The organism is Spiroplasma endosymbiont of Crioceris asparagi, from assembly GCF_964020035.1.
In the GTDB taxonomy this organism is placed as follows: Bacteria; Bacillota_I; Bacilli_A; order Mycoplasmatales; family Mycoplasmataceae; genus TIUS-1.
The window spans coordinates 576,715-692,057 of the sequence record NZ_OZ026475.1; the positions used below are offsets into that span (position 1 = coordinate 576,715).

General features: G+C 27.1%; 115 protein-coding genes, 1 tRNA gene, 1 pseudogene and 2 riboswitches (2 of these 119 only partly in view). Of the genes and pseudogenes, 8 read left to right on the forward strand and 109 right to left on the reverse strand.

The features are described from left to right. The 15 genes from AACL01_RS02710 to AACL01_RS02780 all read right to left on the reverse strand — a co-directional run. Positions 1–463, reverse strand: the 5' portion of a protein-coding gene (locus AACL01_RS02710) for a glycerophosphodiester phosphodiesterase (RefSeq protein ID WP_339022566.1). It extends 242 nt beyond the left edge of the window; 463 of the gene's 705 nt are visible here — the first part of the coding sequence; its start codon is at positions 461–463; its stop codon lies off the left edge, out of view. A gap of 104 nt (positions 464–567) precedes the next feature. Next, positions 568–1,728 (reverse strand): DUF2130 domain-containing protein, encoded by a 1,161-nt coding sequence (locus AACL01_RS02715; RefSeq protein WP_339022568.1) that lies wholly within the window; start codon positions 1,726–1,728, stop codon positions 568–570. 157 nt (positions 1,729–1,885) lie between these two features. Next, on the reverse strand, positions 1,886–2,647 hold the full coding sequence (locus AACL01_RS02720) for a hypothetical protein (RefSeq protein ID WP_339022570.1): 762 nt from the start codon (positions 2,645–2,647) through the stop codon (positions 1,886–1,888). Then, positions 2,640–3,371, reverse strand: a complete 732-nt coding sequence (locus AACL01_RS02725) for an ABC transporter ATP-binding protein (RefSeq protein WP_339022571.1) — start codon at positions 3,369–3,371, stop codon at positions 2,640–2,642. Before AACL01_RS02725 ends, AACL01_RS02720 begins: the two co-directional genes overlap by 8 nt. 73 nt (positions 3,372–3,444) lie before the next feature. Continuing rightward, positions 3,445–3,966, reverse strand: a complete 522-nt coding sequence (locus AACL01_RS02730; RefSeq protein ID WP_339022572.1) for a DUF402 domain-containing protein — start codon at positions 3,964–3,966, stop codon at positions 3,445–3,447. Between the two features lie 89 nt (positions 3,967–4,055). After that, positions 4,056–6,287, reverse strand: coding sequence for a glycosyl hydrolase 53 family protein (locus tag AACL01_RS02735; RefSeq protein WP_339022574.1), 2,232 nt, complete (start codon positions 6,285–6,287; stop codon positions 4,056–4,058). A 135-nt stretch (positions 6,288–6,422) separates the two neighbouring features. After that, on the reverse strand, positions 6,423–7,649 hold the full coding sequence (locus AACL01_RS02740; RefSeq protein ID WP_339022575.1) for a lipoprotein: 1,227 nt from the start codon (positions 7,647–7,649) through the stop codon (positions 6,423–6,425). Positions 7,650–7,874: 225 nt separating this feature from the next. Then, positions 7,875–9,971, reverse strand: coding sequence for a hypothetical protein (locus AACL01_RS02745; RefSeq protein WP_339022576.1), 2,097 nt, complete (start codon positions 9,969–9,971; stop codon positions 7,875–7,877). Between the two features lie 182 nt (positions 9,972–10,153). Beyond that, entirely contained in the window at positions 10,154–11,020 is an 867-nt protein-coding gene (locus AACL01_RS02750; protein ID WP_339022578.1) for an ROK family protein, read from the reverse strand. 29 nt (positions 11,021–11,049) lie between these two features. After that, positions 11,050–11,895, reverse strand: coding sequence for a MurR/RpiR family transcriptional regulator (locus tag AACL01_RS02755; protein ID WP_339022580.1), 846 nt, complete (start codon positions 11,893–11,895; stop codon positions 11,050–11,052). A gap of 30 nt (positions 11,896–11,925) precedes the next feature. Further along, complete coding sequence (locus AACL01_RS02760) at positions 11,926–14,064, reverse strand: PTS fructose transporter subunit IIABC (RefSeq protein ID WP_339022582.1); 2,139 nt, start codon at positions 14,062–14,064, stop codon at positions 11,926–11,928. Between the two features lie 8 nt (positions 14,065–14,072). Beyond that, positions 14,073–16,745, reverse strand: coding sequence for a glycoside hydrolase family 38 C-terminal domain-containing protein (locus tag AACL01_RS02765; RefSeq protein WP_339022583.1), 2,673 nt, complete (start codon positions 16,743–16,745; stop codon positions 14,073–14,075). A gap of 162 nt (positions 16,746–16,907) precedes the next feature. Beyond that, on the reverse strand, positions 16,908–18,959 hold the full coding sequence (locus AACL01_RS02770) for a fructose-specific PTS transporter subunit EIIC (protein ID WP_339022585.1): 2,052 nt from the start codon (positions 18,957–18,959) through the stop codon (positions 16,908–16,910). A 3-nt stretch (positions 18,960–18,962) separates the two neighbouring features. Beyond that, positions 18,963–19,907: a 1-phosphofructokinase gene (gene pfkB, locus AACL01_RS02775; protein ID WP_339022587.1), complete on the reverse strand. Its 945-nt coding sequence runs from the start codon at positions 19,905–19,907 to the stop codon at positions 18,963–18,965. Then, positions 19,907–20,611: a DeoR/GlpR family DNA-binding transcription regulator gene (locus AACL01_RS02780; RefSeq protein WP_339022589.1), complete on the reverse strand. Its 705-nt coding sequence runs from the start codon at positions 20,609–20,611 to the stop codon at positions 19,907–19,909. Before AACL01_RS02780 ends, pfkB begins: the two co-directional genes overlap by 1 nt. Positions 20,612–20,717: 106 nt before the next feature. On the opposite strand from AACL01_RS02780, the gene AACL01_RS02785 reads away from it, so the two are divergent. Next, entirely contained in the window at positions 20,718–20,945 is a 228-nt protein-coding gene (locus AACL01_RS02785) for a hypothetical protein (protein WP_339022590.1), read from the forward strand. Positions 20,946–20,981: 36 nt separating this feature from the next. On the opposite strand, the gene proS is transcribed toward AACL01_RS02785, so the two are convergent. From proS to AACL01_RS02825, 8 genes are all read right to left on the reverse strand, one after another. Next, positions 20,982–22,415 carry a proline--tRNA ligase gene (gene proS / locus AACL01_RS02790; RefSeq protein WP_339022592.1) on the reverse strand — a complete coding sequence of 478 codons (1,434 nt, stop codon included), beginning with the start codon at positions 22,413–22,415 and terminating at the stop codon, positions 20,982–20,984. Between the two features lie 8 nt (positions 22,416–22,423). After that, entirely contained in the window at positions 22,424–22,975 is a 552-nt protein-coding gene (locus tag AACL01_RS02795) for an acetyltransferase (protein WP_339022593.1), read from the reverse strand. A gap of 28 nt (positions 22,976–23,003) precedes the next feature. Continuing rightward, positions 23,004–23,093: transfer RNA gene (locus AACL01_RS02800), tRNA-Ser, on the reverse strand. A gap of 81 nt (positions 23,094–23,174) precedes the next feature. Next, positions 23,175–23,624 (reverse strand): hypothetical protein, encoded by a 450-nt coding sequence (locus tag AACL01_RS02805; RefSeq protein WP_339022595.1) that lies wholly within the window; start codon positions 23,622–23,624, stop codon positions 23,175–23,177. Then, positions 23,625–25,895 (reverse strand): hypothetical protein, encoded by a 2,271-nt coding sequence (locus AACL01_RS02810; protein ID WP_339022597.1) that lies wholly within the window; start codon positions 25,893–25,895, stop codon positions 23,625–23,627. It lies immediately after the preceding gene. Positions 25,896–25,971: 76 nt separating this feature from the next. Further along, entirely contained in the window at positions 25,972–26,547 is a 576-nt protein-coding gene (tsaB, locus tag AACL01_RS02815; RefSeq protein WP_339022599.1) for a tRNA (adenosine(37)-N6)-threonylcarbamoyltransferase complex dimerization subunit type 1 TsaB, read from the reverse strand. After that, entirely contained in the window at positions 26,540–26,938 is a 399-nt protein-coding gene (gene tsaE / locus AACL01_RS02820) for a tRNA (adenosine(37)-N6)-threonylcarbamoyltransferase complex ATPase subunit type 1 TsaE (protein WP_339022601.1), read from the reverse strand. The genes tsaB and tsaE overlap by 8 nt, the downstream gene beginning before the upstream one ends. 54 nt (positions 26,939–26,992) lie before the next feature. Next, positions 26,993–28,138: a hypothetical protein gene (locus AACL01_RS02825; protein ID WP_339022603.1), complete on the reverse strand. Its 1,146-nt coding sequence runs from the start codon at positions 28,136–28,138 to the stop codon at positions 26,993–26,995. Between the two features lie 80 nt (positions 28,139–28,218). On the opposite strand from AACL01_RS02825, the gene AACL01_RS02830 reads away from it, so the two are divergent. The 3 genes from AACL01_RS02830 to AACL01_RS02840 are packed head-to-tail and all read left to right on the forward strand — an operon-like array spanning position 28,219 to position 30,789. After that, positions 28,219–28,926: an ABC transporter ATP-binding protein gene (locus AACL01_RS02830; RefSeq protein WP_339022605.1), complete on the forward strand. Its 708-nt coding sequence runs from the start codon at positions 28,219–28,221 to the stop codon at positions 28,924–28,926. Further along, the gene (locus AACL01_RS02835) at positions 28,926–29,843 is read left to right on the forward strand and encodes a hypothetical protein (RefSeq protein WP_339022607.1); all 918 of its coding nucleotides are present in this window, start codon (positions 28,926–28,928) and stop codon (positions 29,841–29,843) included. Before AACL01_RS02830 ends, AACL01_RS02835 begins: the two co-directional genes overlap by 1 nt. Before the next feature lie 7 nt (positions 29,844–29,850). Continuing rightward, a complete protein-coding gene (locus AACL01_RS02840) occupies positions 29,851–30,789 on the forward strand; it encodes a hypothetical protein (protein WP_339022609.1) in 939 nt (312 codons plus the stop codon). Between the two features lie 39 nt (positions 30,790–30,828). Here the strand turns inward: AACL01_RS02840 and gpmI are convergent, their stop codons facing one another. Genes gpmI through AACL01_RS02870 form a run of 6 tightly spaced genes read right to left on the reverse strand, consistent with a single transcriptional unit; the run spans position 30,829 to position 36,623 of the window. Beyond that, positions 30,829–32,409: a 2,3-bisphosphoglycerate-independent phosphoglycerate mutase gene (gpmI, locus tag AACL01_RS02845; RefSeq protein WP_339022611.1), complete on the reverse strand. Its 1,581-nt coding sequence runs from the start codon at positions 32,407–32,409 to the stop codon at positions 30,829–30,831. 3 nt (positions 32,410–32,412) lie between these two features. Next, positions 32,413–33,231 carry an HAD family hydrolase gene (locus AACL01_RS02850; protein ID WP_339022613.1) on the reverse strand — a complete coding sequence of 273 codons (819 nt, stop codon included), beginning with the start codon at positions 33,229–33,231 and terminating at the stop codon, positions 32,413–32,415. A 1-nt stretch (position 33,232) separates the two neighbouring features. Then, positions 33,233–33,976, reverse strand: coding sequence for a triose-phosphate isomerase (gene tpiA / locus AACL01_RS02855; protein WP_339022615.1), 744 nt, complete (start codon positions 33,974–33,976; stop codon positions 33,233–33,235). A gap of 47 nt (positions 33,977–34,023) precedes the next feature. Beyond that, positions 34,024–35,157 (reverse strand): hypothetical protein, encoded by a 1,134-nt coding sequence (locus tag AACL01_RS02860; RefSeq protein ID WP_339022616.1) that lies wholly within the window; start codon positions 35,155–35,157, stop codon positions 34,024–34,026. Positions 35,158–35,172: 15 nt separating this feature from the next. Beyond that, the gene (nagB, locus tag AACL01_RS02865) at positions 35,173–35,898 is read right to left on the reverse strand and encodes a glucosamine-6-phosphate deaminase (protein ID WP_339022617.1); all 726 of its coding nucleotides are present in this window, start codon (positions 35,896–35,898) and stop codon (positions 35,173–35,175) included. An 8-nt stretch (positions 35,899–35,906) separates the two neighbouring features. Continuing rightward, a complete protein-coding gene (locus AACL01_RS02870) occupies positions 35,907–36,623 on the reverse strand; it encodes a hypothetical protein (RefSeq protein WP_339022619.1) in 717 nt (238 codons plus the stop codon). Between the two features lie 44 nt (positions 36,624–36,667). On the opposite strand from AACL01_RS02870, the gene AACL01_RS02875 reads away from it, so the two are divergent. After that, a complete protein-coding gene (locus AACL01_RS02875; RefSeq protein WP_339022620.1) occupies positions 36,668–37,507 on the forward strand; it encodes a bifunctional 5,10-methylenetetrahydrofolate dehydrogenase/5,10-methenyltetrahydrofolate cyclohydrolase in 840 nt (279 codons plus the stop codon). Between the two features lie 60 nt (positions 37,508–37,567). Here AACL01_RS02875 and rpsI read toward each other — a convergent pair whose 3' ends face one another. From rpsI to alaS, 38 genes and pseudogenes are all read right to left on the reverse strand, one after another. Further along, positions 37,568–37,963 (reverse strand): 30S ribosomal protein S9, encoded by a 396-nt coding sequence (rpsI, locus tag AACL01_RS02880; protein WP_339022622.1) that lies wholly within the window; start codon positions 37,961–37,963, stop codon positions 37,568–37,570. Continuing rightward, positions 37,963–38,409, reverse strand: coding sequence for a 50S ribosomal protein L13 (gene rplM / locus AACL01_RS02885; RefSeq protein ID WP_339022624.1), 447 nt, complete (start codon positions 38,407–38,409; stop codon positions 37,963–37,965). Before rplM ends, rpsI begins: the two co-directional genes overlap by 1 nt. Before the next feature lie 98 nt (positions 38,410–38,507). Further along, on the reverse strand, positions 38,508–42,716 hold the full coding sequence (locus AACL01_RS02890; RefSeq protein ID WP_339022626.1) for an ABC transporter permease: 4,209 nt from the start codon (positions 42,714–42,716) through the stop codon (positions 38,508–38,510). Positions 42,717–42,734: 18 nt separating this feature from the next. Next, the gene (truA, locus tag AACL01_RS02895; protein ID WP_339022628.1) at positions 42,735–43,472 is read right to left on the reverse strand and encodes a tRNA pseudouridine(38-40) synthase TruA; all 738 of its coding nucleotides are present in this window, start codon (positions 43,470–43,472) and stop codon (positions 42,735–42,737) included. Positions 43,473–43,474: 2 nt separating this feature from the next. After that, positions 43,475–44,356, reverse strand: a complete 882-nt coding sequence (locus AACL01_RS02900; RefSeq protein ID WP_339022630.1) for an energy-coupling factor transporter transmembrane component T — start codon at positions 44,354–44,356, stop codon at positions 43,475–43,477. Positions 44,357–44,367: 11 nt separating this feature from the next. After that, a complete protein-coding gene (locus AACL01_RS02905; RefSeq protein WP_339022632.1) occupies positions 44,368–45,438 on the reverse strand; it encodes an energy-coupling factor transporter ATPase in 1,071 nt (356 codons plus the stop codon). Further along, the gene (locus tag AACL01_RS02910; protein ID WP_339022633.1) at positions 45,423–46,631 is read right to left on the reverse strand and encodes an energy-coupling factor transporter ATPase; all 1,209 of its coding nucleotides are present in this window, start codon (positions 46,629–46,631) and stop codon (positions 45,423–45,425) included. Before AACL01_RS02910 ends, AACL01_RS02905 begins: the two co-directional genes overlap by 16 nt. 81 nt (positions 46,632–46,712) lie before the next feature. After that, positions 46,713–47,666: a hypothetical protein gene (locus AACL01_RS02915; protein ID WP_339022635.1), complete on the reverse strand. Its 954-nt coding sequence runs from the start codon at positions 47,664–47,666 to the stop codon at positions 46,713–46,715. A 65-nt stretch (positions 47,667–47,731) separates the two neighbouring features. Beyond that, positions 47,732–48,091: a 50S ribosomal protein L17 gene (gene rplQ, locus AACL01_RS02920; RefSeq protein WP_339022637.1), complete on the reverse strand. Its 360-nt coding sequence runs from the start codon at positions 48,089–48,091 to the stop codon at positions 47,732–47,734. A 13-nt stretch (positions 48,092–48,104) separates the two neighbouring features. After that, a complete protein-coding gene (locus tag AACL01_RS02925) occupies positions 48,105–49,058 on the reverse strand; it encodes a DNA-directed RNA polymerase subunit alpha (protein ID WP_339022639.1) in 954 nt (317 codons plus the stop codon). Between the two features lies 1 nt (position 49,059). Beyond that, a complete protein-coding gene (gene rpsK / locus AACL01_RS02930; RefSeq protein ID WP_339022641.1) occupies positions 49,060–49,449 on the reverse strand; it encodes a 30S ribosomal protein S11 in 390 nt (129 codons plus the stop codon). Positions 49,450–49,461: 12 nt separating this feature from the next. Further along, positions 49,462–49,827 (reverse strand): 30S ribosomal protein S13, encoded by a 366-nt coding sequence (gene rpsM, locus AACL01_RS02935; RefSeq protein WP_339022643.1) that lies wholly within the window; start codon positions 49,825–49,827, stop codon positions 49,462–49,464. Positions 49,828–49,839: 12 nt separating this feature from the next. Then, on the reverse strand, positions 49,840–49,953 hold the full coding sequence (gene rpmJ, locus AACL01_RS02940) for a 50S ribosomal protein L36 (protein ID WP_339022645.1): 114 nt from the start codon (positions 49,951–49,953) through the stop codon (positions 49,840–49,842). Between the two features lie 26 nt (positions 49,954–49,979). Beyond that, the gene (gene infA / locus AACL01_RS02945; protein WP_339022647.1) at positions 49,980–50,198 is read right to left on the reverse strand and encodes a translation initiation factor IF-1; all 219 of its coding nucleotides are present in this window, start codon (positions 50,196–50,198) and stop codon (positions 49,980–49,982) included. Then, complete coding sequence (gene map, locus AACL01_RS02950) at positions 50,198–50,965, reverse strand: type I methionyl aminopeptidase (protein ID WP_339022649.1); 768 nt, start codon at positions 50,963–50,965, stop codon at positions 50,198–50,200. Before map ends, infA begins: the two co-directional genes overlap by 1 nt. Continuing rightward, positions 50,965–51,600 carry a nucleoside monophosphate kinase gene (locus tag AACL01_RS02955; protein WP_339022651.1) on the reverse strand — a complete coding sequence of 212 codons (636 nt, stop codon included), beginning with the start codon at positions 51,598–51,600 and terminating at the stop codon, positions 50,965–50,967. The genes map and AACL01_RS02955 overlap by 1 nt, the downstream gene beginning before the upstream one ends. A gap of 10 nt (positions 51,601–51,610) precedes the next feature. Further along, positions 51,611–53,023, reverse strand: coding sequence for a preprotein translocase subunit SecY (gene secY, locus AACL01_RS02960; protein ID WP_339022652.1), 1,413 nt, complete (start codon positions 53,021–53,023; stop codon positions 51,611–51,613). After that, on the reverse strand, positions 53,024–53,461 hold the full coding sequence (gene rplO, locus AACL01_RS02965) for a 50S ribosomal protein L15 (protein WP_339022653.1): 438 nt from the start codon (positions 53,459–53,461) through the stop codon (positions 53,024–53,026). A gap of 13 nt (positions 53,462–53,474) precedes the next feature. Then, positions 53,475–54,281: a 30S ribosomal protein S5 gene (gene rpsE / locus AACL01_RS02970; RefSeq protein WP_422397966.1), complete on the reverse strand. Its 807-nt coding sequence runs from the start codon at positions 54,279–54,281 to the stop codon at positions 53,475–53,477. A 17-nt stretch (positions 54,282–54,298) separates the two neighbouring features. Beyond that, positions 54,299–54,649 carry a 50S ribosomal protein L18 gene (rplR, locus tag AACL01_RS02975; RefSeq protein WP_339022654.1) on the reverse strand — a complete coding sequence of 117 codons (351 nt, stop codon included), beginning with the start codon at positions 54,647–54,649 and terminating at the stop codon, positions 54,299–54,301. Positions 54,650–54,671: 22 nt separating this feature from the next. Further along, positions 54,672–55,214, reverse strand: coding sequence for a 50S ribosomal protein L6 (gene rplF, locus AACL01_RS02980; RefSeq protein ID WP_339022655.1), 543 nt, complete (start codon positions 55,212–55,214; stop codon positions 54,672–54,674). Between the two features lie 15 nt (positions 55,215–55,229). Beyond that, positions 55,230–55,619, reverse strand: coding sequence for a 30S ribosomal protein S8 (gene rpsH, locus AACL01_RS02985; RefSeq protein ID WP_339022656.1), 390 nt, complete (start codon positions 55,617–55,619; stop codon positions 55,230–55,232). Positions 55,620–55,633: 14 nt separating this feature from the next. Continuing rightward, positions 55,634–55,819, reverse strand: a complete 186-nt coding sequence (locus AACL01_RS02990; RefSeq protein ID WP_339022657.1) for a type Z 30S ribosomal protein S14 — start codon at positions 55,817–55,819, stop codon at positions 55,634–55,636. Positions 55,820–55,827: 8 nt separating this feature from the next. Continuing rightward, entirely contained in the window at positions 55,828–56,367 is a 540-nt protein-coding gene (rplE, locus tag AACL01_RS02995) for a 50S ribosomal protein L5 (RefSeq protein ID WP_339023218.1), read from the reverse strand. Positions 56,368–56,390: 23 nt separating this feature from the next. Then, positions 56,391–56,708 carry a 50S ribosomal protein L24 gene (gene rplX, locus AACL01_RS03000; protein WP_339022658.1) on the reverse strand — a complete coding sequence of 106 codons (318 nt, stop codon included), beginning with the start codon at positions 56,706–56,708 and terminating at the stop codon, positions 56,391–56,393. Between the two features lie 11 nt (positions 56,709–56,719). Next, on the reverse strand, positions 56,720–57,088 hold the full coding sequence (gene rplN / locus AACL01_RS03005; protein ID WP_339022659.1) for a 50S ribosomal protein L14: 369 nt from the start codon (positions 57,086–57,088) through the stop codon (positions 56,720–56,722). Between the two features lie 11 nt (positions 57,089–57,099). Continuing rightward, positions 57,100–57,363: a 30S ribosomal protein S17 gene (gene rpsQ / locus AACL01_RS03010; RefSeq protein WP_422397975.1), complete on the reverse strand. Its 264-nt coding sequence runs from the start codon at positions 57,361–57,363 to the stop codon at positions 57,100–57,102. 636 nt (positions 57,364–57,999) lie between these two features. Beyond that, a pseudogene (gene rpmC / locus AACL01_RS03345) lies at positions 58,000–58,425 on the reverse strand (50S ribosomal protein L29); the annotation flags it as partial. After that, a complete protein-coding gene (rplP, locus tag AACL01_RS03020; protein ID WP_339022665.1) occupies positions 58,418–58,837 on the reverse strand; it encodes a 50S ribosomal protein L16 in 420 nt (139 codons plus the stop codon). The gene rplP and the pseudogene rpmC, both read right to left, overlap by 8 nt. A 1-nt stretch (position 58,838) precedes the next feature. Further along, the gene (gene rpsC / locus AACL01_RS03025) at positions 58,839–59,600 is read right to left on the reverse strand and encodes a 30S ribosomal protein S3 (protein WP_339022667.1); all 762 of its coding nucleotides are present in this window, start codon (positions 59,598–59,600) and stop codon (positions 58,839–58,841) included. 2 nt (positions 59,601–59,602) lie between these two features. After that, on the reverse strand, positions 59,603–59,956 hold the full coding sequence (rplV, locus tag AACL01_RS03030) for a 50S ribosomal protein L22 (protein WP_339022669.1): 354 nt from the start codon (positions 59,954–59,956) through the stop codon (positions 59,603–59,605). Between the two features lie 22 nt (positions 59,957–59,978). Beyond that, the gene (rpsS, locus tag AACL01_RS03035; protein WP_339022670.1) at positions 59,979–60,248 is read right to left on the reverse strand and encodes a 30S ribosomal protein S19; all 270 of its coding nucleotides are present in this window, start codon (positions 60,246–60,248) and stop codon (positions 59,979–59,981) included. Between the two features lie 8 nt (positions 60,249–60,256). Further along, positions 60,257–61,099 carry a 50S ribosomal protein L2 gene (rplB, locus tag AACL01_RS03040; protein WP_339022671.1) on the reverse strand — a complete coding sequence of 281 codons (843 nt, stop codon included), beginning with the start codon at positions 61,097–61,099 and terminating at the stop codon, positions 60,257–60,259. A gap of 38 nt (positions 61,100–61,137) precedes the next feature. After that, complete coding sequence (rplW, locus tag AACL01_RS03045; RefSeq protein WP_339022672.1) at positions 61,138–61,422, reverse strand: 50S ribosomal protein L23; 285 nt, start codon at positions 61,420–61,422, stop codon at positions 61,138–61,140. After that, positions 61,422–62,048, reverse strand: coding sequence for a 50S ribosomal protein L4 (gene rplD / locus AACL01_RS03050; RefSeq protein ID WP_339022674.1), 627 nt, complete (start codon positions 62,046–62,048; stop codon positions 61,422–61,424). Before rplD ends, rplW begins: the two co-directional genes overlap by 1 nt. A gap of 13 nt (positions 62,049–62,061) precedes the next feature. Further along, entirely contained in the window at positions 62,062–62,781 is a 720-nt protein-coding gene (gene rplC / locus AACL01_RS03055) for a 50S ribosomal protein L3 (RefSeq protein ID WP_339022675.1), read from the reverse strand. A 55-nt stretch (positions 62,782–62,836) separates the two neighbouring features. Then, positions 62,837–63,145 (reverse strand): 30S ribosomal protein S10, encoded by a 309-nt coding sequence (gene rpsJ, locus AACL01_RS03060; protein ID WP_339022677.1) that lies wholly within the window; start codon positions 63,143–63,145, stop codon positions 62,837–62,839. 176 nt (positions 63,146–63,321) lie between these two features. Further along, the gene (gene alaS / locus AACL01_RS03065; RefSeq protein ID WP_339022678.1) at positions 63,322–66,000 is read right to left on the reverse strand and encodes an alanine--tRNA ligase; all 2,679 of its coding nucleotides are present in this window, start codon (positions 65,998–66,000) and stop codon (positions 63,322–63,324) included. 98 nt (positions 66,001–66,098) lie between these two features. On the opposite strand from alaS, the gene AACL01_RS03070 reads away from it, so the two are divergent. Continuing rightward, positions 66,099–66,974 carry an HAD-IIB family hydrolase gene (locus AACL01_RS03070; RefSeq protein ID WP_339022680.1) on the forward strand — a complete coding sequence of 292 codons (876 nt, stop codon included), beginning with the start codon at positions 66,099–66,101 and terminating at the stop codon, positions 66,972–66,974. Between the two features lie 33 nt (positions 66,975–67,007). Here the strand turns inward: AACL01_RS03070 and AACL01_RS03075 are convergent, their stop codons facing one another. Then, on the reverse strand, positions 67,008–68,351 hold the full coding sequence (locus AACL01_RS03075) for a M17 family metallopeptidase (protein WP_339022681.1): 1,344 nt from the start codon (positions 68,349–68,351) through the stop codon (positions 67,008–67,010). 129 nt (positions 68,352–68,480) lie between these two features. Here AACL01_RS03075 and AACL01_RS03080 point away from each other — a divergent pair, with 129 nt between their 5' ends. Then, a complete protein-coding gene (locus AACL01_RS03080; RefSeq protein WP_339022682.1) occupies positions 68,481–69,152 on the forward strand; it encodes a type III pantothenate kinase in 672 nt (223 codons plus the stop codon). On the opposite strand, the gene AACL01_RS03085 is transcribed toward AACL01_RS03080, so the two are convergent. The 41 genes from AACL01_RS03085 to AACL01_RS03285 all read right to left on the reverse strand — a co-directional run bounded on the left by AACL01_RS03085 (position 69,149) and on the right by AACL01_RS03285 (position 114,178). After that, positions 69,149–69,811 (reverse strand): folate family ECF transporter S component, encoded by a 663-nt coding sequence (locus tag AACL01_RS03085; protein ID WP_339022683.1) that lies wholly within the window; start codon positions 69,809–69,811, stop codon positions 69,149–69,151. The genes AACL01_RS03080 and AACL01_RS03085 overlap by 4 nt on opposite strands. A 74-nt stretch (positions 69,812–69,885) precedes the next feature. Continuing rightward, positions 69,886–71,394, reverse strand: coding sequence for an NCS2 family permease (locus AACL01_RS03090; protein ID WP_339022685.1), 1,509 nt, complete (start codon positions 71,392–71,394; stop codon positions 69,886–69,888). A 75-nt stretch (positions 71,395–71,469) separates the two neighbouring features. Then, a riboswitch (purine riboswitch) is annotated at positions 71,470–71,564 on the reverse strand. A gap of 55 nt (positions 71,565–71,619) precedes the next feature. Beyond that, positions 71,620–72,807, reverse strand: a complete 1,188-nt coding sequence (tuf, locus tag AACL01_RS03095; protein WP_339022686.1) for an elongation factor Tu — start codon at positions 72,805–72,807, stop codon at positions 71,620–71,622. A 91-nt stretch (positions 72,808–72,898) separates the two neighbouring features. After that, on the reverse strand, positions 72,899–74,974 hold the full coding sequence (gene fusA, locus AACL01_RS03100) for an elongation factor G (RefSeq protein ID WP_339022688.1): 2,076 nt from the start codon (positions 74,972–74,974) through the stop codon (positions 72,899–72,901). Positions 74,975–74,987: 13 nt separating this feature from the next. After that, complete coding sequence (gene rpsG, locus AACL01_RS03105) at positions 74,988–75,455, reverse strand: 30S ribosomal protein S7 (protein WP_422397967.1); 468 nt, start codon at positions 75,453–75,455, stop codon at positions 74,988–74,990. 28 nt (positions 75,456–75,483) lie between these two features. Beyond that, a complete protein-coding gene (rpsL, locus tag AACL01_RS03110; protein WP_339022690.1) occupies positions 75,484–75,894 on the reverse strand; it encodes a 30S ribosomal protein S12 in 411 nt (136 codons plus the stop codon). A 110-nt stretch (positions 75,895–76,004) separates the two neighbouring features. After that, positions 76,005–76,193 carry a hypothetical protein gene (locus tag AACL01_RS03115; protein WP_339022691.1) on the reverse strand — a complete coding sequence of 63 codons (189 nt, stop codon included), beginning with the start codon at positions 76,191–76,193 and terminating at the stop codon, positions 76,005–76,007. 12 nt (positions 76,194–76,205) lie between these two features. Beyond that, positions 76,206–77,207, reverse strand: coding sequence for a hypothetical protein (locus AACL01_RS03120; RefSeq protein ID WP_339022692.1), 1,002 nt, complete (start codon positions 77,205–77,207; stop codon positions 76,206–76,208). A 39-nt stretch (positions 77,208–77,246) separates the two neighbouring features. Beyond that, positions 77,247–77,750 carry an L-threonylcarbamoyladenylate synthase gene (locus AACL01_RS03125; protein WP_339022694.1) on the reverse strand — a complete coding sequence of 168 codons (504 nt, stop codon included), beginning with the start codon at positions 77,748–77,750 and terminating at the stop codon, positions 77,247–77,249. Beyond that, positions 77,751–79,172, reverse strand: a complete 1,422-nt coding sequence (locus AACL01_RS03130; RefSeq protein WP_339022695.1) for a hypothetical protein — start codon at positions 79,170–79,172, stop codon at positions 77,751–77,753. Between the two features lie 48 nt (positions 79,173–79,220). Beyond that, positions 79,221–80,006 (reverse strand): HemK family protein methyltransferase, encoded by a 786-nt coding sequence (locus AACL01_RS03135; protein WP_339022696.1) that lies wholly within the window; start codon positions 80,004–80,006, stop codon positions 79,221–79,223. Then, the gene (gene prfA, locus AACL01_RS03140; protein ID WP_339022697.1) at positions 80,007–81,089 is read right to left on the reverse strand and encodes a peptide chain release factor 1; all 1,083 of its coding nucleotides are present in this window, start codon (positions 81,087–81,089) and stop codon (positions 80,007–80,009) included. Between the two features lie 15 nt (positions 81,090–81,104). After that, positions 81,105–81,704 (reverse strand): thymidine kinase, encoded by a 600-nt coding sequence (locus AACL01_RS03145; protein WP_422397976.1) that lies wholly within the window; start codon positions 81,702–81,704, stop codon positions 81,105–81,107. Between the two features lie 7 nt (positions 81,705–81,711). Next, positions 81,712–82,656, reverse strand: coding sequence for a bifunctional oligoribonuclease/PAP phosphatase NrnA (locus AACL01_RS03150; protein ID WP_339022700.1), 945 nt, complete (start codon positions 82,654–82,656; stop codon positions 81,712–81,714). 9 nt (positions 82,657–82,665) lie between these two features. Continuing rightward, complete coding sequence (locus AACL01_RS03155; RefSeq protein WP_339022701.1) at positions 82,666–84,507, reverse strand: hypothetical protein; 1,842 nt, start codon at positions 84,505–84,507, stop codon at positions 82,666–82,668. A gap of 81 nt (positions 84,508–84,588) precedes the next feature. Next, positions 84,589–85,014: a 50S ribosomal protein L31 gene (gene rpmE, locus AACL01_RS03160; RefSeq protein WP_339022703.1), complete on the reverse strand. Its 426-nt coding sequence runs from the start codon at positions 85,012–85,014 to the stop codon at positions 84,589–84,591. A 79-nt stretch (positions 85,015–85,093) separates the two neighbouring features. Continuing rightward, positions 85,094–86,020: a carbamate kinase gene (gene arcC / locus AACL01_RS03165; RefSeq protein ID WP_339022706.1), complete on the reverse strand. Its 927-nt coding sequence runs from the start codon at positions 86,018–86,020 to the stop codon at positions 85,094–85,096. Positions 86,021–86,038: 18 nt separating this feature from the next. Next, the gene (locus AACL01_RS03170) at positions 86,039–87,544 is read right to left on the reverse strand and encodes a YfcC family protein (protein ID WP_339022708.1); all 1,506 of its coding nucleotides are present in this window, start codon (positions 87,542–87,544) and stop codon (positions 86,039–86,041) included. A gap of 29 nt (positions 87,545–87,573) precedes the next feature. Beyond that, positions 87,574–88,569 carry an ornithine carbamoyltransferase gene (gene argF, locus AACL01_RS03175; protein ID WP_339022710.1) on the reverse strand — a complete coding sequence of 332 codons (996 nt, stop codon included), beginning with the start codon at positions 88,567–88,569 and terminating at the stop codon, positions 87,574–87,576. Between the two features lie 18 nt (positions 88,570–88,587). Then, positions 88,588–89,766 carry an arginine deiminase gene (locus AACL01_RS03180; protein ID WP_339022712.1) on the reverse strand — a complete coding sequence of 393 codons (1,179 nt, stop codon included), beginning with the start codon at positions 89,764–89,766 and terminating at the stop codon, positions 88,588–88,590. Between the two features lie 205 nt (positions 89,767–89,971). Beyond that, a complete protein-coding gene (locus tag AACL01_RS03185) occupies positions 89,972–90,145 on the reverse strand; it encodes a helix-turn-helix domain-containing protein (RefSeq protein ID WP_339022714.1) in 174 nt (57 codons plus the stop codon). A 14-nt stretch (positions 90,146–90,159) separates the two neighbouring features. Then, complete coding sequence (gene fba, locus AACL01_RS03190; protein ID WP_339022716.1) at positions 90,160–91,053, reverse strand: class II fructose-1,6-bisphosphate aldolase; 894 nt, start codon at positions 91,051–91,053, stop codon at positions 90,160–90,162. Between the two features lie 52 nt (positions 91,054–91,105). Further along, positions 91,106–92,710, reverse strand: coding sequence for a CTP synthase (locus AACL01_RS03195; RefSeq protein ID WP_339022718.1), 1,605 nt, complete (start codon positions 92,708–92,710; stop codon positions 91,106–91,108). 37 nt (positions 92,711–92,747) lie between these two features. Then, positions 92,748–93,125 carry a DNA-directed RNA polymerase subunit delta gene (gene rpoE / locus AACL01_RS03200; protein ID WP_339022719.1) on the reverse strand — a complete coding sequence of 126 codons (378 nt, stop codon included), beginning with the start codon at positions 93,123–93,125 and terminating at the stop codon, positions 92,748–92,750. A gap of 22 nt (positions 93,126–93,147) precedes the next feature. Beyond that, a complete protein-coding gene (locus AACL01_RS03205) occupies positions 93,148–94,335 on the reverse strand; it encodes an HD domain-containing protein (protein ID WP_339022720.1) in 1,188 nt (395 codons plus the stop codon). Next, positions 94,336–95,787 (reverse strand): glutamate--tRNA ligase, encoded by a 1,452-nt coding sequence (gene gltX / locus AACL01_RS03210; RefSeq protein WP_339022722.1) that lies wholly within the window; start codon positions 95,785–95,787, stop codon positions 94,336–94,338. 71 nt (positions 95,788–95,858) lie between these two features. Next, the gene (locus AACL01_RS03215) at positions 95,859–96,773 is read right to left on the reverse strand and encodes a hypothetical protein (RefSeq protein WP_339022724.1); all 915 of its coding nucleotides are present in this window, start codon (positions 96,771–96,773) and stop codon (positions 95,859–95,861) included. Positions 96,774–96,781: 8 nt separating this feature from the next. After that, positions 96,782–97,879, reverse strand: coding sequence for a redox-regulated ATPase YchF (gene ychF, locus AACL01_RS03220; RefSeq protein ID WP_339022725.1), 1,098 nt, complete (start codon positions 97,877–97,879; stop codon positions 96,782–96,784). Positions 97,880–97,885: 6 nt separating this feature from the next. Next, the gene (locus tag AACL01_RS03225) at positions 97,886–98,764 is read right to left on the reverse strand and encodes a ParB/RepB/Spo0J family partition protein (protein ID WP_339022727.1); all 879 of its coding nucleotides are present in this window, start codon (positions 98,762–98,764) and stop codon (positions 97,886–97,888) included. Further along, positions 98,751–99,518, reverse strand: coding sequence for a ParA family protein (locus AACL01_RS03230; protein WP_339022729.1), 768 nt, complete (start codon positions 99,516–99,518; stop codon positions 98,751–98,753). Before AACL01_RS03230 ends, AACL01_RS03225 begins: the two co-directional genes overlap by 14 nt. 52 nt (positions 99,519–99,570) lie before the next feature. Beyond that, entirely contained in the window at positions 99,571–100,275 is a 705-nt protein-coding gene (gene rsmG, locus AACL01_RS03235) for a 16S rRNA (guanine(527)-N(7))-methyltransferase RsmG (RefSeq protein WP_339022731.1), read from the reverse strand. Between the two features lie 52 nt (positions 100,276–100,327). Further along, entirely contained in the window at positions 100,328–101,281 is a 954-nt protein-coding gene (locus AACL01_RS03240; RefSeq protein ID WP_339022733.1) for an ABC transporter permease, read from the reverse strand. 1 nt (position 101,282) lies between these two features. After that, on the reverse strand, positions 101,283–103,397 hold the full coding sequence (locus AACL01_RS03245) for an ABC transporter permease (protein WP_339022735.1): 2,115 nt from the start codon (positions 103,395–103,397) through the stop codon (positions 101,283–101,285). Beyond that, a complete protein-coding gene (locus AACL01_RS03250) occupies positions 103,390–104,913 on the reverse strand; it encodes an ABC transporter ATP-binding protein (RefSeq protein ID WP_422397968.1) in 1,524 nt (507 codons plus the stop codon). Before AACL01_RS03250 ends, AACL01_RS03245 begins: the two co-directional genes overlap by 8 nt. Position 104,914: 1 nt before the next feature. Then, positions 104,915–106,264, reverse strand: coding sequence for a BMP family ABC transporter substrate-binding protein (locus AACL01_RS03255; protein ID WP_339022738.1), 1,350 nt, complete (start codon positions 106,262–106,264; stop codon positions 104,915–104,917). Between the two features lie 131 nt (positions 106,265–106,395). After that, positions 106,396–106,458: riboswitch (nucleoside riboswitch) on the reverse strand. Between the two features lie 76 nt (positions 106,459–106,534). Next, positions 106,535–108,403, reverse strand: a complete 1,869-nt coding sequence (gene mnmG, locus AACL01_RS03260; protein WP_339022740.1) for a tRNA uridine-5-carboxymethylaminomethyl(34) synthesis enzyme MnmG — start codon at positions 108,401–108,403, stop codon at positions 106,535–106,537. A gap of 10 nt (positions 108,404–108,413) precedes the next feature. Further along, complete coding sequence (gene metG / locus AACL01_RS03265) at positions 108,414–109,934, reverse strand: methionine--tRNA ligase (protein ID WP_339022742.1); 1,521 nt, start codon at positions 109,932–109,934, stop codon at positions 108,414–108,416. 14 nt (positions 109,935–109,948) lie between these two features. Further along, the gene (purB, locus tag AACL01_RS03270; RefSeq protein WP_339022744.1) at positions 109,949–111,238 is read right to left on the reverse strand and encodes an adenylosuccinate lyase; all 1,290 of its coding nucleotides are present in this window, start codon (positions 111,236–111,238) and stop codon (positions 109,949–109,951) included. Positions 111,239–111,245: 7 nt separating this feature from the next. Next, positions 111,246–112,526: an adenylosuccinate synthase gene (locus AACL01_RS03275; RefSeq protein WP_339022746.1), complete on the reverse strand. Its 1,281-nt coding sequence runs from the start codon at positions 112,524–112,526 to the stop codon at positions 111,246–111,248. Between the two features lie 42 nt (positions 112,527–112,568). Next, positions 112,569–113,129 (reverse strand): aminoacyl-tRNA hydrolase, encoded by a 561-nt coding sequence (gene pth / locus AACL01_RS03280; RefSeq protein WP_339022747.1) that lies wholly within the window; start codon positions 113,127–113,129, stop codon positions 112,569–112,571. Beyond that, a complete protein-coding gene (locus AACL01_RS03285; protein ID WP_339022748.1) occupies positions 113,129–114,178 on the reverse strand; it encodes a ribose-phosphate pyrophosphokinase in 1,050 nt (349 codons plus the stop codon). The genes pth and AACL01_RS03285 overlap by 1 nt, the downstream gene beginning before the upstream one ends. Positions 114,179–114,248: 70 nt before the next feature. Between AACL01_RS03285 and AACL01_RS03290 the strand changes: the two genes are divergently transcribed. Further along, positions 114,249–115,343 carry the 5' portion of an ABC-F family ATP-binding cassette domain-containing protein gene (locus AACL01_RS03290; RefSeq protein WP_339022749.1) on the forward strand. Its footprint extends 435 nt past the window's final position, so 1,095 of the gene's 1,530 nt are visible here — the first part of the coding sequence; it begins with the start codon at positions 114,249–114,251; the stop codon falls past the right edge of the window.

Consider the following 115,343-nt stretch of genomic DNA (forward strand, 5'->3'; position numbering starts at 1 on the left):
GTTTAAATTTATTACGATCAAGTGTTGCAATAAATTTTAAATCATTAAGTCCAAAACTTGAAACTATAATTTCTGCTTTAGTACTTTCTCTTAATTTATTCAAAGCATCTAATAAGATTTGACGCTCGCTTTTTGTGTAGCGATCTGGTTTAATTTCAACATTAATCATTTCATATTCTTTTGCAATTTTTTCAACAAAATCTTCGATGAATAATGGTGGTAATCAATCGGGATTTGTTTTAAAAAATGGGATTTGTTTAATTTCATCATAAGTAAAATGACGCACAGTTTTATCAACATTTGCAATACGTTTAAAATTGTGATCATGAAATATTATAATGCGTTTATCTTTTGTTAATCTAATATCAAATTCAACTGCCTTGCATGTTTTTAAAGCATTTTTAAAATCACGCATGCAATTTTCACCTTTAGGTGATCTAAACCCTCTGTGGGCTACTAGCATAAACGACCTCCGTCTTTTACCTAATACCTCTTGTGTTTACATTTTTATTATAAAACTCTTTTTTAGCAACAATCAAGTATTTACTAATTAATAAAAGTGATTTATTATCTTATTTCTTCTTCTAAATCTAAATTTCCTAAAATTTTCGATAACCCAAAAACAATTTTTTTCTCTAATTGTTTTTCAATTCGCTCTTTTGCTTTATCAAGTTTTTCTGATGAACTTATTAAAGTTCGTGAAACACCTTCAATATTTTTCAATTCTTTGCGAGAAATTAATATTGCTTTGGGAGCTTCAATTTGTCAGAAATTTTCAATTTGTTGTTGTTTTTTTTCATACTCTTTGATTAATGTTTTAACTTCTTGATCATCACCAATTGATTCTTTTAATTTTTTAATTTGTAATTCATAATTATTTTCAAACAACATCATATTACGTAAGATTTGAGTAACAAACACAAATTCATCTGGTCCACTAATTCAAATATTTGGGTATCGTTCACTTTTAACAAATGGTACACCTTTATATTTTTCATTAATACTAGTTGCAATTAAGATGGCATATTTCCCTCTTTCATTTAGCATATCTGTATTTAATTTATCTTCTCAATTATCTTTTCATTCAGCATTTTTCACTTCATAAATAATTGAACCAATTATTTTGGCATCTGATGTTTTAATAGATAATTTAAAATCGGCTTTTTTATTATCTTTTGAAACATTAATTTTTTCAATTACATCATACATTCCAAAACACTTGCGCAATTCTGATTCCACTTCATTTTCAAAGTTTTCGCCTTTTGTTTTGTTTTGCATTAATTTGTTTTTGGCATTAGCAATTTTTAGTTCTTCAATTTCATTAATATATTGAGATCTAATTTTTTCTTTAATTTCTAAGATTTCATTTTCTTTTAATAATTTTTGTTTTTCATTTAAAGCTTTTAATTCTTCAATTTGTTGCAGAAATTTATTTTGAGCTTCAAGCACTGCCATTTTTTTAATGTTTTCAATTTCTAAAACTTTGTTTTGTAAATCATTATTTAAATTTTGTAGTTTTTGATCAAACTCCAAATTGTTTTGTTTTAGTTTTAAACTATATTCATTTTTCAAAGAAGATTTAATTAATTCTAATTCTTCTTCTCGAAGTTGTTTTTTATATTTACTCTCATTGTCTTTAAAATACTTAAAAACCTCTGCTTCAGCATGAGATTCTAAAATATTAATTGGTTTTTGACAATGAGGACAAGTAATAAATACTTTTTCCATTATTCCTCATTTCTTATTTATTTAATACATTGTTCGAAGTAATACTTTTTTTGTTTAAAAAATATTTAGCATTGATTTAATGTATATTGAGTTGTATCTCATGATTATTATACTAGTTATAAATAAAAAAATTAGCCAAAGCTAATTTTTGTTTTTATTATAAGTATAAGTTACGTTTGTTAAATCCAACAACAGAACCATATATTAGTGGTGGCACAACGAATATTCAAACTGCATATGGTATTAACGAACTTCAATTATTTTTATTAATTAAATCATCATTACTAAATACATAAGTTGAAATATATGTAAAAAATTCTAAATCTTTGCTCCCGCTGATTGAATATACAATTCTCATTAAAGTTGAAACTGTTGAAATAAAAGCAATTGAAAATATTACTATATTTTTATTATTAAACAATGCGGCAAATAAGAAATTTAATGTCATTAAAAATATTGTTCCTAAAAAATAAGTAAATACTAAATTAATTTCTTTAGTATCACTTTCTCAACTACGATATTTTTCGGGAATCACATTAAAACCAATTACAAGAACAATTATTTGTAAAATTGCATAAGCAAATAACATGGCAAATATTGAAAAATATTTGTTAAGTAAAACGTTAGTTCTTGATTTATCTGATACTAAATAAATAGATAAACTACAGTTATCAATTTCTTTGGTTAAATTTATAAGTATCAACAGTGCAGCTAAGGCGCTTGTAAAAATCAAGCCAAATGTTCCAAAATATATTTTATTATATGTTTCTAAATAGCTTTGTGCTGTGGGGTTTTCTCCAGCTAATTTTCCTGTTGAAAAAAATGAAACTGCCATTAAGAAAAGTGAAACTGCTAAAATTGATAAATAGATTGATTTTGAAGTTTTAAATACTCTCTTTATTAAATTAAAGTTAATCATTTTTGTACTCCTCTTCATAAGTTTTTATTTCATATGCTTCTCAGAAAACTTTTTCAATATCTTTGTTTTCTTTTCTAATTGATTTAATATCATTGGCATAAATAATTTCACCTCTTTTTAAGATGGCAAATTCATCACACAATTCATCAACTTCTGACATAATGTGTGAAGATAAAATTATTGTTTTACCTTGTTCTTTTAATTCCTTAACAATATTTACAAATTTCTTTTGCATAACAGGATCTAAACCACTGGTTGGTTCATCAAATAAATAAATTTCTGAATCAACCATTAAACAAGCGATGATAGCAACTTTTTGTTTCATTCCTTTTGACATTTTTTTGATTGGTGAATCTGCATCTAAATCAAAGTAATTTATTAGTTTATCCATTTTGTCCAAATCAGAATTTGGTCTTAATTTTGCATAAAATTTTAAATATTCTTTTCCAGTACCTTCAAGCGGAATAATTGGTTCTCCGGGAATAAATGAAATTAAATCGTTGGTTTTGTGTGAGTTTCCTCAAACATCTATATTATTAATTTTTAATACACCTTCATTAATTTTGACAAATCCCAATAATGTTCTCATTAAAGTTGACTTACCAGAACCAGAAGGTCCTAAAATACCAAAACAAACACCTGTTTCAATATTTAAGTTAATGTTTTTAATACCTTTTTTGGCATTGTACATCATAGTCATATTATCTATATTTATAATTTTCATAGCTAACTCCTTGTAGTGATTTTAGCAAAAAAAATAAAAAAAATTATTATTAAAATAATTTTGTAAATATAAACTACGAATTAATTTTGTGTTTTAATTCTTTAATGAAATTTAAATCAAAAAAACCCGATTTTTCTTTAATCATTCTTTTGATTTCAACAACTGCATCTCAAATGATTTCTACAATTTTGGGACCATATTCTCATTTAATTCTATTTCTATTAAATTCAACTAAATCCAATATACGATATGAAAAGTCTTTATAAACTTTTACATCCAAATCATAGTCAATAAATTTTATTGTGTTTTCCTCATAAATATATGGAGAAGCTAAATTACAATAAAATTCATAACACCCATTTTTAAACATGCATAATATGTTAAATCATTTATCATGGGGGAAAAATCAAAGTGCTGGTTCTTTTGCCACTCACTTTGTGCCTTTTTTTTCATTTATTACTACTTTGTCATTATATAAAATTACATGCTCTTCATTTTTTTCAATTAACAAGGGCCTCTCTCAACTTCTGTAAACTACACCATTATGTTTATATGCGTGAACAAGTAATTTATCTCCAGGTTTAATGCCTTTCATAAATCCCACTTTCTTTTATTTATAATTTGTTTCTTTAAATATAATTATAACATTTATAAAATAGTTTGAAATTAAATTGGGTTTGTAATTTAGTTTTGAAGTTTAAAAATTAAAGCCTTAGGATAAAGTCATAACTCTTTTCCGCTTTTTATAAAAGTATCATCTTCTATTTTTTTACGAATACATACATATTTCATATTTTGAAAGTCAGCATTTGAATTTGGTCAATTCAAAATAGTACTATTTAATTTATTAAAATTTACTGTTCCATCTTTTCTTAATAAATTATCACATGAAATAAAATCCATTTGAGCTTCACGATTAACTTTTTTTAAATCATCATATAGTCAAATTTTATCATTTCCTTCATATTCAGATATTCCACCATTGACTCCTAGAGCATTATAAAATAAAGATTTAAGTTCATCATCACTTTTTGATAATGATGATTTAATTTGTTTTAACAATGAACTATAATCATTTACTGCTTTTATATTAAAATTTTTACTTAAGTCAAAATAATTAGTTTTTAAATTATTACTAATTTTATTACGATTAATAATAATTTTTATTGGGTCAACATCTTTTTTATAATAAAAAGAATTATCTTTTGCATTTATATAAATTGTAACTTGTTCCTTATTTATATCTATTTTTAAAAAATCTACTTGTGTTCACATTATGTGTTTGTAATTTTCTTTAACTATATTAATAAAATCTTTTGAACTAGTTCTTTTACTATACTCATCATTATAAATATCAATTTCATTAGACTTTCCATATCATGGTTTTTGTGAATATTCATCATTTATTTTATTTAAGTAACTTGAAAGATATTTTTTATTATATGATTTTTTTCAATAAAACTCGTTGTTTTTAAATAAATCATCTTTGTATAAATCTGTTTTATCTGCTTGATTATCAATAATGTCTTTTTTGGAGATAAAATTGAATTTATTGTTACTATTATCGTTTTCTGTTTTAACAACTCTTTTGTATGTTTTAATTTCATCTAATATTGGTAATGCACAACCATTAATATCAAATAGACCTTTATTCCATCATGTACTTCCCAATTTATAGCCATTGTGATTATTATTTCTTAAATAATCAACTCCTTCATAAGTTGCTCAGCTTGTTTTTCCTTTTAATAATCATCCTGGTTCTCATCAATAATAACCAACCTTACTATTTGGCAATGCTTTAGAAATTGTATTTAGGAAAACATTAAATAAATACACTGATCCTTCAGAACTAACTGGGGCTCTTTTAATTGAATCTGCATATGACATTTGATCATTAGAAGTATCACCAATGTAAGAATCATTAGTGGCAGCATAAACTGAAGAATACTCCATTATTAAAGTGTCTTTATTATAGTTACTTTTAATATATCTCATTGAGTCAAATAAATCATCCATATCATGTCAATTTCACTGGGGATAAAATGAAAGTCCAATATAATCAACATTTTTAAATACATATTTATTTTCCATAAATTTATTTAATGGATATTTAAAGCTTTTAATATTTGAACAATCTAGATGTATTATTGTTTTAATTGCCAGCTTATTCTTTATATCAAAATTTTTGACAGCTTTTATTCCATTTTCTAAATAACTTTGGGTTTCTCCAAAATTATATTTGCTATTTGTTCACAAAAAGCCTCTGCTTATTTCATTACCAATTTGCACTGCTGATATATATTGAGAAAGTCCAACTTTAGTGAAATTTTCTAATACTTGATTAGTATACTCATAAACAAGTTTTGCAATTTCGGTAGCTGACTTGTGTTCTCATTTTTTTGGTGGTTTTTGAACTTGGGGATCTGCTCAAAAATCAGAATATTGAAAATCAATAAAAAAATCGTGTATACCCTCTTTTTTTGCTTGCTTCATAATTCAAATGTCAGTGTCAATATCGTTATGACCACCACCATATGAATTACCTTTGTCGTCATATGGATCATTTCATAACCTTAGTCTTATGGAATTAACACCCTTTCATTTTAGAATTTTAAAAAAATTATCATATTTTAAAGTTCCATTTTCGTCAATATATGAGTATAAATTTTGATTAATATAGTTTTCTTGTTCTTCATCAATATCTTTATATCTATATTTTGAATAGCCTTTTTCAAATAAAAAATTTTCCACTACTTCAGCATAACTCGATGTATCACAGCCATTTATTATGTCGTTATTTTTAGCAATTACTTTACTTCTATGATTATCTTCTTTATGAGAAGAACAATTTATTAATGCAATAAATGGACATAAAGTTAAAATTATTAATAGTGTTATTTTTAATATTTTGTTCATCATGCACCATAGTTTTTTTATTATTCTAATAAAAAAAAAAAAAAAACAAGTAGATACACTTGTTTAGCAAATTTTTGTTAATTGTTATAAAAAAATAACTACATTAAAGAGAAAAACATAAAATTTAAAACTGGCTTAACCTTTAATGAATAATATTTTGTAAATGCCATTTAAATTTTCAGATTCAAATTTTAGTTCTTCAATTGTGCTTCCTTTTGAAATTTTTTCAAAATCGTTTTTGTCAAATTTGGTTGTATTATTATTTCCATCACATCAAGAAAGATTTACAAAGTTACCAATCGGTTTTGTATTATCTGTTGTATTAATATCACTTCAATTAAGCTTTCAAGTTGTTTTATCGGAATTGACTTGTTTTACTTCACTTTCTAATGCTGGGAAGTGAATTATTCTTAAATCATATTTTTTTAAATCATCATAGTCTTTTAAAGTTATTTTAAATGTTTTAGATTTTTGATCTTCTTGAATTAAATTTTTATTTGGATCATCTTTGCTGATTCAAGTCATATTTAAATCACGTTTAACAATAACTCTTAATGAATTTTTTAATTTTGTTTTTCCTTTTTCTGTTGGATTAAAGTCAAAATATGCAGTGTCTTTTTCAAGAATTATGTCTGTTGTTCAATTGTGACCCACTGCGTTCATATGTCGACTTCCAGCACCAACGGCAAAATCATTTTTTGCTGTATTGGTTGGATCTTCCAAATCAAATTCAATATCTTTAATTAGTTGTGATCTAACATCTTCAAATAATTGTCCATATGTTGTTGTTTTACCAATTTTGACAACAACTTTAGATAAATCATCAGTTTTAATTTTAAAGGTTACTTCAACTGTACCAATAAATTTATTTGTATTTTTTACAGCAATAGTTGCTTTATTGTTTTTTTCATCAACCGTTGCTTTAATGTCTTCTTTTGTTAATCCTGAATCTGGATTTTTAGTAATAACAGCAGCAATTATAGTTGCTTCTTTTGCATCATCTAAATAACCTAATTCTTTATTTTTAATAATATCTGCCAAATTGTTAGATTTGATAGTAAAAGTTACTTCAACTGAACCAGTAAATTTATTTGTATCTACTGGTGTAATTGTTGCTTTGTTTTTGGCTTTATCAATTTTTGCTTCAATATCTTCTTTTTTTAATCCTGAATCTAGATTTTTAGTAATAACAGCAGCAATTATAGTTGCTTCTTTTGCATCATCTAAGGCACCTAATTTTGTATTTTTAATAAGTTTTGTTAAGTCTTTGACTAATTGCTTATCTTTACCACAAGAAATAATTGTTACTGCTGATGTTGCAATCATGCCAAAAGAACCTAATAATCCTATTAGTTTTTTCATCTACTTTTTTTCCTTTCGTTTATTTATTTGATAATTTTATTTAATTATTTTTTTAAAATTTAATACTCTAATATAACAGTGTTTCTATACTTAGTATCTACAAAAAAAAAAAAAAAAGCAAGGATAAATCTGCTTAATTTTTGTATTATGTATAAAAAACATACTTAAACGTTATTTATATTCTCGCTTTTTGTTAGTAATTACATAAATTTAAATTTTGCTACATTAACCTTTAATGAATAATATTTTGTAAATGTCATTTAAATTTTCAGATTCAAATTTTAGTTCTTCAATTGTGCTTCCGCTTGCAACTTTATCAAAATCATCTTTTTTAAAATTTTGATGTCCATCACTTCCATCACATCAAGAAAGATTTACAAAGTTACCAATCGGTTTTGTATTATCTGTTGTATTAATATCACTTCAATTAAGCTTTCAAGTAGTTTTATCGGAATTGGCTTGTTTTATTTCGCTTTCTAATGCCGGGAAGTGAATTATTCTTAAATCATATTTGTTTAAATCATCATATTCTTTTAAAATTATTTTAAATGTTTTAGATTTTTGATCTTCTTGAATTAAATTTTTATTTGGATCGTCTTTGCTAATTCAAGTCAAATTTAAATTGCGTTTAACAATAACTCTTAATGAATTTTTTAATTTTGTTTTTCCTTTTTCTGTTGGATTAAAGTCAAAATATGCAGTGTCTTTTTCAAGAATTTTGTCTTTTCAAGAATGTCCAGATCCACCCAAATGTTGACTCATAGGAGTAACAAAGAAATCATTGTTTGTTATATTAGTTGGTTCATTACTGTTAAATACAACATCTTTAATTAATTGTGATTTAACATTCTCAAATAATTGAACGTATGTTGTGTTTTCATCAATATTAACAACAACTTTCGCCAAATCATTAGTTTTAATTTTAAAGGTCACTTCCGCTGAACCAATAAATTTATCTGTATTTTTTACAGCAATAGTTGCTTTATTGTTTTTTTCATCAACTTCTGCTTTAATATCTTCTTTTGTTAATCCTGAATCTGGATTTTTAGCAACAACGGCAGCAATTACAGTTTCTGGTTTTGCATCATCTAAGGCACCTAAATATTTAATTTTAATAATATCTACTAAGTTTGGTTTGACTATGAAAGTTACTTCAACTTCTTCAATAAATTTAGTTGAATCAACTGCTGTAATAATTGCTTTATTGTTTTTTTCATCAACTTCCGCATCAATATCTTCTTTTGTTAATCCTGAATCTGGATTTTTAGCAATAACGGCAGCAATTACAGTTTCTGGTTTTGCATCATCTAAGGCACCTAATTTTGTATTTTTAATAAGTTTTGTTAGATTTGACTTAATATTGAAAATTACATCTACTGAACCAATAAAATTACTTGATTTTTTGGCAGTTATAGTTGCTGCGTTATTAAGTTCATCAATTTCTACCGTAATATCTTTACTTATTAATCCTGAATTGGGATTTTTAGCAAGGACAGCAGCAATTATTATATCTTGCTTTGCATAATCTAAAATCCCTAAATCTCTATTTTTGATAACTTTTAATAATTCTTGTTTGAGAGTAAAAGTTACACTTACTGATCCAATAAATTTACTTGATGTATTTGCAATAATTGTTGCCATATTATAATATTCATTAACTTCCGCCGTGATATCTTTATTGGTTAATCCTAAATTGGGATTATTTGCAATAACGGCGGCAATGATAATTTTGGGAGTTGCAAAATCTAACATCCCTAAATCTGTTTTTTTAATAACTTCTGATAATTTCGGTTTAATAGCGAAGATTACATCTACTGAACCGGTAAGTTTATTTTTATCAGCTGAAATAATTGTTGCTTTTTTATTGCCTTCATCAACTATTGCCTTGATATCATCACTTGTTAATCCTGATTCTCAATTCTTATTTAGAACGGCTTTAATAATTGTTTCTGATTTTGCATCATCTAACGTTCCTAAATCTTTGTGTTTAATAAGATTTAATAAGTTTGGTTTAATGGTGAAAACCACATTAACTGATCCAACAAATTTACTAGAATCAAATGCGGTAATATTTGCTATATTGTTGGTTGCATCAACAGTTGCTACAATATCATCTTTTGTTAATCCTGAATTTAAATTTTTAATAAGCACAGCTGAAATAATTGTTTCTGATTTTGCATCTTCTAACATTCCTAATTCTTTGTTTATAATGAGTTTTGTTAGATCTTTAATCAATGCTTTGTCATTACCACAAGAAATAGTTGTTGCTATTGATGTTATCGCCATACCAAAAGAACCTAATAATCCTATTAGTTTTTTCATTTATTATTTTCCTTTCGTTTTTTTAAATTATTATTTTTCTAATATTTGTTTATTAATCTAATATGAATGTGTTTATATAATTAGTATTCACAAAAAAAAAAAAAAAAGCAAATAATTAAATGAAATCTTTACAACTATAAAATTAAAAAACGAATTAACTTCGTTTTTTAATAATTTTGAAATTATAATTTTGAACAACCAAGCAAAGTCGCTTCATCAATATTTTCAGCAAAAGATAATTTTATATCAAAACCACCGCTATTTAATATTGATTTAACTTCTTCAAAAACATTTATATAAAAATCCTTGTTGTGTAATGCCACCGATCCACCCAATACGACTTGTGATGGATTGAAAAAATATATTGCTGTTGTGAAAAATTGAACTAATCTATTTTTCATTTCTAAAAAGTAATTATTTACTACTTTATTGTTATTATTTTTATACATTTCAAAGGCTTCTTTTGCACTTGAAATATTAACTCCTAATTTTTGTAAATTTAATTCAATGTTTTTTCCTGATGCAATAAATTCAATCCCAGAGTTAGTAACCTTATCAGAACTCAAATCAGGAATTGCGTTGTAAACTTCTAATGCCAAGCCTTTTGATCCAGAAAATATTTTTCCTTGATTAACAAAACCAGCTCCTAATCCCGTTGAAATTGTAAAGTATAAAATTGAATGAATCGGTTTTTTTTCATTTTTAATAATGTATTGGCCAAGAGCAGCTACATTGGCATCATTGTTTATATTAATTTGCACCTTGTATTTGGCATAAAATATTTCTTTAATGTTTTTATTATTTCAAGTTTCTAAATTTGGTGTATTTAATATAATTCCATTTTCAATATCTAATGGTCCAGGAGATGCAATTCCAATTGATTCAATTTTTTGATCATCTTTTAATTGGTCAATTATTGAGAAAATTTTGTCAATCATCTTTTGAAAGTGTTTTACATCATTTTTAAATATTTCAATTTTGTTAATTTTGTTATTAATTATTGAGCCAACTCTTATAGAAGTTCCCCCAATATCTATTCCTATTTTCATTTAATATTTTCCTTTAAAGTAAATTTTAATTAATTTTTATATTTAACATATTTTGTTATTAATTTAGAAGTTTTTTCTCTAAAATTTCTATATTTTTCTTCATTTATTGAAAATAATTTTTTTGACAATATATCACATAAATATATAGCTGGAAGAATAGAAGAAATATAAAAATCAGAACTGGTTATATTATTAGAAACAAATGGAATACAAAAGTTAGTAACTTTAGCCAATGTAGAATTTGGATTCGAACAAATCGAAACAACACTTAGGCCTTTATCCTTCGCTATTTTTGCTGCTTCAACAATTATTTTACTTTCTCCAGAAATTGAAACACAAATAAGAAGATCTTCAGAGTCAAGCGAAAGTGTTTTTGAAACAATATATCCGTCTTCCGTTTTTAAAACCGATGATTGTATACCAAATCTAATTAAACGGTATGACATTTCCATACAAACTAATTCACTTTCTCCTAAACCCAAAAAATAAATATACTTCTTTTTAAGTATTAATTGAACAAAATCTGTTATTAATTTATCATCTATATTTTTTGAATTTTCATTTAAGATTTTAAAATATAAATATGTTATTTCATTATTATTATCATTGCCTACGTTATCTTGAAAATCTTTGCTTGATTTAAGTTCTTCTTCTTTAAGAAAAAATGTTAATTCTTTCATACTGGAAAAATTCATTTTTTTTAAAAAAGAATACAAAGTAGAAAATCCTGTGTTAGTTTTTTTAAATATGTTTTTTATACTAATTTCTTCTACGTTTGTATTAAAGTCAATTAAATATTTGTATATTTTATCTTCATTTTTTGATAAAGGTTTTTTTAATGAATTGTATCTTTCAATTAAATTATTTTTCATCATTAAATCCCTTTTCTCGAAAAATATTATTACTTAAATTAAAGTTATTCCTTTTGTAATTTTATCAAATTTTGTTTCTACATAATTTATTTTTTTAGAATTAAAAATATTTCTAATAAATATAAAACTGTTTAATAATTGTGCTTTTCCTAAGAAAATTTGATATTTTATATTATTTCTTTTATGTCAAGAAACTTTTTCTCATTGTGAATTTAAAATAGCAATTCAACCCACACCTATTAAAAAGGCTAATACATACATCACCGGTTTATTTGCAAATGTTCATCCATAAATAACTCCAGCACCAACTTTTAAGTAACCACCAACTGCAACATAAAAACATGCTCCTAAAATTGCACCGGAAATATTAACTATTCAATATCTCAAAGGTTTTCTTATAAAAAATGGAATAGCGCCTTCTGATATACCAAGTATACCCATGACCAAACATGAACTACCTTGAACTTTTTCTTGTTGTGAAAAGTATTTATTTCCAATAAATACTGATAAACCAACTCCTAGAACTGGAATACCAATTGCTATATTACCTGCTGCATTTGGTGTATATCTTACTGCGTCAGGTAAAGTTGTATCCGATCAAATAACTGTATATGCAGCTCATGCAGCTTTGTTAACTGGACCACCTAAATCAAATGCCATCATTGCGGCAATTAAAGCTGATAAAGAAATTTTAGATCCATTTTGTGATTGAACATTTAAAACAAATTGTTTTAATCCTTCATTTAATTTCATCAAAGGATAACCACACATTCATCATGCAACTATTATTGCCACTAGTGAACCAAATAAAGGCACAAATAATACAGAACCCAATACTTTTGCTTTTCCTTTTGGAGTCATATATTTAATTATTAGTTTAAGCATGTAACCAGCTATTAAAGCGCTTATAACAACTCCAACAAATCCTGTATTTCTTAACACCGATAGTGCTCCACAAATAAATCCAATTGATAATCCGGCTTTACCGTTTATTGAATAACCTATAAAACCACCTAAAAACATTGGAAATAACATTTGCAACCCTATATTCATTCCCATTATTTGCATTGTATATAAAAATCCATTAATGCCTTTTACATTACTTACAAATGCACTTGGATTATCTCAAGAAAATTGGTACAGACCACCCAACGCTTGACCACCACCACTTAGTGTAAATTGCGCAATTAATTGTGCAACACCAATCATAAGTCCGCAACCAATTAACAATGGAACGCAATATCCAATTCCCGTCATCATATGCTTCAACAAATCTCTACTATTTTGTATTACAAATTTTAAATATTTATTATTTGTTTTTATCTCATCATAATGGGGTTTTAAATCAAAATAATCTATGTTTTCATTATTTTTTTTATTTTTAAAATTTTCAAATTGTTTTAATGCTTTTTTAAAAACCTCTTCTCCATTTTTTATCATTTCATTTGTTGTACATCTATAAATAAACTTGTTGTTATAATTATTATCTAAATCAACTTCTACGTCAGCTGCAACAACCAAAAACATTACTTTTTTTAGTTCTTCTTTTGTTAATTTATTTTCAATTCCTAGTGAACCATGTGCTTCAACTTTAAATCCATATCCTAGAGATTTGCAAGCTCTTTCTAGTGCCTCTTTAGCCATATAAGTATGTGCTAATCCTGCTGCACATGATGTAATACCCGCAATAATTTTATCTTTTTGCATATCACTTTTTAATGTTTCAAATTCTTTATTAGCAACTATTGATTCTATTAATTCATAAATTTCTTTTTCATCATTTGATTTTGTTAAACTTTCTCTAAATTTTTCATCTTGAATAGCTTGAGCAACCTTTGCAAGATCTTGTAAATAGTCTCCATTTTTTTCAGGAATTAAAAATGAAATTATGTACTGAACCGGCTTATTATCAAAGGTTTCTCAATCACTAATTGGATTTTTTAATTTTAAATAAAATAAAGCCGGGCTTTTAATTTTTTCACCTTTTGCATGAGGAATTGCAAATCCATCTTCAAGTCCTGTTGAAATTTGATTTTCTCTTTCTTGATATAAATCTAATATTGATTGATCATTTGTATAATTTTTAGATATTTCTGATAAAAACTCAAATACTTCTTGCTTATTTTTACAGGAAACATCAAGTTTAATATTATTAATTCTAAACTTTTCCATTTTTCTCCTTAAAATTCATAAACTTTGAACTCATTAGGTTCTATAAATTCTGAATTTTCTAATTTTTTATCTTCTAAAACATTTATTTCTTTTAAATTAATGTCTTTAATATTAATTTTGTTATTAGTTGGGTTATAAATTCTTATAATGTTTTTTTGTAAATCATATGATTTCTTTAAACATGAAACCACAAGAGAACTATCTATATTTGTTTTTAATAAATCATTATCATATTTTTTTATTTTCATAGTTGGTAAAACAAACATGTCTCCATTTTTTTCAAATAAGTTTATTTTTTGAACTTGATAATATGTATTATCGATACATCAATCTTTAGATTCAACAACAACGTTATTGTCATTATCTGAAATTCCAAATCTAAACTTAATATTTAAATTTTTACCTTTTAAATTACCATCTGGCGTTTCAAGTGGAAACACTGAATTTCCAGAAGCCCTTTCTGGTCTGTATAGTAAATTGTTTCTTCCAATATAAGAAACCGCTCTAAATAATGTTATAGCTAATTTTTTATTATCTAAATTTGATAATTGATATTCATTGTTACATTTAGAAAATACTGAGTATGTATAATCATTAGATTTTTTTCAACAACATGACTCTAAAGCTTCGATATCCACTGGGTAGTCATTTCATTTGTCATTTTTTCAAATTTTTAATTCATTTTCATAACAATTTTTATTACGCTTAATTTTACCAAAGGATGTGTCGCTATAACTTTCATTAGAATCAATGTTGGTATTAAATAAGATTCTTCATCTGATATCTTCTGCAGTGTTTTTAGTATCAATATCAAGATCAATTTTGTTTTCAAATAAATAAAATTTTATATTAAAAATTTGTTCTGTTTTATTATTGTTTTGCTCTATTTGATAATGAAAATTTGCTTCTAAACTAGGTATTAAATTATCGTCACATGACAATAATTGAATTTTTTTTAACTTAGAAGTTATTACTTCGTCATAAGTTTCAGGTGAGTAATCATATAAATCACCAACATCTTTGTTAGATTCTAAAATTATTGCATTTTTAAATGTAATATTTCTTTTTTTATCTTTTAAAATAATTTCATTATTTTCTACTTTTAACATGTAAAAATTATTTTCAATAAAATTATTTTTGTTAATTATTGATTTAATTTCAAAATCATCTTCGATAATTTTGAAGGTTTTTATAGAAACTGGTTCAACATTTTTAAATTCTAAAATTATTTTATGTCAATAAAAACTTTCTTTATTTTTGTTTTCGGTAATTGATGTATTTTGAATATTTTTGTTAATCTTAAATTCATTTGCATCAACATAATCTTTGGAAACAACTTTATATTTAATTTCATTATTTTTTTCATCTAAAATTTTAAAACTTTTTTTTCTTGTAAAAATAGTCATTGTATATTTTAAATTTCTGACAAGCGGTTCAAGATTAAATATTAACAAATCATTGTCATTACATTTATTTGCAAAAGAAATTTGTCTTTGTATAAAAGTAATTAATGAATTAATATTATCTGTTGCTACATTTAATCTTTCAATTATACTTCTATTTGTTTTATCACTATTGCATCCACCAACACTATCATGTGCTTGACATTCAAAAAGTATTCTTTGCGAAAGTTGTAATAAATCATTTGGATATTTTCCACCACTTTTTTCATATATTAAACTAAGAGGCTCTGCAATTTTATATATTAAATATTCTAAGTTTTTAGTTAAATATTTAATATCATATCTAGAAGAATTTATAGTTTTATGAACTCTAGAATATTCTCCATATCTTAACTCTCCACTTAGTTGTTTTGTTTTAATATTTTCTATATCTTTTAATATTTCATCAGTAAATTCTTCATAACTAGTTAGTATTCATTCATTTTCATCATCTAGTTTATTTATTTCTGAAATTAATTCACCCAAATTTTCAAAACAAACCATTTGATCTGAACCTCAAGGAAATAAAACTTTGTTGTTTGTATTTTTGCTTGCATTTTTTAGTTCTTGCAATAAATTCATCGCTTTATCATTTTTTATTGATTCAAATATTTTTTTTGCATTTTCTTTTATATTTTCTTTTTCATAACCATCTCTAAAAAGATCATATGTGAATCTTCCTCCACAAGTGTATCCATATTTAAATAAGTTATATTCAACAATTTCGGTACCATCAATACCAACTCATTTATTTAAGACACCTTCTTCTAAGTGTTCTTTTTTAACACCACGTCAGTGTATAAAAGATTTCATTCCAAACTTATTAAATATTTGAGGTAAATTTGAATTAAAACCAAATGAATCTGGCATATATGCCACCCTCATATAGTTACCATACTTTTGGCTTTCTTTTATTCCTGTAAGCATGTTTCTTAATATTGATTCTCCAGTAACATTAAATGTGTCAGTTTGCGTGTATCAAGGACTAATCACCAATTTATTGTTTTTAACCATGTCTTTTATTTTAGATTCATCTTTAGGAGCAATCTTTAAATATTCATCAACAACTGAATATTGAGAATCATAAACAAATTTTGGAAAATTTGCCTGCTTTTGTTTATATTCTTCAAATATTTTTTTAAAATTAAAATACAAAAATGTATTTGCTGTTGCTTTTGTAAAATATCATTCCCTATCTCAATGAGTGTGGGGAACAACATAAATTTTTCATTTTTTCATTTTTTATCCCTTTCCAAAAATATTATAATATATTTTATTCAAGAATATTTTATTTTGTATAAAATATATTATTTAATTGCGTTTTATAATTGATTAAAAAATTTAATATACGTTTTAAAAATAAAAAAATAGGTTTTATCAACCTACTTTTTTTATGCTTACTTAAGCAATATTTAATTTTCCTGATTTAATATCTTTTAATCTTCATAATCCTAGAACTAAACCACAAACCATAGATATTGCAATTAGTGCAACAATAACTACACTTATTCCAATTCCCATTCCTAATGATTTACTCATGTTTCCTACATTTGCTTGTAATAAGGCAAATGTAAAGATTCCTCCATGTGGTGCTCCTAATGTGATTTGTAGCCCTCCTACAATTCCACCAATAATTGCTCCACCAACCATTGAAACGGCGATAATTCTTTTTGGATCTTTAATCATAAAAGGAATTGCTCCCTCAGAGATAAAACATGCACCCATTAATCAGTTACCTTTAGCGGCTTGTCGATCTTTATCTGTTCAAGCTTTTCTAACCAACACTGTTGAAAAGGCAATAATTAATGGTGGTAACATTCCAGCCAACATTGAAGCAGCCATAATAACTGTTTGTGCATCATAACCATCAGCATCAACATCAGTTATCAATTTATGACCAACTGATAACACTCCTAATGAATATGCAATTTTGTTAATTGGTCCTCCCATATCAACACACATCATTGTTCCAATCAATATTGCTACTAGAGCAATTAAATTGTGTTGTGTTAAATAAGATAATCCTTGTGAAATTCCATACATTACATATCCCAAAGGAATATTCATTACAAACATTGTTACAGCAATTGCAAATAATGAAAGTACTGGTATGAAAACAATATCTCTTACACCTTGTAAGTTTTTATGAAATTTACCCATTAATTTTGATAATCCATAAACTTCTAAGGCAGCTAGGTATCCCCCAACTAATGCTCCAATAAATCCTGATTCATTTCCTTTTAAATTATGAGGCAATAATTTACCAAACATATTTGATCAATTACCATCATCTCCATAAGCAAAAGGCATTATTGAAGATGATAATAATCCTGCCACCATTCCTGGCATTAATCCTTGTGGACCAATAATTGTATAGGCAATAAAGGCTCCTAAGATTGGAATCATCATTTGCATTGAAGTTTTTCCAATGGCAGCAAAGAATCCGGCTCCTTTATTTACAGTTCCAAAATTTCCTCCGGCATCTGAATTACCAGCGGCAAAATCAATTAGAAATGCAATTCCTAATAAAATTCCCCCAGCAACTACGAATGGTAACATTCTTGAAATTCCACCAAGTAAATTTCCTTTAACATCTTTAAATTTTTTTAAAGTTAGTGCTTCACCAACTCCTTCAGCATCTCCTGCTGCACCTTTTATAATAGTTGTTTTTTGATCATTTAAATAATTTTCAAATAATTTAGGCCCATTATAAATTGCATCTTTTGTAGAAGTATCAATAACTTTTTTGTTATTAAATCTGCTCATACCAGTTAATCCTTTATCATGAGCTAAAATAATAATTTTGGCATTGTCTACATCAGTTTGAGTTAAAATGTTTTCATTTCCTCTTCGTCCTTGAGTTTCAACTTTAATTGAATATCCCGCTTCTTTAGCATATTCTTTTAGTTTTTCTTCTGCTAAATAAGTGTGGGCAATTCCTGTTGGACAGGCTGTAATTGCGACAATATCAAACCCGTTGTTTGGTGTTGCCACAACTTCAGGTTTTTCTTCTTCAAAAAATTTAGACAATTCTTTAAAGTTTGTTGCATTAGCTAAAATTTTGTGACTTTCACTTCTAGCTAATTTTCCAGCCAAGTTTCCTAAAGCTGTTAAATGTTCATTTCCATCTGCTCCATTAGTAAAAATGAAGAAGATATATTTAACTGGTTGTTTATCATCAGCTTTTCAATCTATAGGATTTTTTACCCTAACAAAAGCTACTCCACTTTTATTAACTACAGGATTTAATACATGGGGAATCGCAATTGCATCTCCCATGGCTGTAGACATTTCTGATTCACGTTTTAAAATTCCTTTTACAAATTCTTCTTTATTTGTAATAAGATTTTCTTTTAAAAGGTTTTCTGCAACAAATTCAATTAATTTTGTTTGATCTGTAATATCTACATCAAAAAACGAAGTTTGTTTTGAAAACATATCTTTTAATTCCATTTGTTATACCTCCACTTTATTTACTTCAATTTGTTTACTTAATTTTAGAATTTCATCACCTTGTGCTAATCATTCTGTAAACGCGGTTGCCCCACCAGCAGCGGCAGCAACTTTTAAAGTTTCTTCAATTGATAATTTGTTTGATATTCCATAAACAAATCCTGCAACCATGCTATCACCAGCACCAACAGAATTAACTAAATCACCTTTGGCAATTGATACTTGATAAATATCATTGTTTATTCCAAAGAAGACACTTCCTTTTGAACCCATACTTACTAAAACATTTTGCGCACCCATTTTTTGTAGTTCTTGAACTAAAGCTTTTAATTCTTTTAAATCTAAATTTTCTTTATATTCAATTCCTAATGTTGAACAAATTTCTTCTGTATTTGGTTTTATCAAATAAGGTTTTGATCTAAGAGCATTTTTTAATAATTCTTTGTTAGCGTCAACAATAAAGGTTGCTCCTTTTTGATTGGCAATATCTCCCAACTCTTTATATAAAGATTGAGAAATTGATTTGGGAGCACTACCAGTAATGACAACAATATCATTTTTTCTAATAGTTTTTTCAAATGTTTTTAAAAACTTTTTAATATCATTTTCTAAAACATTAAACCCTAAACCATTTAACTCAGTTTCTTCTTTGCTTACTAAATTTTTTATTTTAAAGTTTGTACGGTTTTTTCCTTTAATTACCATAAAGTTATTTTTAATTTTTTGGTCTTTAAATGCTTTTGTAAACACTTCTTGATTTTCACTTCCCAATAAACCCAATAACTCTACTTCTTGTTTTAAATTATTTAAAACTAAACCGACATTAATACCTTTTCCTCCAGCTTGAAAATATTCTCTTGAATAATAGTTTGTAACCCCTACGTTTAACTTATTATCAATTTCTAGAATATAATCAATTGCTGGATTTAAAGTAATTGTATATATCATTAATTAACCTCACTAATAATTGTAACTGTGTTTTTTTTACTAAATTTTATAAATGATTTTGAATTAAATTTTGTTGTATCAATTAATCCAAAACAGAGATATGAATTTTTTATAACTGTTTCTTTAATTTTTGCTTCTTCAATATTTGTTGTATATAAAAAGCCTTCAGCGTCCATTGCATTAATTCCAATAAAAGCTAAATCAAAGTTATACGTATTTATTTGGGAAACAGTTTCAGCACCAACAATGGCGCCAGTAACATCTTTTATTTTTCCCCCTAATATATAAACTTCTTTAAAACCATTTGAGAATAATTCTTGTGCACTTATTATAGAGTTTGTATAGACTTTAATATTCATATCATTTGGCAATATTTTTGCTAAAAAATATGTTGTAGATCCTGAATCTAAATAAATAGTTTCATTTGGTTTAATACAATCTAAAGCTTTTTTTGCAATATTTTTTTTTGCTTCAATGTTTTGATGCAACTTTTTATTCAAAGCTTCTTCATAAAGTTGAGTTTCTTTGATTTCTTGAACACCACCATGAACTTTTTTAATTTTCTTTTGTTTGTCCAAATCTGTTATATCTCTTCTTAGAGTAGTTGATGGTATATGAAAATTTTCAGCAATTTCTTCATGTGTCACAAATTCTTTGCCTCTAACAAAATCTAAAATTAATTTTTGTCGTTTTTCTTTTATCATAACTACTCACACTTTGATATTAACACACTACTTACCAAAAAAAACCAAAAAAAACCACTTTTTAAAATCAAGATATTTTTGGTAAAATAATATTTAGGAGTTATATATGGAATTATTAAAACCAGCAGACGCAAACTTTATTTGAGCTTCAAAAAACACAATGAAAACAGCTGTTAAATGTCAATCAAAAGATTGTAAATTTCCAGCAAAATTATGTGAACAAAAAAAATATGGTGATAAATCAGATACTCATTGAGTTATTGAACATATTAAAGGAACTTCAAATAATCCACAAAATATTAATATCATCCATTTTGGTTGTATAAAAAAATAAAACTACTTTTAACAGTAGTTTTATTTTTTTTATTTATTAATAAGCTCTTGCAAAATAGACTCTATATTTACTTTCTTTATTGCAATTAAAACATTTACCTGCAGTTTGTTCAATTCCGTCAGGAATACATCTTGAGTTTGTTGAAGTTTTTTGTTTAACATCTGCTTCACACTCAATTGCTCCACAAAATGGCACTAAAACAAATCCTTGATTTTGTTTTAGAATATCTTGATATTCTTTAATGGTATTAGCTTTGAAAATACGATTATTTAAATTGCTTTCCGCATTTTTATAAATATTCATATCATATGCTTTGATTTCATCAGCTACATATTTTTCAACATCAACTAATTTAACTTTGTGTTTAGTTCTAGTGTCTCTTCTTGAAATGGTGACACAACCTTCTTCAAGATCTCTTAAACCAATTTCTACTCTTAGAGGAATTCCCTTAATTTCAGCTTCAGATATTTTAAATCCAAATGATTTATCTGAACTATCTATTTCAACTTTAAAATGCTTACTTAATTTAGTTTCGATATCATCAGCGACTTTATTAATTTTTTCATCATCTTTTATTTTAATTATCTCAACTTGTATTGGGGCAATTGCGCTTGGTAATACTAGACCAAAGTCATCTGCATGACACATAATTATTGCTCCCATAATTCTAGTTGATAAACCTCAACTTGTAGAATAAGCAAATTCTTCTTTTTGCAGTTTATTTTGGAATTTCACATTAAATGCTTTTGTAAAGTTTTGATCAAAATAATGAGAAGTTGCTGATTGTAATGATTGACCATCATGCATTAAAGCTTCAATAGTGTACGTATTTTTAGCACCGGCAAATTTTTCATGTTCTGTTTTTTGACCTGTAATTACTGGAATCATTAATTTATCTTGTGATATTCTTTTGTAGACTCCTAAAATATCCAATGTCATTTTTAATGCTTCATCAGCATTAGCATGAACGGTGTGTCCCTCTTGTCATAAAAACTCATTGCCCCTTAAAAAAGGTCTAGTAGTTTTTTCGGCACGCATCACATTTACTCATTGATTATATTTCATTGGTAAATCACGATGTGATTTAATGTTTTTTGCTCAAAAGTCTGCAATTGCAACTTCACTTGTTGGTCTAATATATAGTGGTTCAGCAAGTTTATTATCACCAGTTTGTGTTACAGTTCAAAGTTCAGGAGCAAACCCTTCCACATGAGCTTTTTCTTTTAAAAATAATGATTTTGGAATTAAAAGTGGAAAATAAACATTATCCACTTTTAATTTTTTAAATTCTACGTCAACCAATTTTTGAATATTTTCTCAAATTGCAAACCCATACGGTTTGTAAATCATTGTTCCTTTTACGGCTCCATATTCTACAAGATTTGAATTTTTAATCACATCTGTGTATCATTTTGCAAAATCAACATCACGTGGAGTGATTTTTTCAATTTTAAAATTATCTTTACCCATGGTACACCTTAAATAATATTTCCACTTTCGCCATAAAATACTCTGATTTCTAAATCATTTGCTTCTATAAACGTTTTAATTCTTTCGTAATTAACTTTATCTTTAATTAAGATTCATTCGATCGCTTCTAATGAAATAGCTTCATTAATATATGTTATTTTAGAGTTTGCATCATATGTTCAATCATATGTTGTATATTTTGATAGTTTTATTGGATCAATTCCAATAACTGCGATTTGATCAACATTAACTTCTGCTTGTTTTGCTCATTCTCAAAAATTAACACGTGTCGAATTATCAAATTCTAAACCGATAGAATTTTCTTTTTCAAGATAAGTTCAAACAGAATACTCTTTTTTTATTAATTGTTTTTTTTGTTCAACAGGAACTATTCCATACTCAAGAGTAAATAAAATATTATCGACATCTGTATAGAATAAAAAAGAACTGATTTGTTTTGTTTTAATAATTTTTAAAACTTGCTTTTCGCCAGATCTTCTAAAGAAAGATTTTTTATATCTTTTTTTAGAAATATCGGTTATAGATTTTTCGTGCATCATTCTTCGTTCCCTTATTTAGTTTCTTTAATGGCGGATTGAGAGAGATTCGAACTCTCGCGCCAGTTGCCCGACCTAACACCTTAGCAGGGTGCCCTCTTCACCACTTGAGTATCAATCCACAAAAAAATTATAACAAAAAAGCAACCATTAATTTCAGATTGCTTGCTTTAAATATTGGTAAATCTAATCAAAATGTATTTTAATTTAGATAATTGTTATTATTAATAACAAATTTTCCTACTTTGCTTTTTTTGAAAATATAATTTTTTTTAAAAAATCCAGCTTTAAATGCATTATTTTTAATTTTATAAGCAAAAAATAAACTATTGAAAAAGTATAGATATGTAAAAAACACAAAGGCACTAATAACGCAAGTTGTAGAAAAAATTATTGTCATTGTCACGGTTTTAACATTTTCTATTTGCTGATGATAAATATTTTCAAAGTCGTAGTTGCAAATATATGTTTGAATAAATAAAAGTGTTATTAAAATAACTAATAATAAATTTAGTATTAATCAAAATAAAGAAATAACTTTATTTTCTTTTCCAACAACATATATATAATAAAAAACCAAATAAGTTGTAGAAACTATAAACAATATTGCTGACATTAAAAACATTAAATCTGTAATTATAAAATAAAACATTTATCACTCCTTATTGATAATGTTATAAGCAAACTTAATTTTATACCCACTATCATAATCATTGTTAGAATTAAATTTATTAAAAAACCAACTCATAAATTTTGAATCATTATTCACTGCTTTAAATTTTCTGTCAAAATTTTTATATTTAAAATTAAACTTATCTACATTTGGTTTTAAATAATTTTGATAAATTTTATTTATATTTTCTTGACAAGAAGCAAATTTGGTTTGTGATTTTTCTTTTAGTTTTTCCATTTTAAGTACAAGTCTGTAACTATCACAAATTGCCTGATATCTTCTAGAATCACCCATAACTCATTTATTATCATCATTTAAATAAGGATAAGCAAATGTTAATTCTCCGGGCGCATCTGTAGAATTTACTACTAAATTCCAATCACTATTTCCTGTTCAGTCGGCAAAACAATAGTGCATATATCCAAAATTATTAACTTGTTGACATCTTAAAGCAAACAAATAATTACCAGATTGTTCAGTTCCTGGACCATAATAACCAGACCCACCTAAAGAATACTGTGATGTTCTAAGATTTTTGTTTATTCGATTATTAACAAATTTTTTAAAAATTGGTGAATTTATTTCTGCTTCCAAATTTGAATTATGAATATAAATTAAATCAATGTCATCTAATAATTTATCATTTATATTAATTTCACGGAAAAGATTTGCATAGGCAATTTTAACATTTTTAAATGAGGTATCACTTTTTAAAATATTTGGTTGTGCTGGATATTTTAAACTATCAAATAATTTAACAAATTCATCCATGTTTTTTTGAATTGATTCATCATGATAAAAATAATATGTAACATCTTTGTTATCTTTATCAGTGTCCAAATATTTCGCCTTATTTTCTAAGAATCAGTTTATGGCTCATTTATTATAGTATGCATTGGTGTGGTGAAATCTATCTTTTTTACCATCATTTATTAAACCAAGGTTTTTTGATATTCAACGTTTTTGTTTGTCTAAATAAATTCAAGTTTTCATGCCCTCAGGAATGATTCATTTACCGTTTTTTTTATGTGATCACCACTTAATTTGATCTAAGCCTCTTAAAAATATTTTGTTAAATCCTGCTTTAATTGCATATTTTATATTATTAAAGAAAGCAACTTCTTGATTCTTTGGAATATATAATTCATTTTTTTCATTCATATGTCAAGAAACTAATGGTGGATCGTTTTGATCATAATTTCAGGTTAAGTACTTAGTTTCATCTGAAGATGGATCTTTAGGGTTTGGTATTGCACAATTATTCATATAATATGCTGAAAAATATCTTTGATTATTAATTTTTGTTCTATCTTTGAAATAATTATTAAGACAATGGTTTCAACTATAATCAACATATTTAACTTCATCATTTAAATCGTTTTTGTTAGGATTATTAATTGGTGAATCAGGATCTTTTCTTGCCAACCAATTAACGTTTTGAAAACGATTATTTAAAAAATTTATTCCATTGTTTTTATCAGCAATGTCGGAAAAATCATTTTCCTTTAAATTAACTTTAATTTTATTAATTTGTTGGTAACTTTGTTTATTTCCAATATCTATTTTAGTAATTAAATTTAAAGTGAATTTTGTACCATTTTCTTTTATAAAAGCTTTGGTTTTTTGGGCATCTGTTGTTGATAATGAAATATCAGCAATGTAAACAAAATCTTTTTTTAAATGATTATTAATGATTTTGTTTTCAGTTATTATGTCGGGAATTCAAATACCGTTTGGTGGAAAATAAGTATCATCATATGAATAAGAATATTGAGCTCATCCATAATGAACTTGAAAGCCATATTTAGATAAGTTAGAAAATGTATTTGCCATTTCAAGCGATAAACTAATTTTCTTAAAATCAGAAGACTTTAATTTAATAACAAATTGACATGAATCAGTATCTTGTTCTCATAGGTTTAAACTAAAACTATCATTAATAACATTTTTAAAATTTTCAATATCACCCATAAATTTGGCATTATATAAATCTAGTTTTTGAGTTTCTTTTGGTTTTTTTGTGTTTAAATAATTGGCATATTGATCAAATTTATCACCAAAAAATGAATCTATATAATCATTTTTGTTTTTAGAAACACCCATTGGTTTGTTGGGAAAGGCAATTTGATAATCACCACTATGAAATTTAACTGCATATTCTAAATAAATAGATCATGATATCAAAAACATAGTTAAAAAATAAAAAAGTGTTATCGTGCTAAAAATAAAACCTCTATATAATTTTCACATACCAAACCTTTATCTATAAAAATTATAAATTAAATTAAAAATCTTGCAAGCAACCACATTTATAACTAAAAATCTTTTATATAAAAGATTTTATGTAAATAGGATTAAATGTTTTAATATCTTTTTCTTCTATAAAACTATTATTATTTTTTAAATCAAAATAGTTTTTTTCAAAATCTATATTTTGATAATCTTTAACGATTTCAAAATTAGCAAATTTCTGAGCAATCATTTCAAATTGTGAGAATTCTAAAATTTGATCTGGAATTAAATTTTTACCATTTTCATAAATTCCAAAATATACTTTTTCACCTTTAGCATCAAGTGTGGAAATAACTTTATTCACGCCTGCTTGAAATACTAATGATGAAATTGAAAATACTTTAATCTTTTTATTTAATATCATCAATGTTTTAGAAAAAGCTACACCAACCCTAACACCAGTATAACTTCCTGGACCTTTTGCCAAATAAATATTATTTAAGTCTTTTAATGTTAAATTATGTTTTTTTAGTAATTGATTTATTGTGTTAGAAATATGATCACTAATACGTTTTTCATTCTCTAAAAATAATTTATCTAATACTTCATTATCTTTTTCTAAAATAAGTATTACTTTGAAATTTGTTGTATCAATAAAAAGGTTATTCATTTATTTCCACCCTTCTAGTTTCATCATCAATAATAAAAATTTTAATTTCAATGCTTTTTATTTTTGAAAAATCAAAGTTAAAATTTTCATGTCATTCAATTATGTTTAAAGAATTATCAAATTGTTCTACAAACATTTCTACATCACTTTCTTTTGTTAATCGATAAGCATCAATATGATTGATTTTAAGACCATTAGCGTCATATTGATGCATAATGTTAAACGTTGGTGACTTAACAACTTTTTTAACCCCTAATTCTTTTAAAAGAATTTTAGTAAACGTTGTTTTTCCAGCGCCCAATTCTCCCGATAATAAAATAAAGTAATTAGGAGTTACTTTGTGTGAAATTGTTTTTGCTAACTTTTCGATATCTTTAATTGAATAATTCATATTTATATTTTAAACCATAAATAAAAAAACACCTTGTGGTGTTTTTATTTTTATTTAAACTATCTCAATGTTATCTAAAATAGCGTTAACTGAAGCTTTAGCATAATATGCATTGTATCAGTGAGCAAAAGCAAATGCTTTTGCAGTTATTTTTATTTCTATTGTATTATTTTTTCACTCTCAATCTAGAATAACTCATGTTTCCATTTCATTAGTTTTTTTGTAAACTCTATTTGCCAATACAACAGAATCTTTTTCTAAACTTAAGTCAATACTTTTCAGATTATAATTAGTTTTGTCTTTATCTGTAATTCCACAATCTGATTCATAATTAAATTCATTTTTATCATTTTCATTATCTCAATTATTTCCAGTTAATTTATATGTAATTTTACTATAATTTTTTTGAGCAATATCTTTTCCTAAATTAAATTCAATAGATGTTTGTTCACTATTTTCATCACGTTTAATAGCAGAATAAGAACTCGCTTCTGCAGTCGCTGAAATACTTGTTTTATAGTTAAATATAGTGTTATAAGTAAATTTAACAATCCCCTTAAATGAACTATTTGTGTTGGCTCTAATAATTGAATAATTATAATTGATTTCAATAATTTCAACATCTGATAAATTAACATTAGAATCAGGATTTAATTCTATAATTTTTTGTCAAATATATTCATTTTTATTTTTAAATCCGGAATCATCTAAATTTTTTAAATTTTTATTTTTAAACGCATCATTTATATCCGTTTTGCTTGTTTTGTCAACATTGGAAAGTGTTATATCAAATGATAATATTCCTGAAAAATTTCCAGTTCCAGAATATAACACAGAAATTGGATAATCATTTGAGGTTCCTTCCATTGGATAAGTTGTAGGAAATTCTATAAATGATCAATCTTTTTGATTTTTTATAAAATCCTTTAATATTAGTATTAGTTTTTCTCTATTGTTTTGATTGATTTTTTGTTCTTCACTTAAAATAATTTTAAATAAATTTTCTTGATTAATAGTATTATCTTTTTTAAAATATTGAAAAATATTTAAATTTATTTTGTTTAATTGAATTGTTCCCAAATCAACTATTTCATTTTGATTATAATTTTGTAAATTTATTTCGCTGTATTTTTTTAAAATAGGAACTGACGATGACGAAAATGCCGAAATTCCCATTATTGTTACTAATGTTTTTATCATATTTTTTTCCTTGCTTTTCTTTTTTTATAACATACTGTTATATTTTTATTATATAATGAAAATGAAAAAAAGGATTTATTATGATAGAAATTAAAAATATATCAAAAACATATGGTAAAAATGTTGGGAATTTTAATATTAATTTAAATGTAGAAGATGGAAAGGTATTAGGAATTTTAGGACCAAATGGTGCTGGAAAATCTACTTTAATTAGACAAATAATGGGTTTTATTAGTTCTGATTCTGGTGAAATTAAATTTGATAATTTAGATATTAAAAAATGTCGTGAAAAAATTTTAGAACAAATTGGATATATTTCAGGTGAATTAAATTTATTTGATAATCTAAAAGGAAAACAATATATAAATTTGTCTAATACATTTAAAAAAAATGTTGATAAAGATTTTGTTGAAAAATTAGTTGATTATTTTCAGCTAGACACTGAAAGAAAAATTAAAAAAATGTCTAAAGGAATGAAACAAAAAGTTGCTATCATTGCAGCCTTTATGAATAAACCAAAATATTTAATTTTAGATGAGCCTTCTTCAGGTCTTGATCCTGTAATGCAAAAAAGATTTATCAAGTTAGTTAAAAAAATGAAAGAAGAATATAATTCAACAATCATTATTTGCTCGCACATCTTTGAAGAAATTATTGATTCTGCTGATGAAATAGTTTTTTTAAAAGAAGGTAAAATAGTTGATCAATTCCAAGCATCAGAGATAAAGAAAATTGAAGAATTAAAAATTAAGTTTGCTGACATTTATAAAGATGAGGTCGAAATTTAATGAAAAATAAAATTATAAAAAATTTCTTCTTTTTAAAAAATTTAAGTTTGCTTAAGCTAATAAACTTAAATTTTATATTAAATAAAAAAACCATAATTTTTTGAACGATATTATTTTTTATATTTTCTGCTATCATGATTTTTTTGTGTCTTGTTGGTTGTGGAAACAGAACAATTGCATTTCAAACTATATTTGACGAGCATAGTCAATATCCTTGAGATCACTTATCATTTAGTGATGCAATAAATATTGGAGTGTTTGGATATATTGAAACTATTTTTATTACAATAATGGTTGCCTCTTTAAGTAAGAAAAATATTTCAAAACAAATTGATACAGGAAATATCTTTTTTTGATTATTAAAACCAGTTAAAAAATCAAAAATAATTATTTCAAAGGCTCTTTTTATATACACTATTACGTTTTTTATTTGATTTATAAACTTTATTATTTTTGCGGCATTTATGACCGAGGCTAAAAATGATATGGAAAATTATAAGTTTGCTGTTTTGCAAATGATAAACTATTTGGTTTTAATGATTTTATTAGAAACCATTATAATTTTTTTAAATTTAATTTTAAGTAATCATGATGAATGATTTAATATTATTATTTGATTTTTTGTTATCTATTTAGGACTGTGCTTTTATAATTATTTTCAATGAAATACTAAAATAGTTAACTTACTAGATTTTCATAATCTAATAGGAAACACGCTTTACTTTAATAGAGAGGTTGTTTGAAAAACTATAGTATTAGATTCTGATGCGGCAGGCATGACGTCACAAAATATTTTTGAACATGTAAAAATAAACCTTTGGCACTTTTTTATTGGTTATATTTTAAGCATATGAGCAATTGTATTAATTAATTATTTATTATTTATTAAGTTTATTAAATTAGAATTTAACATTTAGGAGAATTATGGTATTTAAAATTAAAGAAAAAAAAATATTAAACATTATTAAATATCATATGCTTGATAATTTAAAATTTGTTTTATGTTTTGGCTTAGTGTTGTTTTGCGCTGTTGCGGCAATTTTTATTGTAGTTACGAACAAGCAAGATAATCTTTTAAAACATTCAATTGCTTTTACTTGGCCAAGTGATGAAGGTATGGGGGAAAATAGAGGTCAAGCAGTACCAGTTTCAAGATTTTGTAATTTTTTTGTATTTAGTTCTCCATTTATGATCATCCCAATTAGCATATCAATTTTTTTCATTACGAGAATATTTTTTAATGAGTTTTCAAATGGTAATATTTCTTTTTGATTAGTTAACTGTTCTAGAAATAAAGTTATTTTATCAAAATGATTAGCAATTCAAATTATGGCTATAATAATTTTTATGCCAGAAGTTTTATTTGTTAGTTTTATAAGTTTTCAAGCATATGACACATGAAATGTAAAATGAGTATTTGCACAAGGTTTTTCTTTTCTTTACACAATAATTTTTATAAATACATTGTTTATTTTTTTAGGATTAATTTTTAGTAGAAACATATATTGATTTTCAATTTTTACTTTAATTATAATTTTTTGATTAATGTTAACTGGAATAACTAGTGAAGTTTATTATGATGATAAACATAGGGAATACTCACAAAAAGAATTTGAAATATTTAAATACAATAAGTGATTTAGTTTAGAAATATTAATGCCCCTGTTTTTAAACCCCACTAATCAAATCGACATTGAAATTCCAATTAATAATGGACTTTTAAAACAAAATATAAGCAAACTATTAATTAATGATTCTGCAGAAGTTATTTTAAAATTATTTTGTTTGCAGCCAATCTTAAATATCTTTTTTATCATTTTATCATTTTGATATTTTAAGAAAAAACAATTTGCCAATTTATAAACAAAAAAACACCTTGTGGTGTTTTTATTTTTATTTAAACTATTTTTTTATTAATGATGGTTGTGTCATTTCACTTGGAACTTCTAAACCAATCATTTCTAAAATTGTTGGAGCAACATCAGCAATTGCTGCGTCTTTTTCATTTAACTTAATATTTTTATCAGTTACAATAATTGGCACTAATTGTGAAGTGTGTTTTTTGTTTGGTCCACCTTCTTTATCAATCATAATTTCTGCATTTCCATGATCTGCTGTTATTATCATTGTTGCATCGTGTTGTTCACAAACTTCAAATACTCTTTTTAATTGTGCATCAATTGTTTTAACAGCTTTAATTGCTGCTTCTAAATCACCTGTGTGACCTACCATGTCACAGTTTGCATAATTTAAAACAATTACATCATATTTTTCACTAGCTATTCTTTTAACTAATTCATCAGTAATTTCTACAGCTGACATTTCTGGTTTTAAATCATATGTTTTTACTTTTGGTGAAGCAATTAAAGCTAAATCAGCGTTTTTTAATTTGATTTCATCTGGTTTTGCAAGACCATTTTTAAAATAATCTTTTCCCCCATCAAAGAAGAATGTTACGTGAGCAATTTTTTCTGTTTCTGCAATTCTTAATTGTGTTTTATTATGATTTGCTAACCATTCACCCAAACCATTAACAACTTCAATTGGTTGAAATGCTACATGATCTGAACTAACAGAATCAGAATATTTCATCATTGAAACAAAATAAATTTTATCCCCTAAAAACTCTTCATTTTTGAAAGCATCATCTTGTCAACCAATAAAATTTTTATTAGTGAAGATTGAAGCCATTTGAATTGCTCTATCAGGTCTAAAGTTAGTAAAGATTACTGCATCATTTGGTTTAACATAACCATTAGCTTCTGAGCTGTTATATGCAGGAATAATTCCTTCATCATCTTTGCCATTAGCATATTGTTCATTAATATATGCTGTTGCATCACTAAATTTTTGATCAATAGATCTTTTAGTTAGAATGTTATAAGCTTCTGCTGTTCTTTCAAATCTTTTATCACGATCCATTGCAAAAAATCTACCAGAAATTGATCCAACTTTTCCAACACCTGTTGCTTTAAAAACTTTGTATAATTCATTTAAGTAATCAATTGCAACTTTAGGTTTTGTATCTCTTCCATCTGTAAATAAGTGACAATAAACTTCTTTTAATCCATTTTCACTAGCCACTTTAACTGCTTCAAACATATGTTTAATATGTGAGTGAACACCACCATCAGAAAATAATCCCATTAAATGTAAAGCTGAATTATGTTTTTTAGCATGTTCAATTGCAGCTAAAATTTCTTTGTTTTTATTAAATGATTTATCAACTATCGCTTTATTAATTAATGATAGTGATTCATATTTAATTCTTCCAGCACCTAGATGAATATGACCAACTTCTGAGTTACCCATTTGCCCATCTGGTAATCCTACTCATTCACCACTAGCATGAGCAGAAACTCATGGATAATCTTTTTTTAATGATTCAACAAATTCCATGTTAGCTTGTGTAACTGCATTACCTTTTGAATCTTTTTCTAAACCCCAACCATCTAAAATGGTTAATACTATGTGTTTTGACATATTTTATTCTCCTTTGTTAAATATGTATTTGTTAATAATCTTGCCAACAAAACCTTCTTGATAACTATATTTGGAAATTTCAAAAGCATTTGCTTTTGCGCTATCGCAAGCATTTGAAGGAACCACTCCATGTGTCACAACTTTCAACATTGATACATCGTTTGGTCCATCTCCCATTGCAATAATTTCATCTTTATTGATATTAAATTTTTTCATAAAATAGTTAACCGCGAATCCCTTATGAATTCCTGCGCGGTTAATCTCAGCTGTTCTTCCTGGTTCTCAATGAATTTCAATATCATATTTGGAAATTTCTTGATGAAAGTTTTCATTTGAGTTTCTTAATAAAAACTTAAAACAACTTTTAAAATTCTCGAAATCCATAATATTAATTAACTTTGAATTACGATCAATAAATTTTTTTTCAAACTCCATTAATGTTAACGGACCTTTATTGTAAATATAATTTTCCATTGGATCTTCTGAGTATGCAAAAAAGTCAATATCTGGTTGTTTTGTTTTAATTACATTAATTACTGAATTAACATTTTGTGCAGATATTAAATTTTTTTCAAGTGTTGTTTGATCTTTTAAATCAATAATTCAAGATCCATTTAAAGCAGCTAAATAATAACCATCTTGATAAAAACCATGTTTTTCTAATTCATTAATTTCCGCAAATGGTGCTCTTCCTGTTGCAAAAACAACAATCACTCCAGCATCATGTGCTTGTTTAATTGGTTCAATATTAGATTTAATTATTCCCCCACCAGGAGTGTGACAAGTTCCATCCATGTCAATTAATAACAATTTGAATTTCATATTATAAATTAATTAATTTTAAGAATGAATTTGGTTCTAATGAAGCTCCACCAACTAATGCACCATCGATATCATCTTGTTTTAAAATATCTTTGATGTTTTCTGGTTTTACACTTCCACCATATTGGATTAATATTTCGTTTGAAACTTCTTCACTATATAAATCTTTGATAATGTTTCTAATTTCTTTACATACATTTTGGGCAATTTCTGGTGTTGCAACTTTTCCTGTACCAATTGCTCAAATTGGTTCATAAGCTATAACAACACGTTTTGCTTCTTCTGCCGAAATACCTTTAAAGGCAGCAACAATTTGTTCTTTTACAAAATCAACTGTTTTTCCTTTTTCATATGTTTTTAATGATTCTCCACAACATAAAATCGGTGTTAAACCATGTGCTAATAAAGCAACTAATTTTTTGTTAATTACTTCATCAGTGTCATTAAAATATTCTCTTCTTTCTGAGTGACCAATAATTACATATTCAACCCCTAAGTCCAAAATCATTGGAATAGAAGTTTCACCTGTAAAGGCTCCCTCTTCTTCAAAGTGACAGTTTTGTGCAGCAATTACTAATTTTTTTGCTTTTGATTTAGCTGATGCTAGTAATGTTGGTGCACATGCAATTCCTGCAATTATGTTTGGCACATTTTTGTATTGTTTTTCTACTAATTTAACAAACTTCTTTGCCTCTTCATTAGTTTTATACATTTTTCAATTACCAATTATTATTTTTTTTCTCATATAACTCCTTATTTATAATATTTTACCACATTATCGCTAATGGAAAATTATGAAAAATAGTGAACAAACTCTTGATAATGGCGATTTTTTTCTGGATCTTGTGATGGTAAAAGTTGAACACCCTCAATAAATTGGTCTACTAAATCTTGCACTTTTTTTATTTTGTCTTCAGCAATGGAAAATTTTGATAATTTTGCCATTATTTCTAGCGTTACAATTAATTGTGTTATTTTGTTTTTTTCATCTTCAGTAATGGTTACATTTGGTGCTGTTTTTTTAATGAAATTTTCCAGAACTTGAACTGTAATTTTTTCAACTTTATTTTCTTTTAAATACGCAACAATGTCATCTCATTTAAATTTATGTTTACCGTCTGTATTTGGTGGTTTAATGTTATCAAAATCCTCATTATTAGGAATTATATCTTGTGCTTTATTGCTAATTTTTTGATAAATAAAATTAGCAATATCTTTTTTATCATTGTTTGTTTGAATATATTTAAACGCTCTATCCATATCATCAATAATTGTTGAATAAACAATTGGATCTGTTCATGATTTATTATTATCTTTATTGTTTTGAAAGTCTTTATAAAATTTAAACATTGCATCAGCTCGCAAACGAAAATTAAGTTTAGGAATAAATTTATTTCCCCCGATAATAATGGCATCGTTTGACGTATAACTAATTTTATTATTATCTGTTAAAAACACTCCTGAAGTTACAAAATTTTCAACAGGAATAACTAAAAAAACCATTGATGCTGCCCCACAAGTTCCAGATAAAAATCTACCTGATAGTTTAGGTTTTAATGGTTTTAATAATTTTTTAAAAATAAATATATATAAAATTAAAGCAATTATATTTGTTAATAAAAATCACACTAAAAATAATAAAGCCTCAATTACTATTGAACCAATAATGCTAACTGCTGCCCTTATGGGTAAATCAACATCTGGTAATAATTTTCTTGCTTCTTTAGCTAAAAAATTATTTAATTTTTCATTAATCAAAATTGTTATTGAATCAGAAAATAATAATATGATTGCAAATGAGATTAAATTAAAGAAAAGGAAGTAAATTGATCCCTTCACACTTATAAAGAAACTTATTGCAAATCCAATTAAAATAAATGAAATTAATACAATGTCTCAAATTATTGGCGAACCTATATTTATCATTAACCACCTTTTGGTTTATTTTTTGTAAGAGTTGGCCTCTTCATCAACTATTACTGTTACATCTTTATGATTTAATAAAACTGTACATGGTCATTCTTCACTAATTGGACCATTAATTAAATAGTGAACAGCTTCAGCTTTATTTTTGCCAGTTGCAACTAATAAGATTTTTTTAGCATTCATAATTGATTGCAATCCCATAGAAATTGCTTGTGTAGGAACATCAGATTTTTTTTCAAAAAATCTTGCGTTAGCTTCAATTGTTGATTCTGTTAAATTAACGATTGAAGTTAGTGAATTAAACGGTGTTCCTGGTTCATTAAACCCAACATGACCATTAATTCCTAGTCCTAAAAGCTGTAAATCAATTCCCCCATGATTTTTAATTTTTTCATCATATTTAACTGCTTCATGATTTGAATTAATTAATCCTGATGGTAAGTGAGTATTTTCTTTTTCAATATTGATGTGATTAAATAATTGTTTTCTCATAAAGTAAACATATGATTGATCATCTTTTTCTGTTAATCCCTTATATTCATCTAAATTAAATGTTGTAACATTTGATCAATCGATTTTTTCAGAATTAGTTCTTGAAATAATTTCCTTATATAAAGGTATTGGTGTTGAACCTGTTGCCAAACCCAAAACTGTTTTTGAATTTTCTTTAACTAAATTCAAAATTATTTCTGCTCCTACTTTTCCAGCTTCTTGAGCATTTTTAACTACTATTACTTTCATATTTCTCCTTAATAAATTTTGTCTTTTAAATTATTTCATAAACTAAAATAGTCTAATAAATTTGAAATATTATTAATATCTAAATTTAGTGTTGGAACCATTCTTGAAATAATAATATAAACTAAAAGTTTATTTTGTCCTCTTATTAAATATTTTACATTACCACAGTCCAAAATAGTACCATATGTTTTACAAATCACATTAAATATTGAACTGTATTTAATTTTGTGTTTAATTATTTGATTTTTAGTTGTGATATAAATTTGTGTTTGGGAATAATAAAAGTCAAAGCGGCCAATTTGTTCGACATCTTTTTCATTTATATAAAAATGAAAATAGTTATTTAATTGTAATAACTTAATTTTATCTTTCCCATCAAGTTTAAATTTAACTGGAAAATCTTTTAGTGGTCTTCAAGTTGTAAACACCAACTCTTCTAATTGTCTTATAAATTTATTGTCTAATTCACGGGGAATAATTTTAAGTTTTTTAACTAATTTTTTTAACTTTGCAACAAAACTTTCAGTAATAGCAAAGTTTTGTTTTACTCATTTAAATAAAACTCAACATTTATAATCATAAAAATCTTTAGAATCAAGATATTTTTTATCTAATGTTCTGATTGTTAAAATAGAAATTTTTTCAATTGTGTATTGACTTAAAATATGAAAGTTATCTGCTCTTATTTTTTCAAATTCTTGACTTAAATTGTGTCTAATAAACATAAAATATCCTTTTATTATATAATTATAAATGAATCGAGGTTACAATGGCTAAAATAATAAATGGTAAAGAAATTTCTGAAAAATTGTTATTAGAAATTAAAGAAAATATAATAAAAAATAATTTAAATATTAAACTTGTTGTAATCCAAGTTGGTGATATTGAAGCAAGCAATAAATACATCAAATATAAAACTAATGCTTGCAAAAATGTTGGGATCAATTTAGAACTAATTAAATATGATGCCAACGTAAAACAAGAAGATATAATAAATGAAATTCATAAATTAAATCAAGACAATAGTGTTAATGGAATTATGACTCAATTACCATTACCAAAACACATTGATGTTAATGCCGTGATTGAATCAATATCACCTGTAAAAGATGCCGATGGGTTTACTAAATCAACATTGGGAGCTATTATGTTGGGAGAATGTTTAAATCCTCCTGCAACCCCTAAAGGAATAATAAAATTATTAGAAGAATATAACATTGACGTTGTTGGAAAAAATATTACTATTATTGGAAGAAGCAACATTGTTGGTAAACCATTAGCTAATATGCTAATTAACAAAAGCGCTACAGTGACAGTGTGCCATACTAAAACAATTAACCCAAACGAAAAAATCAAATCAGCAGACATTATAATAAGCGCGGCTGGTGCATTAAATATTGTTAACAAAAACAATATTGGAGAAAATCAAATTGTAATTGATGTTGGTACAAATTTTGTTGATGGAAAATTATATGGTGATGTAAATTTTGATGAAGTAGAAAACAAAACAAAATTAATTTCAAAAGCAATTGGTGGTGTCGGACCAATGACTATATGGGGTTTAATAGATAACGTTTATAAACTAGCTTTAAAACAAAAAACAGCATAAGCTGTTTTTTTATTATCTATTTCAAAAAAAAAAAAAAAATGAAGAAACTTCATTTTGTTTTTAACGTTTTGAGAATTGTGGTGCACGTCTTGCTCCATACAATCCATATTTTTTACGCTCTTTAATTCTCGCATCACGAGTAACTAAACCTTTTTCTCTTAAAACACCTTTTAATTCAGGATTTGTTTCCATTAATGCTCTGGCGATTCCAAGTCTAGCAGCACCTGATTGACCTGTAAATCCTCCACCTTTAACTTTAATGAATGCATCAAATTCTTTTGATGTTTCAGTGACAACTAATGGTTGTTCTAAATCTTGAACCAATGTTGCAAATGGAAAGAAATCTAATGCTGGTTTTCCATTAACAATAATTTTTCCTGTTCCTGGAGTTAAAACAACTTGAGCAACAGAAGATTTTCTTCTTCCGGTTCCACAATATTCAACTTTATTTGCCATTAATTATCTCCTTTATTAAAATTTAAAACTTCTGGATTTTGTGCTTGGTGTGGGTGTGCTGCACCTTTATACACGTGTAATGCACGATATTGATTTGAACCTTGAACATTTTTTGAAAGCATTAATCTAACTGCTCTTTCAATAATTGCTTCTGGTTTCAAATTTATTCTTGTTTCAAAACTTGTTCTTGATAAACCACCTGGATGCATTGAGTGTTTATAGTAAGTTTTATCTTTGAATTTTTTTCCAGTAACAACAACTTTTTCTGCATTTATAACAATTACATGATCACCGTTATTCATATTGAATGTGTAATCAGGTTTATGTTTTCCACGTAGAATTGTTGCTATTTGAGTTGCTAGTCTACCTAGGACTTGCCCCTCAGCATCAACAACATATCATTTTTTGTTTATGTCTGATGTTTTTATTAATGTAGTTTGTTTCATTGCTTAAATCTCCTTTTCAGTTTTCCGGGACATTATGTGAGTGTAAGCTTAATTAATTATATATTATTTCTATTTATTTTAGTAAAAAAATACTTTTTTTAACTTGCGCTTGCGGAAAGTGCACTAATTGGAGTAATTTTTTTAATTTGTTTTAAAGCAATAATGAATGTAAAACTATAAATAACTAATAGTATTAATAAGACTACAAATGGCATATAGATTGTTAATTTAAATGGTAATACTCATGAAGAGTTAACTGCCAGATAATTTATACCTAATTTCAATGCAAATAACGCGGTTGCAAATCCAATAATATAACTAATCCCTACTGCTCAGAAATATATTTTTAAAATTTGTCATACAACATATCAATTTTGATATCCTAATATTTTCATAGTAGAAATAAATTTTGAATTTTCATAAATAATAATCGTTGTTACTAGAAGAATAATTATTAATGAAATGATCATTGCTAAAAAAATAAATACAATTGCAATCAAGTTAACAATTTCAGTAATTTGTTCAAGAATTTTTTGTGCTTCTTTAGTTGGTAAAGCTATCATCAACACTTTTGATCCAGCTCCAGGAATGTAATCCCCTATTATTTGTTTTCCATTTTCTTCATGCATTTCAAAATTACCGTTTAAACCAATTGATGAATAATCACCATATGGTTGCATAACTGAAGCATTTTGAATCATTTCATAAATAGGTTCATCTTGAGAATACTTGTAGTTAAAAATTGGATATGTGTGTAAAAATAACTGATTTATTTTATCAAAAATAATTCTTTTTGATTTGTCTTTTTCACTATTCATTCTGTTTAAGAATTTGTCATATTGGATATGATTATTTTTATCTTCTTCATCTTTACCTAAATAATATTCTAAATCATTAGTATTTTGTGATAATCCTAAATATTTTATAAAATCTTTATTTTGAAAATTTTGAATTTTAAATCATTTTGCAAACATATCATTTTGAATTTTGTTATATCCTAAAATATTTTTAGAAGTTTCATTAGAAGTTCAAGCTTGTGGTTTACCATAACTATCTTGAACACCCACTATTTTAAATGTTTGTTTTGTTTTAAATTCTTTAGTTTGAATTTCTGATTTTAAAAATGCTTTTTGAATATCAGATTGTTCTGTTGATCTTGAGGCATTATCAGAACATGTATTTATTCCATTTATTTTCACGGGATTAATATTTGTTGTTATTCCACTATTGCTGAAATTTTCGTCTATTGTTGATTGGTAAGGTAATGCTGATGAAGGTAAAAATTTATCATATTTTGAATAATCATTAAAACCAAATTCATTTTTATCTGAATTTACTTTTTGTCCATTTTGATCCGCTAATAATTCTTTTAATATATCAACATTAATATTTTGACCAATTTTTAAATTCATTTTTTTTGCAAAAGATTTATTAATTATTAAATTATTTTTTTGATCAAATAACTTTTTAAATTGATCATCTTTGAAAGAAACCATATTTTTAAAATCATTTTTATCTAAACCATAAATTTTAAATGTGTTATTACCCATTTTTGCATTCAACATTGTCCCAAGTGTATCTTTTTGCGGATCATATGAAACAATGTTAAAAGTTATATTAAAGTTTGTATCATTTACAATTGCTTCTTTAATTCTTTCTTGAACATAGTATGGGGCTCTTGAATATGTTGTTTGTAAAACAGCCAATGATAACCTGTGATCAAAAGTAATTGCTATTCATGCTGCTAATTTTTCATTAAGTAATTTTATTTCTTTAGAACTGTGTTTTTTAAAATACTCATCAATATCAAAATTTACTAAATTGATTCCCTTAATGTTGTCAGAAATTTTTTTATCTTTTGAAATTTGAGGAACAATATTAGTTCATTCACCATCGCTAATATTGAAATAACTTTTTTTAAAAATATTTTTAAAATGTTCTTTACCTTTTTGATTTATTACCAAACTACCGTCTTCTTTTTTATTATAAGAATCTGTATTTAAAGTCACTTTAACACCATTAAAATATTTTTGATAAAACCAAACTAGTGTTTTTGTAACTCTTTTTAGTGAATCGTTTCCGTCATTTGGATCATTATTATCTAAATTATTTGTCAATGTAACTCAATCAGGTCATTGTTTTTGTAAAGTAGAAAATGCTATATCACCTGTAATTGCAGGTATTGAAACTGAAACTTTATCTAATGCTTTTAAAAAATTTGTTGATAAATTTGCATAGTTTAAATAACCCATTCTCGCTCAACCAGAAGTATTTCCAATTAATCCACTAACCGCTTTATTAGAAATATTTTGAGCGTAATATTCAGAATTAATATTTCCAGTTTCTAATTCATTGTATATTTTGTTTATATCGATTATTTTTTTGGCTGCGTTTTTATCATCTTTTATATAAGGTAATGCTGAATAAACTTCTTGATCTGTTTTTGTTGGTGAAAATGCTTCTTTTCTTAATGACTTTAAATTACCTTTGTCATCTTTAAATCCTCAAGTGTCGTCACCCTTACCATCTTCTTTATAAGTAGGATTATATGTTTTATAAAAACTCATAGGATTATTTTCCATAGGGGCATGGTATTCAAAAACATTTGAATAATTTAAACCGCTAAATGTTGCTTGTTCATTATCAATTAATATTTTAGGCATGATTGTTGTTGCAGACAACAATATTGTTGCCATTAACATTGTAATAAATGCTCCAATAAATCTAACATATGATGAAGCAAAAATTGCCACACTTAGTTTTGTGTTAAATTTAGCTTTACTAAATGGTTTTTTAATTGCAGTTTGAATTATTGAATGACGTTCAGTTGAAGCACCAGATAATAATTTTAAAGCTGGTGTTCTCATAACTATTGCAATACATCCAAATGAAATTGCTAATAATAAAATAAATCCCAAAAATAAAGTATTAACTAATGATAAAAATGAAAATGTATAAACACCAAAGGTGATTGTAAAGAATTTTGAAAACATACCTACAATAATTGGTTCAAAACCAAGTGATAATAAATATCCGGTAATGCATCCAATTGCTGAAGTTATTATTGGCACTGCTGCAAAATTATTTACAAGTTCTCTTTTACGATATCCCAAAGCTTTTAAACAACCCATTTGTGTTTTAACAATATCGGCTTGTTTTTTAATCATAATTAATAAAGCAAATAATGAAATCAACAATGTTGATATCAATAAAATTGATGCTGTAATTTGATATGAATTAATCACTTTGTTAAACATTGAAATTCTATTATTAAATTTATAATTTTTATTATTGTTTTCAAAATAAATTTCATCTAGTTGTTTTTTTTCTTTGTCTTTAACTTCTGTATAGGTTGCAAAATTTTTCTGTAATTTTTGATAATCAAATCCATCTTGTTTTTTAATTGAAAAATATGTTTCTCCCCCAAACTCATCTCCATATAATTTTGCTGATGTCATATCACATAAATATAAATTAGTTTTTTCATCTTTTTCTAAACCAAATAATGAGGGATCTATATAAGCGATTAAATTTTTTTGTGAATCAGGCATCACTGTTGTCTCATCTATAATTGGCGCCGCAAAATCTGCTGATGTTCCTAAACCCACAACTTCTAATCAAGCAAATCCTGAAAAGTTTGTTTTTCATCTTCCGTTTTCTAGTGAATCATTAAGTAATAAGGTTTTGTCATCGGGAACTAAATTTGAATCACTAACTTTTAATGTATTTCCAAAACTATCTTTTTCAATTCTAATTACATCACCAATTTTGATGTTGTTTAATTTCGCAAAATTTTCATTAATAACAACTTCCTTATTGCTAGAAATGTTTCTTCCTGATGTTACAAATAATTTATCAACAGTGCTTTCTTGATCAATGGTTTTAGTTTTTGTAACTGCTTTAATTTTTAAGTCTCTATTCTTGTGAGTAATCCCTACAAATTCTCTTGCTTCAGTTCTTGACCAATCAAAAACAGTTTTGTCACTATCTTTAGAGAGTTTATTTATTAAGTATTGTTGTAAAAGTGATTGATTATCTTGAACGTCAGTTTCATGATTATTTGCGCTTTGATAAATATATGCTTTTTTATTTAAACGATATGTTTTTTCAAAATTTATTAATGAGTCTCTTAGATTTGATTGTGAATTTAATTCATTGTTTTTAACAACAATAGATTCTGTAGTTGCTGATAAAATAGAAATTAATGCTGATAAAAACGCTACTAAAAGAGACAAACCAATAATTTGAATTTTAGTATGTCATGCACTTTTAAAAGCATTCTTTAATAACAACGATGTAGTTTTCATAATTTTTTTTCCTAATATTTAATAAAATATTTTTTTTAATATTAATCCTTTTCCTGGGGCAATGTATTTTAATTTAGGTTCTTCTAATAATAACACTGCTTTAATTTGTTCAATTGTAATTAACTCTTGGGCATAAGCAATCGCTGCACCAACTATCATTCTTATTTGATATCTTATAAAACCCTTGGCAAAAAATTCACAAATAAATTCATTTTCAGTTTCTTTAAAACTAATTTGATTGATTGTTCTAATTGTTTTTATTTTGCCAAGATTGCTTCTACTTATTTTAGCAAAATTTAAAAAATTATGTTCACCTTCAAAAATTTTAAGTGCTTCTCAAAATTTTTGAAAATTAAAATTATTAATATACACACCATAACGGTTTTGAAAAATACCTGGTTCTTTTTTATAAAAAATATAATTATAAATTTTTTCTTTACAATGTCTTACTTTGAAATCTGGGGAAATTTCTTTAATGTCTTTAATTTTAATAGAAATTGGTAAAGCTTTATTAACAGAATTTTTTAAAGATATTAATTGTGGCTTAAATGGCAATTCTAAATATACTTTTTGATCTTCTGCATGAACTTCACTATCTGTTTTGGAAGCGCCTAGTGTTTTAAAATCTTTTGTTTTTAAAACAACAAAAATTGCTGCTTCCAATTCTCCTTGAATTGTTTTTTGTTTATTTTGTTTTGCTCATCCACAAAAATCATATCCATCATATTCAATTGTTAACAGTAAAAAACTCTTCATAACTATAATGGTTTTTTGTAACTTAATTTACCCAATAATGTATCAACTCTAGGAATTTGAAGTTCTTGTCATTGAGTATTATAAGCATAAACAAATAACAAGACCACAACAGTCATTCCAATTAAAAATAATATTAGATCACGAATACTAAATTTAAATTGACGATATCTTGTTCTTTTAGCTCCTGGGTCGTACCCTCTTGAATCCATTGCATAAGCTAAATCTTCAGCTTTTTGAAATGAAGAAACTAACAATGGAATAATTAAAGAAACTAATGTTTTTACTTTATCTCTCAATTTACCATTTTTAAAGTCAACACCTCTTGAGGCTTGGGCCTTCATGATTCTTCCAGCTTCATCAATTAGGGTTGGAATCATTCTTAATGCAATTGAAATAATCATAGAAAAAATAAAAACTGGAAATTTAATTCATTGCAAAGGTTTTAATAAATCTTCAATTGCTAGTGTTAGAACTAGGGGTTGAGTTGTTCCTGTAAGAATTGTAGTTAATAAAATCATAAAGAATATTCTCAAAGTCATATAAACTGCTTGATATATTTTTTGTTCAGAAATATGTAATATTCAAACATTGAATGTTTTACCAACCTCACCGCCATCAGGATTAGATTTAGTGATTGTACTAATAATTAATAAAACAATAAATATGAATAAAATTGGAAAAACTAGTTTAGATAGCATTTTTCATTTTAAACCACTAATAACATATAAACAAATTATAAATAATCCCAAACATGATAAACCCAAAGCACCAATTGGAATAAAAAGTGACACAATTAAAGATATTATTAAAAATAATTTTAATCTTGGATCTAGTTTGTGAATTAGTGAATTACCAGGGATATATCTCCCAAAAACCATTCTCATAATTTTTCTCCTTATTTTTTTAAAACTTTTTTAACTTCTTCAACAAGTTCTTTTACTGTTTTAAATTCCTTATCAAGAATATTGATACCTTTTTTTGCTAATTTATAAGCCAATTGATATAACTTTGGTGGTTCAATTGAAAGACGTTCTAATAACTCTTCATTTTTGAATATTTCATTTGGTTTTCCAATTAAAGCAACTTTACCTTTTTCCATTACTACAACTTCATCAGCAATTTGTAAAACATGATCCATGTTGTGAGTAACAATAATAATTCTTTTCCCATTTTCAACATTTAATCTTTTAAACAAACTCATAAAGTCTTCTTCACCTTTTGGATCTAATCCTCCAGTAGGTTCATCAAGAACAAGTGTTCCACCATCCATTGCAATAATACCAGCAATTGCAACACGACGTTTTTGACCACCAGATAATCCAAATGGACTTCTTTTTAAATATTCTTTAGGTAATCCAACAATTTCTAATAGTTCTGGAACTTTTTGAATTGATAATTGTTTGTTGTCCCCTAAATTAATTGGTCCAAAAGAAATATCTTTTTCAATTGTTTCTTCAAATAATTGGTATTCGGGAAATTGGAAAACTAATCCTACTTCTTTTCTTAACTTTTTAATTTCACTAATTTTTTTAGTTCCCGCAGGAATTTGATAATCACCAACTTTTGTTCTTCCAGTATCAGTAATAATTAAACCATTAGTTAATTGAATCAAAGTTGATTTACCACTACCAGTAGTTCCAATAACAGCAGTAATAATTCCTTTTTTAAAAGTTACACTAGTTTCATCCAATGCTTTAAATTCAAATGGTGAATTAGGATTATAAGTATAAGATACATTTTCTAAAGATATATCACCATCATAATGAAATAATGGTTGTTTGGCATCGTTTAGTTTTGTTTTATAAAGTGATTTATTTAACTTTGTTTTTTCAACGCTAGCATATCAAGCCTTAACTTCTTTAACTCTTTTTTTAGCAGGAATTTTATCGGCTTTCCTAAAATCTTCAAGTTCTTTTAAATAAGCCTTTTTAATATTTACTTCTTCTTTTGTTAATTTATTTGACATAATTCTTCTACCACTTCATCTATATCAGTTGTGTGACTAATATTAACTCCTTGTTTATTAAACTCATCAATAACCTTTGTTACGAAAGGAACATCAAGACTAATTGATTTAATAAATTCTTTATCTCTTAAAACTTCACTTGGTGTACCAAAACGCACCAATTCTCCACCATTCATAACAATAACTTTGTCAGCATTTAAAATTTCATCCATATCATGAGTAATTGAAATAATTGTTTTTTCATTTGATCTTCTTAGATCTTTCATTATTTCTTTAACTTCTTTTTTTCCTTTAGGATCAAGCATACTTGATGCTTCGTCAAAAATAATAATATCTGGTGACAACGCCAAGGTTGAAGCAATAGCAACTCTTTGTTTTTGACCACCACTCAACATTAATGGTTCATGATCTAGAAACTCTTCCATACCAACTCTTTGAGCAGACTTATAAATTATATCTGGCATTAATTGTGGATCAACTCTTCTATTTTCCAAACCAAAAGCAATATCATCTTTAACTGTTGAACCAATGAATTGATTATCCGGATTTTGAAATACAATTCCTAAAAATTTTCTAATGAATGGTAAACTTCCAGAAGTAACAATATTTCCAAAAACATAAATTTCTCCATCATTTGGTCTAATAACACCAATAATTAATTTTGATAGTGTTGATTTACCGCTCCCATTATGACCAATCACAGCAACATATTCCCCATGATTAATTTCAAAGTTAACATCTTTTAAAACTAAAGGTAAATCACTTCTATAACTAAAAGATAAATTAGAACATTTTAAAGCAATGTTGTTTATTTTAGATAAAACTGCTGTTTTACCTTTATCTTTAATTGCTAATTTAGCACCATCTAATAAATTTTTAGCAAATACTAAATTTGCATATAATTTATCATAATTTACATCTGTCTTATTAATTTTGCTAAATTCTTGTTTTTCTTGATTATAAAATTTTTCAAATTGAGAAATATCGCATGCTGCTTTGAAATCAACTTTAGCTTCTTTATATTTTTCCTCTGCTAATTTAACTTCATCTTTTGTAGCTTCCCTTTTGGAAAATTTCGCTTTTGTTTTAGTTCATCTTCTTGCTCTACTATATAGTTTGTTATTTCTTTCATTTAACAAAATTTTAAAATTATTTAAATCAGTTTCATTTAAAATTATTTTTTCTTCAGCCATAGATAACTCCAATCTAAATTGTAATTATTATAATCTAAATAAAAATAAAAATAAATAATAATAGTAATAAAAAAAATACTGTTAGTTAACAGTATTTTTAATTTTGTTTGCTTTTTTAATTAATGTTCAGTAATACAGTGTTCCAAAACCTATAATTATTGCTAGGAAAAGGAATGTTGTTATTATTGCTCATGCTGCTCCACTTATATGAATTCCTGCTAGTGGATAAGACATTCAATTTGTTTGTTCAGTATGACCATCTGGAGCTTTAATTACTCAAGTATAATCTGGATTGTGACCATTTTCATGAATAAAGAAAAAGAAGTAAGGATATTGTTGATCATATTTAAAGCCACCTAAATATTTAAGTTCTCCAATACATATTGTCACTATAGAAAATAAAACTGGATATAAACAAATAAATGGTATATATTGTTTCATTACTTTTTTTAGATCTACTAGATATTCTTTATCAGCTTTAAATCAAAAGCATAGATAAAATATCATTGATAATGGCATTAATAAGTGAAAAAACTCTGTTATTAAAACAACTACTGTTCCCGATAATTCACTACCATATGTTTGGTTGTTTGCTTCCCTTACATAAGTTCAACCTTCTTTACCCAAATCTGCTAATTCTTTTTTTGCTAAAGCATTTGAAATTAATTCTGTTGGTAAAAATCATAAATGTGGAATAAGCATTGTACAAGTTATAAATGTAGTTATTGCTCAAGATCAATTAATTCCGTTTAATCCACTACGGCCTTCTTTATCATGGTGAATTGCCCCGTAAATAAATCAAACAATTACTAACATGTTTGTTTGTCATGTAAAGTATGATGTGGTTTGTAAACAATAAAATATAAAACTGCCTTTATATTTATCATTAATCCCATTATTACTCATTCCATAAAAAAATCCTCATGTTACCATTGTTAAACCAATTAAACCAAAAAATAATTTATATCAAAATCGAAATTCTTTTGTTCATTGTTTTTTAAATGTTAATTTAAAATTTCATTTTGTTTTGTTCATATATCTCCTTTTATTTAAATAAATTATAAACCAAAAAAACGAGTTGCCTCGTTTTTTGTGTGTTATTAAACTAATTCAATAATACAAATTGGTGCGTTGTCACCTTTTCTATTATCAAGTTTTAATATTCTGGTATATCCACCATTTCTATCTTTATATTTTTTTGCAATTTTATCAAATAGTTTTTGTAGAGCAGTTTCTTTTTCAGAAGCATCAATATCTCTTAATCAAGCTGCTGCTTGTCTTCTTGAGTGTAAATCACCTTTTTTAGCAAGTGTAACCATTTTATCAAAATGTCTTCTTAATTCTTTAGCCCTTGTTTCAGTTAATTCAATTCTTTCTTTAACAATTAATTCAGTTGTTAAGTTACGCATTAAAGCGACTCTTCAGGCTGTATTTTGGCCTTGTTTTTGCATGTATGACATATCTTACCCCCTACTAAATTGTTTTAAAAGTTAACCCTAATTGAGCTACTTTATCTTTAATTTCTTTTAATGATTTTTTACCAAGATTTCTAATTTCTTGAATATCGTATTCTGTTTTTTCAACTAAGTCTCTTAATGTATTTACATTAGCACGTTTCAAGCAATTTAATGATCTTTGTGTGAAGTCTAAGTCTTCAATTAATCTATCTAACTCTTTTTCATCTTCATCCTTTTCAACACCTAATGTTTCAAGATTTTTAACATTTTCTGTTAATTCCATAAATACTGTTAAGTGATCGATAATGATTTTTGAAGCAATTGAAATTGCTTCAGAAGGTGAAATAGAACCATCAGTTGTTATTTTTAAAATTAATGATTCAAAATCCATTGCTTTTCCAATGTTTGTTGATTCAATATCATATGAAACATTAACAATTGGTGAATAATTAGAATCAATTGTAATTGAACCTATTTCTAATTTTTCTTTTTTATTTTCTTTAAAAGAAGAATAACCTCTTGAGTTTTTAGCTTGTAAAATCATTTCTAAAACACCACCATCTGCAATATTACAGATAACTTGGTCTTTATTTAAAATTTCTACACCAGCAGGACATTCAATATCTCCTGCTTTAACTACACCTTCTTTTGAAGAATTTAAAGTTAACTTAGCAACTTCTCCATCTTCAAACATGTTTGCATCAATTTTTAAAACAATTTTTTTAACATTAAGTACAATTCTACTTGTGTTTTCAACAATTCCATTAATTCCTGAAAATTCGTGATTTGCTCCAGTTATTTTAATTGCATAAATTGCTGCTCCTGGAGTTGAACTAATTAAAGTTCTTCTTAATGCATTACCTAGTGTAATTCCGAATCCTCTTTCAAGAGGTTCTATTTTAAATTCTCCGTAATTTTTTTGAATAACATTTTCAGTCATTTTTAATTCTGGTCTAGTAAATTGTTTCATATTAACCTCTTGGTCTCTTTCTTGGTCTTACACCATTGTGTGGATTTGGAGTAGTATCACTAATTGAATAAATTTCTAGTCCAACACCTTGTAAGCTTCTAATAGCAGCATCTCTACCAGGTCCTAGACCCTTAATTTCAACTGCAATTTTTTTCATTCCGCTGTCGATGGCACCTTTACCAGCAGCTTCTGAAATTAATTGAGCAGCATAAGGAGTTGATTTTTTGCTTCCTTTAAATCCAAGTGTTCCAGCACTTGATCATGAAATTACATTACCTTGCTCATCTGATATTGTAACAATAGTATTGTTAAATGTTGCGTGAATATGAGCTATACCTTTTGGTATATTTTTTTTAATTTTTTTCTTAACGTTTCTTTTTGGTTTAGCCATTATTTAACCTACCTATTTTTTCTTATTGGCCACAGTTTTACGTGGTCCTTTACGTGTACGAGCATTTTGTTTTGAAGATTGTCCACGCACTGGCAATCCTTTTCTGTGTCTCATTCCACGATAACTTCCAATTTCCATTAGACGTTTAATGTTTAAGGCAACTTCTCTTCTTAAGTCACCTTCTGTTTTTTCTTTTGATATTCTTTGAGTAATTGTTTTAATTTGATCGTTGTTCAAATCTTTTACTCTAACATTTTCATCAATATTTGAATCAGCCAAGATTTTTTGTGATGTTGATAAACCGATTCCGTAAATGTATGTTAGAGCTATAACAACTCTCTTGTCGTTTGGTATTTCTACTCCGCTAATACGAGCCATATATATCTCCTTCTATCCTTGACGTTGTTTATGTTTTGGTTGTTCACAAATAATCATTACACGGCTTTTTCTTTTGATAACGCGACATTTGTCACATATTTTTTTAACAGATGATCTTACTTTCATCGTTTCCTCCAATGTAATTTAATTTATTACTTAAATCTATATGTTATTCTTCCACGTGTGGGGTTATATGGTGAAATTGCGACAGTTACTTTGTCTCCCGGTAAGATGCGAATGTAATTCATACGGATTTTACCAGACACGTGGGCATCAATAATCATGTCGTTTTCTAATTTCACTTTAAATGTTGCATTTGGAAGTACTTCAGTGATAACACCGTTAACTTCTAAATAATCTTCTTTTGCCATTAATCCTCCATTGGTTTAATTGTGGTCAAAATTTCATAACCCTTTTTTGTTACTAAAATTGTGTGTTCGAAATGCGCAGCCATTGAAGAATCTTTTGAAACAACTGTTCATTTGTCATCTAAGATTTTTATTTTAGCTGTTCCTATTTGAACCATTGGTTCAATACAAATTGTCATTCCTTCTTTCAAACGCATTCCTGTATTATCACTTCCAGTATTTGGAACTAATGGATCTTCATGCATTTGTTTTCCAATTCCATGTCCAGAAAATTCAACAGGTAAATAAAAACCTTCTCCTTGGACATATTTTTGAATTGTAGAAGAAAGTGTACCAATTCTCACACCATCACTTATTTTTTCTATTGCTAGATAAAGTGATTTTTCAGTAACTTCTACTAGTTTTGTGTGCTCAGGGTCTTTTGAGTCTCCACAGATTTTTGTAAATGCTGCATCTGCATTATAACCTTTGTATATGCAACCAGCATCTATTGATACTATATCACCAGATCTTAATAAATAATTTCTAGGAATAGCATGAATCAATTGTTCGTTAACAGAAATACATGTGTATGCTGGATAACCATAATAATTTTTAAAATTTGATTGACAATTATTTTTTTCAATAAAAGTTTTAAAAAAACTATCTAGTTCTAAACAATTAATTCCAGGTTTTATCATTTCTTTTAAATGATATAAAGCCTCGCCCAAGACTTTACCCGCTACTTTCATTAATTCAATTTCATCTTCGTTTTTGATGGTAATGTTCATTACTTGTTTATTTCCTTAATGATGTTGTTATAGTGGTCCTCTGGACCGCCTTTATCTGCTTGAATTTCTACAATTTTATCTTTGTAGTATTCAATTAAAGGTTTAGTTAAAGTGTTATATTCATTTAGTCTAACTTGAATTTTATCTTCTTGATCATCTGGTCTTTTAATTAACTCGCTACCATCATTATCACAGATACCCTCTTTTTTAGGTTTTAATGAAACCACATGATAACTTTTTTTACATTTCGGGCAAATTAATCTTCCAGTTAATCTTTCAATAATAACTTTAGAGTCACATTTTAAATAAATAACTTTATCAACTTGTTTTGCTAAATCTTTTAAAATTGTATCTAGTGCTTCAGCTTGCGCAATTGTTCTTGGGAACCCATCAAAAATTAATTTATCATTGTGTTCTTGCAAAAAGCCTTTTACAACTTTAATTGTTATTTCATCAGGTACATATTTACCAGCATTCATATATGAAGCTGCTTCTACTCCTAATGGTGTTTGTTTGGCAATTTGCTCTCTATATAAATCACCAGTTGATAATTGTATAAAATTATTTTTTTTAATCAATAATTCTGAGACAGTTCCTTTTCCAGAACCTGGAGCTCCTAAAAATATAACATTCATATTTCTTTTCCTATCATATGTGTGTAGAAGAATTATCAGAATCAAATTTATCAAACTTTTTATCAATAAATGATTGTTGAATTAATCTACCTTTTAATTGTTGTGTTGTTTGCAACGCAACAGAGATTACAATTATTAATCCAGTACCACCAATTGCAAGGTTACTTGGTAAATCTGTAAGTTTTGCAATTATATAAGGTAGTGCTGCTAGAAATGCTAAGAACAATGATCCCATACAACTTAATCTATTAATCGTTGCACTTAAGAATTTTCTAGTGTCTTCACCTGTTTTTATACCAGGAATGAATGTTCCTGATTTTTTAAAATTATCAGCAATCTTTTCTGGATTTATTTGCACTTGTGAATACAAGAATGTAAACATAATAATCAAAATAGCATATATTGATATTCCTGCTCATTGTTGAAATGACAAGATGTTATTACAGAATCATACAAACCCACTTGTAGGATTTGAGATTTGTACTATTTGTGAAATGGTGATTGGTGTTGAAATTAGTGCTGAGGCAAAGATAACTGGAATAACCCCTGCATTATTTGCCTTAAGTGGCAAGTATGGTATATGTTCTTTAACAGAAGCGAGACCACTACCAGTTTGTTGAATAGGAATTTTTCTTTCACCTTCATTAACTAATGTAATAATCAAAATAACAAATAAGAATGCTGCAATATATATTAAGAAGTTAATTAAACCTGAAAATAATATTGTGTTTTCTTTTGAATTACTTGCTCAGAAATCATAAGTTTTTATGAAGTTTGAAGGAAGTTTTGCAACTATCCCCGCAAAGATTATTATTGAAACTCCATTTCCAATTCCTTTAATAGTTATTTGATCAGCCATTCATAACATAATGAATGTCCCAGCCAACATAACTAATGGAACTAATAAGAAATAGAATATTGGACCAGGAACTGTTCCATCAAGTTCTCATTTTGGAGTAATCATTCCATATTGTTTTAGTGTAAATATTGTTGCTGTTCCTTGCATTACACAAAATGGAATTGTTAATGCTTTTGTTAGTTTATCTAACTTTCTACGACCACGTTCTCCAGATTTTGTTCATTGTGATAAAATCGGAATCACATCTGTTGATAATAACTGAGTAATAATAGAAGCAGTGATATAGGGGGAAACACCTAATGAGAAAATTGAAAATTTTCCCATATTCCCCCCTCCTAATGTAGAAAGAAGGTTGAAAAACTCTTGTTTGTCAGCTTCGCTGTTGCTATTGTCATTCATTTGAATACCAGGAACAACAATTAACATTCCTATTCTAATTATCACAAGAACAATTATTGTAAAAAGAATTCTTTTTAAAAGATCTTTATTTTTTACAAAAAAACCTTTTTTCTCAAAACTGTTCTTGTTTAATTTTTCTTTGTTGGGAACTAATTTTTTAGCCACCTAAATCACCTCTACGCTACCCCCGGCAGCTTCAATTGCTTTTTTAGCAGTTTCTGATATTTTATTTACTTTTAAATTAAGTTTTTTAGTGATTTCGCCTCTACCTAAAACTTTAATTAAAACATTTTTATTTTTAATTACTTTTTGTTCAAATAAGGTGTCATGATTAATTTCAGAAATTTTTAATTTATCTAAAACTTCTAAGTTAAAAATTTTGTATTCTTTTTTGTTAATATTTGTAAAACCAATTTTTGGTAATCTTCTAAACAAAGGAGTTTGTCCCCCTTCAAAACCAGGTCTTGTTCCACCACCAGATCTAGAATTTTGACCTTTGTGACCTCTAGTAGATGTTTTACCTTTTCCTGAAGCCATCCCTCTACCAATTCTTGTAGGAGTTTGTTTTGAACCTTTTGTATATTTTAATTCATGTAATTTCATACTTATTTACCTCCTACTTTTTTGCAGCTGGTTTTGCAGCAGATTCTTTAGTTGCTGGTTTTGCAGCTTCTTTTTTAACTTCTGGTTTTGCGGCTGGTTTTGCAGCTTCTTTTTTAACTTCTGGTTTTGCGGCTGGTTTTGCAGCTTCTTTTTTAACTTCTGGTTTTGCGGCTGGTTTTGCAGTATAATCTTTAGTTGCTGGTTTTGCAGCTTCTTTTTTAGTATCTAATTTAATACCTTTTCTTAAGTACATAACTTCTTTAGCTGATGAAAGATTTTCTAATCCGTTCAATGTTGCTCTAATCATGTTTATTGGTGTATTTGATCCTAATGATTTAACATAAACATCACCAATTCCTGCACATTCAATAACTGCACGTGAAGGACCCCCGGCAATAACTCCAGTACCTGGTTTTGCTGGTTTGATTAATACTCTACCCGCTCCAAATTTTCCAATTATTTCATGAGGAACTGTTGTTCCAACTGTTGGGACTTTGATTAAAAATCTTCTAGCTTGTTTAGATGCTTTTTTAATTGCATCTGGAACTTCATTAGCTTTTCCTGTTCCTAAACCAACACTACCTTTTTTATCACCAACAACGACAACTGAACCAAACCTGAATCTTCTTCCACCTTTAGTAACTTTAGTAACACGGTTAACTGCAACTAATTTTTCTGTATAAGGATCTTCTTCTTTTATTCTTTTAAAACCATCTTTATTGTTTCTTGAAGGTTTTTTGTTAAACCCGCCTTTACCATTATTATTTTTAGTAAAGTCTCTTTTTGGTTCTGCTGTTTTTACTTTATTTTCTTCTGACATCGAATAATCTCCTTTAATTAGAATTGAATTCCTTCTTCTTTAACAGCCTCAGCAAATGCTTTAACTTTACCATGGAATAAGTATCCTCCACGGTCGAATACAACAGTTGATATTTTTTTTGCTTTTGCTTTTTTGGCTATATCTTTTCCAACAGCAATTGCAGCTTCAATATTACATTTATTTTTTAAATCCATTTTTAGTGATGAAGATGATACAAGGGTTACCCCTTTAAAATCATCAATAATTTGAGCATAGAAGTATTGATTTGATTTAAAAACATTTAGTCTCGGTCTTGCTTTTGTACCTTGGATTTTGTTTCTAATTCTAAAATGTCTTCTTTTTCTTGCTTCTTCTTTAGTGTATTTCATTTTTTAAAAACCTCTTAGCAGTCTATTTACCGGCTGCTTTTCCTTCTTTTCTAATAATTTTTTCATCACTGTATTTAATACCCTTACCTTTATATGGTTCTGGTCTTTTAAATGCTCTAATTTCTGCACAAACTTGTCCCACTAATTGTTTGTCAATTCCTGAAACTTTAATAATTGTTGGTTTTGGAATTTCAACAGTAATTCCTTTAGGAACTGTGAAATCAACGGGGTGTGAATAACCTAATGAAAGATTAATTTTGTTACCTGCCAATGCTGCTTTATAACCAACACCGACAATTAATAATTCTTTTGAGAAACCTTTACTTACTCCTTCTAGCATTCCGCTAATAATTGAGTTAGTTGTTCCATGTAATTGTTTGGTATGTTTTACTTCGTTACTTCTTGTTGTTGAGATTGAACCATTTTCTAAGCTTATTTTGATCAATGGTGAGAATCTTTGTGATAGTTCTCCCTTTGGTCCTTTTACAACCACTAAGTTATTTTCATCAACTCTAAATTCTACTCCTGTTGGAACAGTTAATATTCTATTTCCGATACGTGACATTAAATATTCCTCCTATTATCAAACAAATGCAAGAACTTCGCCACCAACATTTTTTTGGCGTGCTTCTTTATCTGTAATGATTCCTTTTGAAGTTGAGATGATTGCTACTCCAAGTCCATTTAAAACTTGGGGAATTTCTGTTTTTGATGAATAAACTCTTAGTCCTGGTTTTGAGATTCTTTTTAATCCGCTAATTACTCTTGTTTTTCCAACATATTTTAAAGTTATTGTTATATCTTTTTTGAAGTCTTTTGTGATTTTGTAGTCTTCAATGAAACCTTCTTTTTTAAGGATTTTAGCTATTTCAAGTTTTTCTTTAGATCCAGGAATCATTACGCTTTCATGAAAACGTTGATTCGCATTTCTAATTCTTGTAAGCATATCTGCGATTACGTCTGTTGTCATAGTTTTTTATCTCCTTATCATGATGCTTTCTTAATACCAGGAATTTGACCATTGTAAGCCAATTCTCTGAAACATAAACGACAAAGGTTGAATTTTTTCAACACTGAGTGCGGTCTACCACATTTTCCACATCTTGTATATTTTCTAACTTTAAATTTAGCAACTTTAGCTTGTTTTACTTTTAATGATTTTTTTGCCATCTTATCTCCTACTTAGTGAATGGCATTCCCATTTTTTTTAATAATGAAAATGAATCCTCTTTGCTTTTTGCTGTTGTAACGAATGTTATATCCATACCACGGATTTTTTTAACTTTATCATAATCAATTTCTACAAATATAATTTGTTCTTTGATTCCCATTGTGTAGTTACCTTGTTTATCAAATCCAGTTTTAGAAACTCCTTTAAAGTCTCTAACCCTTGGTAGGGCTGAATTAGTTAACTTAGACATAAAGTCATACATTTTTTTTCCTCTTAATGTAACTTTACATCCAATTGGCATACCTTCACGTAGTTTGAAAACTGCGATTGATTTTTTTGCTTTTGTAATTAATGGTTTTTGACCAGTAATAAGTGCTAGTTCAGCAACTGCATCATCAAGTTTTTTTGAATCTTGAACTGCATCACCGACACCCATATTAATAACTATTTTTTCTAATTTTGGAACTTCCATAATTGAAGAATATTTAAATTCTTTCATAAGTTCAGGAACTACATTTTCTTTGTAGTGTTTTTCTAACATACTCATTTCTTTATTCATAATTCCTCCAACTATTTAATAACTGTTCCAGATTTTTTAGCTATTCTTACTTTGTTTTTATTTACTTCTTTGTAACCTATTTTACTGAACTTATTTTTATTTTTTGGATCAACGATTGCCACATTAGAAATTGCTACTGAAACTTCTATTTCAATAATTCCACCCTCTTCACCATTTTGAGAAGGTTTTTTATGTTTTAATCCTTTGATTCCTTTAATATAAACTCTGCTTTTATCATTGTTAAATCTTGAAATTGGTCCTTGTTTACCTTTGTGAGAACCAGCAATAACAATAACGGCATCACCTTGTTTTAATTTTGTTTTATTCATTGTGACCTCCATTAAATTACTTCCGGTGCTAAAGATGCAATTTTAACAAAACCTGCATCTTTAACTTCTTTCGCGATAGGCCCGAAGATACGTGATCCTCTTGGTGTTTTATCATCTTTAACAATAACAGCTGCATTTTCTGAGAATTTGATATAACTACCATCTTCTCTTCTAATCCCTCTTACAGTTCTTACAATTACAGCCTTAATAACTTGACCCTTTTTAACCATTCCACCAGGTGAGGCGTGTTTAACTGTTGCCACAACAACATCTCCAATGTTAGTAAATTTTCTAACACTTCCACCCAAATTACGGATAACTAATATTTCTTTTGCACCAGTATTATCGGCAACTTTTAATCTTGATTCTGTTTGTATCATAATCGCGCTCCTTAAATAATTGCTTTCTCTAATACTTTAACTATTCTAAAATTTTTTGTTTTACTTAAAGGTCTAGTTTCCATGATTTCAACTCTATCACCTAATTTAGCAATACTTTGTTCATCATGTGCTTTATATTTTTTAGAATATTTATATCTCTTTTTGTATCTTGGGTGGTTTTTGTATGTTTCAACTAAAACAGTAATTGTTTTATCCATTTTATCTGAAACAACTTTTCCAACTAATGTTTTTCTTATATTATTTCTTTCCATTAATTCTTAACCTCTTTATTTTTTGCCTTGTTTTTTATTGTATTCTTGAAGCTCTTTATCTAGAGTTTTTTTATTTTGACCGAATACATATGTTTTGGCTTGTTTTGGTTTTTTTGGTAAATCTAATTCAATTCTTTGAAAATCATCACCTAATGCTTCTTTGGTTGTAATTTTTTTGTTACTAGGTTTTTTGGGTTCAGCTTTTTTAGCAGCAGGTTTTGCTACTTTAGCAGTTTCTTTTTTAACTGCTGGTTTTGCAGTTGTTTTTGCTGCTGGTTTTTTAGCAGTTTCTTTTTTGGGTTCAGCTTTTTTAGCAGCAGGTTTTGCTACTTTAGCAGTTTCTTTTTTAACTGCTGGTTTTGCAGTTGTTTTTGCTGCTGGTTTTTTAGCAGTTTCTTTTTTGGGTTCAGCTTTTTTGGTTGCTGGTTTTGCAGTTGTTTTTGCTGCTGGTTTTGCAGTTGTTTTTGCTGCTGGTTTTTTAGCAGTTTCTTTTTTTGGTTCAGCTTTTTTGGTTGCTGGTTTTGCTACTTTAGCAGTTTCTTTTTTAACTGCTGGTTTTGCAGTTGTTTTTGCTGCTGGTTTTTTAGCAGTTTCTTTTTTTGGTTCAGCTTTTTTGGTTGCTGTTTTAGGTTCTGATTTTTCTGCTTTAACTACTGGTTTAGGTTCAACACCTGCACCAGCTAACATTGCGGCAGTAAAGTCGTCTCCCTCAGAAGGAGAAATACCATTTTGTTGTGCAAGTTGTTGTTCTTGCATTTGTTTGATCATTTCTCTTTGTTTTTTACGAACTGCTTTTCCTTGTTTTTCAGCTTCAGTAACAATTTTTTTGTAATTAACTTTAGCAATTTTTTTAATTGATTCACCTTTAATTTTTTCAGTTAAAAGCATTTCAATTCTTGCAATATCTTTTTTAAATTCGTTAATTTTGTGAGTTTGTTCTAAACTTCCTACTGCTGCTTGAAATTTTAAAGCGAATAATTCAGCTCTTTTTTCTTCATTAAGTTTCATTAAATCATTTACAGATTTTGCTCTTAATTCAATTAATTTATCTGAAGTTTTAGACATTTTCTTCACCTCGTTTTACAATTTTGCATCTAACAGGTAATTTATGCATTGCAAGTCTTAAAGCTTCATAAGCAACTTCTTCTGAAACTTCTGCTACTTCTAACATAATTTGTCCTGTTTTTACTACTGCAACTCATTCTTCTGGTGACCCTTTTCCTGATCCCATACGAACTTCTAAGGGTTTCTTAGTTTTTGCCATATGTGGGAAAATTCTTATTCAAACTTTACCAAATCTTTTCATGTATCTTGTTAAAGAAACACGGGCAGCTTCAATTTGTCTTGAAGTAATTCAAGCACCATCTAATGACATTAATCCATATTCACCAAAGGCAACATATTTAGCACCTTTAGCTTTTCCTTCATAGCTCACTCTGTGAGGTCTACGATATTTAACTCTTTTAGGCATTAACATATTATTTGACCCCCTTTTTATCAGCTACTCTAGGTTTATTATTGTTATATCTTTGATTTGGTCTTTTGAATGTTGATTCTTTTTTATTATCAGTATCTCTGGTCATTTTTTTTAAGTAAGGTTTTTTCTCTAAGATTTCTCCATGATTAATTCAAACCTTAACACCGATTTGCCCATATGTAGTTTTTGCTTCATACAATGCATAATCGATATCTGCTCTTAAAGTTGATAACGGTACTGAACCTTCTAGATAACCTTCTGTTCTTGCCATATCAACTCCACCTAATCTTCCAGAAACACTAGTTTTAATTCCTTTTGCTCCAGCTTTAAGTGCTTTTCTAATAGCTAATTTTTGTACAGTTCTAAATGAAGCACGATTAGCAATTTGTTCTCCAATAAATTGTGCAACCAATAAGGCATTAACATCAGGGTTTCTAATTTCTACAACATTAATTTTTAATTTTGCATGTCTATCACGAATTGCTTTTTGAGTGTGAAGAATAATTTCTTTAATGTTTTTTCCATCTTGTCCTAAAAGAACGGCTGGTCTTGCAGTATGTAAGAACAAAATGATTTCTTTGTTAGTTCTTTCAATTTCAATTTTTGCAATTGAAGCATTTTTGTATTTTTTTAAGATTGCTTTTCTGATGGCAATGTCTTGGTGTAATCATTTAACATATTCATCTTTTTCTGCATATCAACGAGCTTGTCATCCACGGATAATACCAAGTCTTAATACATTTGGTGATACTTTTTGTCCCATACTTATTTAACCTTTCCTATTCTTTCTTCATCACTAACTGCAATAACAATGTGACTTGTTCTTTTTAATATTTGAAATGCTTTTCCATGATCTTTTGGTCTAATTCTTTTTAATGTTGGTCCTTCATTAACAAGTATTGTTTTAACAAATAATTTATCTGCTTCTGCTCCATTATTATTAACAGCGTTTGCAATTGCTGATTTTAATAACTTCAATACTGGTTCTGAAGATTTTTTATCTAAGTTGTTTAATATTATTATAGCTTCATCAATTTTTTTATTTCTAATAGTATTTGCTACTAGTCTCACTTTTCTTGGTGATATTCTTATCATAGTTAATTTAGCAGTTGCTTCCATATACGTAGTCCTCTTCTAATTCCTATTTCTTTTTCTTGTCATCACCGTGACCACCGAATTTACGAGTTGGAGCAAATTCTCCCAATTTGTGTCCAACCATATCTTCAGTTACATAAACATTGATGAATTCTTTACCATTGTAAACAGCGAATGTGCTTCCTACAAAACTTGGAAATATTGATGATCTTCTTGATCATGTTTTGATAGCTTCTTTTTTGTTGTCGCCTTTTGCATCAACTTTTTTTAATAAGTAATCATCTGCAAATGGGCCTTTTTTTAATGATCTTGACATCTTACCTCCTATTTACCTTTTCTTCTTACAATAAGTTTTGTAGAAGCTTTTTTCTTGTTACGCGTTTTAACTCCAAGAGCTTTTTTACCTCATGGTGTTAATGGAGCAGCACGTCCAATTGGAGCACGTCCTTCCCCTCCCCCATGTGGGTGATCATTAGGGTTCATAACAGACCCTCTAACAGTTGGTCTAATACCTTTTCAACGGTTTCTACCAGCCTTACCTCAATTAATTAAGTTGTATTCTTCATTACCAACTTCACCAATGGTTGCAAAGCATTCTGCAAGAATTTTTCTTACTTCTCCAGAAGATAGTCTAATAATTACATATTTTCCATCTTCTTCATCTTTACCTAATATTTGTGCAGATGTTCCGGCACTTCTTGCAATTTGTCCACCTTTTCCTGGTCTTAATTCAATATTGTGAATTAATGTACCTTCAGGAATATTTTTAAGCGGTGCAGCATTACCTACTTTAATATCAGCATTAACTGATGCGATAATTTCTTGTCCAACTTTCATTCCTTTAGCAAAAAGAATATATCTTTTTTCACCATCAACATAATTAATTAATGATATGAATGCGTTTCGGTTTGGATCATATTCAACAGATGCGATTTTTCCAACAATATCTAACTTGTTTCTTTTAAAATCAATTAATCTGTATTTTCTTTTATGTCCACCACCTTGGTGTCTTGTTGTAATATGACCGTGATTATTACGTCCACCTTTATTATTTAGCTTGCTTAACAATGAACCTTCTGGAGTATCTGTAGTTAAAATAGCTGAATAGTCTAATGAAGTCATATTACGTCGCCCATTTGTAACTGGCTTGTATTTTTTGATTGGCATAATTTCCTCCGTTTTTCGTCAACCTTTTTAGACCGATTCTATAAATCGTTTAAAATATCTAATTTTTGTCCTTCTTTTAATTTAATAAATGCTTTTTTGTATGATGAAGTTTTTCCTTCAAACTTACCCATTCTTTTAGCTTTAGCGTTAACATTAATTGTTCTAACACTTTCAACTTCAACTGCGAAGATTGTTTCAAAAGCTTTTTTGATTTGTGCTTTGTTAGCTTTTTTAGCAACTACAAAGACAAATTCATTATTTGCTTTTAAGGCATATGTTTTTTCAGTTAAAAGAGGTTTTTTAATTACTTCTGATAAATGCATTATGCGTATACCTCCTCAATTTTTGCGACAGCGTCAACTGTAATTACTAATTTGCTTGCGTTTAATAAATCATAAACATTTAATTTAGCAAACCCAAATGATTTAACACCAGGAATGTTTGAAGCTGATTTATTTAAGTTATCATCTTCTGTTAATGAAACAATTAATGTTTTTTCTTCATCAATTTTTAAATTTTTCATAACTTTAATCATTTCTTTAGTTGATGGTTTTTCAAATTTGAATTGATCAATAATAATTAAATCTTCTTTTTTTGCTTTTAAACTTAATGCTGATTTGAATGCTAGTTGTCTAACTTTTTTATTAACCATTTTTTTGTAGTTAATATTTGGTGTTGGACCAAAAGTGATTCCCCCACCTCTTCATTGTGGAGCTCTAATAGAACCTTGACGAGCTCTACCTGTTCCTTTTTGTCTTCATGGTTTTCTACCACCACCAGATACTTCTGCTCTAGTTTTAACTTTTCTTGTTCCTTGTCTTAAAGCTGCTTGTTGAGCTATAACAGTATCATAAAGAGCTTGTTGATGTGGTTTAATCGCTCATATTGAACTTTTAAGTTCAATATCTTTAACAGATTTACCTAAAACGTTTAGTACTTTGTATTTCATCTTCGCCCCCTACTTACTCTTGTGAAGCTTTTTCTTCAGCTTGTTGATGTGGCTGTTCATTTTTAGTTGAACTTGCTTTTTTTCTTTCAATTAAAACTGAAGCAGCTTTTTTATTTTTACATTTGTGATTTTCTTTAATAATTAAAAATCCTTTTTTAGGACCGGGAACTGATCCTTTAATTAATACAATATTTTTATCTGAAATAATTTTTACAATTTCTAAATTTTGAACTGTAACTTTTTCATGACCCATATGTCCGGCCATTTTTTTAGATTTAAATATTCTGTTGATAATTGCTCCCATAGAACCAATACCTCTGTGGTATCCTGATCCATGTGCCATTGGTCCTCTTGAATAGTTGTGTCTTTTAATTGCACCCGCAAATCCTTTACCTTTAGAAACACCTGTAACATCAATAATGTCACCAGCTTGGAATAAATCTGCAACTTTAATATCTTGGCCAATTGCAAATCCTTCCATGTCTCTTATTTCTTTAACGAAGCGCTTAGGTTGAGAATTAACTTTTTTAAATTGTCCTAATTCTGGTTTGTTAACTAGATTTTCTCTTTTGTCATTTGTTCCTAATTTCAAACTTTTATAACCATGTTTATCTGTTGTTTTAACTTCAAGAACTTTGTTTGGTTCTACTAAAACAATAGTAACTGGAATAAGTTTTCCGTTTTCATCAAAAACTTGTGACATTTCTAGTTTTTGTCCTAAGATTCCTTTCATATTTTTTCCTCCAATTGATTAATCATATATATTTGGTTGCTCTTGCAATGAGTTTCTATAATTTAATTTCTATGTTCACTCCAGTAGGAAGTTGAACTCTTGTTAATAAGTCTATAGTTTTAGCTGTTGGGTTAACAATTTCTAAAATTCTTTTATGTGTTCTAATTTCAAATTGTTCACGTGAATCTTTGTATTTGTGAACAGCTCTTAATATTGTAATAATTTGTTTTTCTGTAGGTAAAGGGATTGGTCCCCTTACTTTAGCTCCAGAAGCTTCTGCTACTTCAATAATTTTTTTCATTGATTGATCAACTATTGCATTATCGTAGCTTTTTAATTTTATTCTGATTTTTTGTTGAGCCATTTTGTCCTCCTTTTGACATAGACAACTCTTGTCTGTGTGTTGCAAGTGCAGTATACAAAATATACATGCAAAAAAAATTATACTCTAATAATTAAGCTAAAACAATATTATTTTAAATATTTTTTGATAAATAATAATTATCTTTATTAATAAAAAAAGACCAAGTTCTGGTCTTTTTACAATATTTTTCCTTGCGCTAATTTTTCATTACCGCCACCTTTTAATTTATATTTAGTTTCATTTCTAAATAACTCAATCGCGCTATATTTATTTTGTAAATCTTTTCCAACAGAGAAAACAACAATTTTAGTTTCTAAATTAAATCCTTTAAAAATTAAATTAGGAAATTTATTTTGTAAGACATCTGATAGTTTTTTAAATCCATTTATATCTAAGTCAGTTGTAATAATTTCAAGTTCTTTATGATCACCCATATCTTTAGGAACTTCATTATAATATTTACGAACATTATTTTCTAGCAATTGATTTTCAATTTGTTTTGAAAACAATTTAAATTTGTTTTTAAAATCATTAACTATTTTTTTTAATTTGAATAAATTTTCTTGGCTAACTTCTAATGAATTTAATTCTTTAATATATTTATCTAATTCTTTATCTTTTTGTATTTTTGAAAAATTATTTAAATATTTGTTCATAACTGAACTTATTTCATTTTTTTGTTTTTCAAATTGCTCGTTTAAATAATTATTAATTGTCTTCAATGAAGTTAACGCATGAAAACGATAAACTCCACTTCCTTTAGATTCGACATTGGTTATAAATATATCTTCAATGTCTGCTAAATTGTCAACGTGTGTTCCCCCACATAACTCTGATGAATAATCACCAAACTTTACTACCCTAACAGTTGAATCATATTTTTCTGTAAAAAATGCAAGTGCCTGATATTTATTAACTGCTTCTTTTATTGAGGTGTAATAAACTTCGCGTTTATATTTTTTTGCAATTGCATTTTTAGCAGATAATAAAATTTTTGTTAATTCTGCTTCAGTTGGTTGTCTATTAAAAGTTATATCAATTCTTAAACCATGATCATCGTTATAACTTCCTGTTTGCATCGCATTTTGTCCAAGCACTTCTCTAATTGCTGCATGCAGTATATGTGTACCTGAGTGATTCTTAGCTGTATGTAATCTTTTGTCCTCATTAACTAGTGTTGAAATGACATCATCAACTTTAATATCAGCATTAAGTTTAACTGTATGAATACTTTGACCATTGGGACCCGATTGAACATCGCATACTTCATGTTTAATATTATTTGCATCAATTAAATATCCGTTGTCGGCTGCTTGTCCACCTTTTTCTGCATAAAATGGCGTTTTATCTAAAATAATATTTACAACGTCATTAGCTTTAGCTATATTTAATTTTTCATCATCTTTAAACATAAATGAAACTTTAGAATCATTTGTTGTTAATGTTTCATAACCGACAAATTTTGAAACAACATCTAAAGAGGTTAAAATACTTGATTGTTTATTTCAAGCTTTTTTAACGTTAGAAAAAGCACGTGAATTTTGTTTTGCTTCCTCTAATAAGTTTTTAAATCCTTTTAAATCAATTTTAATATTATTTTGTTCTGAAATTTCTTTTGTAAGTTCAATAGGAAATCCATATGATTCAAATAATAGCATGGCATTTTTTGCGCTAATTTCTTTTTCAGTTTTTATTAACTCATTAATTATTTCAATACCCTTAGTAACTGTTTTAAAGAATTTCTCTTCTTCTTCTTTGATTGTTGATTTAATAATTTCACTTTGTTTTTCTAAGTTTGTATAAAATGATTTCATTATGTTGATTACAACGTCGACTAGTTTATATAAAAATATTTCATTTATTTTTAATGATTTTGCATAAATACAAGAACGTCTAATTAATCTTCTTATTACATATCCTCTATCTTTATTTGAAGGAAATACACCATCTGCAATTGCAAAAGCACTTGCTCTTACATGATCTGCAATAACTTTGAATGCAGTATTTATTTTTGACTCTTCTTCATTCAATAATAAATAATTTTTAATAGTGTATTTTTCTTTTGTATATTTTTCAATCTCTCTAATTATTGGTAAAAATAAATCAGTTTCAAAATTGGTTGGTGCATTTTGAAAGATTGAAGCTAGTCTTTCTAATCCAGCACCAGTATCTATATTTTTTCTTGGTAATTCAGTGTAATTATTTTTTCCATCATTGTTAAAAGTTGAAAAAACAATATTTCAAATTTCAATATATCTATCGTTTTCAATGTCATCACTTAATAAACGTGTGCCAATTTTTTTTAGATCTCACTCTTCACCACGATCATAAAAAATTTCTGTGTTTGGTCCACATGGTCCTTGCCCAACATCTCAAAAATTTGTTTCTCTAGAGCATTTAAAAATATGATCTTTTTCAACACCCATGTCTTTTGTTCAAATATCATATGCATCATTATCTTTTTCATAAACTGTGATGTACAATTTATTTTTATTTAAACCAAATCATTGTTCACTTGTTAATAATTCTCATGCAAATGTAATTGCTTCTTTTTTAAAATAATCCCCGATTGAAAAATTACCAAGCATTTCAAATAGTGTGTGGTGTCTAGCAGTAACCCCAACATTTTCAATGTCATTTGTTCTAATTGCTTTTTGAGCATTTGTCAATCTTTTTGAAGGCGGATTTAATCGACCGTCAAAGTATGGTTTTAATGTCGCAACACCAGAATTAATTCACAATAAACTTGGATCATTTATCGGTACTAAACTTACAGGATCTAAAAAATGATGTTTTTTAGAAATAAAAAAATCAAGTCACATTTTTCTAATTTCATTAGTTGATAATTTTTTCATTTTTACCTCTTAAAACAATATAAATAATTTTAGCATACACACATTATTATTGTTGACACTAAGCAATTTTATGTTTAAATTATCTTTGTGGAGAAGAAATGAAATTAAAGGATAAAAAATTAAAACGATTAATAATGGTTGATTTAGATGGGACTATTCTTAAATCTGGTCGTGATGAAATGCACCCCAATACTAAGAGAGTTTTAATAAATGCCAGAAAAAATGGACATGATGTTTGCATTATAACTGGAAGACCATTTAGAGCAAGTGAAAAAATATATAACGAATTAGGATTATCAACATTGATGTGTAATTTTGATGGTGCACATATTCACCATCCAAATAGTAGTAATTTTAATCGCATAATTCTTCCTATTAGTGAAGACATAATTTTTCAAATATTAAATGATGATTTAATAAAAACATCCATTTCAAATTTAATTATTGAATCTTATAAAAAAACAATGATTATGAAACATCAAAAAGATCTAATGGATTTTTTCCATATTTCTCTTAATGAAAAAGAATGTGTTGTGGCAAACCCATATGATGAGTGAATTGGTCCATCAACAAACATTGTTCTATTTTTACATGATGAAAAAGATAGAGATATAGTTTTAAATCGATTAAAGCACTATGAAAACTCAATAAAAGTTTCTGTTGGAAATGTTTATGGGGCGGAAGGAAATGAGCACGCAACAAGAAGCATGATCACTTTAACAAATAAATTAATTGATAAGGGAATTGCTACTAAAATTATTGCGCAATTTTATAATAAAGATATTCGTGAAGTTATTGCCTTTGGTGATCAAATGAATGACTATGAGATGATTCAAACCGTTGGTTATGGTGTTGTAATGAAAAATGGTAATTTTGAACTTAAAAAAGTTGGAGGAACAATTACAGAGTTAACCAATGATGAAGGTGGTGTGGGACACACACTTGAAAAGCTTCTTAAAGGCGAAGAATTATAAAAAAAATAATGGATTGCCATTATTTTTTTTATTTTATTTATTTGCCAATTCAAACATTGTTTTCAACATTGGGGCATTCCCTCTTCCGTTTTTATCAGCGGTTGAAGCAATGTCTAAATGAATATATGGTTTTCCTTCTGCAAACACATTTAAAAATGCTGCAGCAGTTGATGATCCAGCTTGTCTTCCTGGCTCAGAATTATTCATATCTGCAATTGGAGATGCATTTTTCATTGCTTCTAAATGATCTTCGATTACTGGCATTCTTCAAATTGGTTCACCAGATTTTTTAGCAGCTAATTCAAATTCTTTGTGAAATGAATCATTTGTTGAAAATGTTCCAGTAAATCATGCACCTAATGCAATATCTATAGCACCAGTTAATGTTGAAGCTTCTACGATTTTGTCTGCGTTTGCTTTTCTAACTGCATAGCAGATTCCATCTGCCAATACTAATCTACCTTCTGCATCAGTATTTCCAATTTCAACTGTAGTTCCATTCATTGAAGTCAATACAGATTCAGTTAAAGTTGCTTTACCACCAATTCTATTATCAGTTAACATTGCAATTGAAATAACATTACATTTTGCTTTTGCTTTTGCAAGTGCCATCACAGCTGATGAACAAATTGCTGCTCCTGACATATCAAATTTCATATCTTTTAAGAAGTTTGAAGGTTTTAAATTATATCCTCCAGAGTCAAAAGTTATTCCTTTACCAACAAAGGCAATTTTTTCGGCATTTTTGTCACCAACATATTCACACACAACAACTCTTGGTTCTACGTGACTACCAGCATTAACACCTAATAATAATCCCATTTTCATTTCTTCAATTTGTTTTTTATTATAAACTGTAACTTTAACACCAGATATTCCTTTAGCTTTTTCAACAATTTTTTCGGCAATATCAATTGTTGTTCCTAAGTTCGGTGGTAAATCTTGTAGATCTCTTGCAAAGTTTACTAACTCTGATTTAATTTGTGCTTTTTCAAATAAGTCATCATACCCTTTGTCAAAAATAAAGTTTATTGTTTTGGATTCACTACTTTTTCCTGTTTTATAAGAAATTTGTTTGTGATTTGCAAAAAATGTTCATTCTACTATTAATTGAAAAATTTGTTCTTTATCATTATAAAAATTTAAAAATGATTCTATTTCAAAATTTACATCATATTTTAAACCTTTTACTAAATTTTTAATAACTTTTTCCAAAGCCCTTTTACATTGTTTTTCTTTATTAAGACAAACATAAATTGTTTTGTCTTCTGAAACAAAAGTAACAGCACCAAAATCTTTTGCAACGAATTCATTTTGAAAATCTTTGTCAATTGCTTTAATGCTTAATTTCATTTCTTTACTATTTTTTGTTATCATTTTTCACCTCGTATATAAATAATTATAATCTAAATATAATTTTTATTTTTAAACAAACAAAAAAAGCAATAATAGTATTTGAATAAAATATATGTATTTAAATTATAATAATAAAAAGGAAACGTAAGGATGATTGCTTTAATTGATATTGGTAATACTAAAATTAAAATTAAAACTTATGAAAATAATACTTTTAAAAATAGTTATGATTTTTTAACAGATGACATTTTGACTGAAAAAGATAAATTTGAAATTATTGATAAAATAGATTTGGTTTTATATAGTTCAGTTGTTAGTGAAGTGGACAACATTATAAAAAAATATTTTAAAGTTAAGTGTATTGAAGTTAAAGAAAATAAATTAAAGCAAACATTTTTTTATGAAAATATCAAGAACATAGGTTCTGATATTATTGCAAATTTTTATGGCTCTCTTAATTACAAATTAAAACATTGATTAATTATTTCTTTAGGAACAGCAACAACAATTAGCGTGATAAAAAATAATAAATTGGTTGATTGTGTTATTCAACCTGGACTCTTAACTTCTCTTGAGGGTTTGGCGATAAAGGTTAAAGGGTTTAAAATTAATACAAATTTAAATAATTGTAACGAAATAACAAAAAATTTAATAATTGGTCATAAACATATGATCAATGGTTTTATAAAAGATTTTAATTGCAACAATATAATTATGACTGGTGGTTATTTAAAATATTTTAAAAATGAGTTTAATTTTGAAAATGTAATAAAAGATGAATTATTAACTTTTAAAGGAATAATAAAAATAAATGAAATTTAAGCTCATTTATTTTTTTTATTTTTAATTGGTTTGTAGATTCAAAAATCAATTTCATTAGTTAATAAAAAACTTTTAAAAAACTTAATTGTGGTTATTAGTAGTGAATTATAAATAAATAAAGATACTGGTAATTTTGCTAACTTAATTGCTAAATCAACATATACTAATTCAGTTAAACCCATTGAATAAATTCAAATTGGATTTAATATAAGTGATTGAATACAAAATATTAAAGAATACAATAATATAATTTTTAAAGTTAAAAAATGCTTAATTCCCATATATTTTATAAGTGCCCCTGTGAAACCTACCAAAACAATATTTAGTAAAAATCCCGCATGATAAACACCTCCACCAATGTTAATTAAATCTCCTATTGTGTCTGTTGCAATTGAAGACAATACTCCCAATATTGGACCAAAGTAAAATCCAATTAAAAACATTAATCATTGTCCTAATGATAGATGAATATTAACACTAAAAATTGAAACATTATAACCTAAAAGATTTGTAAGAATTACTGATAATGCGCATATAACACTTACCATTGTTATATGTAATGTTTTAACTTTAAATTTAAAACCTTCCATAGCAAAAGCAGTAATTAACAATGCAATTACTAACAATCCTGCAATTATATTTGTATAAATAAATAGCATTTTAATTACCTCATATGATTATTGTAATTTAAAAAAAGATAATAAAAAAAAATAGTCGAAACTATTTTTATTTATTATTGAATTGTTGAAAGTCCGATAAAGTAAAGCAAGAAGATTAAACATAAAAGATACATAAATTTATTAATCTCTTTTATTTTTCCGGTAACGATCATTATAAATACATAAATCATAATTGACATGGCTACACCATTGGCAATATTATATGTTGCTAGCATGAATATTATTGAAAATAATGCTGAAATTCCAAACTCTGGTTTTTTTCACTCAATAGAATCAATTTCGCTTATCATCATCATTCCCACAAATATACATGCAGCACTAGTTACACATTGTGGGATTGCTTGAAATATTGGACCAACCACCACTGCTAATAAGAATAATAATCCTGTTATTAAAGAAGCAAATCCACTTCTTGCGCCTTGTTGAACACCTGTGTTTGATTCAATAAATGCTCCCATTGGTGAAGTACATAATGCTGAACCAATAACTGTTGCTGCTGAATCTACAACTAAAGCTTTTTGAGGTATTGTCAATTCTGTGTTTTTAGTTTTATTTACTTGCACTGTTACAGCTGTTAATGTTCCAGTCGCATCAAAAAAGTTTAAGAAAAAGATAATAAAGATTGAAACATACATTGTTGGTGATTTTCATATTTTTGAATTACCAAATTCTGAAAACGTATTTTTCATGTTATCTTTAAAACCAACAAACATATCAGAATAGTGCTTGAATGAATCTTTGATATTATCAAATTTTGAATTAAATAATGCTGAAGTATTTTGGTTAATTATGTTTGAATCTTTTGAAACAACATTTGCGACAATAATAGAAATTATAAATCCAATTATGATTGCAATGATAACTGCACCTGAAACTTTTTTGTAATTTAAAAATATCATAATTCCTAAAGTTAACATTCCAATTAAGATCATTGGATAATTAGTTTTTAGTCTTGATAAATCTGAATTAGGTAAACCACCATTCATTTTAAATCAACCCATGTCTGCAAAACCAATATATGCAATAAATAATCCGATTGAAACACCCATTATTATTATTAATGATTTTGGTAAAGCTTGAATAATATAATATCTCAGAGGCGTTATAGAAAATATTAAAAATACAAAAGATGAAATCATAACAGCTATAAGTGCACCCTCATAACCTAATCATTCATTATGCTCGCTTACTGAATTAGCAAGAGTATATGTGAAAAACACATTTAACCCCATGCTTGTTGATACAGCAACTGGGACGTTTGCAAATAATCCCATAATCATAGTTGCTAAGAAAGTAGAAAGTGTTGTTGCTAAGAAAACTCCTTTTAAACTTATTGTTGTTGCTCCAATATTCATGGGAGCAATTTTTGAGTTGATTGATGCAGCACTACCTAATAATGCTGGGTTAACAGTTAAGATGTAAACCATTGCTAAGAATGTTGATACTCCACCAATAATTTCTTTCTTAAAAGTGGTTTGTAATTTATCAAATTGAAAATATTTTTCAATTTTCATAACAGCTTTGAATTTGCTAAATCTAAAATTTATTGGATCATGATCCATGTGTCCTCCTATATTTTGTTAATTATAAAATAAAAAGTGTAACTAAAGACGTACAAAAAACTTCTCTAGTTACTACTTAAAAAATAGTAAACTTATAATCTAACATTGGTGTTAGGTAGAGACTCCTTCCCGATATGAAGGATTATATAAGTCTTTATATATTTAGTTACATTCCTATTTTATAGAAAAAAAATGGAATCTCTTCCATTTTTTTGATTAATTTAATTATTTAACAATTTTAATAACTGTTCCGGCTCCAATAGTTCTTCCACCTTCACGGATTGAGAATTTTGTTCCTTGTTCAACAGCAATTGGTTTAATTAGAGAAATTGTTAATTCAACGTTATCTCCAGGCATAACCATGTCTGTACCAGCTTTTAATTTTACTTCTCCAGTAACATCAGTTGTACGGAAGTAGAATTGTGGACGGTATTTGTTAAAGAATGGTTTGTGTCTTCCACCTTCTTCTTGAGTTAGCGCATAAACTTGAACTTCTAATTCTGTATGAGGTTTAATAGTTCCTGGTTTTGCAATAACTTGACCACGTTCGATGTCGTCTCTTTCAACTCCACGTAATAATGCTCCAACGTTATCTCCAGCTTCAGCAAAATCTAATAATTTTCTAAACATTTCTAATCCAGTAACAACAACTGTTTTAGGTTCAGCAACTAGTCCAACAATTTCAATGTTGTCCCCAACTTTAATTTTTCCACGTTCAACTCTACCAGTTGCAACAGTTCCACGTCCTGTAATTGTAAATACGTCTTCAACAGGCATTAAGAATGTTTTATCTGTATCACGAGTTGGAGTTGGAATGTATTCATCAACAGCAGCCATTAATTCATTAACACGGTCAACCCATTTTTGTTCACCATTTAAAGCACCTAATGCAGATCCTCTAATAACTGGTGCTGAATCTCCATCAAATTCGTATTGAGTTAATAACTCTCTAACTTCCATTTCAACTAAGTCAATTAATTCTTCATCATCAACCATGTCACATTTATTTAAAAATACAACAATAGCTGGAACTCCAACTTGTCTTGAAAGCAAGATGTGTTCTCTTGTTTGAGGCATTGGTCCATCAGTTGCAGCAACAACTAAGATTGCTCCATCCATTTGTGCAGCACCTGTAATCATGTTTTTAACGTAGTCAGCATGACCTGGACAGTCTACGTGAGCGTAGTGTCTATTTTTTGTTTTATATTCAACGTGTGAAGTGTTAATTGTAATTCCACGTTCTCTTTCTTCTGGTGCATTATCGATATTTGCATAATCTTTAAATTCTGCTCCACCTTGCGCAGCTAACACTTTAGTGATAGCGGCTGTTAATGTAGTTTTCCCGTGGTCAACGTGTCCAATTGTTCCAATGTTAACATGGGGTAAGCTACGATCAAATTGTTCTTTTGCCATTTTAAATTTCTCCTTTTTTTGGTTTTTTAATTTAACATTTTATATTTTACTTTGTTTTATTTTAAACTACAACTAAAATGTTATTATTTTTTTAAGAATTTTTTCCTGATTTTTTTATAATTTCTTCAGCAATGTTTTTTGGTGCTTCATTATAGTGACTGAAAATCATTGTATAATTTCCACGCCCTTGAGTAAATGAACGAAGTTCAGTTGCATATCCAAACATTTCTGATAGAGGAACTTTTGATTTAATTGTTTGTGCATTTCCTCTTTGTTCTGAACCTTCAATTAATCCACGTTTTGATGAAATGTTACCCATTACATCTCCATAGTATTCTTCAGGAACAGTTACTTCAACTGACATGATTGGTTCTAAAATTACTGGTTTACATTTTTTAGCAGCTTCTTTAAGTGCCATTGATGCAGCAATTTTATATGCCATTTCAGATGAATCGACCTCATGCATAGATCCATCAACAATAGTTGCTTTAATATCTATCATAGGGAATCCGGCCAATACTCCATTTTTCATTGAGTCTTCAAGACCAGCTTTAGCAGCATTGATATATTCTTTGGTAATTTTTCCACCAACAATTTTATCAACTCATTCAAAACCTTTATCTTCATTTGGTGCAAATTCAATTACTACGTGACCATATTGACCACGTCCTCCAGATTGTTTGATGTATTTACCATCAACTTTTGCATTTGTTCTAAATGTTTCACGGTATGAAACTTGAGGTGCTCCAACATTAGTTTCAACTTTAAATTCTCTTTTCAATCTATCTACAATGATATCAAGGTGTAATTCACCCATTCCTGCAATAATAGTTTGTCCAGTTTCTTCATCAGTATATGTTCTAAAAGTTGGATCTTCTTCTGATAATTTGTTTAGTGATAAACCAAGTTTTTCTTGATCGGCTTTAGTTTTTGGTTCTAATGCCAAGTGAATAACTGGTTCAGGGAATTTCATTGATTCAAGAACGATTGAATTTTTTTCATCTGTTAATGTATCTCCAGTTGTTGTATCTTTTAAACCAACAGCTGCTGCAATTTCCCCCGCATATACTTCTTCAATTTCTTCACGGTTATTAGCGTGCATTCTTAAAATTCTACCAATTCGTTCTTTTTTATCTTTAGTAGCATTTAAAACATAACTACCTTTTTTTAGAACTCCTGAATAAACTCTAAAGAATGTTAATTTTCCAACAAATGGGTCAGTCATAATTTTAAATGCTAGTGCTGAGAATGGTTCACTATCAGCAGCTTTTCTTTCTGCTTCTTGTCCATTTGCTAAGATTCCTTTAATTGGGGGAATATCTAATGGGGAAGGTAAATAATCAATAACTGCATCTAGCAATAATTTAACACCTTTGTTTTTAAATGCTGAACCAGCTAATACTGGAAAGAATTCAGCTGAAAGAACACCTTTTCTAATTGCAGATTTTATTTCGTCAATTGTTAATTCTTCACCATCTAAGAATTTCATCATTAATTCTTCATCATATTCAACGGCTGTTTCAATTAATTCATTTCTTAATTTTTTTGCTAAATCTAATAAGTCAGCAGGAATTTCAATTTGTTTTGCCACTTCTTCTGCTTTACCATCAAAGTGTCATGCTTCCATTTTAACTAAATCAATAATTCCATCAAATTGATCTTCTGCTCCAATTGGTAATTGAATTGGTGAAGCTTTTGCTCCCAATCTTTCACCAATTGATTTTACTGAATATAAAAAGTCAGCACCAATTTTATCCATTTTGTTAACAAAAACAATTCTTGGAACTTCATATGTTGTTGCTTGTCTTCAAACTGTTTCAGTTTGTGGTTCAACCCCGCTTTGTCCATCAAGAACAGCAACTGCTCCATCAAGAACTCTTAATGATCTTTCAACTTCAACTGTAAAGTCTACGTGACCTGGAGTATCAATAATGTTAAATCTATGATTATGTCAAAATGCTGTTGTGGCAGCTGAAGTGATTGTGATACCACGTTCTTGTTCTTGTGCCATTCAGTCCATTTGTGAAGCACCTTCATGGGTTTCACCTATTTTGTGAATTTTTCCAGTGTGAAATAAAATTCTTTCTGTGGTTGTTGTTTTTCCAGCATCAATGTGAGCCATTATCCCAAAGTTTCTTGTTTTATCTAAACTATAATCTCTTGCCATAAAGTCTCCCTAACTATCAACGGTAGTGAGCAAACGCTTTGTTTGCTTCTGCCATTTTATGAGTGTCTTCTCTTTTTTTAACAGATGCTCCTGTACCATTTGATGCATCTATTAATTCATTTGCTAATCTTTCAACCATATCTTTTTCATGTCTTAATCTTGAATAATTAATTAATCATCTTAAAGCTAATGTTGTTTGTCTTGTGCTAGAGACTTCGATTGGAACTTGGTAATTAGCTCCACCAATTCTTCTAACTTTTAATTCTAATTGAGGTTTAATATTTTCGATCGCTTTTGTAAACACTTCAACTGGTTCTTTTCCAGTTTTTTGTTTAATAATTTCAAATGATTTATAAAGAATGTTTTGTGCAGCACCCTTTCTTCCATCATACATAATTTTATTAATTGCACGTGTTACTAATTTTGAATTGTATATTGGATCTGGTAATACATCTCTTTTTTCTGCTTGACCTTTACGCATAATTTTGTCTCCTATTTAATAAACCTAATTATTTAGGTCTTTTAGCTCCGTATCTTGAACGTGATTGTTTTCTATCTTTAACTCCAGTAGTATCTAAAGTTCCTCTAATAATGTGATATCTAACCCCTGGTAAGTCTTTAACCCTACCACCTTCAATTAAAACAACACTATGTTCTTGTAAGTTGTGACCTTCACCTGGAATATAAGCAGTAACTTCCATTCCATTTGTCAATCTAACCCTTGCATATTTTCTTAAAGCTGAGTTAGGTTTTTTAGGCGTCATTGTTGCAACCCTAGTACAAACACCTCTTTTTTGAGGTGAACTAGCAATAATTGTTTTTTTTCTTAAAGTATTAACACTTTTTGTTAAAGCTGGCGCTTTAGTTTTTCAAGTTTTTTCTTTTCTTGGTTTTTTAACCAATTGATTTATTGTTGGCATTCTTAATTTCCTCCACAATACCGTGTGTATTGAAAATACTTTATTATTATACACAAATTTTGTTTTTATTAATTTAAAAAAAAAAAAAAAAACGTTTTCACGTTTTTGATTTACATGTGTGCTTTTTTATTTTTTAATAATTTTTTTTCACTTTTAATTGCTTTTAATTCTGATTTTTTTTGTTTTAATAGCATTTTGTGTTGTTTAATATCATTTTTTGTTGTGTTAATTTCATTTTGTTTTTCAACTATTTTTTCTTTAACTTCATTGATTTTGATATTGTAATTTTCTTTATCCATTTTAATAAACTCCTAATTATTACTCATTATTAATTTAATTCTATCATATTCTTCTTTTGATTGCTTGTTTCTATCAATACGCCCAGGTATCAATGATGAAGCAATGGGTTTTTCAACCACATTAATGATTGAAGGTTGTTGTTTACTTTCAACATTATTATTTTTATTTGTTTTAATATATTCTGCTAAATTTTGAATTTCTGATTCTTGTTGTTTAATAGCAGTTCAAATTCTATCTGAATCACTGTTAATGTGTTTGTGAATGTGAATTGCATTTAGCTCAGCTTGTGTCATTGGTGCTGGAACTTCATCTTCTTCGTCATCATCATCTTCAACTATTTCTGGTTGTGCACTTGCTATTGCAGAAGCATTGTCTAAAATTTGTTGTGGATTATATGGTTGTTGTTCTTCGAAAAGATCATTGTTATTAATGTTTTCAATTTCCTTTAATGAATTATTAATATCTTCAGCAAGGAATTGATCATTTAAACTTGTTTCCGCAGCAACCATTGGTGTTACTTCATCAAGTGGCGTCATTTCCTCAACTAGTAATCCAGTTTCAGCAGTTTTGAAATTCAATTTTTTTTCTCGGTAATGTCATTCTGAAAATAATCCTAAGAAAAAGTTTGCTAAAAGGGTTGATGCTGCGACTAAAACATTTGCGGTAAATCCATGGAAAAGTGCAACAAACGCTAATATAAATATTGCAAGACATGATACCATTCTAAACATGTTTGCTTTTTTAAATCCACGAATAAACATAATAATATTTGCAGTAAATAAACCATAAGCTACAAAGCTTGTAATTGTAAATAATAAAGCAGCTTTTTTAATATTGAAATTTATATTTATCAATTCTTTACCAGCTCAATTATAAATATCAATAAATGATTTTTTGTTATTGTAAAAATTAACTGCAGTTTTATTGCTAATTTCTGGCAAGTAATAAATTAAATATATTCCAATGCAAAGAGATAATATTATTCAAACGAATACTAGTACTAATTTTTTCATTTTTTTGTTTCCTATAAGCATTATTATAATTATACACACTTATCTTACATAAGTTTTATTAATATTGTCAAAAATTTTAGATGGAATGCAATTATTTTTACCATTTCAGTAAAAATTGTCGCAACTATTTATTATTTTTTTGAAAATTTTTTTATCACAAATATAATTTTCAGCAGAAAAATTAGCAGAAGTGGAATATATTGGACCAACTTCGTCAATTATGCTTTTTAAATAACAATTATCCTTTATTAATCTATAGGCAACATTTTTTGTTTCATTTCCAACAATAACAGTTGTTGGTATATTGGATTTTAATTTTTCAATGGCTTCATTATCTAAATTAAATTCTTTAACCATTTCCAATGAAGAAATTAAAATAATCAATTTTTTGTCAAGCTCGCGCTTTTTCATTTTATTAATTCTAGTTTGATTTTCTTCATTGCCTGCAATAGCACTCAATCCATAAACTGTGTCAGTTGGAATTAAAACTATTTCATTATTTTTTAGTTTTTCAATTATTGAATCAATGTTTTTTTTGTTCATCTACAAATACCAATTATCTTCTTCAAAATATAATGTTTTAGCTGATTTTCTAATTTCTGCTAAATGTTTATTAAAGATATCAACAAATAATATTAAAGTTGTAATTAAAATACCAATACTTATAACAATTAAAGAAACCAACTCAATCCCGTGTGGTCAATTATATTCAATTCTAAAATCATCTTTATTTTTATTTGGGAAAAAGTGTGTAAATATTGCCATAAATGAACTATTTTTTTTCGGATCACTTATTAATTTTTCGAAATCTTCTTGAATATGGTTTTGCCAATTATCATAAATGTCTGCCATTCTAATCATTGAGTAAAATCCAGATAGAATTAACATTAGTAAAAAAACAAATAAAATCAGTGATTGTACAATAACAATCTTAATTTTAACTTCTCATTCCCTAATATAATACATTGCAAATAAAACTAAGAATGCAAAAACAGAACTTAATAATATCATTTGTATTTGATTTATTTCAAAGAAAGACACGCTGACTCCATCAACATCGTGGAAAAAAGAACCATATTTATTGTATTCTGTAGAAAATGATTTTAATAAAGCTGGCGCAATGTTAATTCAAACTAATAAACTATTTAAAGAACCACTTCCATGAGATAGTGAAATTAAATAAACAATTTGGGGCAATGCAATAATTGTTGTTGTAATAATAATTCACATTGATAAATTTTTTTGTGAAACATTCATAATCTTGCTAAAAAAATTAACCGCTTTAGATTTACCAATTCTTTTTGTCACTGTTTTTCTTTCAATTTTTTCAATAATTTTTTTATCTTCAATATTCAATGTTCCTAAGTCAAATAAAATTTTAGCAAAGTAAATCATTATGACTAAAATTCTAAATAAATTAAATCATCACACACTTTTGTTTGTTGTTCAACTAAAGTGTTTTGTATTTGAATTTATTTGTATTAAGTCCAATATTTGTTTTTTTATAGAATCACTTCATGCTAAGTTGGCATTACCTTTACTAGTTACAAATTCCACTAAAATAGTAAATCTATAATAATTGTATTCAGCAACTGCAAAAAAAGTTGACGACAAAAATAATAAAATTATAATTATAGAAATATAAATAATAATATTAGAAAGCCTAACTCTCATTTTTATAAGCAACGGAGAAAATAAAAATAAGATTAAGCCTAAAACTAAAAGAAAAAATGCTACCGATAAGAAAGCAACTATTGAAACTTTGCTTGGCGTAACATAACTTCCAAAAGCATTTTTAAATGTTTTTATATTATCAAAATAATAATTAGTACATTTATCAGAAAAGAAAATTCCAATAAAAGTAAGATTTGTTAAAAACGCAGCCAAAAAAATAAAAAAACCAAAAATAATAATTTTTTTAGATAAAATATTTCGTTTTAAAATTTTAAATTCTGTTTTTTCCATTTCGGCCTTTTATTTATATATAATACAACAATTTTAAACTAAATAAAATTAGGTCAAATTACTCAATACAAACCATCTTCAATTACCAGAATAGTCTTTATAATATTCAATATTTTCATTAATAAATATTTGTTCTAGCTTTTCTTTTTGTTTAAAACCAAATTCACAATATATTTTTCCATTAGGTTTTAGAATTTTTTTATAATCTTTTTTAATTTTGTAAAAAAACTCAAGACCTTCTTGTTTGGCGTACAAAGCAATTTTTGGTTCATATTTATTTACATTTTTTTCTACATTAACATCGCCCTTTAATATGTATGGCGGATTAATTATTACAAAATCTGCTTTTAAATTTTTTTTAATAAATGGTTGGAAAAAATTTCCCCTCAAAACACTGGCATTAATTTTAAATTCTTTTAGATTTTTTTTGGTGCATCTTATTGCTGATTTTGAAATGTCTGATAAATATAAGTTACTATTTTTATTTTTTAAAAATGCACTTATTCCTAAACAACCAGTTCCACAACAAATATCAAATATTATTTTATTATTAAGATTTTCTTCAATAAAATTTTCTATGATAACTTCAGTTTCAAATCTTGGTATAAGGACTTTTTTATTAACAATAAATCAATTCTCAAAAAAAAATCTGCGACCTGTTATTTGAGATAATGGCCTTTTAGATTTTAAAATTTTTTTTATTAATTTAATTCCATCATTTGTCAAAATATCATTTTTAATATAATTTTTAAATGAAAAAAAATGCAATAAAATGTTGTAATCAGTTATTGTCATTCTTTTCTTTAATTTTTCACTAAAGTCATCAATTTTCATTTAAATATTATTCTTTTCAATTAATTGTTTTTGTTCGTCTTTAATTAATCCCTCAATTATTTCATCAATATTTCCTTCCATAAATTGATCTAATTTTTGAAGAGTCATATTTATTCTGTGATCAGTTACTCTATTTTGACCATAATTATAAGTTCTTATTTTTTCACTACGATCTCCAGTACCAACAGCATTTTTTCTCAATGAGTCTGCTTCTGATTGTTGTTTTGCTTGTTCTGCTTCATACACTTTTGATCTAATCATCATCATTGCAGTTGCTTTATTATCATGTTGACTTCTTCCATCCTGAGAAGCGGCCACTATTCCAGTTGGTATGTGTGTTATTCTAACTGCTGAATCTGTTGTGTTAACATGTTGACCACCAGCACCTGATGATCTATATGTATCAATTCTTAAATCTGATGGTTTAATTTCAATTTCAACATCATTCATTTCTGGTAAAACAGCAACTGTAGCAGTTGATGTTTGAACTCTTCCTTTTGATTCAGTTTTGGGAACCCTTTGTACTCTATGAGACCCTGATTCAAATTTAAGTTTAGAATAAACATCTTTACCTTTTATCATTAAAGATATTTGTGCAAACCCACCAGCAGGTGAATCTGATCTGTCCAAAATATTAATCTTTCAATTATTTTTTTCAGCATATTTAGAATACATTCTAAAAAGATCTCCAGCAAAAATATTTGCTTCATCACCACCAGCTGCACCCCTAATTTCCATAATAATATTTTTATCATTATTTGGATCCTTAGGTAAAAGCATTAAGTGAATTTCTTCATTTAGTTTATTCATTTTTTCTTCTGATTCTTCAATTTCTAAAGCTGCTAATTCTTTTAAATCTTTATCTTTTTCAGTTTTTAATATAGTTTTAGCTTCCTCATAATTTTTTTCGGCAGCTTTATATTCTTTATACTTTTCAGCAACATCGACAATAGCTGACTTTTCTTTATTTAATTTTTTAAAGTTTTCCATGTTTTTTGTAACATTAGGATCAGCTAAATTATTATCTATCAATTCAACTTTTTTTAAGATTGCTTCTAAAACTTCAATTGTTTTTTTATCCATATTTTTCCTTTATCATTATTTGGGTTTTACATAACAATGTCGACATCTTGCTTGATATTCATTTGCCCCTGAAATTAATATAATTGGAGAATCAGGTGATGCTTCTTCTCCTTTTTTAATATCAATTCTTTGTGTTTTGTTTGCTAATCCACCGCAAACAAAACAAATGGCTGATAATTTTTCCACATATTCAGCTTGTGGCAATAATTCATAGACATTTTTAAAAGGATTAGACATGAAATCTTTATCTAGTCCATTAGCAACTATTATATATCCATTATCTGCTAATTGAGAAACAACATCTACAATTTTTGTATCAAAAAATTGTAACTCATCAATGCCAATAACATCAACTTTTTTTGTTTTTTCAATTTCATTTAAAGCCTTTAATAATTCTTCAGTGTCTTTAACAGGTACAGCATCAATGCTAACACCGTGATGTGTTTGAACTTTTGTAACTGAATATCTTTTATCAATTTCTGGTTTAAATACAACAATGTTTTTTTTACCATATTTATATCTTAGGAGTCTTCTAATAAATTCTTCTGTTTTACCAGCAAACATACACCCAACAATTAATTCTATTCAACCTGTTTTATAATTTAAAATTGGCATTGACATTTTATTGACCCCCACTATTTTCTATTTCTTCAATAACTTTTTTGATGTCATTAAAATTATTTAAAGAGCAACCGGCTGCATATTTATGACCGCCCCCATTAAATTTTTTGGCAATGTTATCAACATCTAAATACTTAGATCTAAGTGATAATTTTATTTCAGTATCATTTTTTTCATAACCCAAAAATCACAAATCTATTTCTTTTAAACCACTCATTAAGCTTAAACACATTTTAACGTTTTCTAAAGAAACAATGTTTTCATAGTCTTCTTTTTTAATTATTAAATAAGCATATTTTTTTTCTTTATTTCAAACTATTTTAGAAAACATTTTGTTTTTTCATATTTGCAAATTAAGCGGTATTGAATACAAGGATGAATAAATATCAACATGGTTAATTCCTAATGAAAACAATTTTGAACCCATAATCATTGTATTTTCGTTAACTTCATTATACAAAAAGCGCCCTGTATCTGTTACTAAACCTTTAAATAAATTTTCTGCTGCTAATTTATTTATTTTATATTTCATTGCTAATGCTCATTCAAATATAACTTGAGTACAAGCAGGAATGTGTTCATCAATTAATTTATAGTCACCAAAATCAGAATCAGTTTTTTTGTGGTGATCAATCTTAATTATTTTATTAGCTTGATTTCAAAATTTAAAATCAATTCTTTCAAAATTTGCAACGTCAACTGTTATTAAAAGTGATTCCTTAATTAAATTTTCATTTAATTTTTTATCATCAAATGTTTCATTTTTATTTAAGTTATCCCCAACTATAAAAACATTTTTATCTTTATAATTTTCTTTAATAATTTCTGCTAAACCAACTGCGCTCCCTTGTGCATCTCAATCGGGCATGACATGTTTGGCAATTATAATATTTTTATATTTTTTTATAACATTTGAAATGTCTTTGTAAATTTTATTTTTAGCCATGCTTTCCCTCTATATAATTTTTAAAATTGAATTGAAGTCAAAATAAAGCGAAACATTTTCATCAATTTTATACTTGTTATTGCTTTGAAATGAAATGAAATGTCCTTGATTATCAATGCCAGAATAAAGATTTGAACCAGCTTCACCAACACCTAAAACTTTCACTTTTATTTTAATATAATTACTTTCTAAATTTTTTTTATTATCTTTAATTCCAAGAGGATTTAAATAGACAAAACCCTTTTTCTTAAATTTAATATTTCTACTATTATTTAATGTTTTTCCCATAATTTTTATAGTGTTGTTTTCTTCATAACGATAAGCGATTTTGTTTTGTTTGCCAAGAATTTTATCAATTTTGACAATATTTTCTTTTAAATAATCACTTAAATTAATTTGCATTGTTCTGTGATCATTTAATTGATAAATATTATCTTGTGTAAATGAAATACTATTTAAGACTTCATCGATAATTATTATTGATTTATTTTTTTCAGTTTTTAGTACATTGCTTAAAGTTTTAAATAAATCAAGCAATTCATTTTCATTCATGTTTTTGGTAATTTTATATAAAATAATATTTTTTCGATCAAACAAAAATGATTGAATTATTTTGACATAACTAGTATAAAGATTATTTTTAATAAAAATATTTTTAAAATTAATTCTTAATTTTCCAGTTAATCTTTCAACATCTTTTTGAACTTGTGTATAAATATTTTCTTTTTTCTTTTGAAGCATTTTTTTGTAGTTTTCAAAGTTAGCGGGAATTCCATAAACTAATTCACTATTTAAAACTTTCTCATGATATTCATGTGTCCACTCAACAATTTTTGATCTAAAAATAATCATTTCATCATTTAAACCTTGAAAAATAATTTTCTCTTGTTTTTCAATAAAGTTTTTACGTTCATTTTCAGAAATAACTACTCAAGGACAAATCTCATCAATTTTTTTTATTTTTTTCTTAGTTTTTTTATTAACGTATGAAATAATTTGTTGTGTTAAATTATTTAAAATAAAGTTGTTGGCTTTAATTTTTGACTTCAATCTTGAAACCTCAATATCAATCAAACTTAATTGTCTTTTTACTATATAAAATGTTTCTTTAAAGGCTAATTTATTTAAAACTTCTTTTTTATTTCTTAAAAATGTTTTTTTGTTTTTATATTCACAAAAACACATATTTCTCATATCCACAAGCGTATATATTTTATCTCACAAACTTTGATAGAAGATTTTTAGTAAAGCTTGTTGTCTAAGTTTTTCATACATAAAAAAATACTCTTTAAGAAGATTTTTTAAATCATTACTAAAACCGAATTCTTCTAATTCAATTTTTTTGTTGTTGTATTCCATTCTTTGATCAAAAAAATCTTTTACCATTTGTGTTTCAACTTCTTTTACTGAATTAACAAATGCTCTAAGTTTTTCATCAATCTTTTCTTTAAGTCTAAGTTCTGTTAAATTATTCTTTGATTGCTTATAACTTAAATATTCAAATTTATTCTCATAATAATTACTTTTATATTTTTTAAAAGCTTTGGAATCTAACAACACAGAAAAATAAAAATATATTTCTTTTGTCACAAAACGTCGTCAAATTTCATTAGGTTTAATTGAAACTATTTTTCTTTTGGTTCATGAACTTGCAACCCTGTCATATCCATTTATTTTAAAAACTCCTGACTTAATATTATTTTTTCCGTTAAGTGCAAGATAAAAATTTTTAAGCAATAAAGATTCTTCTGAAATCACAAATTTAATCTGATTGTTTCCAATTTCAAAATCTATTTTTTTGGGCTTAAATTGTTTTTTAGTAAACTCTAATTTTTCAATTTTATAACTCATAATCTATCCTATACATATTTTAATATGTTTTCTTAAATAAAAAACCAGTTATATTAAAACTGGTTTTAATTAATGATTAAATTATTTTTTTGCTTCTGTTTCTTTGTTATTTACTTTAACTTCAGAAGTTTTTTCTTCTTTTTTAGCGGCTACTTTAATTTCTTTAGTTTCACCATCATTAGAACTTGTTACTTTTGATAATTCTTTTAAGTCTGATAAATCTCTAACTATTTTTTCTTTTTTATTATGTTTTTTATTTTCTGATTTAGTTTCAAAATGTTTTGCCTCTAATTTTTCTTTTTGAGCAAATCTCTCTTTGAATTTTTCAACCCTTCCTTCAGTATTTGAAAAGTTTTGTTTTCCTGTGTAAAAAGGGTGGCATTTTGAACATGTGTCAATTCTTACGTCTTGTGATAATGTGGTTCCAACTATTAATTTATTACCACATGTTGCACAAATAAAGGTTGCGTTGTCAAAATATTTAGGATGTATATTTTCTTTTGGCATGTTATTCTCCTTAACAATATATTAGATTATAACAAATAATTAATAAAATTATAAAGATAATAAGTTTTGAAAATATATTTTAAAATATTTTAGTTCCTCCCTTTCCATGAATAACATTTTTTGCTTCCTCTAATGAACCTATATAAGACTCAATTTTGGTTTTTTCTACAAAAGACATAGCTGCTTGAATTTTGGGCAACATGCTTCCTGGAGCAAATTGATTTTCATCAATATATTTTTTACAATCTAATAATGAAATTTCATCAAGACTTATTTGGTTTTCTTTTTTATAATTAATCATTACTTTGTTAACTGCTGTTAAAATTATGAACTTGTCTGCTTTAATTATTTCTGCAACTTTTGCTGCTGCAAAATCTTTATCAATAACTGCTGCCACACCAACATATTCATCTTTTTCTTTAATTACAGGTATTCCCCCACCACCAGCTGTTATTGTGACAAAATTAGATTCCATCATTTTTTTTATCACTTCTTTTTCAACTATATCGATAGGTTTTGGGGAAGCAATAACTCTTCTTCATCCTCTACCAGCATCTTCTTTAATTGATCATTTGTTTTCAGATGCTAATTTTTTAGCATCTTCTTCTTTATAAAATGATCCAATTGGTTTAGAGGGATTTTGAAAAGCAATATCATTTTTATCAACAACTGTTTGAGTAATTATGGTGGCAACATTTTTATTAATTGACCTTTTTGAAAGTTCAAAGTTTAAAGCATTTTGAAGATGATAACCAATATAACCCTGACTCATGCTTCCGCATTCAGGAAAATCAACAATTGGAGAATTTTTATTTACCTCATTTGCTAAACTAAATCCTAAATTTATCATTCCAACCTGTGGGCCATTTCCATGAACAATTGTTAATGAATGTCCCTCTTCAATAATATCAACTAAATATTTAGCTGTGTTTTTTACTATTTGTTTTTGTTCTGAGGGTGAATTACCAAGTGCATTACCCCCAATAGCTATTACTATTTTTGACATATTTTTTCCTTTTCTAAATTATGCAATGTTTTCTGCACCTTTAATTCCACTTATTGCTCCACCAATTAAAAGTAGCGCAAAACTTGCTAATGTTAAAATTAGTATAATTTTTCACATATTTTTTAAATATTGACCATAATCAATTTTTGCAATTGAAATCGCCCCCATTACAACACCTGAAGTTGGTGTAAATAAATTTAATATTCCACAAGCAAATGAAAATGCTGTAATTATTCCCGATGTTAAAACATTAGGATCTTTTGCCATAACTCCTTGCAACAGTGGAATTACCGCTGTTGCAAAACCTGATGTTGATGGTATTAAAAATGATAATGGTAAAAAAGCAATAAATAATACCATTAAAATAACAATGCTGTTTCCCATATTTCCAACTGAATTAGCTAAACCATTAACAAATAACTCTTGCATATGAGAGGTAGTTAAAATGAAACCAACACCTGCGGCTGTAGCAATTATTAAACAAACAGATAATATATCTGAAGCACCTAATAAAAATTCTTTGATGAATTTATCTTCTCCCAGACCATTAACAATTCCTAAAACAATTGAACCTATTAAAAACATTGCGGCCACAATATCTAATCCACCGTGACCAAATCCATCTGCCTTACCAGTTAAATAAGGAAAATTAATAATTACATTTTTTCCAAATCTTTCCATAATATCTGTTTTAAAAATTGCATCTCAATTTACTAAATAGCAAATCATAAAAGTAAGAACAAGAAAAAATATTATAATTGTGGTTTTTCTTCTTCCATTCATTTCAATTTTTTCTATTTTTTCTGATAAAAAGAATTTTTTATCTTCTTCTAGTGTTTTAAAAAAACATGATTTTTGTGGATTTCTTTTAATTTTATATGCATAAATAATTACAAATGTTATTGAGATGGTGGTTAATACTAATCAAGAAACTATTCTTCAAACAAGTCCATCTCCAACACTTGTTTTAATATCTTTAATACCATTAATTGCAACACCTATCAAAAATGGGTTTACAGTTGAAGCTAAAACTCCCACTCCAGCTCCAAGCATAACAATTAAAAAACCTACTCATTTATCAAATCCGGCAGCAATCATCAATGGAATGCATATTAAATAAAATCCCAATGATTCTTCAGCCATTCCTTCTGTTGTTCCACATATTGAGAAAAATGTCATTAATGGAATGATTGCTCAAATTTCTTTACCTTTCATTTTTCTGGTTATACCTTGTGAAAATCCTTCTAACGCCTTAGAAGAAACAACAATTGTTATAAATGAACCAAGTATTAAAATAAAAATTAAAATGTCTGCTTTACCAATAAAACCTTTTATTGGAGCTCAAAATATATCAAATATCCCCATAGCCTCAATATTTGTGTTTTGATTATTTACTTTTGTACTTACTCCAGATCATTTTAAAAATCAAGATATAATTACTAGCGCTGCAATTATTATCATTAAAATACTAAATGCCGACAACATTTTAAAATGAAACTTATGTTTTGATTTTGTTTTAATCATATACCTCCTTTTTTAATATAAAGAAGAAATTATTTACCTATTGTCGCAACCATAATTGCTTTAATTGAATGTAAACGGTTTTCTGCTTCTTCAAACACTCATGATCTTTTTGATTCAAATACATCATTTGTGACTTCCATTTCTTTTAATCCAAATTTTTCATGAATTTCTTTTCCAATGTTGGTATTTAAATCATGATAAGATGGTAAACAATGCATAAATATTGCTTCCTTATCAGCAACCTCAAATAATTTTTTATTTACTTGATAAGGTTTTAAAAGTTTAATTCTTTCTTCTCAAACTTCTTTTGGTTCTCCCATTGAAACCCAAATATCAGTATAAATAACGTGTGCGCCTTTGGCTGCTGTCAAAGGATCTTCTACAAACTCTAATTTAGCACCTGTTTCTTTTGCAATTTCTTTACATTTATTAATTATAGTTTCATTAGGTCACAATTTTTTAGGACCACATGCTACAAAGTGAACACCCAATTTAGCACCACAAATCATTAAAGAATTAGCAACATTATTTCTTGCATCACCAAAAAATACAACTTTAATTCCTTTTAAATCTTGACCAAATTTTTCTCTCATTGTCATATAGTCTGCAATCATTTGTGTTGGGTGATATAGTTCAGAAAGCCCATTATAAACTGGAACCCCTGCATATTTCGCTAATTCATCACAATCAGATTGTTTCATACATCTAAATTCAATAGCATCATACATTCTTCCTAAAACTCTTGCTGTATCAGCAATAGATTCTTTAATTCCCATTTGTGAACCTTCAGCTCCAATGTATGTAACATGTGCACCTTGATCTAATGCAGCAACTTCAAACGCGCATCTAGTTCTTGTTGATGTTTTTTGAAATAAAATTACAATATTTTTACCTTTTAAATTTTCTTGTTCATTACCTGCATATTTTGCACGTTTTAAATCTCTAGACAAATCTAATAAGTACTCAATTTCTCTTGTAGAAAAATCAAGTAGTGTTAATAAATTTCTTCCTTTTAAATTAATCATTTTAATTCTCCTGTTCTTTTATATATTTTCTCTTTCGATTGGCATTGACATACATCTTGGCCCACCGCGCCCTCTTGATAATTCACTTGAAGGAACTTCTAAGACTTTAACGCCAGCATCTTTTAACATTGAAATAGTTTTGTGATTACGTTCATAAGCGATAACTACTCCTGGTTTAATTGTTAAAACATTAGTACCATCATTTCATTGTTCTCTACCGGCAGCAATTTTATCTTCACCACCACATTTAATAATTATTGGTTCTTTTCCAATTAATTCTTTCAATAGTTCTGAAAGTGATTGATTTAATAATTCTTTTTTATTTTCTGTTATTTTGTAAATTTTGAATAAATTTTCATCGTCAAATATTAATGGATGAGCAATAAATTTATCATAGTCAATATTTGTGAACACAGTATCTAAATGCATGTATGCTCTTGATTTGGGTAATTCAAGCACAATTATTTGTTTAAATGTGTCTTCTTTAAGTATTTTTTTAGATAGTTTTTCAATCGCATTAAGTGATGTTCTTTGTGATGCTCCAATTACTAGTGTGTCAGCATTTAAGACCATTACATCACCACCCTCAATGTTATCTTTTGAATCTCTTTCATATCATAGTGGGGTATCTTTAAAATCTTTGTGGTATTTGAAAACATATTCTGGAAATATGGTTTCACGATTTCTAGTAACACTTCACATATGATTTAAAATAATTCCCTTTCCAGAAGATGCAAATGGATCTCTTTGAAATAAAGTGTTTGGTAATGGGTCTGTAATAAATGGATAATCTTCTTTATTTGAAGTGTCTAAATCTATTTTCATAGTTCCCCCAATCATTTCATTTACCATTTCCAAATTAGGCATTTTTGTAATAAATTCTAAATATTGTTGTTTTCATTTTTTATCAATATTTGCTTCTTCTACAAATTTATTAATAAATTCACTCCTGATTTCTGGATTTTGTTCTATGGTTTCTGCCATTAATTCTTCAATGTAATAAACTTTAACTCCGTTTGCTTTTAAAACTGAGGCAAAATTATCATGTTCTTGACGAGCAATTTTTAAAAATGGAATGTCATCAAATAACAATCTTTCTAATAATTCTGGTGTTAAATTTTCAACTTCTTTTCCGGGTCTGTGTAATAAAACAGAATTTAACTTCCCTATTTCTGAATATACTTTAATTTTATTCATATCCTCCTCCTTGTGCGTTATGCACGGTTTTGATATTTTCTTTTCTTTTAATATGGATAATCTATTTATAAATAAATTACCCATACTCTTATTTAACAACAAAAACAAAATAAAAATAGGTTATTTTCCAAAATACCTATTTTTATTGGATAAATTTCCATTTATTATTATTTTAATATTCATAAAAAAATAATGCCTTTTGACATTATTTTTCGTATTTTGTTTTTAACCCTTCAAATCCGTGTTCTTCATATTGTTTAAGTCATCTTCTTAAAGAAGATACACTAATATTTCTTGTCGGTGCAAAACTAATAATTGTTGCTCCTGATTTTTTAAAGTCTTCAATGATTTTTAATTTTTCCTTTGCAACTATAAGCATATAGAACTAATTATTTATTTTGCTTTTCCGTAGCAACCAAACATTTTTGTTAATTCATTGAATGTGTCTTTAATTGCTTGCGCACCAGGTGCCATTAATTTACGTGGATCAAATCCTTTGGCATTGTCATCTAAATCTTTTTTAGCTTCAATATATTTTCTTGTAGCATCTCTAAATGATAATTGTAATTCTGTGTTTACATTAATTTTTGAAATTCCTAAGCTAATTGCTTTTTTAACTTGGTCTTGAGGAATTCCGCTTCCACCATGTAGAACCATAGGCATTTTACATGCATTTTGTAATTCTTCTAATGTTTCAAATGAAAGTGTTTTTCATCATGATGGATATTTACCATGAATATTTCCAATACCAGCAGCTAAAATATCAATACCTAATGATGCCATTTCTTTTGCTTGTTTTGGATCTCCTAATTCACCTTGTCCTACAACACCATCTTCTTCTCCACCAATTGAACCAATTTCTGCTTCAATTGAAACTTCGTATGATTTTGCGAATTCAATTAATTCTTTAGTTTTTTTAATGTTTTCTTCATATGCTAAATGTGAACCATCAAACATAACTGATGAATAACCTGCTTCAATACATTTTTTAGCCATTTCTAATGATTGACCGTGATCTAGATGTAGAGAAACTGGAACAGTAATATTTAAGTCATCTAATAAACCATTAACCATTCCTACGATTGTTTTAACTCCACCCATGTATTTTATTGCACCTTCTGATGTACCAAGAATTACTGGTGTTTTAGATTCTTGTGCAGCTTGTAAAACTGCTTTTGTTCATTCTAAATTGTTAATGTTAAAATGACCAACAGCATATTTATTTTTATGTGCTTCGTTAACCATTTCTTTGGCATTAACTAATTTTTTGTGATATATTTTTGCCATATATTTTCCCCCAATATCTTAATTATATATATTAATTACTAATGTTTATTAACTAATTTAAACTTTTGCTAATTGCTTCTACAAAACCCATGAACAATGGATTTGGTTCATTAATTTTAGAAGTAAACTCTGGATGATATTGACTTCCAATAAAAAATGGATGATCTTTTAATTCGATTATTTCTACTAATTCGTTACCATCATTTATCCCAGAAATTAACATTCCATTTTCAATAAACATTTCTTTATACTTGCTATTAAATTCATATCTGTGTCTATGTCTTTCAATAATAGTATCTTTTTTATAAAGTTCAAATGCTAAAGTGTTTTTGCTAATTTTTGTTGTGTATCCACCAAGTCTTAAAGTACCACCTAAATTTTTACTATTATGATCTTCAATAATATAAATAACAGGATTTTTAGTTTTAGAATCAACTTCTGTTGTATTTGCATCTTTTAAATTTAAAACGTTTCGCGCAAACTCAATTGCTGCCATTTGCATTCCGTAGCAAATTCCTAAATATGGAATTTTATTTTCTCTTGCAAATTTAGCAGCTCATATTTTTCCTTCAGTTCCATCTGAACCAAAACCACCAGGAACCAATATTCCTTTTGAATCTTTTAACAAATCTTTATAATTTTCTTCATTTAAGTTTCTAGCATCGATTCAATTAATTTCAATTTTTTTTCTTTGTCAATATCCACTAATTTTTAAAGATTCTAGAATTGATAAATAGGCATCTTGCAATGCGATGTATTTCCCAACAATTGTGATTGGCACAACATCTTCTGATGCGTTGATATTTTTTACAATTAAATCTCAAGTTTTTGTATTTAATTTTTTTGTATTAATTTTTAATTTTTCACCAATTAGTTTATGAACGCTTTGTCCAATTAAAACTTTAGGAACGTTATAAATTGTTTTTTCATTTTTACACAAAATAATTTCATTTGATCTTAAGTTACATGAACTAGAAAGTTTTTGTTTTATAGATTCTGAAATTTCTTTTTCACTTCTAATTACTAGCATATCTGGTTGAATCCCAATACTTAGCAAACTCTTAATTGAATGTTGTACTGGTTTTGTTTTGTGTTCTCCAGTTGCATTTAAGAAAGGTAACAATGCTACATGAATAAAAAATGTATCTTCACGATTTAAATCATTTTTAATTTGTCTAATAGATTCCAGGAATGGAAGTGATTCAATATCTCCAACTGTTCCCCCAATTTCACAAATAACAATATCATATTTATCAACTCCATTAAATTGATTAATTTTTGATTTTATTAAATCAGTAACATGAGGAATTATTTGAACGGTTTTACCTAAATAATCACCACGGCGTTCTTTTTCTAAAACTTCTTTGTAAATTTTACCGGCACTAAAAGAAGAATATTTGGTAAGGTTAACATTACCAAATCTTTCATAATTACCTAAATCTAAATCTGTTTCAGCACCATCTTCGGTAACGAATACTTCTCCATGTTCAATTGGGTTCATTGTTCCTGGATCTATATTTAAATAAGGATCTTGTTTTTGCAAAAAGACATTTAAACCTGATGATTTAAGAATTGCTCCAATAGAACTAGCTATAATTCCTTTCCCAATTCCTGAAACAACACCACCTGTAATAAAAATATATTTTGTTTTTTTCATTTTTCCCCCAAACAAAAAAGTATGTTAAAACATACTACTAATATTCATCTTCTTCTAAATCATCATCTAGATTAATATCATCACTTTGTAAATCATCATTTAATTCTAGTGTGTCGCTAGCATCGTTAAAATCATCAAATTCTTCTGTTGTTTCAAAATTATCAATATAGTCATATTGTTTTTTAACATCTTCTGATTTTAAGTGTTGTCTTAATCCTCATTTACCTTCACTAGTTAATGCAAATCTATTATCTAAGACTAGGTCGCTGTACAAATCAGCTATTATTTCATTTTTTTGATTATTTGTATCAAGTTTATATTTTGATGAAATCTTTTTTCATATTTCTTCAAATGAAGCACTTCCCTTTAGTTTAAGCAAGTATTCATAAACTATTTCAATTAATGATTCATTCATTTTTGCCTCCAAAATTATATGCTTATTTTATACTATTATTTTTTGCATAAACATACAAATTTAAAATAATATCTTTATTCTTATTTTTTATAATGTTGCTAACTTCTGATAATTTTTGCACATTATTTTTTTGATCAAAAAACAAAATTGGTTTTTCTGTTTCATCATATAAAGTTGCATCTTTATATTTTTTAACTGCAAAATAATATTTATGATCTAATTTAAATTCTTTTTTAAATTTTTCATATTCTTTATTTTCGATATCAAATTCTGCTTCGTGATATTCTCTATTTAAAAGTTTTCATGATAAATCTCTAAGTATTTCATCTTCTTCAAATGCGCATTGTTTAAAAAATTCATACATTGAACCATCATCTAATAATAAAAATTTATCTAGTCTTGTGGGCTTTCCATTAATTGAATCTTCTAAAGCTTCGATCATATTTATTGATTTAAATTTATAATTTTGTTTGCTTAAATCTTTAACTCTTTCTAACCAAAATTCTAAACCATAAAAAAATGCTAATGCTTTTTTGTGCTTATAAATTTGTTTATACATATGATATCTACCTATTAGATAGTCCTCGATTGCTGGGACAAGTTTTTTGTTAAACACAAGTTTATTATTAATAACTTTCGCATTAGAAAGAATAAAGTCAATATCGAATTGTGAATAAGTAACTCCCACAGTTAGTGAATCTCTCATCAAATAATCACATCTGTCAGCATCAAATTGACTTGAAATAATCGAAACTAATAATTCATTTTTATGTGTTCCTTCAATTAAATCCCCAATTTGTTTTGGATCAAGATTATATTTAAGTAATACTTTATTAATTTGTGTGGTATTTGAATTAATAATTTTTGATGAATATTTTTCATGTTCTTCATTCGCAAATGGTTCTCATAAATGAGAAAACGGTCCATGACCAATATCATGCAAAAGACCTGCAGTTTTTAATATCATTTGATCTTGTTCATTAATTTTGCTACTTATTTCTTCATTTTTTAAAAACTTTGTCACAATGTGATATGTTCCTAAGCAATGTGAAAATCTTGAATGTTTAGCAGAAGGGAAAATATATTCAGATGAACCTAATTGAGAAATTCTTCTCAATCTTTGAAACTCGGGACAATTAATTAATTCTCAAATAACATCATCCTTAATATAAATATTTCCGTGAACATTATCTCTAATAAACTTTTCCATTTATACTCCTATAATAGTTTTGATATTATTGATAACTTTTTCTTTACCTAAAATGTAAATAACTTTAGCAAGTTCAGGACCATGTTGTTCATGTGAGGTTAATAACCTTATTGGCATAAATAAGTTTTTGCCTTTAATATTCAACTCAGCACTAATCTCATTAATTATTAATTTAATATTTTCTTCATCATATTTATTTGAATACATAAATTTATTTATCAATAAATTTGAAATCTCTTTATAGTTAAATGTTTCTAAAAGTGTTTTATTTTCGTTAGTTATTTTTGAATCATTAAAGAAAATCTCAATTAAATTATTTATTTGAATTCCATAATCAATTTCTCTTTTAAATGCCAATAACATTATATTAATTTTTTCATCATTATAATTTGAAAAATCAAATTTTTTATAATCAACAAAATTTTTTATAAATTTTAAATACTCTAAATCGTCCATTTTTTTTATTCATTGCTTATTAATTCATTGTAGTTTTTTAATATCAAATGTACTTGGCGATTTAGAAAATCTTTTTTCATCAAACACTTTAATTAATTCTTGATTTGAAAAAATTTCTTGATTAACACTTGGGCTTCATCCTAAAAGCGCAATATAATTAAAAATTGCTTCTGGTAAATATCCATCCTTTTTATATTGAGAAATAAAGAACGCTTGATTGTTACTTCTTTTTGAAAGTTTCTTTTTATTTTCATCCACAATTAAAGTCATGTGTGCAAAAACCGGAACTTCTCAACCCATGACATCATAAATCATTAATTGTTTGGGAGTATTTGAAATGTGTTCTTCACCTCTAATAACATGAGAAATTTTCATATCATAATCATCAACTACTACTGCAAAATTATATGTCGCTACGCCATTTGATTTTACTATCACAAAGTCACCTATATCTGATGAGTTAAACTTAATTTCTCCCCTTACAAGATCATTAATTTTATATTCTTTATTTTCAGGAACTTTAAATCTAATACTATATGATTTATTTTCATTTAAATTTTTTTGAATTTCTTCTGTTGTTAATTTATAACAACTACCAATATATCTTGTTGCGACAATTCCTTTTGCTTTTTGCAATTCTTTTTGTTCTTCTAGTTCTACTTCAGTACAAAAACATTTATATGCCATTTTTTTATTAATTAAAATTTCAGCAATTTGTTGATAATCATCTAATTTTTCTGATTGTTTATATTTTCCATATTTTTTATTAGGATTAAACAAACTTTCATCTGGAATAATTGATAATCATTTTAAATTATCAAATTGAGATTCAATTGCCCCTTCAACATTGCGATCAAAATCAGTGTCTTCAATACGTACTATAAAACTACCATTTTTATTTTTTGCGAACAAAAAATTCATTAGAGCAGTTCTTGTGTTTCCTATATGTAAATAACCTGTTGGTGATGGCGCATAACGTAATCTAATATTTTTCATTTGAACCTCTAATATTTATTAATTATATAATAACTAATTTTAAAACAAAAAAACCGCACAAGCGGTTTTTGTTATCTTTTTGTTGATGAAGCCATCCTTAAATAGGTATGACGAACACCTCTAATTGCAATGCTATAAGTTTTAATATTTTCTGGCAATGCTAAACCAGGAAATCCGGTATCACCAATATGATGCATATCTGCACCTGCCATTTTTGCATATAAAGCTATTTGTTTTATAGTTTGCTCATCAGAACCTTCTTGAGAGGTTCCAATAGCAGTTAGTGCTAATTTTCCTAATTTATGAATTTGGTCAATATATTTTTTAGCTTCACATAAATCAATTCCTGGAACTGTCCCTGGTGCGGGAATTAAAATAACATCTGCTCCAGCTTGCGCAAAATCATTAATTTCTTTTTCAGAAATGATTTTTTCATCAACTCCAGCTGAATGCATTTTACCAGCAACAATAATAATTTTATCTTGAAGCTCTTTTTTAATTTCTTTAATTGAATCAATAATTGCAGTTTTACTTATTCCATTTCCTGGATTACCTGTTAAAACTATAAAATCAACGCCCATTTCACAAAGTTTTCTAGCATTATTTTTTGTTGCTAGTCGACCATTTGTAATTGATCAAAATTCATTTTGTTCTTTGTTAAAAAAATTTTTGTCAACTGGTTCTAAATTTACTCCAATAGATCTACCTGTCATTTCTTTTAACTCTTTAATTAAATTATTTTTTTCTATATTATTTGGCATTCCATTTATAGATGGATTTTCTACATCAAATAAATTTAAAAACAAAATATCGGCCCCAAAAGCACAAGCTAGTTCAGAATTTGTAATGGATTGAAGTAACGGTTGAAGTGTAACAATGTTTTCACTAACCAATATTCGACCCTCACTATTTTTAATAGCTTCAATTAAATTTTTACCTTTTGTTGCTTTTATTTCAGAAGCATTCATACTTAAATATCTTTTCATTATTCTACCTATTTATTAAATTTAAATAAACACACATCGCCATCTTTAACGACATATCCTTTTCCTTCTAATCTAATTTTACCTTTATTTTTTAATTCAGCTTCGCTTTTATATTCAAAAAGATCGTCACATGAATAAATTTCTGCCTTTATAAAACCCTTTTCAAAGTCTGTATGAATAATTCCGGCACATTTTGGGGCAGTATAACCTTTTTGAAATTGTCATCCTCTAGCTTCTTGGGGGCCACAAGTAAAATATGTTTGCAATCCTAATTCATTATAAGCTGCTTTTACCAACATTTCTAAACCAGTATTATTTGCACCAACTTCTTTTAAAAACATCATCTTTTCTTCTTTAGATAATTCCGAAATTTCTTCTTCTAATTTAGCACATACCTTTATACAAATTAAGTTGTTATCTTTTGCATATTTTTCTAACTTATTATAATTTTCATTTGTAGTTGTTAAATCTTCTTCAGAAACATTACCCACAAAAATTATTTTTTTATAAGTTAATAATTGAAAGCTTTCAATTATTTCTTGTTCTTCTTCTTTTCAATCTAATTGATTAACCATTTTTGCATTAGCCAAACCAGCTTTTATTTTTTGTAAAATTTCATATTCTTGAACAATTGCTTTTTCTTTTGTGTTTTTTGCTTTTGGAGATAATTTTGCTATTCTTTTTTCAACTGAACTTTCATCAGCATAAATTAACTCAAGTTGAATAGTTTCAATATCTCTTATTGGATCAACATTTCCATCAACATGAGTTATGTCTTTATTATTAAAACATCTAACAACATGACAAATTAAATCTGTTTCCCTAATATTTGATAAAAAGGCATTTCCCAAACCTTCTCCCTTGCTAGCTCCAGCAATTAAGCCTGCAATATCAACAAATTCAATCGTTGGATAAATTGTTTTTTTTGAACTAAAAATTTCCGCCATTTTTTCAAGACGTTCATCTGGAACTTCAACAACTCCTACATTTGGTTTAATTGTTGCAAATGGATAATTTGCAGCTTCAACTCTTGAATTTGTTATAGCATTAAACAACGTTGATTTTCCAATGTTTGGCAATCCAACTATTCCTACTTTTAATCCCATATATACCTACTCATCTAATAAATCTAAAATTTCTAAAATTCTATTTAAATCACTTACACCTATGTAATTTATCTCTATTTTTTTATCGCTTATAACAACTTTTGTGCCTAATTTTTTCATCATTCTTTTTTCAAGATGTTTAACATCGGCATCTTTTTTGTTAATTTTTTTTCTGCCTTTTTTATCTAAAGTTCTAAATTTAACTAAAGCCTCTGCTTGTCTAGCAGATAAATTTTTAGCAATTATTGTATTAAATATTTCTTTTGTTAATTCTTTATTATCAACAATAGTAATCAATGGTCGTGCTTGACCAGTAGAAATTTTTTTACCTAATATTGCTTTTTGAATATAATCAGGTAAATTTAAAAGTCTCATAATGTTGGCTACATATGATCTAGATTTTTTAATTCTTTTAGCAACTTGTTCTTGTGTTAAATTTAATTTTTTAGCCAATTGATTATATGCAATTGCTTCTTCAATGTCTGACAAATCTACTCTTTGAATATTTTCAATAATTGCCAATTCTTCAACTTGTAAATCAGTTAATTCTAAAACAACAACTGATAGCTCTTTTAATCCAGCAACTTTTGCTGCACGAAATCTTCTTTCCCCAGCAACAACTTGATATCTTTCAGAATCAATTTTTTTTACAAGGATTGGTTGAATTAACCCATGCTCTTTTATTGAGTCTGCTAGTTCTTGAATTTGTAATTCATCAAATGTTTTTCTTGGTTGATAAGGGTTAGGAATTAGATTTTTTAATTCAACTACATTTTGTTCTATTTTTAATTTTGGATTATTTCCTATAACATCTAAAATATCTTCGGCATCATTTCCTAATAAGTCACTAATTCCCTTAAATTTATATTTACTATTTGCTGCCATTTTCAATTACCTCTCTTGTAAATTCTAAATATGCTTTTGCCAATTTACTTGATTTATCATATTCATATATTGATTTACCCTCTATGGGTGATTCTGCGATTTTGATTGATCTTGGAATTACCGATTCATAAACTTTTGTTCCAAAAGTTTTTTTAATTTCAGTCAAAACATCGTGACATAACCTTGTTCGTGAGTCAAACATTGTGACCAACACACCTTCAATTAATAAATTTTTATTTGTTGTTAGTTTTATGTTTTTTACAGTTCTCAATAATTGTGCAACCCCATGAAGCGCATAATGTTCAGCTTGAATCGGTATCAATACAGAATTAGAAGCAGATAGTGCATTTATATTTGACAAATTTAAACTTGGCGGGCAATCAATAACAATGTACTCATAATTGTTTTTGATTTTTTCTAATTCGTGTTTTAAAATTAATTTATTTTCGTCATTGTTAGAGATTTGCGAATCTAACATTGTTAGAGATATTGAACTGGGAATTAAATCTAAATTGTTTTTAATATTTTTAACAATTATATTTTCAATTTTTTCTTTTCCTAAAAACATTTCATAAATTGTTTTAGAAAACTTGTCTATTTCAAAGCCAACCCCGCTCGTTGCATTGAATTGCGGATCAACATCAATTAAAAGTGTTTTATGACCAAGCATTGCAAAACCACACGCAAGATTAATTGCTGTTGTTGTTTTTCCAACACCACCTTTTTGATTTGATATCGACATAATTTTAGACATAATTTTCCTTTGTTATTTTTTTTAATATCTCTTATTTTAGCATACATATTTTTTAAGAACCTAATGGCTTGTTTTTTATATGCCCATATTTTCTTGGATAAATTTTAGGAGTTTTAGAGTTCTTTTTGTAAATAACAGTTACTCTTGTTCCAAGATTATCAATTTCATATTTGTGGCTATTTTCTAAAACAAACCCAACTTCATTTTCTTTATTGTTAAGTTCACCAATTTCTTGTAAATAAGATTTTGATTTTAAACAAACTAAATTTCCACCAATAGTAATTAGCTGTGAAGAAATTTCAATTAAAATATTTATTTTAGAAACCGCTCTTGAAGTAACAACATCAAAAAATTCTTTATGATTTAATTCTTCAACTCTTGAATTTATAACTTTTACATTTTTTAACTCAAGTTGCTTAATTACCATTTCTAGAAACAAACATTTTTTAGAATTTGATTCAATTAAATAAAATTCAGAATTTTCAAATACAATTGCAAGCGGAATTCCAGGAAAACCTGCCCCGCTTCCTATATCTGCAATTTTTTTATTGTTGAATTCAAAATCCTTTATAGGAATTAGCGAATCAAAAAAATGTTTTAAATAAACATCTTTTTCTTCAACGATTGTTGTTAAATTGTATTTTTTATTTTCTATAATTAAAATATTAAAATATTTCTTAAACATTTGTAATTGTTTTTCAGACAAATTTAAATTTAAAAATTCTTTAACATTAATTAAAAAGTCATTTTCATTCATAGAAATATTTTAAATTAAAAAAGCAGTATTGAATACTACTTTTATTTTATATTTATCTTTTTGACTTATCAAACGGTACACCATTTGCGGCAGGCGCTTGTGATTTTTTAGAAAACAACACCATAACAGCTATTGTTATAATGAATGGAATTGTTTTTAATAAGTTTTGATTTTTACGAATAAAATCACTATCTTGAATAAGGTTATTTCCATATAATGCAAATGAGAATAAGAAGGCAAACATAAGTGCTCCAATTGAAACATAATGAATTTTTCATTGTCCAAATATTAATATTGCCATAGCAAGGTAACCATAACCATTTGTTGTTCCTGTAAACTCTCCGCTATTTAATTTAGAAACAACTAACACCCCGCCCGCAATTCCTGATAAAAATCCAGAAACGCAAACAGCTATATAACGATATTTATTTACGCTTATCCCGGCTGCATCAACTGCATTAGGGTTTTCTCCCACAGAAATATATCTTTTTCCATATTTTGTATAAATTAAGAATATTGCACAAATTGCACAAATCACAATTGCAATAATAAATCATCATTGTATTCCACATATTTCAATCGGTTTTCTATAACCAGCGTCGATGGCATTTACATTACCATTCAATCCAAAGTAACCAGAAGATACTATAAATGCCGCAATTCCTAAAGCTAATAAATTTATTGCAGTACCAGAAATTATCTGATTTGATTTTAAAGTTATTGATATATATCCATGTATTAATGCTATAAAAATTGTTACAACCCCCGCAATTAAAACTACGTACAATTGATTATATAAATTAACATTTGTGGTATCAGTATTTATAACTTTTCCAAGAATTGCTGTGACTAGTGCTCCTATTGTCATCATTCCCTCAATAGCTATATTAACAACACCGGCTTTTTCACACATTAATCCCGCAAGTGAAGCAATGATCAATACAGATGCTAGAGAAAAACCATAGTCGCTAAATCCACTTAGGTTTGAGCTTAATAACATATTCATATTAAAAACCTCCTTTAATTTTGCTTAAGTTTTTTAAGTAATTTTCATATGCTTCGTTAATTCGTTTTTTCTTAATTACTTTATTTAAGTAAGTGTAAATTTTTAATTTTTCTTTTGTTGTGTTTAAATTTTCATTTTCATTAACTAGCAGTTTTGCTTTTTTTTCATTGTTATAATTTTTAACAAAATTAACTATATCCATAAATTTTTTACTATTAACTTCTTGTGAATATTTTTTTAACTCAGCGACGTCTGCAGAACCATCTATTAATGAGTTATAGTATTTTTCTTTTTCTTGTTTTATGTTTTCACAATCTGATTTGTAGTTTTCAATAAGACTAGCTATATTTAATTTATAATTTTCTTTTAATTGATTTACATTGCTTTGATTATTTTTAAATTGTTGTTTTTTATTTCTATAATTTAAAAGGATTTCGTGTTTTTTATTTCTATAATTCATTTTAACTTCTTTAATTTTGTCATTAATTTTTTTGATTGAATTAATATAATCATTTTTAGATAATCCAGAATTATTGTTTTGAGATATTTGAATTTTATAATTAGATTTTAAAACCATTTTTTGTTCATTTAATTTATTTAGATTCTCATACTTATCATCTTTAATTTTGATTAAACTATCAACTTTTTCAAAGTATCCTTTTTGAAATTTAACATCAGCAATATAAGTTTCTTTTAATTGTTCTTTTGAATTTATGAATTTATTATGAAGTTTCCTTTTCATAATTTTAAACTTATCTTTTTTGTTTATTCAAAGAAGTGAAGCATCGTATTTTCTTGCGGTTAACTCTGTTTTTGCGTTTTCTCACTCTTCAATAAATTTATCCAAAAGTTTTTGTTTTTCTAGGCGTGATAAATTTTTATTTTCTTCTTCAAAAGTTTTAAATAATTTACTTACTTCTAATTTGTATTTATTTTTTAATTCTTTTTTATCAAAAAGTTCCTCTTTTATTTGGCTTCGATAATCATGTTTTAAACTTTTATACTCTTCTGTTCGAATAAATCGAAGTTTATCAAATCATTCTTTATTAATTGAAACTTTATAAAAAATAACTGACATTGCTGAGAAACACACAGTCAACCCAAAAATCAATGAACCTGTTTGTGAAGGCATTTGTAATCAAGGGGCTGATGCTGTATCTCCAATTTCAAGAATTGCTCATAAAATTGATATTGCAAAAATACCAAAAGGATTATTAAACGCAACTAGAGAAATGGCAATTGCATCAAATCCTATTGTAGGCATTGAATCACTTCCTATATTTATTGCGTTATTTGTTGTACAGCCTCATACAAATCCTGCTATTCCCGAAATTCCAGCTGATAATGAAATTGATTGAATTATTTTAGAATTAACATTTATTCCAGCATTTTTTGCAGCGTCTTTTGAAAGTCCAACTGCTTTTATTTTAACACCAAATGTAGTTTTTGAAAAAATAATTACTACTACTGCTAAAATAATAAAACCAATTATTAATGGAAATATATATTCATTATTTCCAATATTTAGTATTCCTGAAGGAATACTTTGTGTTTCTCCTGTTGAAAGCATTGTATCAACAAAATGATTTTTAAATAAATATCACACTATTCAATTTAGCATGATAGTTGTTACAACTTCATGAATATTAAATTTTGCTTTCAATACTCCCGCAATGGCTCCTAAGGCCGTTGCAAATGATACTGCAGCAATAAATGCTACAAGATTTTGTCCGGTTGTTGGAGATTGATCATCACCAATATTAAATCATGTTTTATATACATATAATGCAACAAAGAAAGCACCAAACATTTGCCCAGGAACACCAATATTAAATACACCTGATTTAAATCCTATACTTACCGCAATTGCTGCTATTAAGAATATTGCAATTCACTGAAGGGTTTCATTTAAAAATAGTCCAAATGAAAATTTAATGCAATAATGAAAAAATTCTATTGGGTTTTTACCTATAACTAGTATCAATAAACTTGATATTAATATACCGATTATTATTGAAAATAGTGCTCCTTTAAAATATGAAAACTTTGTTTTTGTCGATTCAGATCTTAATGCGTTCTTAGTTATATTTTTTAATATTCCAAAATTATTATTCATAATTATTACCTGCCATTAATTTACCTATCTCTTCCTTTTTAACACCCTGAGCGTTGATTGTTTTTACAATTTTACCTTTATTAATAACAGCAATTTTATCTGCTAAAGCCATAATTTCATTTAGTTCATAAGATATTAATAAAACTGCTTTATTTTGATTTTTTTCTTCAAGAATTTTTTCATGAATAAATTCAATTGCACCAACATCTAGTCCCCTTGTTGGTTGAAAAACAATTAATAAATCATGATTTTTAATCATTTCTCTACCAACAATTGCTTTTTGTTGATTACCACCAGATAAAGCTCTACTTAATGCATCCCCGTCTCTTGCGCCACGCACATCAAATTCTTCTATAATGTTTCTAGAATATTTTTTCATTTTACTTTTATTTATTAAGCCTTTATTTGAAAACTCTTTATTGGATATTTGATCTAAAACCATATTTTCGCTTACTGACATGTCTAAGACTAATCCATATTTATGTCTGTCTTCTGGAACATGACTTATACCCATTTTTTTTCTTTTAACAATTGGCAATTTTGTTACATATTTTCCCTTAAAAACAATTGCACCAGCAGTTTGTTTTTTAAGTCCAACCAATGCTTCAACTAATTCTTTTTGTCCACTACCTTCTAATCCTGCTATTGCAAGTATTTCTCCTCTATTAATTGTAAGAGATAGATTTTGAATGGCATCTAATCTCGGATTAGATTCTTTTTTAACTGTTAAATTAAAAATTTCTAAAATCTTTTCGCCTGTTAAATTTTTATATTGATTTTTGACTTCGACAAGTTTTCTTCCCACCATTGCTTCAGGGATTTCGTCGCCTTTTATTTCTGAAATTTTAAATTCAGCAACATTTTCTCCATTACGTATTACTGTTGCTTCATCGGCTACAGCCATTATTTCATCAATTTTATGAGTAATAAAAATTATTGTTTTACCATTGTTTTTTAAATTTTTAACTATTTCTAAAAATCCATCTATTTGTTGTGGTGTAAGAACAGCGGTGGGTTCATCAAACACAATTATATTTGCTTGTCTAAATAGTACTTTTATAATTTCAACTCTTTGTTGCATTCCAACAGAAATATCTTTAATTTTTGCATCGAGATCAACAAATAAATTATACTTTTTCATAACATCTGTGATTTCGCGTTTAATTTTATTTTTATTAACAAATGGACCATAGCCGCTTTCAATTCCAAGAACAATATTTTCTCAAACTGTTTTTACTTCAACTAATTTAAAATGTTGATGTACCATACCAATTTTTAATTTATTAGCAACAATTGGATTTGAAATTTTTACTTTACTATCATTTATAAAAATTTCACCTTCTGTTGGTTCATACAAACCAAATAATATACTCATAAGTGTTGATTTACCAGCACCGTTTTCACCAACAAGTGCATGAATTGTATTGTGTTTTACAAATAAATTTATGTTTTTATTGGCATATAACGTACCATTAAAAACTTTGGTTATGTTTTCCATTTTTACAGCATGTTCCATATTAATTATTCACTCCCGTTTTTTTAAAATCATCTAATAATTTTTTAACTGTTTCTTCAATAAGATCTTTTTTAAAGTATGTTTTGGGTGGCTTTGCAGGATCTGTTTTACCATTATATTTTAATACTAAATCTGTTTTTGCTTTAGACATTTTATTTATATCTATGATTGTGCTTAGACTTGAATCTGAAGATTTTTTTTCAACTAAATTATCACTTTTGTCGTCTTCTTTCATAAACACCTTAGATCATTCATATTTAAGACCAATATCATCTGAAGAATGAAAATTTTTTGCGAATGGTGATTCTATTTTTGGATTACTTTTATATTCTTTAATTTTATCCAACATTGTCATTGCAGAACCTTTTATGTTTTTCCCTGCGCTTAACAACGTTCTATTTTTTGGTAATATACTTGCTTGATCTGTATCAACACCAATTACATATGCACGAGTGTGTGCAATAACATCATTTACTTCAGGTCCGGCAACAGGAAAAATAACATCTGATTTATCTATTGATTCAATTATTTGAGCTGTTGGTGCTCCTGGTGCAAATGAATTTGAATATCAACGACTATCTGTATTAATTACAGGTGTGTTTAAATCTGACAAACTATTTGTCTCTTCTAATTCCTTATTTCAGTTACTTCCTCTTGAATTTAAATTAACTAAATTTTCTAAAGCAATTTGTCTATCTAATGTATTAGCTTTTTGCATTAATTTATTTCAAGTTATAACTGAGACAACAAATCCTCACATAAAGTTATCAACACCAGTTTTGTTTGAAATCCCTGCAAAAGTACCAAATCTAACATGGTTATCTGTAGAAACAATTGCTCCTTGAAACTTATTATCTTTTTTTGTTGTTGCTCAATTTGCCGCACGAAGACCAGCCTCAAATCCAGCCATTTCTGATTCAAATACAACACCTAAACCTTTTTTATTTTTTTCAGACACTGAAGCATCCAAAACAATAAAGTTTGTTTTATTGGTTAAAACACTGTCAATTTGGCTTAGTGTGCTTCCATGTGCAAATCCTGGTAAAACAAGGGTTTCTGCGCCTAAATAAGAAGACATTTTGTATGCTCTTAACAAAGTTTGAGTATTACTATTTTTAGACTGTAAATAATTTTTAGAAATTTCTTGATTATTTTTTTTTCCTCAATCTCTAATTGCATCATATGCTTGTTCATTAAAACCGTGATCTTTTATATTATTTCCATCTGTCACAAGAAACGCCCTATAGCCTTCATCTCCATAAACTCGCTTAGTACCAGCACATGAAACAACAGAAGATAATGAACCAGAAACAATTCCAATACTTAATAAGCTAAGAATTAATTTTTTCATTTTTTTCTCCTTTTCTTTTTTAATTAATTTCTTGAATTATATTTTTAAAAAACTACAAACTTAAGATTAAAAAATCTTGCATTGTTTATAAAAAAACCTTTCATGTTGTACATGAAAGGTTTACTTATTTAAGTTACAGTCCCTTGATTGGTCAAGGGGTGGGTCAGTGGCCCGTTATGCCACACTATGTAAACTTTTCAATATTAAGTTCTACTAAGAGATTACATTAATTAAGTTTCTTTTCAATAAAAAAAGAAAAGTTTTTTTAATTTATTTTTTGTTGTATTTTTTTCTTAAATAGAACAATAACATTTGAATGTCCGCAGGATTAATTCCAGTAATTCTTGATGCTTGTCCAATAGAGATTGGTCTTATTTTTTTAAGCAATTCTCTCGCCTCTGTTGCTAAATTTTCAACATTGTCATAATTAATATTTTCAGGAATTTGTTTTTTTTCTATTTTTTCAAATCTTTGAATTGTTTCATTTTCTTTTTGAATATAACCGGCAAATCTTATATGCACAACTATATACTGCAATTGATTGTCAGTTAAATTTTTTAAACATTCTATTTGATTTTTTAGTTCTTTAACATCAACTGTAGGTTGTTTAATGATTTCATAAGCACTAATCCCTTGGCTTATTTTTGCCTGACCAGTTTCATTTAATTTTTTTGATAATTCAGATTTTGGAGTAAATCTAACTTCTTTTAATTTTTCAATTGTTAAATTAATTTGGTTTAAATATTCTTCATATTTTTTTCATTCATCATCGTTAATCAATCCAACTTCACGACCATATTTTTTTAACCTAATTTCTGCATTATCATTTCTTAAAGTTAAACGGTATTCAGCCCTACTAGTTAATAATCTATAAGGTTCATTAACACCTTTATTAACTAAGTCATCGATCATTACTCCAATATATGATTCACTTCTTTTCAAAATTAATGGTTCCTTATTTTCAATTTTAAGCACTGCATTTATTCCGGCAATTAAACCTTGACCAGCAGCTTCTTCATAACCACTTGTTCCATTTATTTGACCAGCCAAAAATAAGTTTTCAATAGATTGCAATTCTAAAGATAATTTTAATTGTGTAGGATCAATACAATCATATTCAATTGCATATGCCCATTTATCAACAACAACATTTTTAAAACCGGGCAAACTTTTTAACATTAATTCTTGCACATCAATTGGCATAGATGTTGAAAACCCTTGAACATAAATTGTGTCTAACTTTAATGATTCTGGTTCTAAAAAAATTTGATGTTTTTCTTTATCATTAAATCTAACTATTTTGTCCTCAAAAGATGGGCAATATCGAGGACCAGTTGAATTTATGTTTCCAGAATACATTGCTGATTTGTGTAAATTTTCTTCAATTATTTTTTTAGTTTCTAATGTTGAATAAATTAAATAACAAGGAACTTGCTCACTTAGGGGTTTAAAATTTTTAGTAGAAAATGAAAATGCTAATTTTGCATCTGTTCCTGGTTCTAATTTTGCTTGTGAAAAATCAATAGAACTTGCCTTAACTCTTGGAGGTGTACCTGTTTTGAAACGCAAAATTTTTATGTTGTTTCTTTTTAAAGTTTCACTTAAAGTTGAAGTTGTTATTTCTTCATTTGGACCACTTGAATAATTCTCACTTCCCCTATGAATTACACTTGAAAGATATGTACCCGTTGTTAAAATAGCTACTTGACATTTGATTATTCTGCCATCTTCAAGTAAAACTTGAGAAACTTTATTTTTGTTTAAAATAATATCTTTTACAATACCTTCTAGAAGTGTAAGATTTTTTTGATTCTCAACTTTTTGTTGCATGTATTTTGAATACTCAATCTTATCGGATTGAAATCTTAAAGCTCAAACACCCGGACCTCTTGAAGAGTTTAAAAGTTTTGCTTGAAGTTGAGTGGCATCAGCTGCCCTTCCCATCTCACCGCCTAAAGCATCAATCTCTCTTACAACAATTCCTTTAGCAGGACCACCTATTGAAGGATTACAAGGCATAGTTGCTATTCTATTTTTATACAAATTTACAAGTATAACTTTTTTACCCATTCGTGCTGAAGCCAATGCTGCTTCAACACCGGCATGACCACCACCAATTACAACTATGTCACAATTCATGTTTTCTCCATTACTTAATTCTTTCAAATAAAACTAATTTATTTGTTATTTTGTTATATTTAATTTTATTTTTTAATAAATTATCAAATGTAACTTGTTCTTCATCTACACCCATTTGTTCAATCATTTGTGAATATTTCTTAACTAAAATTGGTTTTAATAAATAAGAAATAATTAAAATATTTCTTTGTAAAATTGTTAAAACGTTGTTTAATTCATCAATCTTGTTTTCTTTTGCAAGAACTCAAGGTTTTGAATCTTCAATAAATTTATTGCACTCTTGACCCAATTTAATAATTTTAGAAGTTGCTTCAGAAATATTGTATTGATTCATCAATTTTTGATAACTTTCAATTGTTTTTATTCCTTCTTTAACAAGTGCGTGGTTTTCTATATCAGTAGCCTTTAATAAACCATCAAAATACTTAATAATCATTTGTGAAACTCTAGAAATTAAATTACCGAAATTGTTAGCCAAATTTGTATTAAATGATTCGACAAATAATTCTTCAGTAAAACTTCCGTCTCTATTCATTGGTAAATCATTTGCAATATAAAATCTTAAAGCATCAGATGAGTATTTTTTTATTAATTCAATTGGATCAACAACATTACCTATTGATTTAGACATTTTGTTATTATTAGATAAAATTCACCCATGTGATAATAATTTATCGGGCATTCTTAAATCCAATGTTTTTAATATTATTGGTCAATAAATTGAATGAAATCTAGTTATCTCTTTTCCAACTAATTGAACTATTTCTGTATCCTTTGATCAAAACTTTTTAAATAAATTATCATCTTTTTGCATATATCCAAGAGCAGTAATGTAGTTTGTAAGTGCATCTAATCAAACATAAACAATATGTTTTGGATTTTCATTTATAGGGATTCCTCATGTAAAACTAATTCTAGTAATTGAAAGATCTTCTAGATTATTGTTAACGAAATTATTTAACATTTCTTTTTTTCTGTTTTCTGGTTCTAAAAAATTAGTTTCAAAAATTTCATTTAAATAATTAACAAAGTTAGAAACCTTAAGCATATATGTTTCTTCTTTAAAATTTGTTGCTTCTTTAAGGCAAACTAGATGTTCGCCTTTTTCATTCATTTGTTCTTTTGTTAAAAATTCTTCGCAACTTTTACAATATTTACCTTCATATATCGAAGGATAAATAAAACCTTTTTTATAAATTTCGGTAAATATTTTTTTAACTGTTTCAACATGATAACTATCAGTTGTTCTAATAAATTTATCATTGCTTATATCTAAAAGTCTTCAAAGCTCCTTAAATCCCAACACCATTTCATCAACATATTCTTGTGGAGATACTTTTGATTCTTCTGCTTTTTGTTCAATTTTTTGCCCATGTTCATCAGATCCAGTTAAAAAAAACGTTTCATAGCCCATTTCTTTTTTATATCTTTTTAAAATATCTGCTAATGTTGTTGTATATGCATGACCAATATGTAATTTACCACTTGGATAATAAATTGGTGTTGACACATAAAATGTTTTTTTAGACATAATAATACTCCTTGCTAAAATACTCTTTTAAATATTTTGTCTACATTTCTAACAAAATATTTAATATCAAATAATTTTTCTAATTCTGGTTCTGTAATAAATTCATATATGTTGTTATTAATTAATACTGTTTTGAAATCAACATTATCTTTTAAAGATGTAAAACTATGTTTTTGGATTAAATCATAAGCTTTTTCGCGAGAAACTTTTGATTCAATTATTAAATAAGTTAAAACTCTTTGACTAAAAAAAACGTTATTTTGTTCATTTATATGCTTGTTAATTGCTTCTACATTTACAACTAAATTTTTAATCACATCTATTAATCTTCTTAATGAATACACCATTGATGAATAAATGTCTGGAAACACAATTCTTTCATTAGAACTATGTGAGATATCCCTTTCATGTCACAATACATTGTTTTCTAAAGTCATATTAACAAAACTTCTTATATATCTTGACATTCCAGTAATATTTTCAGAACTAATTGGATTTTTCTTATGCGGCATTGAACTAGAACCTTTTTGATTTGTAGCAAAACCTTCCAATATTTCTTGAACTTCGCTTCTTTGAAATAATCTTATTTCTGTAGCTATTTTTTCCATTGTTGAAGCAATAATTGAAAACACTGAAATTAAAAATGCGTGTCTATCTCTTTGAGTAACTTGCGTTGAGATTGGATCAATACTTAAATTCATTTTATCAGCAACATAATTTTCAATTTCTAATTCTAAATGCGCATGATTACCCATAGAACCTGAAATTTTTGCTACTTCAGTTTGTTTTCTTGCAATTTCGAATCTTTCAATTTGTCGCTTTATTTCTTCAAATCATAATAAAAATTTTAATCCTAACGATGTTGGTTCACCATAAATTCCATGACTTCGACCCATAGTTAAAGTGTCTTTGTATTGTAAAGCTTTGTCTTTTAAAATTTTAGATAGATTGTTTAACTCTTGTTGTACTATTTCATTTGACATTTTAATCATTTTATTTTGAGCGGTATCAACAACGTCTGTTGATGTTAATCCTAAATGAATTCATTTTTTTTCTTCTCCCAGATTTTCTGAAAGCATTCTAGTAAAAGCCACAACATCATGTTTGGTTTGTTTTTCAATCTCTAACATTAATTTTCTGTCAACTTTAGCATTTTTTTTAATTAAATCAAGCTCTTTTGTGGGAACTATTTTAAGTTTGTTTCAAGCCTCCAAAACTAAAATTTCAACATCTAACCAAATGTTAAGTTTATTATTTTCATTTCAAATTTCATCTATTTCTTTTACAAGATATCTATCTAACATTTTGCTCCTAGTAAATTATTGTTTGTTTTCTATCGGGACCAACAGAAAACCCTGCAAGTTTTATATTCCCATATTTTTCAATTAAAGTTAAATATTCTTGTGCTTTTGGGGGTAATTCTTTAAATGATTTAACTTTTGTAATATCTTCTTGTCATCCTTTTAAAGTTAAATATATTGGTTCCACTTTTAAATAATCTTCATTATTTGCTGGAACTGATTGAATAATTTTTCCATTTAATTTGTAATCAACACAGATATTTAATTCGTCAATTCCTGAAAGCACATCTAATAATGTTACAAAAATTTCATCTAAACCACCAACTCTTTTAGCGTACCTTAGGGCTGCAGCATCAAATCAACCAACTCTTCTTGGTCTTCCTGTATTTGATCCATATTCATGGCCTCTTTCTCTAATTCCATCACCTATTTCATTTAATAGTTCTGTTGGAAATGCTCCAGCACCAACTCTTGTGTTATAAGCTTTAACAACTCCATATACTTTATTAACTTGTTTATTTGAAATTCCACAACCAGTTGCCACATTATTAGCAGAAGTATTTGAACTAGTTACAAATGGGTATGTCCCATGATCAATATCTAATAATACTCCTTGAGCTCCTTCAAATAAAACTTTTTTTCCAGCATTAATTTCTCTATCTAAAAATTCTCCAGTATCAATAATACAATCTTTTATTTGTTCATATGAATTAATAATTTCATTATAAATTTTGTCAAATTCTAGTTTATTAGAATTGTAAATTTTTGTTAAAATTTCGTTTTTTTCATCAACGCTTGCTTTTAATCTTTCTTTAAAATTGGGTAATTTAATTTCTCCAATTCTTATTCCTGATCTATTAACTTTATCTTGATAAGTTGGACCAATTCCTTTTTTGGTGGTTCCAATTTTATCTGCACCACGTTTATCTTCTTGAGCAGCATCAATTTCTAAATGGAAAGGTAAAATTAGGTGTGCTCTATCAGATATTAATAATTTTCCCAATTTAACACCAGTTAATTTTAATTGATTATATTCATTAACTAAATTTTTTAAATTTATAACACAACCATTACCAATAATGCTAATAACTTTTGGATTAAAAATTCCTGAGGGAACAATTGTTACTTTATGTTTTTGTCCTTCAAAATTAATAATATGACCGGCATTATCACCGCCGGCAAATCTAACTACTATATCTGATTTTTGGGCAAAAACATCAGTCATTTTACCCTTTCCTTCATCACCCCATTGGGCACCAACAATTACTAATGTTTCGTATTTTGTTTTCATTTAAATTTCCTCTTATTTTTTTTATTTCTTATAATTATTTTATTAATTAAAATCGTTCATAATTTTTAAAAAAGAATTGCCCTTTATAAAATCTTCAATTCCTTTTTTAAATTTTGAATAACTATTTATCAATTGTTGCATTTCTACTTCATTAATTTTAGACATTACTCACTCAATAATGGTGTAATGTTCTTTTTGTTGACCTATACCAATTCTTAATCGATTAAAAGCATCAGTTCCTAAATTTAAAATAACATTTTTTATTCCATTTTGACCGCCTGAACTACCTTGATTTTTAAATCTAACTTTTGAAAATTCTAAATCTTTATCATCATAAATCACTAGTAGATCTTCAATGTTTATTTTGTAATAATGCATTACCTTAACTACACATTCACCCGATAAATTCATAAATGTTTGTGGTTTTAAAAAAATACACTTTTCACCATTTACTTTTGAAAAATATAACTCACCTTTAAAACTATCTTCCTTTTTAATAAAACCAAAATCTTTTAAAAGCATATCAATAACCATAAACCCCATGTTATGTCTGGTTTTTTCATATGACTTTCCGGGATTTCCTAATCCGACAATTAATTTCATTATTTTACCTTTTTAAAATTTTTGTTGATTAATTTTAATATTTGTTCTTGTGTTTCACGATAAACACCTGTTAAAGAATGATTTTTATATGATGCTTCAATCATATTGGCAATTAATTTATCAACAGAAATTACTCTAATACCATCTACTAATCTATCTTTTTCAATATGAATTGTATCGGTTACAATAACTTCTTCAACAATTTTTTCTTTAATTGCATCTGAAATTTTTTGTGACGCGTTGCCGTTAAATAATCCATGACATGCTAATAAATAAACTTCTTTAGCACCATTTGCTTTTAAAGCTTTTGCAGCATTAATTATTGTGCCACCAGTATCAATCATGTCATCAATAATAAAACATACTTTATCTTTAATATCCCCAAGAACAAATTCAACTTCAGATTTGTTTGGTTCAGGTCTTCTTTTTGCAATAACAGCAATTGTTTTAACAACATTACCAATATATTTTTGAATTGTGTGAACCCTTTTAGTTCCTCCATAATCTGGTGATACCAAAATACATGAATCGGGATTAAATTTTTCTCGCAAAATAATATCTATTATTTCTGTTGCTAATGTTTGCGCTGTTGAAAAATTGTCAACAGGAATATCAAAAAAACCCATTGATTGACTTGAGTGTAAGTCCACCATAATTGCTCGATCAGCTCCAGCAGTTTGAATTAAATTAGCTACAAGTTTTGCAGTAATTGGTTGTCTACCAGATGCCTTTCTATCTTGTCTTGCATATCCAAAATAAGGAACTACTATATTTATTTTTTTAGCACTTGCTCTTCTTAATGCATCAATTGTTATTAATAATTCCATCAAATTATCATTTACAGGAGAAGATGTTGATTGAACAATATATACTTCTTTGTTTCTCACACTATCTAATGCTGTTGTAATAATTTCACCGTCTGCGAACTTGTCAATTTTAATTTTTGATTGCTCAATATTAAGTAACTTACAAATTTTTTCTGTTAACGGCTGATTAGAAGAAAGGCCAAATATGACCATTTCTTTATTTTTATCATTTATCTTAATCATTTTTACTCCACTATACATTATAATAATAACTAAATTTTCATTTAAAATAACATAATATAAGGAATAACACATGGGACTAGTATATTTAAAAGAATTTAGCCACTCTAATGGCGGGAAAAAACTTTATGATAATGCAACACTAAGAATAAATCGTGGGGAACACATTGCATTAATTGGACCAAATGGTTGTGGTAAAACAACTCTTTTTAACATAATTTCAGGTAAAGTGATTCCAGATAAGGGAGATGTTGAAATTCACCCAAGAATTAAAATGGGATTTTTAGATCAACACTTAAATGTAGATAAAAAAATTAAAGTAATTGATTATTTAAAAGATGCTTTTAAAGAACTTTTTAATATTGAAGAACAAATGACAAAAATTTATGAACAAATTGCAGTTGAATACAATGAAGAAGATTTAATGAAGGCATTAAAATATCAAGATATTTTAAATAATAACGATTTTGATTTAATTGACAAAAAAATTGGTAACTTAGTAAACGGTTTAGGAATTGGGATTGATAAATTAGATAAAGTTTTAGATACATTAAGTGGTGGTCAAAAAGCAAAAATTATGTTAGCTAAATTATTATTAACAAATAATGATGTGTTTTTATTAGACGAGCCAACAAACTTTTTAGATATTACTCAAGTTGAGTGACTTGCAAAATTTTTATCATCATTTGAGAAACCATTTATTTTAATTTCTCATGACGTGGACTTCATTAATAAAACTTGTAAAATTATTTACGCTGTTGAAAACTTTAAACTTGAAAGATATGTTGGGGACTATAATAAATACTTAGAAGAATCAGCTCTAAAACGTGAGCAATATGAAAAAACATTTACTTCGCAACAAAAAGAAATTAAAAAGTTAGAAACTTATATTGCAAAAAATGCAGCAAGGGCTTCAACTGCCAAAAGCGCTCAGTCTAGAGCTAAAAAGTTAGAAAAAATGGATATGTTGGGAAAACAACAAGAACAAGCAAAACCGAAGTTTAGCTTTTCTTATAAAAAACCTTCTGGAAACATAGTTGTTAAATTAGAGGATTTAGAAATTGGTTATGATTTTCCTTTAGTTAAAAAATTAAATTTTGTTATTAGAGATGGTGAAAAGTACATTATTTCAGGGAAAAACGGTGCCGGAAAAACTACTTTTTTAAAT